The sequence below is a fragment of the Rhodococcus sp. OK302 genome, assembly GCF_002245895.1.
In the GTDB taxonomy this organism is placed as follows: domain Bacteria; phylum Actinomycetota; class Actinomycetes; order Mycobacteriales; family Mycobacteriaceae; genus Rhodococcus_F.
In genome coordinates this window covers 114,431-227,233 of record NZ_NPJZ01000001.1, presented here as the reverse complement: position 1 = coordinate 227,233, position 112,803 = coordinate 114,431, and the positions used below count along the sequence as shown (strand labels likewise).

Annotated in this window: 115 protein-coding genes and 1 pseudogene (2 of these 116 only partly in view); 62 read left to right on the top strand and 54 right to left on the bottom strand. The window is 61.3% G+C overall.

Annotated features, from left to right (window positions below; all coding sequences use genetic code 11):
* Together BDB13_RS01060 and BDB13_RS01055 are read left to right on the top strand one after the other, a co-directional pair.
* Positions 1–353: the end of a carbohydrate ABC transporter permease gene (locus tag BDB13_RS01060; RefSeq protein WP_094270017.1), read on the top strand. The gene continues 613 nt to the left of window position 1, outside the view; the window shows 353 of its 966 coding nt (coding positions 614–966); the start codon falls outside the window, past its left edge; it ends in the stop codon at positions 351–353.
* Between the two features lie 8 nt (positions 354–361).
* Positions 362–1,261 (top strand): carbohydrate ABC transporter permease, encoded by a 900-nt coding sequence (locus tag BDB13_RS01055; protein ID WP_094270016.1) that lies wholly within the window; start codon positions 362–364, stop codon positions 1,259–1,261.
* Positions 1,262–1,321: 60 nt separating this feature from the next.
* Here BDB13_RS01055 and BDB13_RS01050 read toward each other — a convergent pair whose 3' ends face one another.
* The 3 genes from BDB13_RS01050 to BDB13_RS01040 all read right to left on the bottom strand — a co-directional run bounded on the left by BDB13_RS01050 (position 1,322) and on the right by BDB13_RS01040 (position 4,622).
* A complete protein-coding gene (locus BDB13_RS01050) occupies positions 1,322–2,287 on the bottom strand; it encodes a pirin family protein (RefSeq protein ID WP_094270015.1) in 966 nt (321 codons plus the stop codon).
* Positions 2,288–2,421: 134 nt separating this feature from the next.
* Positions 2,422–3,789: an aldehyde dehydrogenase family protein gene (locus tag BDB13_RS01045; protein ID WP_094270014.1), complete on the bottom strand. Its 1,368-nt coding sequence runs from the start codon at positions 3,787–3,789 to the stop codon at positions 2,422–2,424.
* 14 nt (positions 3,790–3,803) lie between these two features.
* A complete protein-coding gene (locus tag BDB13_RS01040; RefSeq protein WP_094270013.1) occupies positions 3,804–4,622 on the bottom strand; it encodes an SDR family oxidoreductase in 819 nt (272 codons plus the stop codon).
* 263 nt (positions 4,623–4,885) lie between these two features.
* Here BDB13_RS01040 and BDB13_RS01035 point away from each other — a divergent pair, with 263 nt between their 5' ends.
* Positions 4,886–5,476: a TetR/AcrR family transcriptional regulator gene (locus BDB13_RS01035; RefSeq protein WP_176459499.1), complete on the top strand. Its 591-nt coding sequence runs from the start codon at positions 4,886–4,888 to the stop codon at positions 5,474–5,476.
* Entirely contained in the window at positions 5,463–6,353 is an 891-nt protein-coding gene (locus BDB13_RS01030; protein WP_094270011.1) for a carboxymuconolactone decarboxylase family protein, read from the top strand. Before BDB13_RS01035 ends, BDB13_RS01030 begins: the two co-directional genes overlap by 14 nt.
* 7 nt (positions 6,354–6,360) lie before the next feature.
* Here the strand turns inward: BDB13_RS01030 and BDB13_RS01025 are convergent, their stop codons facing one another.
* Entirely contained in the window at positions 6,361–6,918 is a 558-nt protein-coding gene (locus BDB13_RS01025) for a TetR/AcrR family transcriptional regulator (RefSeq protein WP_094270010.1), read from the bottom strand.
* A gap of 51 nt (positions 6,919–6,969) precedes the next feature.
* Between BDB13_RS01025 and BDB13_RS01020 the strand changes: the two genes are divergently transcribed.
* The 7 genes and pseudogenes from BDB13_RS01020 to BDB13_RS32700 all read left to right on the top strand — a co-directional run.
* Positions 6,970–7,938, top strand: coding sequence for a DMT family transporter (locus tag BDB13_RS01020; RefSeq protein ID WP_094270009.1), 969 nt, complete (start codon positions 6,970–6,972; stop codon positions 7,936–7,938).
* Complete coding sequence (locus BDB13_RS01015; protein ID WP_094270008.1) at positions 7,935–9,530, top strand: amidohydrolase; 1,596 nt, start codon at positions 7,935–7,937, stop codon at positions 9,528–9,530. Before BDB13_RS01020 ends, BDB13_RS01015 begins: the two co-directional genes overlap by 4 nt.
* Before the next feature lie 446 nt (positions 9,531–9,976).
* Positions 9,977–10,531, top strand: a complete 555-nt coding sequence (locus BDB13_RS01010; RefSeq protein WP_176459498.1) for an alternate-type signal peptide domain-containing protein — start codon at positions 9,977–9,979, stop codon at positions 10,529–10,531.
* Between the two features lie 3 nt (positions 10,532–10,534).
* Entirely contained in the window at positions 10,535–11,083 is a 549-nt protein-coding gene (locus tag BDB13_RS01005; protein ID WP_094270006.1) for a hypothetical protein, read from the top strand.
* Entirely contained in the window at positions 11,080–11,715 is a 636-nt protein-coding gene (locus BDB13_RS01000; RefSeq protein WP_094270005.1) for a signal peptidase I, read from the top strand. Before BDB13_RS01005 ends, BDB13_RS01000 begins: the two co-directional genes overlap by 4 nt.
* Positions 11,708–12,331 (top strand): SipW-dependent-type signal peptide-containing protein, encoded by a 624-nt coding sequence (locus BDB13_RS00995; protein WP_094270004.1) that lies wholly within the window; start codon positions 11,708–11,710, stop codon positions 12,329–12,331. Before BDB13_RS01000 ends, BDB13_RS00995 begins: the two co-directional genes overlap by 8 nt.
* Before the next feature lie 162 nt (positions 12,332–12,493).
* A pseudogene (locus tag BDB13_RS32700) lies at positions 12,494–12,643 on the top strand (signal peptidase I); the annotation flags it as partial.
* A gap of 848 nt (positions 12,644–13,491) precedes the next feature.
* On the opposite strand, the gene BDB13_RS32695 reads toward BDB13_RS32700, so the two are convergent.
* The gene (locus BDB13_RS32695; protein ID WP_254923067.1) at positions 13,492–13,740 is read right to left on the bottom strand and encodes a hypothetical protein; all 249 of its coding nucleotides are present in this window, start codon (positions 13,738–13,740) and stop codon (positions 13,492–13,494) included.
* Positions 13,741–13,744: 4 nt separating this feature from the next.
* Here BDB13_RS32695 and BDB13_RS32690 point away from each other — a divergent pair, with 4 nt between their 5' ends.
* From BDB13_RS32690 to BDB13_RS00950, 9 genes are all read left to right on the top strand, one after another.
* Positions 13,745–13,975, top strand: a complete 231-nt coding sequence (locus tag BDB13_RS32690) for a hypothetical protein (protein WP_254923066.1) — start codon at positions 13,745–13,747, stop codon at positions 13,973–13,975.
* A 41-nt stretch (positions 13,976–14,016) separates the two neighbouring features.
* A complete protein-coding gene (locus BDB13_RS00985; RefSeq protein WP_176459497.1) occupies positions 14,017–14,649 on the top strand; it encodes an alternate-type signal peptide domain-containing protein in 633 nt (210 codons plus the stop codon).
* Positions 14,650–15,943: 1,294 nt separating this feature from the next.
* Entirely contained in the window at positions 15,944–16,453 is a 510-nt protein-coding gene (locus BDB13_RS00980) for an alternate-type signal peptide domain-containing protein (protein WP_094270002.1), read from the top strand.
* 25 nt (positions 16,454–16,478) lie between these two features.
* Positions 16,479–17,018 carry a hypothetical protein gene (locus tag BDB13_RS00975; protein ID WP_094270001.1) on the top strand — a complete coding sequence of 180 codons (540 nt, stop codon included), beginning with the start codon at positions 16,479–16,481 and terminating at the stop codon, positions 17,016–17,018.
* Entirely contained in the window at positions 17,015–17,761 is a 747-nt protein-coding gene (locus tag BDB13_RS00970) for a signal peptidase I (protein ID WP_094270000.1), read from the top strand. The genes BDB13_RS00975 and BDB13_RS00970 overlap by 4 nt, the downstream gene beginning before the upstream one ends.
* A 9-nt stretch (positions 17,762–17,770) precedes the next feature.
* Positions 17,771–18,370 carry a SipW-dependent-type signal peptide-containing protein gene (locus BDB13_RS00965; RefSeq protein WP_094269999.1) on the top strand — a complete coding sequence of 200 codons (600 nt, stop codon included), beginning with the start codon at positions 17,771–17,773 and terminating at the stop codon, positions 18,368–18,370.
* Positions 18,370–18,978: a signal peptidase I gene (locus BDB13_RS00960; RefSeq protein ID WP_254922985.1), complete on the top strand. Its 609-nt coding sequence runs from the start codon at positions 18,370–18,372 to the stop codon at positions 18,976–18,978. Before BDB13_RS00965 ends, BDB13_RS00960 begins: the two co-directional genes overlap by 1 nt.
* A complete protein-coding gene (locus BDB13_RS31580) occupies positions 18,971–20,122 on the top strand; it encodes a hypothetical protein (RefSeq protein ID WP_141210598.1) in 1,152 nt (383 codons plus the stop codon). The genes BDB13_RS00960 and BDB13_RS31580 overlap by 8 nt, the downstream gene beginning before the upstream one ends.
* Before the next feature lie 41 nt (positions 20,123–20,163).
* Complete coding sequence (locus tag BDB13_RS00950) at positions 20,164–20,802, top strand: alternate-type signal peptide domain-containing protein (protein WP_176459496.1); 639 nt, start codon at positions 20,164–20,166, stop codon at positions 20,800–20,802.
* A 305-nt stretch (positions 20,803–21,107) separates the two neighbouring features.
* Here the strand turns inward: BDB13_RS00950 and BDB13_RS00945 are convergent, their stop codons facing one another.
* Positions 21,108–21,836, bottom strand: coding sequence for a hypothetical protein (locus tag BDB13_RS00945; RefSeq protein ID WP_094269997.1), 729 nt, complete (start codon positions 21,834–21,836; stop codon positions 21,108–21,110).
* A 122-nt stretch (positions 21,837–21,958) separates the two neighbouring features.
* Complete coding sequence (locus tag BDB13_RS00940; protein ID WP_254922656.1) at positions 21,959–23,194, bottom strand: cytochrome P450; 1,236 nt, start codon at positions 23,192–23,194, stop codon at positions 21,959–21,961.
* 161 nt (positions 23,195–23,355) lie between these two features.
* On the opposite strand from BDB13_RS00940, the gene BDB13_RS00935 reads away from it, so the two are divergent.
* A complete protein-coding gene (locus BDB13_RS00935; RefSeq protein WP_094269996.1) occupies positions 23,356–23,907 on the top strand; it encodes a TetR/AcrR family transcriptional regulator in 552 nt (183 codons plus the stop codon).
* A gap of 48 nt (positions 23,908–23,955) precedes the next feature.
* Here the strand turns inward: BDB13_RS00935 and BDB13_RS00930 are convergent, their stop codons facing one another.
* Positions 23,956–26,298 (bottom strand): putative Ig domain-containing protein, encoded by a 2,343-nt coding sequence (locus tag BDB13_RS00930; RefSeq protein ID WP_094269995.1) that lies wholly within the window; start codon positions 26,296–26,298, stop codon positions 23,956–23,958.
* A gap of 53 nt (positions 26,299–26,351) precedes the next feature.
* Positions 26,352–27,647 carry an RCC1 domain-containing protein gene (locus BDB13_RS00925; protein WP_094269994.1) on the bottom strand — a complete coding sequence of 432 codons (1,296 nt, stop codon included), beginning with the start codon at positions 27,645–27,647 and terminating at the stop codon, positions 26,352–26,354.
* A 427-nt stretch (positions 27,648–28,074) separates the two neighbouring features.
* Between BDB13_RS00925 and BDB13_RS00920 the strand changes: the two genes are divergently transcribed.
* A complete protein-coding gene (locus BDB13_RS00920; protein WP_094269993.1) occupies positions 28,075–29,256 on the top strand; it encodes a sensor histidine kinase in 1,182 nt (393 codons plus the stop codon).
* Positions 29,253–29,972 (top strand): response regulator transcription factor, encoded by a 720-nt coding sequence (locus BDB13_RS00915; protein ID WP_094269992.1) that lies wholly within the window; start codon positions 29,253–29,255, stop codon positions 29,970–29,972. Before BDB13_RS00920 ends, BDB13_RS00915 begins: the two co-directional genes overlap by 4 nt.
* A 37-nt stretch (positions 29,973–30,009) precedes the next feature.
* Here the strand turns inward: BDB13_RS00915 and BDB13_RS00910 are convergent, their stop codons facing one another.
* Positions 30,010–31,542 carry an AMP-binding protein gene (locus BDB13_RS00910; RefSeq protein ID WP_094269991.1) on the bottom strand — a complete coding sequence of 511 codons (1,533 nt, stop codon included), beginning with the start codon at positions 31,540–31,542 and terminating at the stop codon, positions 30,010–30,012.
* A gap of 130 nt (positions 31,543–31,672) precedes the next feature.
* Between BDB13_RS00910 and BDB13_RS00905 the strand changes: the two genes are divergently transcribed.
* The gene (locus BDB13_RS00905; RefSeq protein WP_254922655.1) at positions 31,673–32,704 is read left to right on the top strand and encodes a phosphatidylinositol-specific phospholipase C domain-containing protein; all 1,032 of its coding nucleotides are present in this window, start codon (positions 31,673–31,675) and stop codon (positions 32,702–32,704) included.
* Between the two features lie 40 nt (positions 32,705–32,744).
* Here the strand turns inward: BDB13_RS00905 and BDB13_RS00900 are convergent, their stop codons facing one another.
* The gene (locus BDB13_RS00900; protein ID WP_094269990.1) at positions 32,745–33,902 is read right to left on the bottom strand and encodes an acyl-CoA dehydrogenase family protein; all 1,158 of its coding nucleotides are present in this window, start codon (positions 33,900–33,902) and stop codon (positions 32,745–32,747) included.
* A 193-nt stretch (positions 33,903–34,095) separates the two neighbouring features.
* On the opposite strand from BDB13_RS00900, the gene BDB13_RS00895 reads away from it, so the two are divergent.
* The 5 genes from BDB13_RS00895 (at position 34,096) to BDB13_RS00875 (ending at position 38,998) form a co-directional block, all read left to right on the top strand.
* A complete protein-coding gene (locus BDB13_RS00895) occupies positions 34,096–35,244 on the top strand; it encodes a TetR/AcrR family transcriptional regulator (RefSeq protein WP_176459495.1) in 1,149 nt (382 codons plus the stop codon).
* Between the two features lie 136 nt (positions 35,245–35,380).
* Complete coding sequence (locus tag BDB13_RS00890; RefSeq protein WP_094269988.1) at positions 35,381–36,508, top strand: acyl-CoA dehydrogenase family protein; 1,128 nt, start codon at positions 35,381–35,383, stop codon at positions 36,506–36,508.
* Positions 36,505–37,569: an acyl-CoA dehydrogenase family protein gene (locus tag BDB13_RS00885; RefSeq protein WP_094269987.1), complete on the top strand. Its 1,065-nt coding sequence runs from the start codon at positions 36,505–36,507 to the stop codon at positions 37,567–37,569. The genes BDB13_RS00890 and BDB13_RS00885 overlap by 4 nt, the downstream gene beginning before the upstream one ends.
* Positions 37,566–38,333, top strand: coding sequence for an enoyl-CoA hydratase/isomerase family protein (locus tag BDB13_RS00880; protein ID WP_094269986.1), 768 nt, complete (start codon positions 37,566–37,568; stop codon positions 38,331–38,333). Before BDB13_RS00885 ends, BDB13_RS00880 begins: the two co-directional genes overlap by 4 nt.
* A 17-nt stretch (positions 38,334–38,350) precedes the next feature.
* Entirely contained in the window at positions 38,351–38,998 is a 648-nt protein-coding gene (locus tag BDB13_RS00875; protein ID WP_094274577.1) for a GntR family transcriptional regulator, read from the top strand.
* A 132-nt stretch (positions 38,999–39,130) separates the two neighbouring features.
* On the opposite strand, the gene BDB13_RS00870 is transcribed toward BDB13_RS00875, so the two are convergent.
* The 9 genes from BDB13_RS00870 to BDB13_RS00830 form a co-directional block, all read right to left on the bottom strand.
* The gene (locus tag BDB13_RS00870; protein WP_094269985.1) at positions 39,131–40,297 is read right to left on the bottom strand and encodes a thiolase family protein; all 1,167 of its coding nucleotides are present in this window, start codon (positions 40,295–40,297) and stop codon (positions 39,131–39,133) included.
* A gap of 39 nt (positions 40,298–40,336) precedes the next feature.
* Complete coding sequence (locus BDB13_RS00865) at positions 40,337–41,494, bottom strand: acyl-CoA dehydrogenase family protein (RefSeq protein WP_094269984.1); 1,158 nt, start codon at positions 41,492–41,494, stop codon at positions 40,337–40,339.
* 27 nt (positions 41,495–41,521) lie between these two features.
* A complete protein-coding gene (locus BDB13_RS00860) occupies positions 41,522–41,902 on the bottom strand; it encodes a MaoC/PaaZ C-terminal domain-containing protein (protein WP_094269983.1) in 381 nt (126 codons plus the stop codon).
* Positions 41,903–41,930: 28 nt separating this feature from the next.
* Entirely contained in the window at positions 41,931–42,734 is an 804-nt protein-coding gene (locus BDB13_RS00855) for an SDR family NAD(P)-dependent oxidoreductase (protein ID WP_094269982.1), read from the bottom strand.
* 21 nt (positions 42,735–42,755) lie between these two features.
* Positions 42,756–43,889, bottom strand: coding sequence for a CaiB/BaiF CoA transferase family protein (locus BDB13_RS00850; protein ID WP_094269981.1), 1,134 nt, complete (start codon positions 43,887–43,889; stop codon positions 42,756–42,758).
* Positions 43,890–43,919: 30 nt separating this feature from the next.
* Complete coding sequence (locus tag BDB13_RS00845; protein WP_094269980.1) at positions 43,920–44,723, bottom strand: SDR family NAD(P)-dependent oxidoreductase; 804 nt, start codon at positions 44,721–44,723, stop codon at positions 43,920–43,922.
* 36 nt (positions 44,724–44,759) lie between these two features.
* Positions 44,760–45,212: a MaoC family dehydratase N-terminal domain-containing protein gene (locus BDB13_RS00840; RefSeq protein WP_094269979.1), complete on the bottom strand. Its 453-nt coding sequence runs from the start codon at positions 45,210–45,212 to the stop codon at positions 44,760–44,762.
* A 137-nt stretch (positions 45,213–45,349) separates the two neighbouring features.
* Entirely contained in the window at positions 45,350–46,873 is a 1,524-nt protein-coding gene (locus tag BDB13_RS00835; RefSeq protein WP_094269978.1) for an acyl-CoA synthetase, read from the bottom strand.
* Between the two features lie 63 nt (positions 46,874–46,936).
* Positions 46,937–48,103: a thiolase family protein gene (locus BDB13_RS00830; protein ID WP_094269977.1), complete on the bottom strand. Its 1,167-nt coding sequence runs from the start codon at positions 48,101–48,103 to the stop codon at positions 46,937–46,939.
* A gap of 296 nt (positions 48,104–48,399) precedes the next feature.
* On the opposite strand from BDB13_RS00830, the gene BDB13_RS00825 reads away from it, so the two are divergent.
* From BDB13_RS00825 to BDB13_RS00805, 5 genes are all read left to right on the top strand, one after another.
* Positions 48,400–49,740, top strand: a complete 1,341-nt coding sequence (locus BDB13_RS00825; RefSeq protein ID WP_441347220.1) for an MFS transporter — start codon at positions 48,400–48,402, stop codon at positions 49,738–49,740.
* 117 nt (positions 49,741–49,857) lie between these two features.
* The gene (locus tag BDB13_RS00820; RefSeq protein WP_254922653.1) at positions 49,858–50,631 is read left to right on the top strand and encodes an acyl-CoA thioesterase; all 774 of its coding nucleotides are present in this window, start codon (positions 49,858–49,860) and stop codon (positions 50,629–50,631) included.
* Between the two features lie 51 nt (positions 50,632–50,682).
* Positions 50,683–52,365 (top strand): class I adenylate-forming enzyme family protein, encoded by a 1,683-nt coding sequence (locus tag BDB13_RS00815; protein WP_094269975.1) that lies wholly within the window; start codon positions 50,683–50,685, stop codon positions 52,363–52,365.
* A 124-nt stretch (positions 52,366–52,489) separates the two neighbouring features.
* Positions 52,490–54,067 carry an HNH endonuclease signature motif containing protein gene (locus tag BDB13_RS00810; protein ID WP_094269974.1) on the top strand — a complete coding sequence of 526 codons (1,578 nt, stop codon included), beginning with the start codon at positions 52,490–52,492 and terminating at the stop codon, positions 54,065–54,067.
* A 48-nt stretch (positions 54,068–54,115) separates the two neighbouring features.
* Positions 54,116–54,892: a trans-aconitate 2-methyltransferase gene (locus BDB13_RS00805; RefSeq protein WP_094274575.1), complete on the top strand. Its 777-nt coding sequence runs from the start codon at positions 54,116–54,118 to the stop codon at positions 54,890–54,892.
* Here the strand turns inward: BDB13_RS00805 and BDB13_RS00800 are convergent, their stop codons facing one another.
* Genes BDB13_RS00800 through BDB13_RS00785 form a run of 4 tightly spaced genes read right to left on the bottom strand, consistent with a single transcriptional unit; the run spans position 54,893 to position 58,510 of the window.
* Positions 54,893–55,876 carry a glycine betaine ABC transporter substrate-binding protein gene (locus tag BDB13_RS00800; protein WP_094274574.1) on the bottom strand — a complete coding sequence of 328 codons (984 nt, stop codon included), beginning with the start codon at positions 55,874–55,876 and terminating at the stop codon, positions 54,893–54,895. It lies immediately after the preceding gene.
* Positions 55,876–56,634, bottom strand: coding sequence for an ABC transporter permease (locus BDB13_RS00795; RefSeq protein WP_094274573.1), 759 nt, complete (start codon positions 56,632–56,634; stop codon positions 55,876–55,878). The genes BDB13_RS00800 and BDB13_RS00795 overlap by 1 nt, the downstream gene beginning before the upstream one ends.
* Positions 56,635–56,672: 38 nt before the next feature.
* Positions 56,673–57,866, bottom strand: a complete 1,194-nt coding sequence (locus BDB13_RS00790; RefSeq protein WP_094269973.1) for an ABC transporter ATP-binding protein — start codon at positions 57,864–57,866, stop codon at positions 56,673–56,675.
* Entirely contained in the window at positions 57,863–58,510 is a 648-nt protein-coding gene (locus BDB13_RS00785) for an ABC transporter permease (RefSeq protein WP_094269972.1), read from the bottom strand. The genes BDB13_RS00790 and BDB13_RS00785 overlap by 4 nt, the downstream gene beginning before the upstream one ends.
* A 255-nt stretch (positions 58,511–58,765) precedes the next feature.
* On the opposite strand from BDB13_RS00785, the gene BDB13_RS00780 reads away from it, so the two are divergent.
* On the top strand, positions 58,766–60,415 hold the full coding sequence (locus tag BDB13_RS00780) for an MFS transporter (RefSeq protein WP_094269971.1): 1,650 nt from the start codon (positions 58,766–58,768) through the stop codon (positions 60,413–60,415).
* 50 nt (positions 60,416–60,465) lie between these two features.
* Here the strand turns inward: BDB13_RS00780 and BDB13_RS00775 are convergent, their stop codons facing one another.
* The 7 genes from BDB13_RS00775 to BDB13_RS00745 all read right to left on the bottom strand — a co-directional run bounded on the left by BDB13_RS00775 (position 60,466) and on the right by BDB13_RS00745 (position 66,813).
* Positions 60,466–61,086 (bottom strand): malonic semialdehyde reductase, encoded by a 621-nt coding sequence (locus BDB13_RS00775; protein WP_094269970.1) that lies wholly within the window; start codon positions 61,084–61,086, stop codon positions 60,466–60,468.
* Positions 61,087–61,180: 94 nt separating this feature from the next.
* Complete coding sequence (locus BDB13_RS00770; protein WP_094269969.1) at positions 61,181–62,356, bottom strand: TetR/AcrR family transcriptional regulator; 1,176 nt, start codon at positions 62,354–62,356, stop codon at positions 61,181–61,183.
* 26 nt (positions 62,357–62,382) lie between these two features.
* Positions 62,383–63,930, bottom strand: a complete 1,548-nt coding sequence (locus BDB13_RS00765) for an acyl-CoA synthetase (RefSeq protein WP_094269968.1) — start codon at positions 63,928–63,930, stop codon at positions 62,383–62,385.
* Between the two features lie 27 nt (positions 63,931–63,957).
* The gene (locus BDB13_RS00760; protein ID WP_094269967.1) at positions 63,958–64,761 is read right to left on the bottom strand and encodes an SDR family NAD(P)-dependent oxidoreductase; all 804 of its coding nucleotides are present in this window, start codon (positions 64,759–64,761) and stop codon (positions 63,958–63,960) included.
* 29 nt (positions 64,762–64,790) lie between these two features.
* The gene (locus BDB13_RS00755) at positions 64,791–65,171 is read right to left on the bottom strand and encodes a MaoC/PaaZ C-terminal domain-containing protein (RefSeq protein ID WP_094269966.1); all 381 of its coding nucleotides are present in this window, start codon (positions 65,169–65,171) and stop codon (positions 64,791–64,793) included.
* The gene (locus BDB13_RS00750; RefSeq protein WP_094269965.1) at positions 65,168–65,623 is read right to left on the bottom strand and encodes a MaoC family dehydratase N-terminal domain-containing protein; all 456 of its coding nucleotides are present in this window, start codon (positions 65,621–65,623) and stop codon (positions 65,168–65,170) included. The genes BDB13_RS00755 and BDB13_RS00750 overlap by 4 nt, the downstream gene beginning before the upstream one ends.
* A gap of 2 nt (positions 65,624–65,625) precedes the next feature.
* Positions 65,626–66,813, bottom strand: a complete 1,188-nt coding sequence (locus BDB13_RS00745) for a lipid-transfer protein (RefSeq protein WP_094269964.1) — start codon at positions 66,811–66,813, stop codon at positions 65,626–65,628.
* Positions 66,814–67,253: 440 nt separating this feature from the next.
* On the opposite strand from BDB13_RS00745, the gene BDB13_RS00740 reads away from it, so the two are divergent.
* The 12 genes from BDB13_RS00740 (at position 67,254) to BDB13_RS00685 (ending at position 79,766) form a co-directional block, all read left to right on the top strand.
* The gene (locus tag BDB13_RS00740; RefSeq protein WP_094269963.1) at positions 67,254–68,513 is read left to right on the top strand and encodes an MFS transporter; all 1,260 of its coding nucleotides are present in this window, start codon (positions 67,254–67,256) and stop codon (positions 68,511–68,513) included.
* Between the two features lie 65 nt (positions 68,514–68,578).
* Positions 68,579–69,736, top strand: coding sequence for an acyl-CoA dehydrogenase family protein (locus tag BDB13_RS00735; RefSeq protein ID WP_094269962.1), 1,158 nt, complete (start codon positions 68,579–68,581; stop codon positions 69,734–69,736).
* Between the two features lie 2 nt (positions 69,737–69,738).
* Positions 69,739–70,908 carry an acyl-CoA dehydrogenase family protein gene (locus BDB13_RS00730; protein WP_094269961.1) on the top strand — a complete coding sequence of 390 codons (1,170 nt, stop codon included), beginning with the start codon at positions 69,739–69,741 and terminating at the stop codon, positions 70,906–70,908.
* On the top strand, positions 70,905–72,038 hold the full coding sequence (locus BDB13_RS00725) for an acyl-CoA dehydrogenase family protein (protein ID WP_094269960.1): 1,134 nt from the start codon (positions 70,905–70,907) through the stop codon (positions 72,036–72,038). The genes BDB13_RS00730 and BDB13_RS00725 overlap by 4 nt, the downstream gene beginning before the upstream one ends.
* Complete coding sequence (locus BDB13_RS00720) at positions 72,035–73,045, top strand: TIGR03617 family F420-dependent LLM class oxidoreductase (protein WP_094269959.1); 1,011 nt, start codon at positions 72,035–72,037, stop codon at positions 73,043–73,045. The genes BDB13_RS00725 and BDB13_RS00720 overlap by 4 nt, the downstream gene beginning before the upstream one ends.
* Positions 73,042–73,836, top strand: coding sequence for an enoyl-CoA hydratase/isomerase family protein (locus BDB13_RS00715; protein ID WP_094269958.1), 795 nt, complete (start codon positions 73,042–73,044; stop codon positions 73,834–73,836). The genes BDB13_RS00720 and BDB13_RS00715 overlap by 4 nt, the downstream gene beginning before the upstream one ends.
* A gap of 36 nt (positions 73,837–73,872) precedes the next feature.
* Positions 73,873–75,408 carry an acyl-CoA synthetase gene (locus tag BDB13_RS00710; protein WP_094269957.1) on the top strand — a complete coding sequence of 512 codons (1,536 nt, stop codon included), beginning with the start codon at positions 73,873–73,875 and terminating at the stop codon, positions 75,406–75,408.
* On the top strand, positions 75,405–76,217 hold the full coding sequence (locus BDB13_RS00705; RefSeq protein WP_094269956.1) for an enoyl-CoA hydratase/isomerase family protein: 813 nt from the start codon (positions 75,405–75,407) through the stop codon (positions 76,215–76,217). Before BDB13_RS00710 ends, BDB13_RS00705 begins: the two co-directional genes overlap by 4 nt.
* Complete coding sequence (locus tag BDB13_RS00700) at positions 76,214–77,359, top strand: acyl-CoA dehydrogenase family protein (protein ID WP_094269955.1); 1,146 nt, start codon at positions 76,214–76,216, stop codon at positions 77,357–77,359. Before BDB13_RS00705 ends, BDB13_RS00700 begins: the two co-directional genes overlap by 4 nt.
* Before the next feature lie 53 nt (positions 77,360–77,412).
* A complete protein-coding gene (locus BDB13_RS00695; protein ID WP_094269954.1) occupies positions 77,413–78,507 on the top strand; it encodes a CaiB/BaiF CoA transferase family protein in 1,095 nt (364 codons plus the stop codon).
* Positions 78,504–79,397, top strand: a complete 894-nt coding sequence (locus tag BDB13_RS00690) for an acyl-CoA thioesterase (protein WP_254922652.1) — start codon at positions 78,504–78,506, stop codon at positions 79,395–79,397. The genes BDB13_RS00695 and BDB13_RS00690 overlap by 4 nt, the downstream gene beginning before the upstream one ends.
* A 24-nt stretch (positions 79,398–79,421) precedes the next feature.
* Complete coding sequence (locus BDB13_RS00685; RefSeq protein WP_094269952.1) at positions 79,422–79,766, top strand: winged helix-turn-helix transcriptional regulator; 345 nt, start codon at positions 79,422–79,424, stop codon at positions 79,764–79,766.
* A 208-nt stretch (positions 79,767–79,974) separates the two neighbouring features.
* Here the strand turns inward: BDB13_RS00685 and BDB13_RS00680 are convergent, their stop codons facing one another.
* From BDB13_RS00680 to BDB13_RS00665, 4 genes are all read right to left on the bottom strand, one after another.
* Positions 79,975–80,982, bottom strand: coding sequence for a pentapeptide repeat-containing protein (locus BDB13_RS00680; protein ID WP_176459493.1), 1,008 nt, complete (start codon positions 80,980–80,982; stop codon positions 79,975–79,977).
* A gap of 398 nt (positions 80,983–81,380) precedes the next feature.
* Positions 81,381–82,382: a pentapeptide repeat-containing protein gene (locus BDB13_RS00675; protein ID WP_094269950.1), complete on the bottom strand. Its 1,002-nt coding sequence runs from the start codon at positions 82,380–82,382 to the stop codon at positions 81,381–81,383.
* 163 nt (positions 82,383–82,545) lie between these two features.
* Complete coding sequence (locus BDB13_RS00670) at positions 82,546–83,397, bottom strand: alpha/beta fold hydrolase (RefSeq protein WP_094269949.1); 852 nt, start codon at positions 83,395–83,397, stop codon at positions 82,546–82,548.
* Positions 83,398–83,443: 46 nt separating this feature from the next.
* A complete protein-coding gene (locus tag BDB13_RS00665) occupies positions 83,444–84,103 on the bottom strand; it encodes a TetR/AcrR family transcriptional regulator (protein WP_094269948.1) in 660 nt (219 codons plus the stop codon).
* A gap of 100 nt (positions 84,104–84,203) precedes the next feature.
* Here BDB13_RS00665 and BDB13_RS00660 point away from each other — a divergent pair, with 100 nt between their 5' ends.
* The gene (locus BDB13_RS00660; protein WP_094269947.1) at positions 84,204–85,703 is read left to right on the top strand and encodes an MFS transporter; all 1,500 of its coding nucleotides are present in this window, start codon (positions 84,204–84,206) and stop codon (positions 85,701–85,703) included.
* Positions 85,704–85,789: 86 nt separating this feature from the next.
* Positions 85,790–86,335, top strand: coding sequence for a hypothetical protein (locus BDB13_RS00655; RefSeq protein ID WP_094269946.1), 546 nt, complete (start codon positions 85,790–85,792; stop codon positions 86,333–86,335).
* On the opposite strand, the gene BDB13_RS00650 is transcribed toward BDB13_RS00655, so the two are convergent.
* Positions 86,336–87,043, bottom strand: a complete 708-nt coding sequence (locus BDB13_RS00650) for a TetR/AcrR family transcriptional regulator (protein WP_094269945.1) — start codon at positions 87,041–87,043, stop codon at positions 86,336–86,338.
* Positions 87,044–87,143: 100 nt separating this feature from the next.
* On the opposite strand from BDB13_RS00650, the gene BDB13_RS00645 reads away from it, so the two are divergent.
* Together BDB13_RS00645 and BDB13_RS00640 are read left to right on the top strand one after the other, a co-directional pair.
* Positions 87,144–87,623, top strand: a complete 480-nt coding sequence (locus BDB13_RS00645) for a GtrA family protein (protein WP_094269944.1) — start codon at positions 87,144–87,146, stop codon at positions 87,621–87,623.
* 36 nt (positions 87,624–87,659) lie between these two features.
* Positions 87,660–88,430 carry an ABC transporter permease gene (locus BDB13_RS00640; RefSeq protein WP_094269943.1) on the top strand — a complete coding sequence of 257 codons (771 nt, stop codon included), beginning with the start codon at positions 87,660–87,662 and terminating at the stop codon, positions 88,428–88,430.
* Here BDB13_RS00640 and BDB13_RS00635 read toward each other — a convergent pair.
* Both BDB13_RS00635 and BDB13_RS00630 read right to left on the bottom strand, forming a co-directional pair.
* Entirely contained in the window at positions 88,408–89,079 is a 672-nt protein-coding gene (locus tag BDB13_RS00635) for an NAD(P)H-binding protein (protein ID WP_094269942.1), read from the bottom strand. The two genes, BDB13_RS00640 and BDB13_RS00635, sit on opposite strands and share 23 nt — an antisense overlap.
* Before the next feature lie 23 nt (positions 89,080–89,102).
* A complete protein-coding gene (locus tag BDB13_RS00630) occupies positions 89,103–90,599 on the bottom strand; it encodes a flavin-containing monooxygenase (RefSeq protein WP_094274572.1) in 1,497 nt (498 codons plus the stop codon).
* Between the two features lie 179 nt (positions 90,600–90,778).
* Here BDB13_RS00630 and BDB13_RS00625 point away from each other — a divergent pair, with 179 nt between their 5' ends.
* Positions 90,779–91,912 (top strand): alpha/beta hydrolase, encoded by a 1,134-nt coding sequence (locus BDB13_RS00625; protein WP_094269941.1) that lies wholly within the window; start codon positions 90,779–90,781, stop codon positions 91,910–91,912.
* Between the two features lie 4 nt (positions 91,913–91,916).
* On the opposite strand, the gene BDB13_RS00620 is transcribed toward BDB13_RS00625, so the two are convergent.
* The 5 genes from BDB13_RS00620 to BDB13_RS00600 all read right to left on the bottom strand — a co-directional run bounded on the left by BDB13_RS00620 (position 91,917) and on the right by BDB13_RS00600 (position 94,981).
* Entirely contained in the window at positions 91,917–92,249 is a 333-nt protein-coding gene (locus BDB13_RS00620; RefSeq protein WP_094269940.1) for a CD225/dispanin family protein, read from the bottom strand.
* 75 nt (positions 92,250–92,324) lie between these two features.
* A complete protein-coding gene (locus BDB13_RS00615; RefSeq protein WP_094269939.1) occupies positions 92,325–92,837 on the bottom strand; it encodes a hemerythrin domain-containing protein in 513 nt (170 codons plus the stop codon).
* A complete protein-coding gene (msuE, locus tag BDB13_RS00610; RefSeq protein WP_094269938.1) occupies positions 92,834–93,397 on the bottom strand; it encodes an FMN reductase in 564 nt (187 codons plus the stop codon). Before msuE ends, BDB13_RS00615 begins: the two co-directional genes overlap by 4 nt.
* A gap of 10 nt (positions 93,398–93,407) precedes the next feature.
* The gene (locus BDB13_RS00605; protein WP_094269937.1) at positions 93,408–94,466 is read right to left on the bottom strand and encodes an LLM class flavin-dependent oxidoreductase; all 1,059 of its coding nucleotides are present in this window, start codon (positions 94,464–94,466) and stop codon (positions 93,408–93,410) included.
* Between the two features lie 11 nt (positions 94,467–94,477).
* Positions 94,478–94,981, bottom strand: a complete 504-nt coding sequence (locus BDB13_RS00600) for a MarR family winged helix-turn-helix transcriptional regulator (RefSeq protein WP_094269936.1) — start codon at positions 94,979–94,981, stop codon at positions 94,478–94,480.
* A 107-nt stretch (positions 94,982–95,088) separates the two neighbouring features.
* Here BDB13_RS00600 and BDB13_RS00595 point away from each other — a divergent pair, with 107 nt between their 5' ends.
* On the top strand, positions 95,089–96,336 hold the full coding sequence (locus tag BDB13_RS00595) for a VWA domain-containing protein (protein WP_094269935.1): 1,248 nt from the start codon (positions 95,089–95,091) through the stop codon (positions 96,334–96,336).
* On the opposite strand, the gene BDB13_RS00590 is transcribed toward BDB13_RS00595, so the two are convergent.
* Positions 96,326–96,952, bottom strand: coding sequence for a TetR/AcrR family transcriptional regulator (locus BDB13_RS00590; protein WP_094269934.1), 627 nt, complete (start codon positions 96,950–96,952; stop codon positions 96,326–96,328). The genes BDB13_RS00595 and BDB13_RS00590 overlap by 11 nt on opposite strands.
* A 123-nt stretch (positions 96,953–97,075) precedes the next feature.
* On the opposite strand from BDB13_RS00590, the gene BDB13_RS00585 reads away from it, so the two are divergent.
* Entirely contained in the window at positions 97,076–98,200 is a 1,125-nt protein-coding gene (locus BDB13_RS00585) for a phosphotransferase family protein (protein ID WP_254922651.1), read from the top strand.
* Positions 98,197–99,297, top strand: a complete 1,101-nt coding sequence (locus BDB13_RS00580) for a DUF7064 domain-containing protein (protein WP_094269933.1) — start codon at positions 98,197–98,199, stop codon at positions 99,295–99,297. Before BDB13_RS00585 ends, BDB13_RS00580 begins: the two co-directional genes overlap by 4 nt.
* Before the next feature lie 7 nt (positions 99,298–99,304).
* On the opposite strand, the gene BDB13_RS00575 is transcribed toward BDB13_RS00580, so the two are convergent.
* Positions 99,305–100,387, bottom strand: coding sequence for an alpha/beta fold hydrolase (locus tag BDB13_RS00575; protein WP_094269932.1), 1,083 nt, complete (start codon positions 100,385–100,387; stop codon positions 99,305–99,307).
* A 109-nt stretch (positions 100,388–100,496) separates the two neighbouring features.
* Between BDB13_RS00575 and lexA the strand changes: the two genes are divergently transcribed.
* A complete protein-coding gene (lexA, locus tag BDB13_RS00570) occupies positions 100,497–101,159 on the top strand; it encodes a transcriptional repressor LexA (protein WP_094269931.1) in 663 nt (220 codons plus the stop codon).
* 28 nt (positions 101,160–101,187) lie between these two features.
* Here the strand turns inward: lexA and BDB13_RS00565 are convergent, their stop codons facing one another.
* The 3 genes from BDB13_RS00565 to BDB13_RS00555 form a co-directional block, all read right to left on the bottom strand.
* Entirely contained in the window at positions 101,188–101,814 is a 627-nt protein-coding gene (locus tag BDB13_RS00565; protein ID WP_094269930.1) for a superoxide dismutase, read from the bottom strand.
* The gene (locus tag BDB13_RS00560) at positions 101,811–102,323 is read right to left on the bottom strand and encodes a flavin reductase (protein WP_254922650.1); all 513 of its coding nucleotides are present in this window, start codon (positions 102,321–102,323) and stop codon (positions 101,811–101,813) included. The genes BDB13_RS00565 and BDB13_RS00560 overlap by 4 nt, the downstream gene beginning before the upstream one ends.
* Positions 102,324–102,476: 153 nt before the next feature.
* The gene (locus BDB13_RS00555) at positions 102,477–103,322 is read right to left on the bottom strand and encodes an LLM class F420-dependent oxidoreductase (protein ID WP_094269928.1); all 846 of its coding nucleotides are present in this window, start codon (positions 103,320–103,322) and stop codon (positions 102,477–102,479) included.
* 191 nt (positions 103,323–103,513) lie between these two features.
* Here BDB13_RS00555 and BDB13_RS00550 point away from each other — a divergent pair, with 191 nt between their 5' ends.
* Positions 103,514–103,741, top strand: coding sequence for a hypothetical protein (locus BDB13_RS00550; protein ID WP_094274570.1), 228 nt, complete (start codon positions 103,514–103,516; stop codon positions 103,739–103,741).
* A gap of 3 nt (positions 103,742–103,744) precedes the next feature.
* Here the strand turns inward: BDB13_RS00550 and BDB13_RS00545 are convergent, their stop codons facing one another.
* From BDB13_RS00545 to BDB13_RS00530, 4 genes are read right to left on the bottom strand one after another with little or no spacing between them, the layout of a single operon-like run.
* Positions 103,745–104,263, bottom strand: coding sequence for a GNAT family N-acetyltransferase (locus BDB13_RS00545; RefSeq protein WP_094269927.1), 519 nt, complete (start codon positions 104,261–104,263; stop codon positions 103,745–103,747).
* A gap of 19 nt (positions 104,264–104,282) precedes the next feature.
* Complete coding sequence (locus BDB13_RS00540; RefSeq protein ID WP_094269926.1) at positions 104,283–105,155, bottom strand: SDR family oxidoreductase; 873 nt, start codon at positions 105,153–105,155, stop codon at positions 104,283–104,285.
* Positions 105,152–106,624, bottom strand: a complete 1,473-nt coding sequence (locus tag BDB13_RS00535; RefSeq protein WP_094269925.1) for a flavin-containing monooxygenase — start codon at positions 106,622–106,624, stop codon at positions 105,152–105,154. The genes BDB13_RS00540 and BDB13_RS00535 overlap by 4 nt, the downstream gene beginning before the upstream one ends.
* Positions 106,621–107,607 carry a patatin-like phospholipase family protein gene (locus tag BDB13_RS00530; RefSeq protein WP_094269924.1) on the bottom strand — a complete coding sequence of 329 codons (987 nt, stop codon included), beginning with the start codon at positions 107,605–107,607 and terminating at the stop codon, positions 106,621–106,623. The genes BDB13_RS00535 and BDB13_RS00530 overlap by 4 nt, the downstream gene beginning before the upstream one ends.
* Positions 107,608–107,730: 123 nt before the next feature.
* Between BDB13_RS00530 and BDB13_RS00525 the strand changes: the two genes are divergently transcribed.
* Positions 107,731–108,321, top strand: coding sequence for a TetR/AcrR family transcriptional regulator (locus BDB13_RS00525; RefSeq protein WP_094269923.1), 591 nt, complete (start codon positions 107,731–107,733; stop codon positions 108,319–108,321).
* Positions 108,322–108,348: 27 nt separating this feature from the next.
* On the opposite strand, the gene BDB13_RS00520 is transcribed toward BDB13_RS00525, so the two are convergent.
* Entirely contained in the window at positions 108,349–109,446 is a 1,098-nt protein-coding gene (locus BDB13_RS00520; RefSeq protein WP_094269922.1) for an alpha/beta hydrolase, read from the bottom strand.
* A 90-nt stretch (positions 109,447–109,536) separates the two neighbouring features.
* Between BDB13_RS00520 and BDB13_RS00515 the strand changes: the two genes are divergently transcribed.
* From BDB13_RS00515 to BDB13_RS00500, 4 genes are read left to right on the top strand one after another with little or no spacing between them, the layout of a single operon-like run.
* Positions 109,537–110,304 (top strand): MBL fold metallo-hydrolase, encoded by a 768-nt coding sequence (locus BDB13_RS00515; RefSeq protein WP_094269921.1) that lies wholly within the window; start codon positions 109,537–109,539, stop codon positions 110,302–110,304.
* Complete coding sequence (locus tag BDB13_RS00510) at positions 110,301–110,948, top strand: alpha/beta hydrolase family protein (protein WP_094269920.1); 648 nt, start codon at positions 110,301–110,303, stop codon at positions 110,946–110,948. Before BDB13_RS00515 ends, BDB13_RS00510 begins: the two co-directional genes overlap by 4 nt.
* 41 nt (positions 110,949–110,989) lie before the next feature.
* Entirely contained in the window at positions 110,990–111,823 is an 834-nt protein-coding gene (locus BDB13_RS00505) for a thioesterase family protein (protein ID WP_094269919.1), read from the top strand.
* 42 nt (positions 111,824–111,865) lie between these two features.
* On the top strand, positions 111,866–112,417 hold the full coding sequence (locus BDB13_RS00500; protein WP_094269918.1) for an SRPBCC family protein: 552 nt from the start codon (positions 111,866–111,868) through the stop codon (positions 112,415–112,417).
* A gap of 3 nt (positions 112,418–112,420) precedes the next feature.
* On the opposite strand, the gene BDB13_RS00495 is transcribed toward BDB13_RS00500, so the two are convergent.
* Positions 112,421–112,803: the final stretch of a LacI family DNA-binding transcriptional regulator gene (locus BDB13_RS00495; protein ID WP_094269917.1), read on the bottom strand. The gene runs 652 nt beyond the window's last position; only the last 383 of its 1,035 coding nucleotides appear in the window; its start codon lies off the right edge, out of view; its stop codon occupies positions 112,421–112,423.

Here is a 112,803-nt window from a genome sequence, read left to right as displayed (position 1 = left end):
GAATGGCAGGTATCAATCCTGACTACAGCTCGGCTGCGTCGCTCGACGGTGCTTCCCGATCCATGATCACCCGGCGGATCACACTGCCGTTGCTCTCGCCGACGCTGGTGTTTCTGGCACTGATGACAATTCTGCTCGGAGCGCAGTGGGCCTATCCGGTGATCGATGTCCTCACTCAGGGCGGACCGAGCGGCTCCACCACCAATATCTATTACCTGCTCTACGAATTCGGTTTCCGCAACTTCGATGCCGGCCTTGCGGCAGCCGCGGGAATGTTGTTCTTCCTCGGATTCGCCATCATTGCTCTCGTCTTTGTCCGGGTCTCAGACCGGCTGAGCTTCTACGACAACTAGGACCCGTCATGGCACTCGTCATTGTCGACGCGCCTTCGCGCGTCACCTCATCGCCTTCGGGTACCGACGCCCGCGTGGTGGGTGATCAGCCGGTGGCTGCTCGCTCGCGTGGGCGGGTCGTCACCGGACACGTCCTGCTAGCACTGCTTGCAGTCGTGAGTGTGTTCCCGGTGTACTGGATGTTCGCCACAGCCTTCCGTCGACCGGATGATGCGTTGTCGGCCAGCTTGATTCCGTGGCCGCCGACTCTCGAGAACTTCAAGTACGTGTGGGAGACCATCCCGATGGCCTCGATGCTGACGAACACCTTCGCGATGGCGGCTGTGATGGCAGTCAGTCAACTGTTGGTGGCCGTACTGGCAGCCTATGCCTTCGCGCGCTGGAATTTCTTCGGCAAGCAGTTGCTGTTCCTGTTGTTCGTCGGGTCCTGGCTGGTTCCCTTCCAGGTGACGATGATCCCGAACTATCTGTTGATCTCGCAGATGGGTCTTCTCAATACGGTCGCCGGCGTTGTCATTCCCAATCTGTGCGGCGCATTCGGGGTGTTGCTGCTGCGTCAGCACATGGAGGCGTTCCCGCATGAATTGCTCGACGCCAGTGTGATGGACGGCCAGAGTTCCTGGGCCACCCTGTGGAAAGTGGTACTGCCCAACATGAAACCGGCGCTGGCGGCTCTGGGAATCATGTTGTTCATCTCGGCGTGGAACGAGTATCTGTGGCCGTCGCTGGTTCTGCGGCAGTCGGATGCGTTGGTGCAGATCGGAATCAGGAGTTTCATGGGTGCGGAGGGAAACAACTGGGGTGCCGTGATGGCGGCCTCGGGACTCGCGTGCTTGCCGATCTTCTTGATCTATCTGTTCCTTCAGCGCTACGTGGTCGATGCCTTCGTTCGATCCGGACTCAAATAGGTTGAGCGTGGTCCGGGGTGCGCACATTTGTGCACACCCCGGACCATTGTCGGTGGGGGCTTAGCTCAGTGTTTCGTGAGCTGCCGGGATGGAACCGAGGCGTCCGGCCTGGAAGTCCTCGAAGGCTTGCATGACCTCGGACTTGGTGTTCATGACAAACGGTCCGGCCATGGCGATGGGCTCACGGATCGGCTTGCCGCCCAAGATGAAGACCTCGAGCGATTCGGTTCGTGAATCTTGGCGATCCGATGCCGAGATGGTGATGGTGTCGCCGCGTCCGAAGACGGTTGTCTGTCCGGCGCGAACAGGCCGACGCTCTGCGCCGACGGTTCCCTCACCGGCGAGTACGTAGACGAGGGCGTTGAAGTCCGGGTTCCACGGCAAGGTGACGCTGGCACCGGGGGCAATGGTCGTGTGAGACAGTGCGATTGGTGTGTACGTCGATCCGGGGCCGGCGTGGCCGGCGATCTCTCCGGCGATGACGCGAACCAATGCGCCGCCGTCGGGGGAGGAGAGCAGTGCAACCTTGTTGCCGGTGATGTCCTGGTAACGCGGTGCTGCCATCTTGTTGTTTCGGGGCAGGTTCACCCACAGCTGGACGCCGTGGAAGAGGCCGCCGCTGACAACGAGGTGCTCCGGGGGAGTTTCGATGTGGAGGATGCCGCCGCCGGCAGTCATCCACTGGGTGTCGCCGCCGCTGATCACGCCGCCGCCGCCGTTGGAGTCTTGGTGCTCCATGATGCCGTCGATCATGTAGGTAACGGTTTCGAAGCCGCGGTGCGGGTGCCACGGGGTGCCCTTGGGCTCACCGGGTGCGTAGTTGACCTCGCCCATCTGGTCCATGTGGATGAAGGGGTCGAGTGCAGAGAGGTCGATGCCTGCGAATGCCCGGTGGACGGGGAAGCCTTCGCCTTCGTATCCGATCGGTGCGGTGGTGACGCTCTTGACCGGGCGGTTGACGGCGGACGAAGCCGGCTCGTCGAGGCGCGGTAGGGACAAGATGTTCTCGACTGTCACAGCAGGCATGTCATTCTCCTCGTACTCAAGTAGTTGATTGTTCAACTATCTCATGAGGAGTCAACAATGTCGAATGAAAGATATTCCCGCGGTGATCGTGAAGGATTTCGCTCGCTCAGCGAACGAAATCCTTCACAAACAGATTAGTTCTTGATGCTCAGTACCCGCGTCTCCAGGAAATCGTGGACGCCGGCTTCTCCGCCTTCACGGCCGAAGCCACTGCTCTTCACTCCGCCGAAGGGGAGTTCCACTTCGAGAGCGTTGTGGGTGTTGACCCACACCTGGCCGGCGTCGATCTGTTCGGCAATCTCGACTGCTGCGGCTTGCTCGCCCCACACGGAGGCTCCGAGGCCGAATTCCTGACTGTTGAGCGTCGATACGACGGCGTCGACGTCGGTGTAGGCCACGACGGGGAATGCCAGGCCGAACTGCTCGAACTTGACGATGTCGCTGTTGTCGTCCACCCCGCGCACGAGTGCGGGCTCCATGAAGTAGCCGGGCAGAGTGGTGACTCGGTTGCCGCCGATGATGTCTGCGCCGTCGGCACGAGCCTTGTCGAGCAGACCCTGCACGTACTCGAGCTGAGCGGAATTGTGCAGCGGGCCGGCTGTAGTTCCGGGCACCGATCCGTCGCCCACCACCACGGTGGACATTGCAGCTTCGAAGGCGGCGCAGAACGCGTCGACCTTGTCGGCGGGGACGTAGGCGCGCTTGGGAGCGATGCACATCTGACCGCTGTTGAAGAACGCAGCGTGGGCCAAAAAGCCTGCTGCGTAATTGATATCCGCACTGTCGAGAATGATCGCGGGGTCATTGCCGCCGAGTTCGAGAGTGACGGGCGTGATGGTGTCAGCGGCCTGCTTCATGATCGCCTTGCCGACGCCGGTGGATCCGGTGAACGACACCTTGCGCACTGCGGAGTGCTCGATCAGGGCTTTGCCGGTATCCGGTCCGCCGTAGACGATGTCGAGTACACCCTCCGGGAGGATGGACTGCAGGATGCGGACTACCTCGCCGACAACCAGTGAAACAGATTCGGCGGGCTTGACCAGAACGGTGTTGCCGGCCGCCAGTGCAGGTGCAATCTTCGCCATCATGAGGAAGATCGGGAAGTTCCACGGCACGATGGCTGCCACAACGCCCAAGGGGCGGTGCTGGATTCGCGCTACGCGGATCGGCGATTCGGGTGCTTCGGATTCGTCGGCCCAGTCGAGGCGGGCGAAGTGCGCGAGGCAGCGTGCCGAGATCCAGACTTCACCGCTCGAGTCGCTGAGAGATTTTCCCTGCTCGGCGGTGAGTAGGGCAGAGATGGCAGGGGTCTGGCGCATGAGTTCGTAGGAGCACGCGGCGAGCAGGCCCTGCCGGGTGCTCCGTGAGGTGCGCCAATTCGCAAATGCAGACTGGGCGGCAACAGCTTTCGCGTCGAGCTCAGCGGGTGTTGTGATGGATGTGCGCCCGACCTCTTCGAGGGTGGCGGGGTTGATCGAGATCAGTACGTTGTCGATGCTCATGGGAAAACTCCTGACTAGGCTGTGGCGGTGGCCATTGCGGCCATGGCAGGCGCGATGTACGAGCGGAAGATCATGGCGCTGAATCCGCCGTCGATCGGGATGTCGGCTCCACTGATCCAGGCAGCGTCCGACGAGGCGAGGAAGATGATGGCGTCGGCAATCTCGCCGGGCTGCGCATGGCGTCCGGCCCAGGTGACGGCACCGGAGATCGCGGCGTCACCCATGGTGGCCGTGAAATCCTTCAGCAGCGGCGTCCCGACCGTGCCGGGGGAGACGGAGTTGGAGCGCAGGCCGATGTGCTTGCCGTCGACGGCAAGGTTGCCGGCGTTGATGATGGCGGCTTCCTTGGAGACGTTGTAGCAGACCTCGTCGATCTTGGGGAAGTCTGCGAGCGAATCGAGCGCCTCTTCCCAGTTGTCAATGGCCAGAAAAGCATTGAGTCGGGCGTAGTTCTGCTGCCACAGGAATCCGGCTTGCGACGCGGTGGTGACGACGGCCGGGTCGGCGGTGAACTTGGGCAGCAGCAACCGCGTGAGGTCGCGAGGGGCGAGTGCGTTGATCGACAGGACGGTGCGCCACGGCAGCGTAGCGGCGACGCCGGCGTTGTTGATCAGTACGTCGATCGGTCCGTCGATCTGCGCTGCGATTGCCTCGACGCCGGCCTGGGTCGAGAGGTCGCCGACAATCATCTGGGAGACGGAATCGTCTGACGAGGCAACGCGGTCGATGCCGATGACGGTTGCGCCGAGTGCGGCAAGTTTGGTGGCGGCTTGTGCTCCGATGCCGGACGAGCAACCTGTGAGGACAACGGTTTTTCCGGTGTAGTCGATCATGACGTGATGCTCCTGTTGCTGTGGAGGGAGTGGCTGGGTCTGCAGCGAAGACGAATCGAAATCTCTAGTTGCAGTGAAGAATTGCAACTTCGCGAAGGCGAATGCTGGAGACAGAACCGTATTCGTTGCGAGTGCGACATGGGCATTCCCGGTGAGTGGGACTGGTCATTTTCGGGTGGAATTCAGCACTATTGACACGTGTCAAAAATCTGCCTACGATGTGGCCTGACTCGCAAATGTGTCGAGATGCGAGGTGGAACGAGTTGTCGGACAAGGGCGAGTTTCGGCGCGAGTCGATCTTGCGTGCCTTGGAAAACCTTCTCGAGACAACAACTCTCAATGATCTGAACGTCCGCGATATTTCGCAGGCGGCTGGTGTGACTCGCTCGGCCTTCTATTTCTACTTCGACAACAAGTCCGTCGCAGTTCGTGAACTCGCCAAAGAAGTCGATGAGGAAGTTGCCGCTGCCTCTGCCATCTACTGCGACGGAGACGGTGATCCCGCAGAGTTGATCGAGCAGATGATCACCGCCGTGCAGGGGGCCTGGATGAGGCACCCACACCTACTGAGAGCAATGCGTGACGCGAGGTCTTCAGATCCGGGGGTTGATGATCTCTGGAATCGCGGGCTCGAAAGCTTCATCGAACCTGTTGCCGCAGTCATCAACTCGGAGCGCAGTGCTGGCCGGGCTCCGGAGGGAGCCGACGCCGGCATGCTTGCATTGATTCTGATGGAGGCCATTGAGCGGATCGGTAATCGCTATTGGATTGGCGACCACCGTGCTGTAGATGTGGAAGCGTCGAAGCAGGCGCTTGTCGGAGTGTGGATGGGAGCGATTTATGGCCGCGTATGACGTGCCCGCGGGGTGGAGTGACGACGAAGCGCTTGTTCGCTACGCACCCGAGGTGTCGGAGTCCCTTCGTCGGATGATCTTCTCCGACCCCGGTGTTCTCGGTGGGCTGGCGCGGCAAACGTGTGCAGATGCTCTGTCGTTGTCGGCGTTGCCGGTGCCGCCGCAGGTCGAGGAGATCGCGGATTCGATCGCACTCGACTTTGCGGAGCAGTTCAGCATTGACGTATCGAGTGTCGACGCTGGTCTGCGCATGGCACTGCTGAACGAGATGGGCAGCGGCGCCAAGGAATTCGTATTCGGGGTGTATGTCGCCGACTGGATTCCGCGCTTGTTGCGCATCCTGGAGATGCTATTCGGGCCGTCGAAAATGCAGTGGCAGACAGTGCCGGCGTGGGGTGAGTTCGATCTTTCGGTGGAGAGCGCAGTCTTTGCGCGCAATGTGGCCCGGCTCAGGATTCTCGATCCCGTGACGACCGAACTGGTGCGGCTCCGTCAAGCGCGCCAACATAATTGCCGGTTGTGCAAGTCGCTGAGGATGAATACGGCGTTGGAAGCCGGCGCGGACGAATCGCTCTTCGACAAGGTGGACAACTACGAGAGCAGTGACTTGTCGCCTCGTCACAAGGCGGCGCTCGCGTTGGCCGACGCGATGGTGTGGCAGCCCGGATTCATTTCCGTCGACGTGATTGATGCAGTGCGTGAGCATTTCTCGCCGGCCGAGGCTGTGGAGCTGGTGTTGGACATGGCCAGGAACGCAATATCGAAGGTGGCTGTTGCATTCGGTTCGGATACTCCACATGTTGACGACGGCGTCGAAATCTACGACGTGGATGTGGACGGAAACGTCACGTTCGGGTTGGGCTGGCAATCAATCTGAACGATGCCTACATTCGAGCGATGCCGGCGCACAACAGTTCGATCAGTCGCCGGTAGACGCGGTCGGGGTCGGCGCCGGCCGGATGTCCTTCTTGCGCTTCCAGTACACAGAAGCCGTGCAGGGCGCTGCGCAAGGACCAGGCGGCTTGCTCGGAGTCGTCTTCGCTCAGTCCGTAGCCGGCGATGACGCGGTTGATGACGTCGACTACCTCGCCGACCGCGGCGACAAGATCTGCATGCGGGGCGGTGGGGTAGCGGTCGGTGATGGCATACAGACCGGGGTGTGTGCGGACGAAACTGCGCCAGGCGTCGGCCAGCGCAAAGACAGCGTCGTCCTTGGCCAGTCCGACGGCGGCGGTACGGAGGTGCTCGGCGAGTAAGTGACGCGCGAGCAGGCTGAGTTGATGTTGGACGTCGTCGACTCCGTCTACATGCTTGTACAGAGCTGACTGACGAACATCGAGGGTTTCGGCGAGTTGGCTGAGAACCAGAGCGTCGGGTCCGCGACTGTCCACGAGTTCGGCGGCAGCCGTGATGATGCGTTCGCGGGTGACCGGGATTCTCATGTCAACATCTTCCCTTGTGAGGACAACGCCATCTGGTGATAACCTATCACCATGAGTGATGATGTATCTTCGGGGGCCGTTTCCGCTGGAACTGGCGATTCTCAACGGCGTCGGGATCTGCAGGTGGTTGTCACCGGTGCGTGCATCCTGGGGATGACATCGATCCTCTACGACTTGTCCGGCACGTCGCCCGCGACCGGCGCCTTCTTTCGGTGCCTCTACGCCTTGATCCCGCTCGTGATCGTGGTCCTCGTGCAACGACGTCGCCCGTCGGCACATCCGTCCCGCGGACGTTGGGTGGCCAAGGCCGTCGTCGCCGGAGTGTTCCTGGGTATCGACCTGGTGCTCTGGCACGAGGCAATTCACTCGATCGGCGCAGGTTTGTCGACGGTTCTGCTGAACCTGCAGGTGCTGTTCGTGGCTATCCTCGGGTATGTGGTCTTGCGTCAGCGCATCACTCGGGAACTGCTGACGAGCATGCCTCTGCTCTTTGTCGGCGTAGCACTTGTCGCGGGAATGAGTTCCTCGCTGACGGGAGCCAACCCGGCTGTCGGTGCTTCCTTCGCGATCATTGCAGCGGGAGCCTATGCCGTGTACATCTTCATGATGGGCTTGGCGACGCGTGCTGCCGGTAGGACTGGGTTACCGATGCTGGTGTCCACTGCAGCCACCGGTGTGACGGCCGGATTGTTCGGTGTGGTCACCGGAACTCTTGATCTTGCACCACCATTGGCGGCGCAAGGTTGGCTCATTCTGTTGGCCTTGGTATCTCAGGTAGTGGGCTGGCTGTTGGTGGCCAGTGCCAGCCAGCGGTTGCCGGCAGGAAATATCGCTGCCAGCCTGGTGCTGCAATCGGCGTCGGCATTGCTGTTCGGTGCCGTCCTTCTTTCTCAAATTCCCAGCATCGTGCAGATTGTGGGTGCGGTGCTGATTCTTGCCGGAGTGGTTGTCGCGACGCGGCAGCCTGCAGTGAAATCGCCGACGCCTACTGTCGGAAAACGAACGGAGATAAAGGCATGACTTTGGCGGCCGATCGTATCTACATCAACGGTGACATCAAGACCATGGACGACGCAGTCGCGGGCGCGCCGACGGCTCTGGCCACCAAGGACGGCAGATTTGTGGCCGTCGGCTCCGACGCCGAGATCACAGCTTTGGCCGGACCTGACGCCGTTGTGGTGGATTTGGCTGGGGCCGTGGTTGTTCCCGGATTCATCGAGACGCATCTGCACCCGATCATGTGGGGGATGGATCTCGGTAACGTCGAGGCGACGACGGGTGCGTGCCCCTCGATCGAGGTGCTCATCGACGCGTTGAGCGCACGTGCGGCGATCACCCCGGCCGGCGAGGTCGTCCAGGCGTGGGGATTTGACGACAGCCTCGTTGCCGAGGATCGGGGGCTGACAACAGCTGACCTGGACCGGGCGTCGACGCAGCATCCGATCATGGTGCGTCACTTGTCGGCCCACGGCATTTACGTCAATTCCCTTGCCTTGGAGAAGGCCGGTATCGACGCTACGACGGTCGACCCGGAGGGCGGTGTCATCGTCCGTGACGCCGACGGAATTCCGACCGGCGAACTGCGCGAAGTTCCGGCAATGTCCCTGGTGCACAGCCTTACCCCGGACATGGACAGTGATGCGTCCAAGGTCGCGGTACTGCGTGCCCAGGAAGTCATGGCGTCGGTCGGTGTGACGAGTTTCCACGACATGTACGTCACTGCCGAGATGTACGACACCTACCGCGAACTCGAAGAGACTGGCGAACTGCGCCTGCGTGCGCGCCTGTACCTCGGGCACGGTGCTCACGATCAGTTGGGTGGGGCACCGGAGCCGACTGCGCTGGTGAGTGTGGGTGGTGTGAAACTGATTTCGGATGGATCCATCCAGTTGCACACCGCAGCATTGACCGAGCCGTACCACGATCTGGGTGGTTGCCATTGCGGCGGAATGGCTATTCCGTCGGGCTCACTCAATGCTCTGGTCGACGAGCATCATGCTGCGGGACGGCAGGTTGCTATCCATACAAACGGCGATCAGGCCATCGACTTTGCGCTGGACGCAATCGCTTTGGCACAGGCGGCTCACCCGGATGTCGATGTGGCGCATCGCCTCGAGCACGTCCAAACGTTGCGTGAAGACCAGATAGCGCGGATGGTCGAATTGGGCGTCGTGGCATCGATCTTTGTCAATCACGTCTATTACTGGGGCGATCGCCATCGTGATCGCTTCTTGGGTCCGGGTCGTGGCGAGCGGATCAGTCCGGTGGCGTCCGTCGTAGCTGCCGGCCTTCCCTATGCGCTGCATTGCGATTGCCCCGTGACCCCGGTAAATCCGCTCTTCACAATGAATACCGCTGTGCATCGTGTGACCCGTGAGGGCCACGTTCTGGGTGCCGATCAATGTGTGAGCGCACGCGATGCCTTGGCCGGCTACACCGCTGCGGCCGCTCGTATAACCCGGGAGCAGTCCGACAAGGGCCGCATTTCGGTAGGGCTTTTGGCGGACTTCGTCGTGCTCGACGCGGATCCGTTGGGCGAGGCGTCGGCCGACTTGTCGGCACTGAAGGTTCTTCGGACCGTCGTCGGCGGCGAAACGATCTTCGAGGCGTAGTCGCCCGGGGCAGAGCTCGAAGGAAACAGGCAAACCAGACGGAATGGTTTGTAGAACATGTTCTAAGTAGGAACCGGACGGCCTCCACCTTTTGGTGGGGGCCGTTTTGCTATTTAGTTATCAAGCGTCAGTAACGAAACTAAATAGTAGCTGGTCAGCGCAATGTGTAGGTGTAATGGCGATTAAGACTTGTTTCTGAACATTTGGACAATTTAGTCACAGAAAAACTGAAACCTGTGATAGAAATTGATCCGACACCAAGCTGGTGACTGCTGCACATGAGAGGGAACGCGCGCGTACCGATTCAGCTCGCAAGCTTCTACAACTGCACGTCACCTACGACGGATGACTTCGAACTTCTGCCCGACGTAGGGCGCACCTGACTGGATCCGACCTGTTTCCCATCCTTCTGCCCCGGTAACGGGACCGACGAAATGAGTCTTCACATGAACAAGGCAACAAAGGGCGCAGTCGCCGCCGGCGCAGCAGCACTCCTCCTCGCCGGTGGTGCGGGCACGATGGCGGCATGGAACGCATCCGCTCCCATGACGGGTGGCACCATCACGGCTGGTCACCTGACGCTGACGGCAGTTGGGTCTGCTCCCACATGGACAGTCAGCAATGCGAATACGGATGCTGGCGCCGCGAAGGCGATCACGGATATCGGAACTTTCCGTACAGTTCCGGGCGACACCATCACGTACACGGGCCAGGTCAAGGTTGGCATCGAGGGTAAGAACCTCAAGGCGAAGGTAGTGGCTGATACCTCCACCATTTCCGGATCTTTGGCCTCGGCAATGACCATCACTCCGACAACGACAATCAGCGCGGGCGCCGTTACTGAGCTCACCGAGGCCAATAACGATGCCACCGTCACCGTTGCCGTGACTTTTGACTTCCCGAAGGGCGCCATCGTTGCGCCTGACAACGCGGCCAACAATGCCACCCAGAATCAGACGGCTGGGCTGGCGGGCTTCAACGTCAAGCTCGAACAGATCTAAGCCTTGCGCAAGCACTACCGTTGGTGGGCAACCGCCGCCGCGCTGGTCGTCGGACTGATCTTTGTATCCGTTCAGCAGACCAGCGCGCGGTGGACGGACTCTGAAACGCTGCCCGGTGGCACGATCACCGCGGGGGTCCTGGACCTGACAGTGGGCGGCGCCGGGAGCAGCTACGACTTTGCTGCTCTGGGCGGAACCGGCATGTTCCCCAATTCATATGCACAGGCCCCGTTGGCAATTCGAAATTCCGGCAGTGTTCCGTTGAACTACAGGCTCCAGAATGTGGTGCAGACTCAGCCGGACGTTCCATTGACGCTGACGCTCTCGAAGGTGAATGCCGAGGCAGATTGTCCGAAGCAGGCCGCTCCGACTAACGCTACGCAGATCTACACCGGAGCGATGAGTGGCGCGCAGGTGCCAACAGCTCCGGCGTGGCGGACCTTGGCTCCCAATACCAGTGAGGTGCTGTGCATTCGCGGCACGGTTGGTACTGCGGCCGAGCCCGGTAAGTCGACTAGTGTCGCGTTTACCTTTGCGGCAGAGTCGAAATGACGCACGCAGTGAAGGGCGCTGATCAGAGCGCTGGCGTCTGGTGGTGGATCCGCAACATTGTGTCGTGGGTCCTGCTGCTGGGTGTTCTTGCGATTCTGTTGTCGACCATCGTGATACCTCGGTTGACGGGGTCGATGCCCTTCACTGTGCTGACCGGTTCGATGCAGCCCACGTATCCACCCGGAACTCTTATCGTGGTTCGCCCGCAGGACCCAGCCCAGTTGGAGACGGGCGACGCGATCACGTACCAGATGGAATCCGGTAACCCGACTGTTGTCACGCACCGCATCACGATGGTGCGGCGCAACTCCGCGGGCGATCTGACTTTTGTCACGCAGGGCGACGCCAATCCGGTTGCGGATCAGAATCCGGTTGTGCCGGAACAGGTTCGCGGCAAGGTGTGGTACAGCGTGCCGTATATCGGTTACGTCTACAACGCAATCACGGGGCAGATGCGCTCGGTGATGCTGACCGTAGTTGTCGGTGCGCTGTCGATCTACGCAGTGGTCATGTTTATCGGCGCGGTCCGTGACCGTAGCCGGCGGCGCTCTGCACCTGCAGATCCCCAATCTTCCGAACCGAGTGCCACGGCGCCTCGAGTTGAGCAGCAAGAAAGGCACAGCCATGTCTGAGCACGAGGAGACGCATGCGCCGGCCTCGCTGGGTAGGCACATATGTCGAGGTGCAACCAGTGGCCGTGCCCGCGCAATCATGTCCGTTGGCATGGTTCTCGGTCTCGGTGCCGTCGGCACTCTGGCGACGTGGACTGATGGCGTCACCGCAACTTCTGGTGCATTCACCACCGCTAGCGTCGCGATGAAGCTGAACGGTCATCCGACCGTTTCAACTGATACATCTGACTACGCCTTCACCGCCCTCACGACGTCAAATATCTTGCCGGGGAACAGCGTGAGTCAAGTTCTCACCGTGCAGAACGCCGGTGATGTCGCCTTCAAATACACGATGACGGCCAAGGCGAACGGTGAATCTGCTTTGGCACCGCTCATGAAGGTGACAATCCTTGATCAAGCCTGCTCGACGGTGATTGCCGGGCCGACAGCGCTCTCGACGACGGCGCCGGTGGGCATTGTCGCTGCTGAGCGCACTGTTGCGGTGAAAACTGCAACGGCAGGTAGTGGCGAAGAAAAATTGTGCGTCAAGGTGACGCTCGACGGTTCGACAGCCGATGCTCTGAAGAACAAATCGCTGACCGACGTGTCGTTCACATTCACAGCAAAGGCGGGTTGAGGTAGTCATGTTTGATCACACGACTGCGCGCAGTTCTAGTCCGGCACGCACTTGCCGCGAACTGGCGCTGACGATTGGTGCGGTGGCAGGACTCATCTGTGTCCTCGCCGCTGCCGCTTCCATACTTTCGGTATCAAGCCGTTGGTGTTCCGCTCGGGGTCGATGTCGCCCGAAATTACTACCGGTTCACTGGCATTAGCTCGTAGCGTGCCGGCCACGGACCTTGTTGTCGGTGACATCGTGAGCGTCATCAACGAACAGGGCACACGCATCACTCACCGCGTGTACGACATGGAGTCGCAGACCGGCAACTCCGTGGATGTATGGCTCAAGGGTGACGCGAATACAGTTCCCGACACTGAGACGTATTCCGTCACAGAAGCTGATCGGATCTTCTTCAGTGTAGGCGGATTGGGCTACGCGGTTGCTTGGCTTTCGAGTCCGATTGCGGTATTCCTCGGCGGTGCGTTTGTTGCAGGTCTGTTGATGGTCGCCTTCCGGCCAAACTCCCGCAAGGACGATTCGGAGGACGGTCCTAGCGGCGGTGTTGCCAACTCGGACACCGAATCTGTTGAAGCGAAGAAATTTTCGCTCGTTTCAGCAGGCTCTGGAACTGCTGGCTTGCGTTCCTCGCTGTCGCTTCGCAAGCTGACGATACTGGGCGTGTCAGCACTGGCTGTCTTTGGTGCGACGCAAGTAAGTGGCACTGTCGCTGCTTTCACTATCAGCTCGGTCGCGAAAAGCGGTCAGTTGAAAGTGAATTCGAATATCGTGCCCGCGCCATCTGACGTAACGTGCACTACTAATGGTATCGGTGGTTCGCAGTCGGCGACGGTCAAGTGGCCGCACCTCGGTCCTGCATTCAAATACGTTGCTAAATACTACTATCGCAATGGCAGCAGTGACACCTTTTGGAAGGATTACCCCGTCGACCCGGGAGTCGCGGCAGCTGTGGGGTCAGAGGTGTCTATCACCATGAAGTACACCGACGGCGGGTACAGCGGTACTGGCTATATGTACACGGTACGTGTCGTCTCAGTTAATAGAATCACCACGCAAACAGGTACTGATTGGCGTGGCTACAACCTCTGGCAGCCTGGGGCACAGACGTCCATTGGCTGCGACAGTGCAAATGCGGGCGTCCAATCTCTTCAGGCACTTCAGGATTCGCCCACTGCTGAGTCGCGGATGATTGCGCCGACCACCAGTCCGACGACGACTCCGACTGTCACCACTACAGCTCCCGTCACCACGGATGTCGCGACAACGACGAAAACGTCGACAAGTGCAACTGAGTCGGCCACTCCGACAACAACAACGAGTGCAACTACTACGACAACAACTCCCAGCAAGGAAGTTCCGATCGCTGTGGGTGATCCGGAAACCTCGTCGAACGGCGATACCGCCACTCTGATGCAGACCAGCGCGGGTGTTGCAGTTGTTGTCACCAACAGTGCCGGCAAGGAAATCTCGAGCACGCCCGTCGGCGCGACGGCCGAGGTGAAGTGGCAGTCCGACTCAGAGGTGTTGTGGATTGTGGACGGCACGGATATCTATCAGGTCTCGAGCTCGGGGAAGTCGACCAAGGCTACTGCTGCCGATGCTCCGGCTGACATCGCTGCCTGGATCGACGGGCTGAAGTGATGAGCACTGATCAACTAAAAGACGGGAATGGGAGAGTTCGGATGAATGATCGCACCGTTCCCGCAAGTCGATGGAATGCGCGTCGTACCAAGATGATCGGTGTTTCGCTGGTTATGCTCGGCGGAGCCGCGTTCCTCACAGGCTGTGGTGCTACCGGTTCGTTGGGCTCGGGTTCGTTGGGCTCCGGTTCTGCGGGATCATCCGGTGGGGGAGCGGGCAGTACAACCACCGTGCCGCCGACCACCACCCCGCCGATAGATCCGGAATCATTGGCACTGAAGACGGTGACCGCACCGAGTTGGACTGACCAGAACGGTCCGATCAACATCAACACGATGAGCGTCGTCCCCGGTGATGTGCTGACCTATCACGCCACATTTGCCTTGGAGCTCAAGGGAACTGGTATGAAGGCGAAACTGTCGACCAGCGACTTGGGAGTGACCGGCGACTCCCCGCTGCTGGGGGAACTCAAGCCGGTTGCCACGGTCAAGCTCGACGGAACGCCGATTCCCGTGGGCGCGGACGGCACTATTGTCAGTGCCGCTCAGGACGGCAAGAACGTTGATGTGGCAATCACATTCACGTTCGACAAGGCTGCGGCATCTAACGCCTCGATGGATCAAGCTCTGCAACTTGCCCAGTTCAACGTGAGTTTGGTGCAGCAACCTGCATAGTTTTGGCAGTCTTCTCAACTGAATAGTTCAAACAAGTGGGCCGGGTAGCGAATTCGCTACCCGGCCCACTTGTTGTGGTTGAGTGAGAAGCTCTCCACGTGCCGCTGTAGCGCCGGAGACTGCGGCTACGAGTTGTTGTGGGGCCGATAATTCCGGCAAGTGCCCGAGAGTCGACACTGTGGACAAATCTATTGGGGGAGTGCAGTTTCAGGGGAAATTTACCCGACCGTCCAGCTGGTTTTACGGACTGCGGGCCACGTCGTCGGTGACCAGATTCCGGACTGGATTCCGTTGCTATCAACCGGCAAATTGCCATTCTCGGAGTTCGAAACTATGCGCTTTCTACGACGTCAGTGCAATGAATACGGCAATTGAATGCGATGCCACAATTAATTGGTGTTAGTTAGGCTGAACTCCGCTAACTGTGTTTATTGCCTGGGCAATTGGAATGGAATCCATTCTTTGGATCACGGATCGAGCTACGCAGGCCAGTCGGTTGTGAGGCCGGGTCGCGACGCGCTTCTTTCGGAAGTGTTTCTGTAGCTACGACCATGCAACGGCATGCTTCGCCGAAGAGTCGTCGGGCAAGCTCTAGTTCTGGAGAGGTCATCGCTGAGTGCTGGTGCGGGTGGAAGTAATCTTCCTGTTAGAGAGCCTTGTAGCGTGTTGATGAGGGCGCAATGCGCAGTGCTTGCAGGTGGGAGGCCAGTAGGCGGACGTATACCTCTCCGGTCGGTTTGTTTGCCTGGACGTCACTGTGTTCCGGATCGCGGTATGAGTAATTGCATTAAAACAAACCAAAAGTCTGTTAGTCGTCTTGGTGGGCAATCGGAGCGGATGCCCAATCCGTTACAGATATTTTGCGCGCGAATTGGTTACGACGCATAGCTAACTAATTCTAAATTTCCTGGTCAGCGGGCTGGAACTTCTGATGTCGGCCGTTTGAATGACTTCTAAACATTCGTCCAGAAAAACCGCCACAAAAGTTGATACGTGTGGTAAAAATTGATCCGACGCAAACTGCTGGCTATGTATGAGCGAGGGCATACATGCACAGCAGGTTGGCTCGCAAGTTTTCCGCAACGTGTTTGGCACTTACGGCAGACGACTGTGAACGTGCATCCGGCTTTGGGTGCACGTGACTGGATCCGTCGTCTCTTCATCCCGGTATCACCGTGGTGGCTGAACCTCATGCCTCGCTCCGGGGCTGCTCCACCGGATTGCGTTTCCTGCAGTCCGGGCTCAACTAAGCGCGCCGGATATCCCGCCGCGAAAGCACAGGAGGAATACCCAGATGAAGAAGACCACCAAGGGCGCCATCGCCGCAGCTTTCGCCGCACTGCTTCTCGCCGGCGGCGCGGGCACCATGGCTGCCTGGAGCGCCTCCACCACAGCGGGTGTGGGTACGACGATCACAGCCGGCAGCATGGCGATCGAGCAGGTCGGGACCGGCACGTGGGAGTGGGCCGATGGCAGCGCCTTCGACCCGTTGACCGACCGGATCGTGCCCGGTGACGTTGTTTCCTACACCGCCGACTACACGTTCGACCTCGTCGGCAAGAACCTGAAGGCCACGCTAACGCCGTCGCTCTCGGGCGTTACCGGAGACCTGGTTAACCTGGGCCAGCTGAGCGTCGCTGCTGCCCCCGGAATCACGACGGTGTTCACCGCGGGACTGGGCCAGACCGCCTCCTACACCACGGAGATCACCTTCTTGCCGAAGGTGGGCGAGGTCGACAACACCGGCCAGACCAAGACCGCCAGCCTCGCCGGTGGCGTGGTCACCCTCGATCAGTCGTTCTAGTAATCCGTAACCAAAAGAAGGTCACGTGAAGACCCAGTACAAATGGGCGCTCGCAGCGTCGTCGGTTCTGCTCATCGGGGTTGTCTCGGTGCAGCAGACCGGCGCGTCGTGGCGCGATACGGCGCAATCCACCGGCGGCACGATTACGGCCGGCCTGCTCGACATCTCCGCTGGCAACATCAGCTTCAAACTCGACGGGTTGAAGCTGGATAACAAAGCCCCGGGCGAGAGTATTCAGGTGCCACTGCCGGTGATCAACTCCGGCAACGTGCAGATGAACTACTCGCTGTCCAATGTAGTGCTCAACGGCACCACACCGCCGCCGCTAACCCTGCACGTGGCAAAGGTGGCGACTACAGCGGACTGCCCCGCAACGGGCAATGTGGGCACCCAACTCTACGACGGTGCCATGGCCGGCGCGAACTTCACTTCTCTGCCCCAGCTCATCCAGGCTGGTCAGTCGCAGGTGCTGTGCCTGCGTGCCACCCTCGGATTGACTGCGGTAGCAAACCAGAAGTCCGACGCCACGTTCACCTTCGCTGCAAACTCGGTGAGCCGGACATGACTATCACCGCGAGAAGCCAGCGCGCGAGCGAAAGTGCCGAGTACCGACCTCGGCACCCTGCACACGCGGAAACACCTGAGCAGCACCACGATCCCGAGTCTGATGGAGAAGACAAGACCACCCTGTGGTGGTGGGTTCGGACCGTCGTCTCGTGGGTGTTGTTGCTAGTGATGGTCGGCATTCTCGCGGTGATGGTCCTTATCCCTCGGCTCACGGGTTCTACCGCGTACACGGTTCTCACCGGCTCGATGGAACCGACCATGCCCCCGGGCACTCTCATCGTCGTCAAGCCGACACCGAATGAGGACCTGACCGTCGGGGACGTGATCACGTTCCAGCCCGTCTCCGGCGAGCCCGCGGTGGTCACTCACCGCATCGAGGCGATCTTCTACACCGTGGAAGGTGAGCGCAGCATCCGGACTCGCGGCGACGCGAACAACGTCGCCGACGCGACTTTGCTGGTGCCCGAACAGATTCGAGGCCGGGTCATCTACGCGGTGCCGTATCTGGGACAGGTGAACTCGGTGATCAACGGTCAATCGCGTTCGATCCTCATCACAGTCGTGGCTTCGGGTCTGGCTGTGTACGCCGTCTGGATGATCATCGGAGGCATCCGGGACAAGCGACGAAAAGTCGGTGAGGACAACAAGTCCGGCACCGGCCCAACTACCTCCGGCCCGGAATTTGGCGCATCAGAATTGCCCGTCGCCGACCCATCGGCCTCAACCTCCGAAACGAATTAGGACGGCAGAATGCCTACACAACAGAAATCGGGCGGCGACGTCCGTCTCGGGGCGCGGATGCGAGGCCGTATCGGTGAAACCGGCTGGAATCGTGCCCGGGCCGTCCTCTCCCTCGGTATGGTCCTGGGTCTCGGCGCCGTTGGCACAATGGCGGCGTGGACTGACAGCGCCACTGCAACTACCGGCATGTTCAGTACCTCGTCGATCCTGTTGAAGGTCGACGACCAGCACCCCGCTCACGCATTTACGACGCTCAAGCGCAGCAGCATGATGCCAGGTGACAGTGTGGCGGCCTCCCTGAAAGTTGAGAACGCCGGAACACTCAACTTCACCTGGGCGGTCTCCGCCGTTGCGACAGGCTCGCCGGAACTGATTGGCAAGCTCAAGGTCGCTCTGCATCAGACAGCAGCCAACGACGGCATCACTTGTCAGGGGCCGATCATCACTGCGGCGCAGCCATTCGGTGGCACGCTCGCCACTGGCAGGCCACTCGCGGCGGGTGTGTCCGAGCAGGTGTGTGTGAAGGTCACCGTCGATTCCAGCGCTGGCTTGACTGAGCGGTTCAAGATCGCCGACCTCGGCTTCAACTTCACCGCCGTAGCGCCGTGATTACAGCGACGATCGGCGCCGATGAGGAGGTGACCGTGGAACACAATCGTGGCAAGGAAATCGCGCTGAATGTAGCTGCGGTCGCCGGGCTCATCTGCATCATCGCCACTCTCGCCTCCCTTCTCTTCGGGATCAAGCCGCTCGTATTCCGCTCGGGTTCAATGGAACCGGAGATCTCCACCGGCGCACTGGCGTTGGCGAAGACGGTGCCGGCAACTGAACTGGCCGTTGGCGATGTGATCAGCGTCGACAATGACCAGGGCGTGCGCATCACTCACCGTGTTGTCGAGCTCGAGCCGGCCGGCGCGAACACGGTGCTCGCCACTCTGAAGGGAGATGCCAACAATGTGGCCGATCAGATGCCGTACACGATCACCGAGGCGGATCGCGTGTTCTTCAGTGTTGGAGGCCTCGGTTATGTCGTGGCTTGGCTATCAAGTCCGCTAGCGATTTTCCTCGGTGGCGGACTGGTAGGTGCGGTCCTCGTTATCGCGTTTGGAAGAACTAAAGACCGGCGTTTGGAGAATGCCCGCGCCGCCACTACGAATGACGCCCGCGTCGATGTTGACGAAACTCGCGGGGAGCTTCAGGAGGCTCATAATGGTTGAAATGCGACGGGCTCGCACCCGTATGAAGTCTCTGCGGTCGTTGATCGCGATCGGTGGCGCTGCAGCAATAGCACTCGGAGTTGCGCAGGCAACAGGCACATTGGCTGTCTCGACTGACGCGGTCAATTCGACTGGCGCCCAGGTAGCGACGGGTAACTTCTTTCCGACGCCGCTGCCTGCGTCGATCGATTGCGATACGAGCGGTACAGCGAACTGGGATGCAAAGGCAAAGGTCACCTGGCCTAGCGCGGGTGCGGGGTACGGCTACAAGATCACACTTTCGTTGAATGCGACCGGTACTGATGAAGTGATCTATCAGACGGGGACCAGTTTGGGTCCATTCCGTATGTATGACTATGTCGGAGCTTGGAATAATACGGGTCCAGTCAACTCGAAATCATATCGAGTGTTTGTCCAGACTGTACATATTGCGAGTGGTTCCACGTGGGAAACACGACAGGTCTCCTCTGGGTCTGTAAGTTGGACAGTGTTCTCATTTTCGACGAATAGTACCCACTGCACTGGTTCCGGTTTCCGCGTCGATAACCAGGGCTGGGAAAACAACACCACCTGGGACCCGACAACTCCGGACCCCAATGGCTCCGCCGCACGCGGGATGGCGCCTGAGGCGTTTGAGATGGATGTGGAGCAGGGCTTGACAGCGGACCCCGAGGTAAAGGGAACCACCACTCAGGTTCCAACCACCACGCCGGCGGCTCCCACCACCTCGACGCAGACGCCGACCACCACTCCGACGACGGAGGTTCCGACCACCACAACAACGGAGTCGGCAACTCCGACAACAACGACGACTGTTGCTCCGGCTACCACCACAACCACCACAACACCGCCGAAGCCTCCGGTTGTTGCCCTGTCCGCCCCCGAGGTATCAACCTCAGGCGCTACGGCAACACTGGTTCAGACGGATGCCGGTGCGGCAGTAGTGGTAACCGACAGTGCCGGCGACGAAATCTCGAGCACCGCCGTCAGTAGTAGTGCTGAACTGAAGTGGGACTCGAACGGTCAACTGTGGATTGTGGACGGCGGGAACATCTATCGGGTCTCGAGTTTCGGTACCGCGACCACCGTCACCGCTGCTGATGCGCCGGCAGACATCGCAGCCTGGATCGACGGGCTGCAGTGATGACTACTGACAACACGGAAATCGGGAATGGGAGAGTTCGGATGAATGATCGCACCGTTCCCGCCAGTCGATGGAACACGCGTCGTACCAAAATGATCGGTGTTTCACTGGTCATGCTCGGCTCAGCGGCATTCCTTACCGGCTGCGCCGGCACGGGCTCGCTGGGTTCTCTCGGTACCGGCTCCGGTTCCGGTGGATCTTCGGGCGGGGGCTCCGGCACATCAACAACCGTGCCGCCGACCACAACAATTACCGCGCCGCCTGTGGGTTCGGGATCGCTGGCTCTCAAGCCGGTGACTGCCCCCAATTGGTCGGACCAGAACGGCCCGATCGATATCAACACGATGATCGTGGTGCCGGGTGATGTTCTGACCTTCAATGCCAAATTTGCTTTGGAGCTCAAGGGAACTGGCCTGAAAGCCAAACTCTTCACCAATGACCTGGGTGTGAGCGGCGACAGTCCGCTGTTGGAAGAGTTCAAGCCGGTTACCACCGTGTCGCTCGACGGCAGAACCATTCCGGTGGGCGCGACAGGCGAGATTGTTGACACCACCCAGGACGGCAAGAACGTCGATGTGACCATCAAGTTCACCTTCGACAAAGCGGCAACCAACCTGTCGATGGAGCAGTCTGTGCGGCTCGCAGAGTTCAACGTGAGCCTGGTACAGCAGCCGACGTAAGTCAGCTTTGCATCACCGCAAGAACTACAAAACACGATGGCAGGGTAGCGAAATCGCTACCCTGCCATCGTGTTTTTATTGGCCAGCCGGCGAGCATGAATGGTCTGGGTAGTTGAAATGGCTGTCCTGCCAAGAAGGTCATACAACGGGAAGGACGGTGCAGTCGATGGATCCGTGCAGGTGACAGGCATGTGCCGGTGAAATGGGCTGCGCTGCACAGAGGTTAGGGAAACTGAAAGGCCGGGCAGCGTAGTCGCTGCCCGGCCTTGTCGGGGTACTGCTCGAGAAGATTCAGGAGGTGAAAATCAGGAGCCGAAGTCTGCAGATCCGACGTTGATCGAACCGAAGCTCGAGGATACGTAGTTGGAAGATCCCAGGTCAAGCGATCCGGAACCCGAGGATCCGGCATTCAGGGATCCGAAATCAAGCGAACCGAAGCCCAGCGATCCAAGCGAACCGGCGGTGAGTGATCCGAACGAACCGGTGCCGCCGTCAATGGCATCGGGTGTGAACACAACGTTCCAGAGGTCCGTGATGTTGCCATTCTGCGACTCGTTTCCAGCCGTCGAGGGCATTCCGACAACAAATGCGACCTTCGCGGACTGATTGGGCTCGAGGTGCACCGAGTTCAGCAGGGCATCGGGTGCCGTTTCATGATTGGTGATGACTGCCGACGTGCCCGCAGTTCCGTTGACGTCAACGCGCAGGAACAGCTGCATGGCGGGCGATATTTTGTAGTCGCCGGGGTAGAAATTGACTACGCCCGCGGTATTGGTGGCGTTGCGTACGTGGAACGTGGTGGTGTTGGTGTTACCGGGGCTGAGTATGTCCGTGCTCCAGACGATCTCATTCTGATCGCCCCAGGTGTTGCCGTCGGCGGAATATTCGAGGGCCTCGACTGGTGCATCGGCTGCCTGAGCGACGCTCGGCAGGAAGAGTCCGCCGAAGGCTGCGATCAGAAAAGCGAGGACCACGCCGGTGATAGTTCGGGTTGGTGTTCCGGATCTTGCGGGTGCGTAACTGATTGTTTTCATAACCTCGATTCTAGCCCGCAAATCGCCCGATTAGAGGCTAATGGCAAGTGCGTATCTGGTAGTAGCGCAGGATTTTTCGATTCCTCGGCTGGTTATTGCTAGCGGTAAACTGATGTTCGTTTTCACTCCGCGGTGGGAGTCGCTTGGACGGTCAGGTGCAAGCTGTGGTGGCGTCGCACAAACAGGCTCGGTACCCACTCCGGGGGCGCAGATTCAGCCAGCGATACGTGCTCACTTTTCGCGAGTAGTAGCGTCAGGGCGATCTTTGCTTCCAGGCGGGCAAGGGCAGCGCCCACACAGAAGTGCGCACCTTTCCCGAAGGCGAGATGCGACCGAAGATTGGTCCGGTTGAGGTCGAGAACATTCGGGTTCTCGAAGGCTGTCGGATCGCGATTTGCTGAGCCCCACAAGAGAATTAGATGACTACCTGCGGACAGTTCGATACCGCCCAACGTCGTATCCGCGTTGACGTGTCGGTGGTGTCCGCGGAATGGTGATTCGAGCCGCAGTGCCTCTTCGAGGAAGGAGGCGATCAAAGAAGAATCTTCTCGAAGTTGTTGTTGCAGTTCAGGCTTCTCGGCAAGAATCCTCGCAGCGTTCGCGATCAACCCGGCGGTGGATTCGCCGCCGGCGCCCACCAGTTGTACCAACATGAGGACGGCCACTGTTGTATCGACCTCGCCGCTGTTGCAAGCGCGCACTAAATCGCCGAGAAGATTCTCGCCGGGGGAGTGTTGGGCGTCGGCCAGTTTTCTGTACAGATAGCCGGTGAGTTGGGTCGCGGCCGTGACAACCTCGGGCAGGCGATTGTCTGTGACTATCCCGCTGAGCAGTTCAGTGCTGTTGTAAGACCACGTAAGGAGTTGCGGTACATCGGATTCCGGCAACCCGATCAGGTGGGCGACCATCCGCAGTGGCAGTTGATCTGCAATTACAGATACCCATTCGATGTTGCGACCGTCAAAATGGTTGTTCCACAACTCTTCTGCATAGTCGGAGATCAACGGCTCCATAGCCCGGATGCGTTTGGCGACAAGCGTTGGCAGAACCAATTTGCGATGCTGCTGATGGCTGGGATCGTCGCCGGTGGCAAGAACATGGATGGCTTGCCCGCCGCCGTCGAGGTCGAACGTAGTCGGTGATCCATCGGCCGAGTGAACCAGGATGCCGGTGAGATTGGACGAGAAGTCCGCAGTACGGCCGAGCGCTTCGGTGACAAGTTCCCAACTCGAAACGAGGTAGAAGTCGGTATCGGGAATCCGGTACACGGGGTGGTCGCGTCGCAGTGCCGCATACAGCGGATACGGGTTGTCGATATTGGCGGGAGCAAAGGGATCGATGTCGATTGAGGCGGTCACCGGTTCAGAATTCAGGTCCAATCCAGGCTTGTCAACCGATGAAAATACTGGATGACCTGCAATTTCAGAGAATTCTCACGGCCTAGCCAGTGCTGGCATTCAGTGCTGGTCATGGCGGTGATCGCACATCAAGAATTGAGAATTCTGGCTAGTCTTGTCTCATGGTAAGACAAAGTGCATCGGATGCAACGGATTGGCTGGCCGGAGGGAACCGCCGGGAGCTTGCCATCGAACGCATCTATCACGTGGCCGCAGAGCTGATCCGTGATCACGGATTCGACTCCATCAGCGTCGACGACGTAGCCGAGCGCGCCGGGTGCTCACGGGCCACGCTGTACCGCTACGTGGGCGGTAAGGCGGCAATCCGTGACGGGGTGATGGCGCGCAGTGCAGCAGCAGTAGCGCGGGAAGTCTCGGCCGCCGTTGCATCGTTGACGGGCAAGCCTCGGGTTGTCGAAGCCATTCTTGTTTCGGTGCGCGCGATTCGCGCCGACGCCGCAGTCAGTGACGGCCTGACTGCGGCCCGGGCAACCGGGATGGACAACTACGTGGCGTCATCGAAGTTGCTTGGCGACACCGCAATCGAACTCGCGGGCCTGGATGCGGGAGACGAAACCTCGCAATGGGTGGTCCGGATTGTGTTGGCGCTACTGGCTTGGCCGCTGGCCGATGAAGTAGCCGAAAGGCGCATGGTGGAATCGTTTATTGCGTGACGTCGTCAGGATGTCCACACAATCAAGGGTGCACGGGCCGGAAAGAAATCAGCTTCCGAAACCGAAGATCTGCTCGAGCGATCCGAACAGGTTTTCCTCCGGGGTGCTCGGAGCGTCCGTGACATCGACGGTGACAGTGAGTGTCAGATCAGGATTGACACCGTTGGCAGCTTCGAGGGTGAACGTGTAAGTACCTGCAATGGTAGGTGTTCCGGACAGCACGCCGTTGGTGAACGTCATGCCGGTGGGCAACGTCGACTGGTCGACCACCGTGACGGTCGGGGTGGGGTTGCCGGTGACCGTAAATTCGCGCGAAAGTGCTGTTCCGACTACAGCATTGAGGGTGACGGGTCCGGCGTCGGTGAATATCGGAGCTGAGGGAGCTGCGGCAACCTCGAGGGTGACGGTCAAGGAGGCGGGGGTTCCGACACCGTTGTCTGCGGTAACGGTGAACGGGAACGATCCTGCAGCGGTGGGTGTTCCGGTCAGGACACCGGCGGGGCTGAGGGTGAGTCCGGTGGGCAGTCCCGTGGCGGTGACGGTCGGTGTCGGGTTTCCGGTGACGGCGAAGGTGTGGGTCAGTTCGGTTCCGGCGATACCGTTCGCGGTGACCGGGCCGGCGTCGACGAATGCCGGAGCAGCAGGTGCTGCAACAACGGTGACGGTCACCTCGAGGGTGGCATCAGGCGCCGTACTACTCGCGGCTTTGAGGGTGAACGGGTAGACCCCGGACGCGGTGGGTGCCCCGGTGAGGGTGCCGTTGGTGAACGTCATGCCGATGGGCAACTTCGCCGGGTCGACCACCGTGACGGTGGGTGTCGGGTTACCGGTTACGGTGAATTCTCGGGTCAACGCTGTGCCGACAACAGCATCCAATGCAACAGGTGCGGTGTCCGTGAACGCCGGAGCTGCGGGCGCTGCGGCGACGGTGAGGGTGACGGTCAAAGTGGTAGGAGTGCCGATACCGTTGGCCGCTTCGAGGGTGAACGTGTAAGTACCGGCCGTGGTGGGTGTTCCGGACAACGCACCGTTGGTGAAGGTCATGCCGGTGGGCAGCTTCGACGGGTCGATCACCGTGACAGTCGGGGTGGGGTTGCCGGTGACCGTGAATTCGCGTGAAAGTGCTGTTCCGACTACAGCATTGAGGGTGACAGGTCCGGCGTCGGTAAACACCGGCGCTGCGGGAGCTGCGGCAACAGTGAGGGTGACCGTCAGGGCAGCGGGGTTTCCGACACCGTTGTCTGCGGTGACGGTAACGGGGAACGTTCCGGTGGTCGTGGGTGTTCCGGTCAGGACACCGGCGGGGCTGAGGGTGAGTCCGGTGGGGAGTCCCGTGGCGGTGACGGTCGGGGTCGGGATTCCGGTGACGGCGAATGTGTGGGTCAGTTCGGTTCCGGCGATACCGTTCACGGTCACGGGGCCAGCATCAACGAATGCCGGGGCTGCCGGGGCCGGCGGTTTCAGCGCCAACGAATGGGAGAGGCCGGCAGCGATGGCGGTGTAGCCGGAACCAGCCGGGGCGGTAGTCTGCCCGTCGCCGTTGTATCCCCAGGCTTTGATGGTGCCGTCAGCGGTCAACGCCAACGAATGGGTGCCCGCGGCGATGGCGGTGTAGCCGCTACCTCCCGGGACGGCGCTCTGCCCGTCGCCGTTGTATCCCCAGGTTGTGATGGTGCCGTTGGCGTTCAGCGCCAACGAATGGTTGGTGCCGGCGGCGATAGCTTTGTAGCCGGAACCGGCCGGGATGTTGAGCTGCCCGAAGCTGTTGTTTCCCCAGGCTTTGATGGTGCCGTTTGCGGTCAACGCCACTGAATGGGCACCGCCGGCGGCGATGGCGGTGTAGCCGGAACCGGTTGGGGCGGTTGCCTGCCCGAGGTTGTTGCGTCCCCAGGCTGTGATAGTGCCGTCGGCGGTCAACGCCAACGAATGGTTGGTGCCGGCGGCGATGGCGGTGTAGCCGGAACCGGCCGGGGCGGTGGTCTGCCCATAGTTGTTGCGTCCCCAGGCCGTGATGGTGCCGTTTGCGGTCAACGCCACCGAATGGGTGCCGCCGGCGGCGATGGCAATGTAGCCGGAACCGGCCGGGGCGGTGGCCTGCCCGTAGGCGTTGTTTCCCCAGGCTGTGATGGTGCCGTCGGCTTTCAGCGCCAACGAATGGGCCTCGCCGCCGGCGACGGCGGTGAAAGCGCTACCATCCGGGGCGGTTGCCTGCCCGAAGTAGTTGTATCCCCAGGCCGCGATGGTATTGGGAGATGTGACCGGCACACCGACCGGTGTGGCCGCAGCAGCGGTCGCGACGGCCAGGACCAGGGCCCCGGAGGCTACTAGAGCAGCCAGCCCTCGCAGGAATCTGCTTCGGTGTGGTCTGCGGGGGTGATCGAGTAGTGCCATGGTGGCGTGCCTTTCGGGGCGGGTTTCCGGAGGGTCTGGTCAGGGCGTCGAGGTCAGGACCCGAAGATCGTGCCGAGTATGCCGAGGGACCCGGTCGACGGCGTGGTGGTCGTGGCTTCCGCGACGGTGACGGTGACCTCCAAGGTTGCCGCCGGATCTATGTCATTGGTGGCGGTCACCGTGAACGTGTATGTTCCGGCAGCGGTCGGGGTGCCGGACAGGACACCATCGGAGGTGAGGGTCAGACCTGCGGGGAGTTCACCGGTGGTCACTGCGACAGTGGGTGTGGGGAAGCCGGTGAGGGTGAAGGTGTGGGTGTAGGGCTGGCCGGCGGTGGCGGCGGGCGGTGCGCCGGTCAGAGTCGGCGCGGTCGACGCGTCTATGGCGAGGGAATGGCGGAAGCCGCCAGCCAGGGCGGTGTAGCCGTCGCCGGTCGGCGTATCCCTCACCTGCCCGGAGACGTCCCATCCCCAGGCGGTGATGTGGCCGTCGGCGCTCAACGCGAGGGAATGGTTGCTGCTGGAGGTGATCGCGGTGTAGCCGCCGCCGGTCGGGGTTCCGGTGAGCTGCCCGTAGCTGTTGAGTCCCCAGGAAGTGATGTGGCCGTCGCCGGTCAGCGCCAGGGAATGGCTGTAGCCGGAGGCGAGAGCAATGTAGCCGCCGTCGGTCGGGGTTCCGGTGAGCTGCCCGTAGTTGTTGTTTCCCCAGGTGGTGATGTGGCCGTCGCCGGTCAACGCGAGGGAATGGGTGCCGGCGGCGGCGAGAGCAATGTAGCCGCCGTCGGTCGGGGTACCGATCAGCTGCCCTTCGCCACCGTTTCCCCAGGCGGTGATGTGGCCGTCGGAACTCAGCGCGAGGGAATGGTAGATGCCGGCGGCGATGGCGGTGTAGCCGCCGCCGGTCGGCGTGTTGTTGAGCTGCCCGTAGTCGTTGGATCCCCAGGCGGTGATGTGGCCGTCGGCGCTCAACGCGAGAGAATGGTAATCGCCGGCGGCGAGAGCAACATAGCCCCCGCCGGTCGGCGTGCCCGTGAGCTGACCGTAGTCGTTGGATCCCCAGGAGATGACGTGTCCGTCGGAGGTCAGCGCGAGGGAATGAGCGTCGCCGGCAGCAACGGCGGTGTAGGTCTGCCCGACGGGCGGGGCGGGCACCGTGGCCTGCTCGTCGTCGTTGTTTCCCCAGCCGACGGCGTTGCCGCCGGGTGATACCGGGACCCCGACCGGCGCGGCGACGGCGGGGACTGCGAGCGCGGCGGCGATGCCGGTCGCCGCCAGCCCGGTCAGGACGGCGCGCAGGAGTCGGGATCTGCCGCGGGTACGTGGTAGGCGGTCGAGTAGTGGGGTGGACATGCAGGGGCTCCTTGACTATGGGGTGGAGGGTTCGGGGTGTCAACTGGCGGCGGCCCGGAATTGCGTGTGACTGTAACGGACAAATTGGGCTCAATCTGGGGTCAACAGCGAACTTGCCCCGAACTCCTTCGAGCGCCGATTCAGGTTGTGCCGCAAGGAGTTGACGGTCCCGGTAGCGGCTCGTCGATCTGCTGGCGGTGCCGCGACGGCGGACTCGACAAATCATCGAATCCCTGGTCACGGCGGGTATCGGTATTCGCGATCTCCCAATCCGCAGTCACAGGCGGTCGGGGCGGTGGCGGCGATCGACACGCAGCATTTCCCACGTTTCGAGCCTCGCGCTCCGCGAATTCTCTCGTCTTCCGGCGTACCGCGTCCGCAGTAGAAGACTGTCGCAAATGCCCACTTGACTCCTATTCTTCTCCTCATGGATGTGGTGGAACGGTGGGTGCAGCTGTCGTATCGACGGCCGGTGCTGACGGCAGGCGTAGTCGCGGTGTTCGTCGGGGCCTGCGGGGTCATCGCGCTGCGATTCGAACAGCGCGGCGGACGCCCGGGTGACACGTCGACGATCGCCGCACTGATTGTCGTGTCGACTGCTGCCGCACTCACGGTCAAACGCACCCACCCGTGGTGGGCACTCGCGATCACCACGGCGGGCACCGTCGCCTACATCGCCTACTCCGGCCAGTTCAACGCGGCCGCCACCTTGCCCCTCAGCGTCTGTCTGTGCACCCTCGCTTCACGCTTCGAAGCACGGACCGCGATAGCAGCGACAGCCGCGGTCTGCGTCGGATTGACCTGTGTTGCTGCGATACTCGGCCCGCAGTGGCTCCTCGTGGAACGTGTCGGTCTGATCGGCTGGCCGTTGCTGGGCGCATCCATCGGCGGCGTAACACGAGCCCGTAACCGCTATGTGACGGCGGTGGAGACACGCGCGCAGGTGTCGGCGGCACTCTACGAATACGAAGCGGAGCGTCGGGTCACCGAGGAACGACTGCGCATCAGCCGCGACATCCACGACGTGGTCGCCCATCACCTGGCCGCACTCAACTTGCAGATCGGGACCGCGCGCCACGTGCTCGACCGCCCCGAACTCGCGGCGCAGGCACTGGCCGGCATGCACGAGAACTCCGAGGCCGCCCTCCGCGAGATCAAGGGACTCGTCGGAATGCTTCGTGCCGCCGATGACGATCCGCGAGGGCCGGTGCCGGGGCTGGGCGATGTGGACGCGCTCGTCGACGCGGCCCTCGCGTCAGGCCTCGATGTGCGGACAATCGTCGCCGGCAGTGTCCGCCCGGCCACTCCGGATGTGGAGCTGGCCGCCTACCGGGTCATTCAGGAGGCGCTCACCAACGCCGCCAAGCACGCCCCCGGCGAACCGGTGACCCTGACCATGACGTACCGGTTGTCGACACTGACCATCGAAGTCGGAAACCGGATCGCCGCGGCGGGCCGGCGCAAGACGGGAGGTGGTTTCGGACTCGCCGGAATGAGCGAGCGAGTGCGTGCCGCGGGCGGACACCTGGACGCCGACGACGGAAGCGGCGGCCGGTTCGTGGTCGCCGTCGAACTCCCGCTCGCCGCCTACGAGGTGCGGAGCCGATGACGATACGGGTGGTCATCGCCGACGACCAGGCACTCTTTCGCAGCACATTGCGTCTGCTCGTCGATTCCGAACGAGACATGGAGGTAGTCGCCGAAGCACGCGACGGCGCCGAAGCCGTCCGCGCGACGCGTCGGACAGTGCCGGACGTGGCGATCATCGACATTCGCATGCCGAACCTCGACGGCATCGAGGCGACCAGAGCGATCGCGGCTGATCCGCTGCTGGCGCGAACACGCGTGCTGATCCTCACGACATTCGAGTTCGACGAGAATGTTGCCAAGGCACTGCGTGCGGGCGCAGCTGGATTCTTGGGCAAGGATGCGCGGCCGGCGGAGCTACTCGACGCTGTTCGCTCCGTGGCGCGCGGGACCATACCGCTATCGCCCACGGCCACAAGGTTGTTGGTGGACGAGTTCCTGGCGCGGCCCGTCGGGTCGGCGATTCGCGGCGACAGCCTGCTGCACGATCTGACCCCGCGGGAGCGTGAGGTGGTGGTTCAAGTGGCGGGCGGAGCCGCCAACGACGAGATCGCGCGCACGCTGGGGATCACTGTGCTCACCGCCAAAACACACGTGAACCGGGCGATGACCAAACTCGTTGCCCGAGACCGGGCGCAGCTCGTAGTGCGCGCCTACGAGTTGGGAATCGTCTCACCCGGGCAAACCCCCAGAGCTCCGGCAAGGTCGCATAAATCCTTGTCAGATGGTGTGAAGTAGGCCGATGAAGAATCCGAAAGACGGATGGTGCAATTGTTTATTGCGGGACGTCACCTGTCTCCGCAGCATCGCGCAGATCCCTCTTGAGTACCTTGCCGGCAGCAGAAAGAGGCAGGGCGTCAACAAACTGGATCGATCGCGGTGCTTTGTAGCCGGAGACAAGGGATTTCGCGTGGGCGCGAAGCTCGTCGAAATCTGTCTGGGAGCCGGGGCGAAGAACAACGACGGCGTGGACCCGCTCGCCCCACTTCGGATCTTGCACGCCCACAACGGAACAGGCGGCAACCGCCGGATGTTGCGACAAGGCGTTCTCGACCTCCGTGGAGTAGACGTTCTCGCCTCCGGTGATGATCATGTCCTTGATTCGATCGACAATGAACAGATATCCGCGTTCGTCGAGATACCCGGCATCGCCGGTATGCATCCAACCGCCGGCGAAGGCCGCCGCTGTCTCCTCCGGGAGGTTGCGGTAGCCGATCATCAGATGGTCGCCGCGCGTGACGATTTCGCCGACAGTTCCAGACGGCACTTCGTTTCCGGCGGGGTCGAGGATCTGCACTTCGCAATGGGGGAGTGCGCGGCCCGCTGATCGAAGCAGATCGCCACCAATGAGGTGATCGGCGGCGCTCAGCACAGTGATGTGTGCGGTCTCGGTCATTCCGTACCCCTGCGTGAAACCACTACGAGGGAAAGCCTTCATCGAGCGTTCCAGTAGAGCCGGTGAAATGGGGGAGGCGCCGTACCGAACCACCTGAACACTCGAGCGGTCATAAGCGTCGAGATCTGTTGCGGTAACCAACATGTGAAGCATGGTCGGTACAACGCCCACCGTGGTGGGCCGGTGCCGGTCGATGGCCTCGAGCATTGCCTGCGGTGAGAACACGGGGAGAAAGACCTGCGTGCCGCCCATCATGTTCTGCGCCATCCAACTCGCGATACCGGCGATATGGAACAGTGGATTGGCAAGCAGGTTGACGCCGTCGGCTACGGCAGGCTTGCCGGCAGCCAGTGTTCCCAGCGTCGACGTCATCAATCCCTTGTGGCTGACCATCACGCCTTTGGAGCGCCCGGTTGTACCGCCGGTGTAGAGCAGAAGAGCAACGGCGTCGTCGCCGATTCGGAGATCCGGGACAGGCTCTGATTCGGCAATGAGCTTGTCGTAGTCGATCATTCCCGTCGGAACCGTTCCGGAACCGCAGAACACGACGCGTCCCAAATCGGGGCAGAGTTCGCGTAGTTCCGGTACCAGTGGGGCTGAGTTCTCGTCGACGATCAGGCTGGTCGATCCCGAATCATTGAGTGCATAAGCTATTTCCGCGGCAGACCACCGGGAGTTGAGCGGGCTGACCGTGGCACCGGACCACCAGCCGGCCAAAATTGTCTCGTGACAACGGTCCGAATTCAATGCAAGAAGCGATACGCAGTCACCCCTGCCGCTGCCGAGTCCGCTCGCCAACCGAGCCACACGATCAACGGACTCGGCCGTCGTGAAGGTTCGATCTCCGAAGACGGTCATGGGACGTCCCGGTGATTCGCGCAAGGCACGATGAATGAACTGGGTCAGAAACACGACTGTCCTCCGGAACTGTGAACGAACTACTCCAGAATCATCGCATCGGCACAGAATGCGCTGCTTCGAGGATCCAAGCGAACTGCGCAAAGCGGCCACCTGATGGCCGCTGACGTGCGAGAGTTCTCGGGTGCGCAGATTAGGTGTGGTGTTGCTCGGTGCCCTCGTCCTCCCCCTGACGGGATTCGGGGTGGCAGGTGCAGTACCCGGAATGACATCGTTTGGTGATACGACGTCCGTCGGCGTCCACAATTCTTACGAGAAGTCGACCTTCCCGTATTTTGCCGACGCTCTCGACTCAGGCGCAGCTCTCATCGAATTGGATCTGTGGACCAACGTCGCGGGCACGGACTGGCGGGTTTCGCACGAGAATCCTTTTGGCAGTAACAGTAACTGCGTCGGTGCGCAGAATGCGGCGGGGCTACGTAGCGGTTTTCGAGATCAAGGCTTCGCGGGATGCTTGGCCGACATGCGGGCGTGGAGTGACGTCAATCCGGAACATCCGCCGGTGATGGTCAAACTCGAACTCAAAGACGGATTCACAGTGGGGTACGGGCGGGGCCCGGCCGACCTCGACGCTTTGATTCTCAGCACGCTGGGCGACGCCGTCTTCACCCCGGCCGATCTGGTGGGCGATCAGTTTTCGACGCCGGACGAGGCAGTTACCCAGCGAGGTTGGCCGTCGGAAAACGCGATGGCCGGCAAGTTCATCTTCGAGTTGATTCCCGGAACCATCGAGGAAAAGAATCCGCTCGATACGTGGTGGGCGGATGTCGAATACGCAACGCACCTGCGCGATCTCGCGGCCCTGAATCGGCTCGAGGAAGCGTCGGCGTTCCCCGCGGTGCATCGTGCGTCGGAGGGTGATCCGCGCATTGCCCGGTACGCGGACCCGTCGGTGCGACCGTGGTTTGTTCTCTTCGACGGTGACGCAGCCGAATACGTCGGCGGCGCAATCGATCCCAGCTGGTACCACGAACGTGGCTATCTGCTGATCATGACGGACGCTCAGAACGTGACGCCCGCAATCGATGGGACACACGCGTCGGAAGGCGAGGCACAGGACCGACTTGATCGACTGGCCGGCGATCATGCCAGTTACATCACCTCGGATTGGTCGAAACTTCCGAGCGTGCTGGCCACCGTGATTCCACGCCGCTGACATCCCACGACAAAACCGTTGCGGTGGTGGAACTTCGAGATCAGATACCCATGTCCTTCGCGATGATGGTCTTCATCACCTCGCTGGAACCGGCGTAGATGCGGTTGACACGGGTATCGGCATACAGGCGGGCAATCGGGTACTCCCGCATGTAGCCGTAGCCTCCGTGAAGCTGAAGGCACTTGTCGATGACGCGACCGGCCATCTCGGTGCAGAACAGTTTGACCCGGGCGGCGTCGGCGACGGTGAGTTCACGGATTTCATCGAGATCGAGTGCGCGATCCACCATGGCCTGGGCGGCCGCGACTTCCGTCGAGCACTCGGCCAGCACAAACTTCGTGTTCTGGAAACTTGCCACCGGTTTTCCGAAGACCTGACGCTGCTGCACGTACGTCTTCGCGAATTCGATTGCCGCGCTGGCATTTGCATAAGCGCCGACGGCTGCGCCCAGTCGCTCGCGCACCAAGTTCTGAGTGAGGTACGAGAAGCCTTCGCCCTCGGTCCCCAAAAGATTTTCTGTCGGAACGACGACATCGGTGAAGGAGAGTTCAGCGGTGTCCTGCGCTCGGAGGCCGAGCTTGTCCAGCTTGCGGCCGACCACAAACCCTTCGGAGCGCGTATCGACGCACAGGATCGACAATCCGGCACGCCGGTTCTCGGCTGTGCGCGGACTGGTGCGGCACACCACCAGAATCAGGCCTGCCTGGACGCCACCGGTAATGAAGGTTTTGGCACCGTTGAGGACGTAGTGGGTGCCGTCGTCGGAAAGCTTTGCAGTGGTGGTGATGCCGGCAAGGTCGGAGCCCGCACCGGGTTCGGTCATGGCTATGGCCGTCATCATCTCGCCGGAGAGGAATCCGGGCAGCCAACGCGCCTTCTGCTCCGCATTTCCGTATTCGACCAGGTAGGGCAGGACCAGGCCCGTGTGGACGACGTCGGCGCCGAAGGTGACGCCGGCCCGAGCGGTCTCCTCACGAATGACGGCCTGGTACTTGAAACTGGTCTGGCCGCCGCCGCCGAACTCCGTGGGAATCTCGATTCCGAAGATCGCCAGGTCGCCGAGTTGGCGGTACAGCGACCGCGGAACCATGCCGGCTTCCTCCCAGTCGGAATAGGACGGGACGACCTCCTTGGCGATGAATGTTCGGATCATCTGTCGGAATGTTTCGTGATCGCTGTCGAAGACGGTTCTCTTCACGCGATTCTCCCTTCGGCTCGGTACCCTGAAAGTTGGGTGTCAGACGGCTCGGTGCGGTAAGGTTCTCTAACCTGATGGTGAGACTGAATTCTGGGATACGCTGACAGTTTCCGTCAATAAGTGAATACTAACTCATAAGAACAAGATTCTGCCGAAAGATGAGACTTCGGTAGCAACGAAGGAGAGTGTCCGCGTGGTCGTACGAAGGCCAAGTGACCGTAAAGAGCAGATTCTCGCTGCCGCCGGTGACCTCTTCCGTGAACGTGGGTATCACAATGTGTCGGTTGCGCAGGTGGCTGCAGCGGTCGGAATCACGGCACCGGCGCTCTATCGGCACTTCCGTAACAAACCTGATCTCCTTCATGCTGCCGTCAACAGTGGGATCGACACGCTGTACTACAACGTGACTCAATCCGAAGACCTCAAAGCGCTGATCGCGACGCTTGCGTCGTCGGTGTCGAGGCGACGGGGTCTCCCGCTCCTGTGGCAGCGTGAAGCGCGATATCTGCCCGACGAGCAGCGTGAAGAGTTGCGTACCGTACTCAAGAGCGTCGCGGCGCGGGATGCTGCATTGATCCGCACCGAACGCCCCGAGTTGAACGAGGAAGACAGCTATCTGCTTGCCTGGGCGGTCATTTCGGTATTCAGCAGTATTTCCTCGCATCGAGTTTCGCTGCCTCGGCGGCAGATGGAACTCCTGTTGATCGATCTTGCCGAGCGTGCCGCGTACACCGATCTGGGGCACTCGTCGCCGGAAGCATCGCACGTTACCGATCGCACTCCGGTGGCAACGTCTCGTCGTGAGCTGTTGCTGTCCGAAGCCATCCGGTTATTTGATGAGCGCGGATACCAGGCCGTCAACACTGAAGACATCGGTGAAGCGGCCGGTACCACGGGGCCCAATGTCTACAACCACTTCGACGCCAAGATCGACCTTCTTGTGGCCGCAGTATCGCGCGCCGGCGAGCGGCGCCGGCTCGGAGTGGAGAATGCGCTCGCCAAAGCTGACGGTCCCGATGAGGTCCTTTCTGGATTGCTCTCGGCGCATATCGATTTCGCAATCAACGAGCGTCATCTCATCGGACTGCTGATCAGTGAACTCGATCAGTTGCCTGACAAGTTTCGGCGTTCCTGCGAGCAGAATCAGCGGGAGTACGTTGCGTCGTGGGTCAAGGCTCTCGACGGGGTGCGGCCAGGACTCGAGCCTGCAACGGCGCGAATCACGGTCATGGCTGCGCTGAATGTCGTGGAAGGTTCCGTGCGGATCGGGAGGTTGCGTCGGCGGTCTGATCTGCCGGAGCGACTGTTCGAGATCGGAAATTCGGTACTGCTCGGCGGGTAGAGCCGAGACTGTCGGGTGTACTTGCCGGACAGTCACATTCAATTTAGTATACATTTTTGTATGCCATCATCTTCCTCAAAGTTCGTGTGGCGGGGTTCGTTCTGAAACCCGAGTATTCAACTGATCGGAGACGTCCATGCGTTTCGACGCAACAGAATTGACGGCCGAGGAACTCGACCTTCAAGCTGAAGTACGCGAGTACCTCGACAAGCGGCTGACGCCCGGAAGCTATCCGCTCGGACTCGGAATGTCAGGCGCCGTGGACCCTGAGTTCTCCCGCGATATCGGAAGCCGCGGCTGGTTGGGTATGTCCTTGCCGCAGAAATACGGCGGCGGCGGACGCTCGGCCGTGGATCGCCTGGTCGTCGTCGAAGAACTTCTCGCCCGAGGCGCACCCGTCGGCTATCACTGGATCGGTGACCGCCAGTCCGGTCCGAGTATTGCGGCCAACGGAACCGAGGAGCAGAAGCAGCACTTCCTGCCCGGTATCGCACGCGGTGAGTTCTCGTTCTCGATCGGCATGAGCGAACCGGATTCCGGCTCCGACCTGGCGTCCTTGCGAACTCGCGCCGAACGCGTCGACGGTGGCTGGAAAGTGAACGGCACCAAGATCTGGACCACCGGCGCCTTCCATGCGACGCACATCCTCGCCCTGCTCCGAACCTCCGCCGACAAACACAGCGGACTCACACAACTGATCATCGATCGTCACAGCGAGGGCCTGACGGTTTCGCCCATCCCGTTCATCGACGGAAGCGAAGACTTCTGCGAGGTGTCGTTCCAGGACGTCTTCGTTCCTGACTCGCGTCGCCTCGGCGACGTCGGAGCCGGCTGGGGCCAAAACACCGGAGAACTTGCGCTCGAACGAGGTGGCGTCGACCGGTGGATGTCGCTGATGCCGGTGCTCGAACACTGGGCAGCTCATCAAGCGGCCGACGGTGGGCCCGCCGCGCTGGCCGATCTGGGATCGATTACCGCACGCTGCTGGGCTTTCCGCGGAATGTCTCTCTCGATTGCCCGGATGGTGGACGCCGGCCGCTCGCCGGTTACCGAGGCGGCATTGATCAAGGAAATGGCAACACGATTCGAGCAGGACTGCGTTGCGGTGGTCTCGCGGCATCTCGGTAGAGCCCCCGACCTGGCGTCCGAAGATCCGTACGAGTCGCTACTGGCCCGCGCGGTACTGGTCGCGCCGTCGTGGTCGATTCGCGGCGGTACCAACGAGATTCTCCGCACCGTGATCGTGAAGGGGTTGAACCGATGAATTCTGTTTCACAGCACAATGATTACGCATTTGATGCGGACCTCGAAGCGATGGTCGAGCAATTTTTTGCCGAGAAGTCCGACGCCGACGTGGTTGCCAAAGCTGAAGTCGAAGGTTTGCCCACCGGATTATGGGACGCGGCAGTCGAACTGGGCCTGCCGCTGGTTGGTCTTCCCGAATCTGCCGGTGGCTCCGGTGGTTCTCTGCTGGACGCCGTGACCGTGCAGCGAGCGGCAGCACGTCACGCAGCGCCGCTGCCACTGGCCGAGACGTACTTGGCCGGCCGGTTGGCCGTAGCCGCCGGTCTTCCGGTACCCGCCGGGATCGCCACTACAGCGCCGGGATCACACCGGGACACTGCAACTTTCGACGTCACCGTCTCGGGAACCCTGTACGACGTGCCGTGGGCCGGCGCCGCGGCGGTCGTGGCAGTGATACTCGGTGACCGAGTGGTGATCCTGAACGTCGCAGACGCCGAGGTCGGTGACGGAACAGATCTTGCCGGTCAGCCGCGACAAAGCCTGACATTCACCGGCGCACCGGCCGTGATCGGTGAGAACCCGGTAGATGTGCGGCTGCTCAGTAGACTCGGAGCCTTCCTGCGTTCGGTGCAGATGGCAGCAGCCATGGAAGCCGTCTCGACGCTCACGCAGCGGTACGTGTCCGAACGAGTCCAATTCGGCCGTCCCGTCGCACAATTCCAGGCCGTGCAGCAGCACATCGTCACCCTCGCCCAGATGGCCTCCATGTCGACGCTGGCCGTCGATCGCACGGCAATTGCTCTCAACACTCGCGAAGCCGAATTTGAAGTGCTCGCAACAAAACTGGTGGTCTCGCAGAATGCGCTGCTCAGTGTGCGCGCCGCGCACCAGGCTCACGGAGCCATCGGCATGACACAGGAATACCGCTTGCAGCAACTGACCCGTCGCCTGCACGCCTGGCGCTGCGAGTTCGGCGACGAGATCGCACTCGCGGTACAGCTCGGGCGAGGCGTTTCCGCCTCGCCGTCACTGCCCCGTTTGCTAACCGACCCGCACCCGACTTTGGAGCTGACGTCATGACCGATGCAGTACACGTAGAGATCGACGGACACGTCGCGACCATCGAATTCTCCCGCCCGCCCGCGAACTTCTTCGATCAGGAAGTGCTCCGGCAGATTGCCGACGCGGCAACCGAACTCGTCGACAATGGTGACATTCGGGCGATAGTTCTCGCGTCGGCCGGCAAGCATTTCTGCGCCGGTGCGAACTTCGGTGAGGGTGGACTGGGACCGGACCGCGCCGATACCGTGCGCGACATCTACACCGAGGCCCTGCGTCTCTTCGAGATCCCCGTTCCCGTGATCGCGGCGGTGCAGGGATCCGCCGTGGGCGGCGGCCTCGGATTGGCCTGCGCCGCAGACTTCCGCGTTGCCGGACCGTCGACCCGCTTGCATGCGAACTTTGCCGCACTGGGCTTCCATCAGGGATTCGGGCTCAGCGTCACCTTGCCTCGCGTCGTGGGAGCTCAAACCGCAGCTGATCTGCTGTACACCGCACGGCGGCTTACCGGCACGCAGGCACACGAACTCGGCCTGGTGGATCGACTGGCCGAAGACACGAACATTCGTGAGCAGGCGCTCGCCTACGCCCACGAAATTGCTGCCAACGCACCGCTGGCCGTGCGCTCGATGAAGCAAACACTGCGCGGGGGACTGCGCGACGAGGTGGCCACCGTGCTCGAGCGTGAGTTGGCCGAGCAGGTCGTGTTGTGGGGGACCGAAGACTGCGTGGCCGGTATCGAAGCCAACCTCGCACGGCAACAACCGCAGTTCAGTGCCCGGTGACGTTTAGGGTGTTGACCGTGAAGGAACCCACTGGTGCGCAACGCTGCCTGCAACAGATCCGGCAGATGATCGTCTCCGGTGAGCTCCTGCCCGGACAAAAAGTTCACCAGGCAGAGCTCGCCGAGAGATTGGACGTCAGTCGAATTCCGGTGCGGGAAGCGCTTTCGACCTTGCAGGCCGAGGGCGTCCTCGAGCACAAATCGAACACGGGATATACCGTGACTCGCTTCAGCAGTGAAGATCTTGCCGAGTTGTATCTGATGCGGCGCCTACTCGAAACTGAGATCCTGGCGTCGATAGACCTCAGCAGTGTTGACGTGGCCGAACTGGAGCGCATTCAGGAACAAGTGGACAATGCCGAGCCGAGTGAGCAGGGGCCCGAGTTTCTCGAGGTCAACCATCGGTTCCACTTCCGGCTGTTCGAGTACTCACCGCTGCGACGGGTACTGCAGGAAGTGGAACGGCTGTGGTACCTGTCGGATTTCTATCGAGCGTTATACGTCCACGAAAAGTCATCTCGCCAAAAGGTTTCCGACGATCACGAGCGGATCCTGCAGGCTGTTCGCAACCAAGATTCAGTCGAACTGATCCGGGCGAGCGACGAGCATCGATCCGCTACCGAGGTTTTGGTGGCCTCGCGACTGGGACGTTCTCGGTCGCGTTGAGAGATCCCGGGCTTTTGCGCGCGGGTATTTTCGTCCACTAGTTGGACGTGTGTGCGGGTTCCCGTGCGTCGGCGGAAGTTGTGTGCGCTCAGGCACGGTTGCGGTGGCGGCGTTTGCCGCCACCGCGCATTCTCAGATCAGCTCGAGAATTGTGGCATTGGCCATGCCGCCGCCCTCGCACATGGACTGCAATCCGTAACGGATCCCGTTCTCTCGCATGTGATGTACCAGGGTAGTCATCAGTCGGGCACCCGAACCGCCGATGGGATGACCCAACGCCATGGCGCCGCCGTTCGGATTCATCCGCTCGTAGTTGGCGCCGGTTTCACGAAGCCAGGCCAACGACACCGAGGCAAAAGCCTCGTTGATCTCGAACGCGCCGATGTCGTCGATCGAGAGACCGGCCTTGGCGAGAGCTTTCGCCGTCGCTGGGATGGGCCCTTCGAGCATGGTGATCGGATCGGCACCGGTCACGACCGCAGTGTGGATTCGTGCGATAGGCGTCCATCCCTGCGATTTCGCGAACTCGCTGGTGGTGACGAGTAGTGCGCCGGAACCGTCGGAGATCTGCGAGGAGTTACCCGCGGTGATCGAACCGTCTTCGGAGAAAGCAGGTTTGAGCGAACCGAGCTTTTCGAGAGTGCCGCCGCGGCGCACACCCTCGTCCTTCTCGAAGACACTGCTGCGGCCGTCTGCGTCCGTCACAGTCACTGCGGTGATCTGATCTTTGAACCGGCCCTCGTCAACAGCCGCCGCAGCCCGCTCGTGAGAATCGAGCGCATGCTGATCCAGTTCGGCCCGAGAAATGCCGTACTTTTCCGCGATCATCTGCGCGCCCATGCCCTGATTGAACCGGACACCGTTGTAGCGATCCCACACCAGCGGACCGTGCGGCTCACCGAATCTGGCGTCGGCTCGCGCCGAACCCATCGGGACGGCACTCATCATCTCGACACCGCCGGCGATAGCCACGTCGTACTGACCGGAGATGACACCCGCGGCAGCTTGATGAACTGCCTGTTGCGAAGAGCCGCACTGACGGTCGATGGTGACGCCGGGTACGTGCTCGGGCCAGCCGGCGGCCAGCACCGACGAGCGGGCGATGCAACCCGACTGCATGCCGAGTGTGCCGACGCAGCCCCAGATCACGTCGTCGACAAGAGCCGGATCGAGGTCGACTCGATCGGCGAGTGCCCCGAGCACGTGGGCGGACAGGGATACGGCATGCATTCGGGACAGTGAGCCGTTCCGTTTGCCGACTGCCGTTCGGACAGCGTCGACAATGACTGCGTCACGCATGGGAACTCCTTCAATTTTTCGAGTAGCTGGGAAAAGGTCTTATAGACCCATGTCCTTGGCGATGATCGTCTTCATGACCTCGCTGGTGCCGCCGTAGATGCGGCTGACGCGGGTGTCGGCGTACAGGCGCGCGATCGGGTACTCGAGCATGTAGCCGTAGCCACCGTGCAGCTGCAGGCACTTGTCGATGACTCGCGCCGCGACCTCGGTGCCGAAAAGCTTGATGCGTGCTGCGTCGGCGGCGGTGAGCTCGCCGGAGTCGTCGAGTTCGATACCGCGGTCGACCAGAGCCTGCCCGGCGTCGACCTCGGCCGAGCACTCGGCGAGGACGAACTTGGTGTTCTGAAATGCTGCGACGGGCTTGCCGAATACCTGACGTTCCTGGACGTAGGCCTTGGCGAATTCGATTGCGGCAGCGGCAGAGGAGATGCCGCGGCTACCGATCGAGAGGCGCTCACGCGGCAGGTTCTGGCCCAGGTACGAGAAACCCTTGTCCTGCTCGCCGAGGAGATCGGCGACGGGAACCTTGACGTCGGTGAACGACAGTTCGCTGGTGTCGCTGGCGCGCAGGCCCAGCTTCTCCAACTTGCGGCCGTACTCGAAACCTGGCGCGTCGGTGGGGACGACCATCAGGCTGAGACCGAAGCGGCGATCGGTCTCGGACGGCGGAGAGGTACGGGCAACCACGACACACAGTTCGGAGTTGACCGCACCGGTGATGAAAGTCTTTGCGCCGTTGAGGATGTAGTGCGTGCCATCCTCGGACAGCTTTGCCGTGGAACGGATGCCGGCGAGATCGGAACCGGTACCGGGCTCGGTCATAGCGATGCACAGAGTTTTCTCACCGGTAGCGATGGACGGGAGCCACCGCTGCTTCTGCTCGTCGTTGCACAGGCGCAACAGGTAGGGCAGGACAATGCCGGTGCTGACTGTGTAGTGGCCGAAACTCACTGCGGCGCGGGATGTTTCCTCGTCCATGACGGCCTGGAACTTGTAGCTGGTCTTGCCGGTGCCGCCGAACTCTTCCGGGATATCGAATCCCATGACCCCGAGCTCACCCAGCTTGGTGAACAACTCGCGCGGGACGCGGTTGTCACGTTCCCAATCTGCGTAGAAGGGGGTGATCTCCTTCGCGATGAACAATCGGATCGTCTCGCGGAAATCTTCGTGCTCTTGGGTGAAGAGGTTGCGCTTCATCTCGGTGGCCTGCTTTCTTCGTAGACGTTAGTGGGTTGTGACGACTGCGGAGCCGCGCAGTGTCACGGTGCCGTCGGGCAATGCCATGGTGAGGTCGAGGGTTGCAAGTCCGTCCTCGACACTAGTCACCGTGCCGGTGCATCGGGGTGTCGAGTTCACCGGAGTGATCGCGGAGAACCGGACGGAGAACGAACGGATGCGGTCCTGCGCATAGTGATCGGTGAGCAGTCGTCCGAGGTAAGCCATGGACAACATGCCGTGCGCAAATACGTCGGGAATGCCCACGGCTGCACAGGCATCCATGTCGATATGAACGGGATTGTGGTCACCCGAAGCGCCCGCGTACAGGGCCAGGGTGGTGCGTGTAATTTTCGGGACCTCGAGGTCCAGAGTGTCTCCGGTATTCATCTGTTGGTGGACCTTTCCGAAAATGAGATCAGACTCGGCCGGCGTCGACGACGAGGCACTGGCCGTTGACGTAATCGGACTCGGGAATGCACATCAGGTAGACAGCACCGGCAGCTTCGACGGGAGTGCCGGGGCGCCCGAACGGGATTGCCTTGGACACCATCGCAGCCTTCTCGGCGCTGATGCCGATTCTGATATCGCGGCCATCGATGTTGAGGGTGGTGTTGTCCGTCGCCACGGCATCGGTCATGCGAGTCTTGATGAATCCGAAGGCAACTGCGTTGACGTTGACCTTGTAGCGGCCCCACTCCTTGGCCAGCGTCTTGGTCAGTCCGATGAGGCCCGCCTTGGCCGCCGAGTAGTTGGCCTGACCGGCGCTGCCGTAGAAGCCGGACGTCGACGAAATGTTGACTACCTTGCGGTGATAGTCGACCGGGTTAGCCTTGAAGTACGGCTGAGCGGCACGCAGGATCTGGAACGGCGCCTTGAGGTTGACGTCGAGAATGGTGTCCCACTGCTCGTCGGTCATCTTCTGAATGACGCTGTCCCACGTGTATCCGGCATTGTTGACAATGATGTCGAGGCCGCCGAACGATTCGATGGCGGTGTTGACGAAACGCTGGGCGAAACCGTCTTCGGTCACGGATCCGATGCACGTAACAGCTTGTCCACCAGCTGCTTTGATGTCCATCTCAGTCTGTGTTGCGGGTTCGGGATCAAGATCGTTGACCACGACAGACGCGCCTTCGGCAGCGAGCTTGAGAGCGATTTCACGGCCGATTCCGCGGCCTGAACCGGAGACGATGGCAACCTTGCCCGAGAGATTTCCCATGATGGCAGTCCTTTTCTGTGACTAGTGTGCGGCGGTTGCCACGAAGCCGATTTCGGCCAGTACTTGATCGGTGTGTTCGCCGATGAGCGGCGCGGGGCGCGGCGTAGCGGCCGGGGTTTCGGAGTAACGCGGCGCCGGGTTGGGCTGGACGAATCCGTCGCCGAAGGTTCCGAAGGTGGCGCGGCTGACGTTGTGCGGGTGCGCGGCAGCTTCTTCGAAGTTCAAAACCGGTGAGACGCAAGCCCCTTGTAGGTCGAAGGCCGCGTCCCACTCCTGCCGACTGTGGGTCGCGAAGATCTCCGCGAGGCGATCGGCCATGGCGGGCCAGGCATCCCGGTTGTGCTGCTGCGCGAAGAGGGGGTCTTCGGTCAAGCCGAGCACTCGCAGGGTTGCGGCGTAAAACTGCGGTTCTACACAACCGACGGCCATGAATCCGCCGTCGGCGCAACGGTAGTTCCGGTAGAACGGGGCGCCGCCGTCGAACATGTTGGAGGCGCGCTTGTCCACCCAGCGGTCACGCACCACGAGGCCGTGAATCAGCGCCAACTGCACGGCCGTGCCGTCGGTCATAGCGGCATCGACTACTTGACCGCGGCCGTCGATCTGCGCTCGCAGCATCGCGGTGGTGAGTCCGAGGGCCAGCAGCATTCCGCCACCGCCCATGTCGCCCACCAGGTTCAGCGGAACCGGGGGAACCTCACCTTCGATGCCCATTGCGGCAAGTGCTCCGGTGAGAGCAATGTAGTTGAGGTCGTGCCCAGGTTCCTGAGCCAACGGACCGTCCTGGCCCCACCCGGTCATCCGGCCGTACACCAACTTCGGATTGCGGGCCAGACACGTTTCCGGACCCAGGCCCAGCCGTTCGGTGACGCCGGGCCGGAATCCTTCGATGACGGCGTCGGCGGTCTCGATGATCCGCAGGACGGCTTCGACATCCTGGGGATCCTTCAGATCCAGGGCTACGGAGCGACGGTTGCGATGCAGCACAGGATGTCCGGACTGAGTACCGGCGTCGCTGCGGCGATCGATCCGAATAACATCTGCACCCTGATCGGCGAGCAGCATTCCGCAGAACGGTCCGGGACCGATTCCGCCGAGTTCGACGATGCGCAGACCGGCTAGAGGCCCGCTCGGTGTGGTGACGTCAGTAGCCATGGAGAAACCGTCTTTCGCTGGTAGGGGAGACTAGCGGGAGCCTGCGTCGACGTTCAGGCACTGTCCACTGACGTAGTCGGTGTCCGGTGTGCAGAGAACGTAGACGGATCCGGCGGCTTCGGTCGGAGTTCCCGGTCGGCCCAACGGATTTGTGGTCTTGACGCGCTCCATGACCGCCTGGCTCACACCCGCCTTGATTTTGCGTCCGTCGATCACGACAAACGAATCGTCACCGGCAACAGCGTCCGTCATGCGGGTGAGAATGAACCCGAATGCAACGGCGTTGACGTTGACCTTGTAGCGGCCCCACTCCTTGGCGAGGGTCTTGGTCAGGCCGACGATACCGGCCTTCGCTGCGGCGTAATTCGACTGTCCGGGGTTGCCGTAGATACCGGCGGCCGACGAGATGTTGACGACCTTGCGGTGGTAGGTGGTGGGGTTGGCCTTGATGTAAGGCTGTGCGGCACGGAGGATTCGGAACGGCGCCTTCACATGGACGTCGAGAATGGTGTCCCACTGCTCGTCCGTCATCTTCTGAATGACAGTGTCCCAGGTGTACCCGGCGTTGTTGACTATGATGTCCAGGCCGTTGAACGCGTCGATTGCGGTACCGACGAAACGCTCCGCGAAGTCGTCGTCCGTGACGGATCCGACGCAGGCGATTGCGTGTCCGCCGGCAGCCTTGATGTCTTCCACCGTCTCGAGGGCGGGTGTCGGATCGAGGTCGTTGACCACTACCGATGCACCTTCGGAGGCGAGACGGAGAGCGATTTCACGGCCGATTCCGCGGCCCGAACCGGAGACGATGGCTACCTTGCCGTCGAGAGTGCCCATGATGAAAGTCCTTGCAGTCTAAGAGGAATGAAAGTGTCAGGCGCGAGGGTCGCGGACAACCGTGGTGGAGCGAAGTTGAGCAATCGGTTTGCCGGATCGAGTGACCTCGGTGGTGCGAACCAAGAACTGCAGTGCGCCACCCTTTTTGGCGTAGTAATCCGTAACCACGGTGGAGAAATGCAGAGTGTCGCCGGCATAGGCCGTCGAGTGATACGTGAACTCCTGCTCACCGTGCAGGATGGTCCGAATATCGATTCCGAGATCCGCATAGAACGTCGACGGGTTGGGGCGCTCCATATCGAGGCAGAACAGGAACGTCGGCGGAACCGGCAGATCGCGGTGACCGGCCTGGAGTGCTGCGTCAAGATCCGTGTACACGGGATCATGTTGGCCGGTGGCGCGGGCGAAGAAGGAGAGCCGTCCGCGCTCGACCGAGACGGTGTGCTCGGGAATGCGGGTTCCGATGACCCCCGTATCGAGATTCGCCATGACAACTCCTGAGTTTTGGGGCGGGAACCGCCGGTGTGATCTGTCGTGAATCAAGCGGTTAGCGCATATTCACTTTGACTAACATAAGCGCAGTTGTCAAGGGATTGATGCGAGTTTGGTCAATGACCAGATATTTCTCAGCCGGCCGCGGCCAGGGCAGTTCGACGTAGCTCCGCCTTGAGGGTCTTCCCGGTAGCCGAGGTCGGGAGTGAATCCACGAACTGCACCGAGCGAGGTGCCTTGTACCCGGCGATCAGCGATTTCACATGGGCGCGCAATGTCTCGGCCGTGGTCTCGGTGCCGGGCTGTAGCACCACAAACGCATGCACGCGCTCGCCCCACTCCGGATCAGGGACGCCGATTACCGAGCAGGTGGCGACGTCCGCATGTTTTGCCAATGCGTTCTCGACCTCAGTCGAATAGACGTTCTCACCACCCGTCACGATCATGTCCTTGATCCGGTCGACGATGAACAGATAGCCGCGCTCGTCGAGGTAGCCGGCGTCGCCGGTGTGCATCCAACCGTCGCGCAGGACCTCGTCGGTCTCGGCCGGTCGTTTCCAGTAGCCCAGCATGACGTGATCGCCACGCGTGGCGACTTCGCCGATCTGGCCGGGAGCGACTTCTGCGCCGTCCTGATCGACTATGCGAATCTCACAGTGGGGGAGCGCTCTTCCGGCTGAGCGGAGGAGGTCGCCGCCCGTCGTGTGTTCCTGCGTCCCCAACATCGAGATGTGCGCCGTCTCGGTCATGCCGTATCCCTGACTGAACCCGCTTCCCGGAAACAACGCCATAGCGCGTTCGAGGAGGCTGGGCGATATGGGGGAGGCTCCGTATCGCACTATCTGCACACTCGAGAGGTCGTAATCGCTTGTGTCCTTCTGTGATACCAGCATTTGCAGCATGGTCGGGACCAATGCCACGACGCTGGGACGATAGGTGTCGACGGCCCGCAGAAACGAGTCCGGCGTGAAGGTGGGCAAGAAGACCTGCGTTCCACCGAGGACGTTCTGAGTCATCCAGCCGACTATTCCGGCTAGATGGAACATCGGGTTTGTATTGAGGTTGGAACTGCCGTTGACGACTGTCCGGCCGGATGCCAGATTGCCCAGCGTCGACGTCATCAACGAACGATGACTGATCATCACGCCCTTGGGGAAGCCGGTGGTGCCGCCGGTATAGAGCAGCAGCGCCAGGGCGTCGTCACCGGTTCGGGTGTCGGGGACGGGTTCGGACTTCTCGATCAATGATTCGTAGGCCGTCATTCGCGGCGGGATCGCACCGGTTCCGCTGTAGACCAGCGTCGGTAGATCATCGAGTCCTGCGACGATTTCCAGGAAATTTTGGTCGATCATCATGGCGACCGGCTCGGCATCTGCGAGTGCGTACGAGATTTCCGCGGCACTCCAGCGGACGTTGACCGGGTTGGGTACGGCGCCAATCCACCAGCACGCCAGAAACAACTCGTGAGTGCGGTCGGAATTCAAGGCGAGGACGGCAACGCGATCGCCGGATCGGACTCCGAGTCCGCGTAGCCCCGCGGCAAGCCGCGCAACGCGATCGATACCTTCGCGGACTGAATGAATCCTGTTCTCGAACACCGTCATCGAACTGTCCGGGCTCTGCTGCAAGGCTCGGTGGAGGAACTGAGTCAAATACATGAAGAACTCCTGGGTGTTTCAGGGCCACAAGCGAACTCACGGCGTCACGGAATATCTGCTGAGTCAGATCAATTCGAAGATAGTGGCGTTGGCCTGTCCGCCGGCCTCGCACATCGACTGCAATCCGTAGCGAATGCCGTTGTCACGCATGTGATGTACGAGCGTCGTCGTCAAACGCGCGCCGGATCCGCCCAACGGATGTCCGAGCGCCATGGCGCCGCCGTTCGGGTTCAACCTCTCGTAATCGGCGCCGGTTTCCTGCAGCCAGGACAAAGTCACCGACGCGAATGCTTCGTTGATCTCGAACGCACCGATGTCGTTGATCGAAAGACCCGCGCGAGCAAGGACCTTCGCAGTAGCGGGAATCGGGCCGGTAGCCATCGTCACCGGATCGACGCCGGCCAGGGCGACGGAATGGACGCGGGCGAGAGGCGTCCATCCACGTCGGGCGGCAATATCGCTGGTGGTGACGAGCAGTCCGGCAGCTCCGTCGGAAATCTGCGACGAGTTGCCGGCCGTGATGCGGCCATCTTCCTTGAACGGTGTGGGTAGTGCGCCGAGTCGTTCCAGGGACGATCCACGTCGGATGCCCTCGTCGGCATCGACAAGGCGCGCCGAACCGTCCTCGGTCACTGCCTTCACCGGTGCGATCTGGGCGTCGAAACGGCCCTCGTCGGCGGCGCGGGCAGCGCGCTCGTGCGAGTCGAGCGCATGCTGGTCCAACTGGGAGCGAGAGAGGTTGTACTGCTCCGCGATCATCTCGGCACCGAGGCCCTGGTTGAACTCCACATGGTTGTAGCGCTCGCGAACTGCCGGGCCGAACGGTGTGCCGCTCCCGGTTGCATTGCGTGCCGAACCCATCGGGACGCGGCTCATCGATTCCACGCCGCCGGCGATAGCGATGTCGTAGTGACCGGCGATCACGCCGGCAGCCGCGAAGTGCAGTGCCTGTTGCGAAGAACCGCAGGCACGCTCGACGGTCACTCCGGTGACCGACTCGGGCCAACCGGCGGCGAGTACTGCATATCGGCCGACACCACCGGCCTGTTCGCCGACCTGACTGACAACACCCCACAGGACGTCGTCGATGGTGGCGGGGTCGAAGTCGTTTCGCTCGGCGAGCGAGCGGAGTACGTGCGCCGATAGATCGACGGGATGGATTCCGGAGAGACCACCGTTTCGCTTTCCGATCGGTGTGCGTACTGCGTCGACGATGACGGCGTCGTTCATGGTGTCTCCCTGGTGACCGACTCGACGGGCATGGCCGTCGAGAACCTGGACAGTTAAGTGAATATCAAATAACAAGATCTGGGAAGCAGTGCATCTGAAATATTGTCCGATGTCAAGTTATGGTGAATTCACATATTCCTGCAAAAGGCTTGCTAGTTGCCTATTTAAGTGGTTAAATTTCGCCAGGAGTATGATGTGATCGCAGTCACTCCCGCTGGAAGACTTGACGATACAGACCGTCAATTGCGAATTTTCCCTTACCAGTTTAAGGAGACATCGTGGTGCTAGAACAGCAGGTGAATCGAACTCGGGCCAAGCTCGGAGAAGCGGGTGAATCCCGAACCGTAGCCTGGGGAATGACCAGTGTTCTGGTTGCGATGTACGTCATCAACTTTGCTGACAAGGCCGTGCTCGGCATCATCGCCCAGCCGCTCGCCAAGGAACTCGGTCTCTCCGCTTCCGACATCGGTCTCGCCGGCAGTGCCTTCTTCTTGATGCTCTCCCTCGGCGGACTGCTCTCCGGTGCTCTGGACAAGTGGCTCGGACTGCGGTGGGCGCTCGTCCTGCTCGTCGTCCTGTGGTCCGTAGCGATGCTGCCGCTGATGCTCTCGGCGAGCTTCGTGACCTTGCTGGTGAGCCGGATGATCCTCGGATTCGCCGAAGGCCCCAACTCGCCGCTGTTGTTCTCGGCTGCCTATTCCTGGCATGCGCCGGCACGGCGCGGCCTGCCCGGTGCAATCCTGACGTGCTCCGCATCGATCGCCAAGATCGCGATCGCTCCCATCCTCGCGTACGTAGCCATCACCTGGGGCTGGCGTTCTGCGCTGGTGGCACTGGCCATCTCGGGGCTTCTGTGGGCGGTGTTGTGGCTGGCCGTGTGGAAGGAAGGCCCGTACGGCAGTTCCGCGCACACTGCTCACGGGGATGGGGCGGACTCGGATGCAGTTGCAGCACCTGTCAATGATGCGGAGCCTGCCGTGCCGTGGATGAACATCTTCCGCACCCGCACATTTATCGGCGGAGTCCTGCTCATTGCCGCGGCGTATGCATTGGCGGCTGTAGTCCTCACTTGGCTGCCGTCGTACTTCGAGCTGGGCCTCGGCTATACCCGACTGCAAGCGGGATCGATGTTCTCCATCCCCAGTCTGATCGGCCTCGTGATCATGCTGAGCACCACGTGGTTCAGTGACCGCCTCATCACCCGTGGCGTAAGTTTGCGGGCCGCCCGAGTGATCTTTCCGGCCGTAGGAATGCTGATCGGCGGATCTCTCCTCGTCATCCTGCCGTATATCTCTACGCCGGTGCTGGCTGTGCTCTTCGTGTCTGCCGGCTACGCCATCTGCACGCCGGTGCTACCGCTGCTCAACGCCTGTGTTTCCGAATTGTGCCCGCCCAAGCAGCTTTCCGGAGTTCTCGGGGTCTTCCTGTCACTGATGGCGTTTGGTGGTTTCATTGCGCCCTACATGATGGGTCGCATTGTCGATGCGGCCGGTAAGGGTGGTGACGGCTACGCAATGGCCTTCCAAATCCTCGGGGTTGTCGCTCTCATCGTGGCCGTCATCGGCATCCTCATCATCGACCCCGCTCGAGACAAGAGGCTGGTGCGCCCGGACGCTCCCGTCATCGCCGTACGATAGGCCGATTTCATGACCTCGACATTTGACTGCCACCTCTCCGTTGACTTTGAGGGTCTGCTCACGTTGAAACAACTGGGCAGCAATGAATTTCAGGGTCTTTGTCACGCCGGACATCCGATGAGGGCGTTCGGCGGACAGGTGGCGGCTCAGGCTCTGACCGCCGCGGGTAACACCGTTCCGCCGGAAAATCTCGCGCATTCTCTGCACGGCTACTTCCTCAGCGCGGGCAATCCCACCAAACCCATCGTCTACGAGGTGGAACGGCTCCGCGACGGGCGGTCCTATCGTTCCCGGCACGTCACTGCCCGGCAGGACGGCGAACCGATCTTTGCGCTGTCCGCCTCATTCAAACTGCCCGAAGACGGTGAAAACCGGCAGATGGTGATGCCCGAAGTGCCGCCGCCCGAGGATCTTCCGGATCCGTACGAACACTGGGCGAACGAGCGGCCCGACGAGTACCAGGCGTCCACGACCGCTCGGGTGATGTCTTTGCGGTTCGTTCCACAACTGCGAGTGTCGGATCACCGTGCGGTACCGGGACTTTCGGAGCAGGCCGTCTGGATCAAACCCGCTCAGGTATTGCCTGACAACCAGCTTCTCCACGTTTGTGCGCTCACCTACGGTTCCGACATCACACTGGCATCGACGGCGTCACTGGACATTCAACCGCACCGTTCGATGCTCAAAGGTCGATCTCGGGCGATCGTGACGTCACTCGATCACGCAGTGTGGATTCATCGCCCGTTCCGCGCCGACGACTGGATGCTGTTCTCCCAGAACAGTCCGTCGTCGAGCGATGGCCGTGGTCTCTCGACGGGAAACTTCTGGAGCCGAAACGGCGATTTGGTAGCAACCGTCGTTCAAGAATCACTACTCCGCCGGATCGACTAGAACATTTTCGACCTTAACCATGCATTCCGAACTGTTGGAGGTTTCTCTCTCATGACGCTCGCCTGGCCGACCGATATGCCTCGCACTCTCGACTACCCGGACACGGGGATCGACACCATCCTCGCGGGAGCTGCTCGCGCCTACCCTGATCGAATTGCGCTGCAAGACGGCGATCTTGCACTTACTTTTGCCGAGTTGCATGACCGTGCCCAGCGAGTGGCCGGCGGGTTACGCACGCTGGGAGTTCAACCGGGTGATGTAGTCGCGCTCCACATGCCCAACAATCTCTGGTTTGTGGTGGCGTACTACGGAACACTGTGCGCCGGAGCTGCTGTTGCGCCGGTCAATCCAACTCTGCCGCCGGCAGTGCTCCGAGATCAGCTTGTCGATGTGCAAGCGCGAGTGGTGATTTCGCATCCGAATTTTGTGAAGGTCGTGCACGCAGCTGAAGCTGACTGTGTCCATTCCGTAGTCTGTGTAGAGGAGACACAGACTGCTCCCGCGTCGGAAGGTGTCGAACTCGCTGAGGACGTAGTGCCATTCAGTGAACTGCTGCAGAGCGATCCACTGACCGACTACAGGCCGGATCCGCAACTTGTCGCGCACCTCCAATTGACCGGTGGAACGACGGGACGTTCCAAGGCGGTGCGAGTACTGCAACGGAATCTGGTGTCCAACGTGATTCAGATGGCATGCTGGAGGTCCGGGGTTGCTGTCGAGCACGACGACCTCGGCGGCATACGGATGAGCGCGTCCAAGAGCGACTTCCCCCATGCCTTGGTGCCGGGTGCCGGTGTGAATATCGCTGTGGCACCGCTCTTTCACGGACTAGGGCTGGTCGGGCAGAACGTCAGCACACTGCTCGGTGCAACCGTTCATTTTACCGGCCGATTTGATCCGGACACGATGTTGGCCGACATCGAGCGGTTGGGAGTCACCAACCTGACCGGTTCACCGGCGATGTACTACGCGCTGCTGGCAAGTCCGGCGATCAACCAGTACGACCTGTCATCGGTCATTGCGATCAATTCCGGTGCAGCGCCATTCGATACGACATCCCTCGCAACATTGCGCGCACGGTTCGGCAATGCCTCGGTGAGTGAGGCCTACGGGCTCAGTGAGGCCACCATGGGCGTGACCGGCGCCCCGATGGGTAGTGCGATCCCTACTCCAGCGGACAGTGTGGGAGTCGCGATCTTCGATACCGAATTGGAAATCCGTGACGGGGACGGGAAACCTCTCCCCACCGGTGATGTCGGTGAATTGTGGGTGCGTGGTCCGCAAATCACCGACGGCTACCAAGGGGAGCCGGAACTTACGGCCGTACAGTTCCGAGACGGCTGGCTCGCAACCGGGGACATGGCCAGGCTGGACGAACACGGTCATGTATTCCTTGTCGGACGATCGAAGGACATGATCATCTACAAGGGGTACAACGTGTATCCCCAACCGTTGGAAGAGATTCTGTGTTCGCACCCGGCCGTGGTGCAGGCCGCAGTTGTCGGAAGACCTTCACCGCAGGCCGGCGAGATCGTGACAGCATTTGTAGTCTTGAACCCGGAGGTCCAGGCTGCCGGTGGGTTGGATGCAGTACTCGAAACGGAGATCTCCGACTACGTCGCCGCGAAGGTAGCGCCCTATCAGAAGATCCGGTCTATACACGCGGTGGAGTCATTGCCGCTCACGGCGACGGGCAAGGTTCTCAAGAGTGAATTGCGTAGGCAATTGCGTTAGCAATCTGTGATTCCGGTGGATCGGAGAGTGACCTGCTGCTGGCTCTCCGGTCTATTTTCGGACCTTTCAGACCGATTTGGCTGCAACTGTTGTCTCCGAACATAGTTTCGAATACGGTGGAGGGATGTTGGAGTCGGGGGTGGGAAGTTACGGTCCGTCAGCACCGCTGACCGGGGCCGAATCCGATTGCGCCCTCATCGATCTCATCTCCGAACTGCATTCGTGTGAAGCGAAGTTGGTGGAGCGCAAACTTGCTGCGATTGCCGAGTTCTTCACCCGCCGTAGTGCCGAGCACACGGCCTCCGGAACGTGGTCGTCCACGGCGCACGAGTTGGCGGAATCGGAGATCGGGGCGGTGTTGACGATGGGCCGCGCAGCGGCCGGGAAACTCATCGGCCTGGGTTTCGCGTTGAAGACCCGCCTGCACCGTACCCGGGAGGCGATGGCGCGCGGAGAACTGGATGTCTACCGGGTCGGGTTGATCGACTCCGCCACTGCGAATGTGTCGGATGATTTGATCGACGAGGTGGAACGCCTTGTCCTGGAACAGGTGTTGGCTCCAGCCGTGGATGGTGGGACGGGGTTGACGGGTCGCCGGTTGACGGGCGTGATCGATCGGATTGTGGCGCGGGTGGACCCGGAAGGGATGCGGGAGCGCCGACGTCGTGCGTTGGCGGACCGGTTCATCGGGGTCAGTGCCATGGAGGACGGGATGGCCCGGATCGTGGGCAGTATTCCGGCGGAGCAGGCCCGACTGTTCGACGGTCGGTTGCGGGAGTTGGCTCTGTCGGTGTGCCGGGATGATTCGCGGACGTATGAGCAGCGGCGGGCGGATGCGTTGGGCGCTCTGTTGGATGGTTCGGCGGTGTTGCCGTGTGATTGTGGCCGGGTGGATTGTCCGCAGGACCGTGGTGGGTTGGCGGTGGTGCGTCGGCCGTTGGTGGTTGTGGTGATGTCGGAGTCGACGTTCAATAACAGCGTCGATGGTGGTGACGAGCCGGCGCATCTGGACGGGTACGGGGTGATCAGCGCCGAGCACGCCCGGGAGATCGCGAAGGGTGCGATCGTCAAGAAGGTGCGGGTGCCGGCGGAGCCAGTTTCGGAATCACTGCCGGCGTCGGCGTTGGTCTACCGCCCCGGTGCGGCATTGGATACGTGGCTGCGGGCGGCGGCGGGGAGTTGTCAGTGGTTGCACTGCGACGTTCCGGCGTGGAATTGCGATCTCGATCATCTGGTGCCGTTCGATCACGCCGATCCCGCCAGAGGTGGGAAGACGACCGCGTCGAATTTGTCGGCGTATTGCCGTAATCATCATCGGCTCAAGCATTCCGGCCGGTGGTTGCACACCCCGAACCTGGATCGCACGGTCAGCCTGGTTTCTCCGACGGGGCATTGTTACCGGACCCGGGCGGCGGGGCTGCTGGCGGGAGCAACCGATCCGGTCCTGCCGGAGGGCGGGCCACGAAGGCGCACCAAACTCGAGAACAAGGCTGCCCGGGTTCGGGGTGAACGCCGGCGGCGGCGTGCGCTGATGGATGTTCGGGCGCAGAAGTTGGCGCGGCGGGAGCGGCGGCTGGAAGTTCGGCGGCGGACTCAGTTGTTGCAGCGGTTGATGCGGGTGCGGGCAACAGCGTCGGGACGTAAGTACGTGGTTCGTCCGCGGAAGCCGGTGGATTACGGGGATGATCCACCACCGTTCTGAACGGTTCGGTCCCGACAAGAACGGCGCAGGACAGGCAGTATGGGGTACATGGCAACTCTCACGTGGAACCCCGAAATCTACGGTCGATATGCCGACGAACGCTCGCGGCCGTATGTCGAACTCATCTCACGCGTCGCTGCAGACGAACCTTCCCGGGTCGCGGACTTGGGCTGCGGTTCCGGGGCCTTGACTGCAATGCTTGGTGAGCGATGGCCCGACGCTGATGTTATGGGCACCGATTCGTCGCCCGAGATGATTGCCCAGGCGCCGATGGACCTACCGAGCAACGTCACCATTGCGCTGGAGGACATCAACGAATTCGACGCGGCAGGATACGACGTTGTCGTGAGTAATGCTGCTTTGCAATGGGTTCCGAACCATCGCGATTTGATCGACAAGTGGGCCGATTCCCTGGCATCGGGGTCATGGCTCGCGTGGCAGGTTCCCGGAAACTTCGACGCTCCATCACATGTGCTGATGCGCGACCTCGCTGAGTCCGCGACCTGGCGTGACCGCGTGGGCGGGGTGCTTCGCGGACCCGAAGGCGTTGACAACCCGGTTGACTACGCCGCGCGGTTGCACGCACACGGGTTTGAGGTCGACGCCTGGGAAACGACGTACGTCCATGTGCTGGCCGGCGAAGATCCAGTTCTGGGATGGGTACGGGGCACCGGTCTGCGTCCGGTACTCGAAGCCTTGGGTGAAGTTGACGGTTTCGAGTTCGAACAGCAGTACTCGGAGCTGTTGCGTGAGGCCTACCCGACAACCTCGGCGGGCACGCTCTTTCCGTTCCGCAGGGTCTTCTGTGTGGGACGCAAGAGGTAGCTAGCTCACTGTCACAAACCCTTCCGAGACCATCCAATCCCGTGCAACTTCGGCAGGTTCCTTGCCTTCGACATCGACCTGTCGGTTCAGTTCCGTCATGACCTCGTTGGTGAGCCGGGCCGAAATTGGTGCCATGATCTCGGCTACCTGCGGATGGGCGTCGGCAAAACTCTTCTTCATCACCAATGCCGGATTGTATTTCGGGAAGAAGGAAAGATCGTCGTCGAGCAGTACGAGGTCGAGGGCGATGATGCGGCCGTCAGTAGTGAAGACCTCGCCGAACTTGCACTGATTCCCGTCGGCGGTTGCTTGATAGATGATGCCGCTCTGCAGGATCTGTCGCTGCGCACGACTTGCATCGAATCCGTATTTGGCTGCCAATCCGGGGAATCCGTCCTGGCGTACGTTGAATTCGGTTTCGACGCACGTCACAGCAGCCCCCGGATCCGATTCAACTAGGCGTGCGTAGTCCGAAATCGTCTTGACGCCGGTCTTTTCGGCAGTTTCCTTGTTCATCGCCAAGGCGTAGGTGTTGTTCATCGGTGCCGGATCGATCCAGACCATGTCATTTTTGGCCAGATCTTCATCTCGCACGGCATCGAACTGTGCCTGCGAGTCGGGTAGCGGAATCTCGTTGCCGAGGTGGTTGATCCAGCCGGTACCCGTGTATTCATAGGTGAGATCGATCTGCCCGTTCAGTTGGGCGTCCCGAGTGCTGTTGGTGCCCTGAATATTTGTGAGGTCACGAACGTCGGCGCCGGCTGCGACCATGGCGAATTCGATCATGTATCCCAGGATTATCTGTTCGGTGAAGTCCTTGGACCCGACGGTCATCTTCACACCCTCGAGTTCCGGAACCGGCTGGATGCTGCCCGGGCCTACTGCCAGGGGAACTGCGCCACCGGATTCGAGACCACACGATGCAACAAGGGTGAGGCCAAGTGCAACTGCAACGACCTTCCAGCCGCGCTTCTTCTTCGACATCATCGCAATCCCTTGGGGCCGAGGAACTGTTCGGCCAATGCGCCCAACCAGTCCAGCAACAAGGCCAGCGATACGGCAAGTACCGCACCTACCACCAGCGTGACGTTGTCGCGAAGTTTGTAGCCGGTGTCGATCATGATTCCCAGGCCACCGGCGCTGACGAGGAAGCACAGCGTCGCTGTTCCCACGGCCAACACCAACGAAGTGCGAAGGCCGGCAAGGATATAGGGGACAGCCATGGGGAACTCGAGATGTCGCAGGATGGTGAACGACGACATTCCCTGACCACGTCCCGCGTCGATCAGAGTCTTGTCTACCTGCTGATAGCCCAGAATTGTATTGCGTAGCACCGGAAGCAACGAATAGAACGCGATGGGGAACACCCCGATCCAGAATCCGGTGGTTCGGGTGGCCAGATAAAACAGGACCAGCAAGCCTACTGCCGGTGCGGCCGCGCCGATGTTGGCTATTCCCACAATGATCGGGGCCAGCCGCGTGAACCGGGGCCGCGTCAACAGGGTGCCGAGCGGCACTGCCAGCGCAACCACGATGATGACGACCGCGGCGGTGAGCATGATGTGCTGCCACGTCAATGTCGCGATGTTTGTTGCGTTGATACTGGCCTTCTGGGTGGCGGTCAGATCTCGGGTGAATGCCCAGATCAGCACGCCGACTACAAGAATCAGGACGATGATCGGCTGAACGAGCAACCGCGCCCGCTCTGCTCGACGTGTTGCGGCAGTTTCCGCGGCGCCCAGATCGACGGTCGCGGCGGCGAGGTCTGCCGTCGACGCGCTCACTCCGCATCCTCGTCGTGATCATGTTCATGTTCTGCGCGCATCTCCGAAAGATGGCTGACCAGTGAGTCGATGGTGATGAGTCCGACGTATTCGCCGCGTAGGCCGGTGACAACCGTGGATGCGTTGCTCTCGGCAAGCAAGGCCTCGAGTGCGTCCTGCAAGGTCGATTGAATCGAGACGGCCTCGCCGAGTTCGTTGCCGATACCGCGCAGCGACGTCGCGTGAGCGAGGTGCATCGGCGATACCCAGCGGAGGGGGCGGTCGCGCTGGTCCAAGACCAGTGCCCACTTCCATTTACGATCTGCGAGTTTACTTCTCAAACCTTCGACCGAGTCGGTCTCACGGGCTGTGACGCACTGCTTGAGCTTGATCTGACGCACGCGAGTCAAGGTCAACTGTTTGAGCGAAGCGTCGGCGCCGACAAATCCGGCGACCATGTCGTTGGCGGGGTTGGCGAGAATGGCCTCGGGAGTGTCGTACTGCATGATGCTGGATTGGTTGCCCAGGACGGCAATCCGATCGCCGAGTTTGACGGCCTCGTTGAAATCGTGAGTGACAAATACGATGGTCTTCCCGAGTTCCGATTGCAGACGCATCAATTCGTCTTGCAGAAGTCCGCGCGTGATCGGATCCACGGCGCCGAAAGGTTCGTCCATCAGCAGAACCGGGGGATCGGCGGCAAGTGCTCTCGCAACCCCGACGCGCTGCTGCTGACCGCCGGAAAGCTGTCGCGGGTAGCGATCACGGTAGGTATCCGGATCAAGGCCGACAAGATCGAGCATTTCGTCGACACGCTCTGTGATTCGCTTCTTGTCCCAGCCGATGAGGCCGGGAACAGTGGCCACGTTCTTGGCGATCGTGAAGTGCGGAAACAGGCCGGCCTGCTGAATCGAGTAGCCGATACCGCGTCGTAGCTTGTCCGGGTCGATGGACAGCGCGTCTTTGCCGTCGATGGTGATTTTGCCGGAGGTGGGCTCGATTAGGCGGTTGATCATGCGCATTGTTGTTGTCTTGCCGCAACCGGACGGTCCGACGAAGACGACGATTTCGCCCGCCGGAATCGTCAGGGACACGTTGTCGACGGCGGCATCCTTCTGTCCCGGATACCGTTTGGTCACGGATTCCAGGACGATCTCAACGCCGGAAACCTTCTGATCTGCGGAGATGCCGGACGGGATGGTTTCAGTCATGAAAGACCCCTCGAAGTAGTGAGACGGCCGATGATGACGTAGATACCGTCGAGAATCAGGGCCAGAATGACGATGAGAACGGTGCCGGTCAGGGCCTGGGGAACCGCATTGGGGCTGCCGACGCGGGACAGCCCGGAGAAGATCAAGTTGCCCAGTCCAGGGCCTTTGGCGTACGCGGCGATAGCGAGGATGCCCATCAGCATCTGGGTGCTGACGCGCATTCCGGTCAGTATCGACGGCCAGGCGATGGGTAGTTCGATACGACTCAGAACGCGGAGTCGGTTCATACCGACGCCACGTGCTGCGTCGGTGATGGCCGGGTTGACCGCGGCGAGTCCGATGATCGTGTTTCTGATGATCGGAAGCAGCGCATAGAGAATCAACGCAGTGATGGTGGGTGGGACACCCAACCCGAGAATCGGAATGAGAAGTCCGAGAAGTGCAAACGACGGAACGGTCAAAATCGTGCTGGCCAGTGCTGTCGCCAGTGACGAACCAACAGGGCTGCGGTACACAAGAATTCCGATGAGCACCGCAGCAATCGTTGCGATGATCACCGACTGGATAACGGCTGAAACGTGGAGATAAGAGTCGGTCAATAGCTGTTGTCGTCGTTCGACGACAAAATCCCACAGTGCGCCCATATTTCCGAACCCACTTTCTTTCGGACATCTGCTCGCTCGAAGGCGTACCCCTCGCACACATCCGGTACACAAGCCGTGTTCGGAGCGCAAGGGGTTTCCGTCGACTTTCGTCCTAAAAACTTGGTACTGCAACTAATTCCGAAGGCAGCGTGTCGGATGTTGTTCTGGATGAGGGATTTTCCGGAGACTTCGCTGCGAATGTGGGGAAACGGACATAAGGTAAATCGACCAATTCGCCTGTTTCGGGAGTGTGAGATGGACAAGCCGACGAGTGAGACCACGGCTGAGCCGCAGAGTTCAGTACCCGCGAACAAGTGGGTAGCCCTGATAGTTCTGGTCGGTGGACTGGCGATGATCGTCATCGACGGCACCATCGTCGGAGTTGCCCTACCTGTTTTGGTTGACGACCTGAACTTGAACTTCAACGATGCCCAGTGGATCAACAGTCTCTACTCGGTGATCTTTGCGGCGCTACTGCTCACCTCGGGTCGCCTCGGTGATCGATTGGGCCGCCGACGCCTGTACATGGTGGGCATCGCCATCTTCGTGATCGGCAGCCTCATGGCGTCGATGGCAGACAGTGCGACCACCCTGATCCTCGCTCGCGCTATCCAAGGCGTCGGCGGAGCCTGCGTTCTCCCGGCAACGTTGTCCTCGATGAACTCCATCTTCCGGGGCAAGGACAGAGCCATGGCCTTCGGTGTGTGGGGCGCCGTCATCGCCGGCGTCGCCGCCATCGGTCCCCTGCTCGGCGGTTGGATTACCACCTACTTCACCTGGCCCTGGATTTTTATCATCAACGTTCCCATCGGCATTGTCTTGCTGATTGCCGCCTACGTGGTCGTACCGGAAACTCGGGCGGGAGTCATCGACCCCGGACTCGATATTCCGGGTCTTCTGTTGAGTTCCTTCGGTTTCGGAGCAGTGATCTTTGCGCTCATCGAAGGCGACAGTCTCGGTTGGTGGACGCAGAAAGCGGATCTGAATGTTCTGGGGATTACCTGGTCGACTGATGCGCCACTGCCCGCGGTTCCCACGATCGGTGCGATCGGAATCATGCTGCTGATCGGATTTGCGTTCTGGGAGCGGCATCGCGGACGGATTCACCGCTCCGCAATCCTGGACATGAACCTGTTCTTCACACCCACATTCAGTTGGGGCAACGTGACCGCCATGATGGTGGCGATCGCAGAGTTCGGCCTGCTGTTCGTGCTGCCCCTCTACCTCGTCAATGCATTGGGGCTCTCGACGATGGGCGCCGGATTCGTGCTCGCCGCGATGGCCGGTGGCGCGTTCATATCCGGTTCTCTCGCACGGCATCTCACGGCACTGATCGGTGCCCCCGGAACGGTGATCCTCGGGTTGCTTCTGGAAGTTGTCGGCGTCATCGTTGTTGCGGTATTCGTGAGTTCGACTGTGGCACCGTGGCTTTTGGCCCTACTTCTGGTGATCTACGGAACCGGGCTCGGTCTGGCATCAGCTCAGCTCACCGGAACCACCCTGGCAGACATACCGCCCGAAGAGTCCGGCCAAGGTTCCGCAACGCAGAGCACGGTCCGTCAATTGGGTTCGGCAATCGGAAGTGCGCTCGTGGGAGCAGTATTGGCATTCGGATTGTCGAGAAATATGCCCAGCACCCTCGAAGCAGGCGGAGTGCCCGCGTCGGAGGCCAACCAACTTTCCGACGCCACCCGCGAATCTGCCGGCAGCGCTATCGGAGTTCTGAGAGATCAAGGCACACACGGGAAATTGGGCGAAGCCGGTCCGGATGTAGTGCGCTTGCTGTCGGACGGATTTGCCGAGGCCACGCGCTACTCGCTGTACGTATCAGCAGCGTTCCTGCTGCTCGGACTGATCGGCGCGCTCAGAGTTAAGGCAAGTGCGCAAAAAGTAGCCTCGAGATAGGGAAACGGGAGGGTTCGAGAAACGAACCCTCCCGTTGTAGAACTCTGGAATCAAGCCCAGCTGAGTGCGTCCTCGTTAGCCAAACGCGGCAGGCGATCGAACCATGGGTTCTCGCCGGGGTGGCCGATGTTCACGACGAGGCTGGTCTTGAAGCGGCCGTCGGCGAAGAACTCTCCGTCGATGCCGGCAGCGTCGAAACCGGCCATCGGGCCGGCAACCAGACCCTGTGCGCGGATAGCAAGAATCAGGTATCCGGCCTGGATTGCAGCGTTGAACTGGCTGGTCGCCGTGCTGGCGGCTTCGTTCGACGCGAAGTGGTCCTTCATCTCCGGACGGATCGGAAACAGAGTCGGGATGTGCTCGTAAAACTTGGTGTCGACAGCCAGAACGGCAATGGCGGGCGCCGACGCGGTCTTGGCTTTATTGCCGTCTGCCATGTGCTCAACGAGGCGAGCCTTGCCCTCTTCGGTGCGGACGAACAGAACACGCAGCGGGTTCGTATTGGCCGCGGTGGGTGCCCACTTCACGAGCTCCCAGATAGCGGTGAGTTCGTCATCGGTGACGGGCTCGTTGGAGAATGAATTTGCGGTGCGGGCCTCGGTGAAGAGGAGTTCGCGGCCGGCTGCGTCGAGCTGCTGCGCGGTGAAGGGTGTGGCTGCGTCGAGCGACATAGATGTACTTCCGTTCCAAGTTGCTAGTAAAAACATAGTGACTTGCGGAAAACGGTAGCACCGGATCGTTGACTCGAGGTGGCGATGTGAGCGGTCAGACTAGTTGCGTAGACAGGATTCGACAGGCTAGATACTCGATCGCGCTCTGCCTCGTTTCGATACGGACGCGGGTGAGGTCGTTGATCATGCCGATCACGGCCAACACCGTCGCGCGACCCTCGTTGGATTCGGAACCGAGCAGGTGCACCCACTCGTCGATGTACTCCCGCTGCGAGATTTGAGCCGACGACTGAGTCTCTGCCGAGAGGTTGTTCGATTCCTCGATGAGGATGCCGATTGCACTCTCCGGTGCGATCACGGCGGTTGTATACGAATGGACGACCCGGGCAACTGCATCCTCGCGGGACTCGGCCTTACCGAGCGCGTGAACCAGTCCGAGTCGGAGCGTCTCGTTACCGCGAGTGAGAATCGCTTGCAGCACTTCGGCTTTGCTGTCGAAGTAGCTGTAGATGCTCGAACTCGGGATGCCGGCGACGGCGCCGATGTCCTCCATTGTCACCGCTTGGTATCCGCGGCGATCGAACAGAGTGATCGCCGCGCTCAGCAAACTCTCACGGCGAGAGGTATGACTGAAACCGGACGTCGGTCGAGGGTCTGGTCGAGGCTCGTCTTCGGGGAGCGCCGGGGCAGTCCGGACGGCATCGAACAATGTGACGAGCAAGGCTTCATAGCGCTTGCGAGGAAGCGTCGTCCGGTGTTTGGCGGGGCTGAAGGCGATACTGGTGAGGGCCCACGCGAGCATGGAGACATCTGTATCGGAGAGTTCGGGACGCTCGAAGCGGAGGGCGTCCGCAACCCGATTAGTGACTGCCTGGACGCCGGCCCGCGCCTCCGACCGCCGCTCCGAGGTGAGGTTTCGGGACTCCTGATCGAAGAGAACGCTTCGAAAATTGTTATCCATGCCGTACCGAACCAACGCCGTAAACACCGCTTTGGAATCGTTGCGGTCCAGATCGTCGAGAACTGCAATTATCGAGACAGTGGCGTTGAGCATTGCCTGAGCGAGGAGTTCTTGCTTGTTGGGGAAGTGGCGGTACAGCGCGCCGGCCGTGATGCCGACCGCAGACGCGATGCCCTCCATGCTGACGTTGTGGTAACCCGAGGCCCCGAATTGCTCACGAGCCACGGCGATGATCTGAGCTTTACGGTTACGTGGGCGCAGAGTTTTCTTCGCAGTCGCAGGTGCGGTGTCCGATGTTTCGATCGTCATGGGGCCCTCGGGTTCGGTGGCGCAGGTCAGTTCGTGGAACTGTCGGACAGGTCGTTGAACTGCCTACGGAGTTCTCTCTTCAATATCTTGCCAGCCGGAGAGACGGGCATCTGCTCGACGAGAGTGATACTTCGTGGGGATTTGTATCCGGCGATCAGTTTCTTCGTATGCGCTCGGATCTCGTCGCAGGTCACGGCGGAGCCGGGACGCACCACCAGCACTGCGTGGACACGCTCGCCGTACCGGTCGTCGGGGACACCGATGACGGCGCAACTGAGCACGTCGGGATGGGTGGCCAGGGCGTTCTCGACCTCGGCTGAATACACGTTCTCGCCGCCGGAGATGATCATGTCCTTGAGACGGTCCACGACAAAGAGATAGCCGGCGTCATCCATGTAGCCGCCGTCGCCGGTGTACAGCCAGCCGTCACGCAACGCCGACCGCGTTTCTTCGGGCCGGTTCCAGTATCCGGACATGATGTTGCCGCCGCGGGCGATGATCTCCCCGACCTCGCCGCGGGGAAGTTCGCGGCCGTTCTCGTCGACCACCTGCACTTCGACGTGTCCCATGGGCCGACCGGCCGATTTCAGACGGGTTGCGTCGAGGTGATCCTCCGGAGTCAACATGGTCAGTCCCGGTCCGGCCTCGGTCATGCCGTAGCCCTGCATGAAGGCAGCCTGGGGGAATGCCTGCTGCGCTTGGTTCAGTAGCGTTTCGGAGATGGGAGAGGCGCCGTACTGGATGGCAACTATGCTCGACAGATCGCGGGTAGCTCGGTCGGGGTGTCGGATGAGCATCTGAATCATGGTGGGCACCAACAGCATCGAAGTGACCTTGTGGTCTTCGATCAACCGCAGTGCAACGGCGGGATCGAATGTCGGCAGCATGACCAAGGTGGCGCCGACGGTATTCTGAGCGGTCCAATTAGCCAGGCACGCAAGATGAAACATCGGGGCGGCAATCAAGGCACGTGCGCCGGCGACGGCAGTTCGGTTGCTTGCGACGGCGCCGAGGCTCGACGTCACCAGGTTGGCATGGCTGAGCATGACGCCTTTGGGATGGCCGCTGGTGCCACCGGTGTAGAAGATTCCGGCCAGCGTATCGCCGCCGACTCGAAGATCTTCGACGGGTTCGTTTGTGGCGATCAAGGTTTCGTAGTCGTGGGCATCGGGCGGTGTCGGCTGATAACCGCAATGGATGACCGCCGTCAACGCCGGATAAAGTGCGCGCACTTCGGTCAGGAGCGGAAGAAACGTGTCGTCGACAACCAGAACCGTCGTTCCCGAGTCTTCGAGTGAGAATGCGATCTCCGTCGCGCTCCACCGAGTGTTGAGTGGATTGACTGCGCCACCGATCCACCAAGTGGCAAAGAAGTATTCGTGATAATAGTCGGAGTTCAGCGCCAGCATTGCGATGCGATCGCCGACTCCCACACCGAGGCCGCGGAAGGCACCCGCGAGACGGGCAACCCTTTCGCCGACCTCGGCGCAGGTCCGGATCCGGTCCCCACAGACGGTCATGGGCTGGTTGGGGCGTTGCTGCACCGAACGTTGCAGTGACTGAGTCAAATACATGGGGACCGTTCCTTTCGAAGGGAGGAGTTAGCTCTTGCCGCCGTTGCAGATCAGGCACTGGCCACTAACGTAGTCGGTCTCCGGAATGCACAGGGCGAAGACAGCGCCGGCCGCCTCGTCCGGGGTGCCGGCGCGGCCGAATGGGATGGTCTTCGCTGCTGCGTCGAGCAACTGCGGGTTCACGCCGACCTTGATCTCGCGGCCCTCGATGTCGATGTTCGCGTTGCCCTCGGCCGAGGCCTCGGTGAGGCGGGTGTTGATCAGTCCGTAGGCAACGGCGTTGACGTTGACGTTGTAGCGGCCCCACTCCTTCGCGAGGGTCTTGCTCATGCCGATGATGCCGGCCTTCGCGGCGGAGTAGTTGGCCTGGCCGGCGTTGCCGCCGGTGCCGGCGGTGGAGGAGATGTTGACGACCTTGCGGTGATAGTCCGTGGGGTTCGCCTTGATGTACGGATGCGCTGCCCGCAGAATCTGGAACGGCGCCTTCAGATGCAGATCGAGAATGGTGTCCCACTGCTCGTCGGTCATCTTCTGCACGACGTTGTCCCACGTGAAACCGGCGTTGTTGACGATGATGTCGAGGCCACCGAACGTGTCGATCGCGGTGTTCACGAACCGATCCGCGAAGCCTTCCTCGGTGACGGAGCCGACGCACGCGACGGCCTTGCCGCCGGCGGCAATGATGTCTTCGACGGTTTCCTTCGCGGGGCCGGGATCGAGATCGTTGACGACGACGCTCGCGCCTTCGGCAGCGAACTTCAGGGCGATGGCGCGGCCGATACCGCGGCCGGATCCGGTGACGAGTGCAATCCTGTTGTCGAGCTTGCCCATGACGGGAGTCCTTTCGATGATGTGAGTTTTTACGCGGCTACGACGGCGTCGCCGCGCAGGGTGACGGTGCCGTCGGCGAGAGCGACGGTGAGATCGAGGTGTGCCACGCCGTCCTCGACCTTGGTCACGGCGGCGGTGCACGTCGGCTTGCCGTGCAGCGGTGTGATGGAGGCAAATCGCACGCTGTACGAGCGAATGTTCTCTTGCGGAACGTAATTGGTCAGCAACCGGCCGAGGTATGCCATGTTGAGCATGCCGTGCGCAAAGACGTCCTCCATGCCGGCGGAACGCGCGACGTCGAGGTCGATGTGCATCGGGTTGTGATCACCCGAGGCGCCGGCGTAGAGCGCGAGCGTGGTGCGACTGATGCCGGCGAGCTCGAGTTGGGGGAGGACGTCACCTGTTTTCATTTCTGCGCCTTCGGGTTTCGGACGACCAGGGTGTTGGTGAGACGGGCGATCAGCTCACCGTCACGGGTGACCTCGGTGTTGCGGACGAGGAAGTCGAGAGCCCCGCCCTTCTTCGAGTAGGTGTCGGTGACCGTGCTGGTGTAGGCCAGGGTGTCGCCGGCGTAGGCCGGGGAGTGGTATTCGAAGGCCTGCTCGCCGTGCAGGATGTGGCGCACGTCGATGTCGAGCTCGCGCAGGAGTAGGAACGGGTCGGGCTTTTCCATGTCCAGGCAGAACAGGAACGTCGGCGGGACCGGGAGGTCGCGGTGGCCGGCGGCCTTGGCGGCTTCGACGTCGGAGTAGATCGGGTTGGTCTCGCCGATGGCCTTGGCGAAGAAACGCAGGCGCCCGCGCTCGGCGAGTGCCTCGTGACTGGGAAGGACTTTGCCGATGACAGCGGGGTCGATGGCCATGATCAGCTTGCCTTCGTGAAGACGCTCACGACGCAGGCGCCACCGAGGCCGAGGTTGTGCTGCAGGGCGACCTTCGCGCCCTCGACCTGACGCTTACCGGCTTGGCCGCGTAGCTGCCAGACGAGTTCGGCGCACTGCGCCAATCCGGTGGCGCCGAGGGGGTGGCCCTTGGACAGCAGGCCGCCCGACGGGTTGGTGACGACGCGGCCGCCGTAGGTGTTGTCGCCGTCGAGGATGAACTTCTCGGCGGTGCCCTCCGGTGTGAGACCCAGGCCTTCGTAGGTGATGAGTTCGTTGGCGGAGAAGCAGTCGTGCAGCTCCACGACGTCGACGTCCTCGGGGCCGATGCCGGCGGCTTCGTAGACCTGCGCTGCGGCGGCGGCCGTCATGTCGTAGCCGACGAGCTGCATCATGTCGCGGGCTTCGAACGTGCTCGGCGTGTCGGTGGTGAGAGCCTGCGCTTCGATCACGACGTTGGCGTTGGTGAGGTTGTGCTTGCGGGCGAACTCGGCGCTGCACACAACCGCTGCTGCGGCACCGCACGTGGGCGGGCAGCACTGGTAGCGGGTGAGGGGCCCGAAGATGTGCGGGGAGTCCATGACCTGTTCCAGGGTGAGGAGGTCACGGAAGACGGCGTTGGGGTTGTTGGCGGCGTGCTTGCGGGCCTTGACGGAGATCTGCGCGAAGGTTTCCGCCTTGGTGCCGTACTTCTCCATGTGCGAAAGGCCTGCGCCACCGAACATTTGGGCCGCACGAGGTCCGTCGTGGACACCTTGCAGTTCCGTCATCAGATCGTCGGTGCGGAACATCGGCGCCGGCCGGTCGTCCCATACGCGCTTGAGGGCGCCGGGCTTCATCTGCTCGAACCCGACGGCGAGCGCGCATTCGACCGCGCCGCTCGCGACTGCCTGGCGGGCGAGGAACAGCGCCGAGGAGCCGGTGGCGCAGTTGTTGTTGACGTTGATAACCGGGATTCCGGTGAGTCCGAGACCGTAGATAGCGGCCTGTCCGGCAGTGGAATCGCCGTAGACGTAGCCGGCGTAGGCCTGCTGGACCAGTGAGTAGTCGATGCCGGCGTCGTTCAGGGCGGCGCGGGCAGCGGTTTCACCCATGACGTTGTAGTTCTCACTCTTGCCGGGCTTGGTGAAGGGGATCATTCCCACTCCGGCAACGTGGACTTTTCTTGTCACAACTAGCTCCAATCTGTTCGGATGAGTATTTACTTAACACCATCCAATCGATTCTGTCTACTGAGTCACAGTGGCCATTTACGTGGGACTTTCGTCGTACATATAGATGAATTACATGAGGTCGGCATCCGAGATCTCAAGGTCTTGCGTTCCAATGTCGATTAATGATTTACTTCGTAGGCGGCAAGGTGGCGTGCGTCACAGAGTCGGTGCTCGGCGGTCGAAAGGCCACGTCGAGTGCACACCGGACCGGTCCCCGAGTCCCGCATCCAGTACCCAGTTACTGAGATCTGTTCGCTCTGCTTCTAGTACGCACTGCCACTGGTTCGCTCCGCGAATCGTGCAGATGTCGCCATTGCCCGAGAGGATCGATGAGAATGACGTTAAGCAAGCCGCTTCTTCCGACTGCCGCACCACAGCAAGTAGAGGGAGAGTCCAGAGTGAGAGCGTGGGGGCTAACCGGCGTCCTTGTGCTGCTCGTCGTAGTCAACTGGGCAGACAAGGCGGTCTTCGGGCTTGTCGCACAGCCCCTGGCCAAGGAATTCGGTCTGACCTCCGCGCAGATCGGCTTGGTCGGCAGTGCGTTCTTCCTGGCCTTCACCGTCGGTGGGTTCTTCGCCGGTGTTCTGCACAAGTGGTTGTCGTTGCGATGGTTGCTCGTCCTGATGTCCCTGGGCTGGGCGGCGTCGATGATCCCTCTGGTCGTAGTCGCCGGATTCGGAATGCTTCTCGTCACGCGCATGATGCTCGGATTCTTCGAGGGGCCGACCAACGCACTTGTTCACACCGGCGCCTACTCGTGGCATCCCATCGAAAAGCGTGGTGTGCCAGGCGCGATGCTCGCTTCCGGTGCCTCGATTGCCAAGATTGCGATCGCTCCGCTGATGGCCTTGGCTGTCGCAGCGTGGGGGTGGCGGGCAACCTTCATCATCCTCGCGTGTGTCGGCATCGTTTGGTGCGCTCTGTGGTTGGCGACCTGGAAAGAGGGCCCCTACATGCAGCGCCCGGTCAGGAAGTCCGACAAGGCCGCGTCGGTTGATGCCGGCGCACCTGTTGTCGCCAAGGTGCCGCTGATGAAGATCTTCCTGACGCCCACTTTCCTCGGTGCGCTTGCCGCCGTGTTCACGATGTATGCTCTCGTTACGGTGGTCCTCACGTGGCTTCCGTCGTATTTCGAAGTGGGACTTGGGTACTCGCGAGTTCAGGCCGGAACCATGTTCGGCATCCCCAGCATCGCCGGACTGTTCTTCATGTTCCTTTGCACCTCCGTCAGCGACCGCTTGATGTCGCGCGGCGCCAGTTCACGGGTCCTGCGCGGCATCGTCCCCGGAATTGCGCTGCTGCTCTGCGGGCTTGCCTTGGTCACCATGCCGTTCATCAAGACCCCGATCGTTGCGGTCGTCGTGGTGTCGGTGGGCTACGGCCTCGGTTCCGTGATCATCCCGCAGTTCAATGCGGCGATCTCCGAGATCTGCCCGCCGCAGCAGCTGGCCGCGGTACTGGGAGTCTTCATGGCACTGATGGCAAGCGGCGGTCTGATCGCTCCGTACTTGACCGGCGTCATCGTCGACAACGCTCCGAGCGCGGCGGAGGGATACGCCACGGCCTTCCAGGTCTTCGGTATCGCGACAGCCATCGGTGCCGTCATCGCACTCTGCACGGTTAACGCCACTCGCGATCGTGTGCGCATTCTCAGCTGAGAATCGCCGCCCCACAACACTTCACCTTCACCTTTCGAACATCACCACCAGATTCAGGAGAAACAATGCAGCGCATAGTATTCAACGAAGAGCACGAGGATTTCCGCAAGGTCATCCGCAGCTTCATCGAATCCGAGGTGCTTCCCAACTTCTCCGATTGGGAGCGCGAGGGAATGGTGCCGCGCGATTTCTACCGCCAGCTGGGCAAGCTCGGCGTTCTCGGTATGACGGTTCCCGAGCAGTACGGCGGAGCCGGCGAGACCAGCTTCAAGTTCCAGGCCGCCCTGAGCGAGGAAACTGCCCGTGCCGCAGTCACCTTCGGCGCTTTCGGTGTCCACACCGGTCTCGTCCTGCCCTACATCCTGACCTACGGCACCGAAGAGCAGAAGCAGCGCTGGCTGCCTGATTTCATCAGCGGCGACATGATGACCGCCATCGCGATGACGGAGCCGGGCACCGGTTCGGACCTAGCCGGCATCAAGACGACGGCAAAGCTGTCCGAGGACGGCACCCATTACATCCTCAACGGCGCAAAGACATTCATCACCGGCGGTGTGCAGGCTGACCGTGTCCTCGTTATCTGCCGCACCTCGCCGGCTACCACGGAGAACCGTCGCGCCGGACTGAGCATCCTCGCGGTCGACACGACGCTCGACGGTTACGAGGTAGGTCGCAAGCTCGAGAAGATCGGCATGCGCACCTCGGACACGGCAGAACTCTCGTTCACCGACGTCAAGGTTCCGGTCGAAGACCTCCTCGGCGTGGAAGGTGCCGCATTCGGCTACCTGGCCAACAACCTGCCGCAGGAACGGCTCATGATCGCGGTAACCCAGACCGCCGCGGCTGTCGGGGCCATCGAATTCGCCTCCGCCTACGTGCGTGACCGCAAGGTCTTCGGCCAGGCCGTAGCCGAGTTCCAGAACACCAAGTTCGTGATCGCCGACTGCATCGCCAAGGTCGAGGCAGCTCAGTGCATGGTTGATCGCGCTCTCGAATTGCACGAGACCGGGGACCTCAGTGTTGCCGACGCCGCCAAGGCGAAACTGTTCTGCACCGAGAACGCTGCCGAGGTCATCGACAAGTGCCTGCAGCTGCACGGTGGCTACGGCTACATGCTCGAGTACCCGATTGCGCGTCTGTACGCAGACACACGCGTATCGCGAATCTACGGCGGTACCAACGAAGTGATGAAGACGATCATCGCCAAAGCGGCAGGATTCTGAACATGTCCGACATGACGGGGCCCGCAGACCTGGAGATATTCCAAGAACGGCTGCGCACCTTCATTTTTGATACGATCCCGGCCGCTCTGGCCGGGGTCGTGGGGGAAGTCCCGCGCGGTCTGGCATTCCGCGGCGCACTGCACGGCGCCGGCCTCGCCGGACTCACGGTCCCGACCCGCTTCGGCGGCCAGGGGTTGGGCCCCGAATTCGAGCAGGCCTATGCACAGGTGGCCGCGAACCGCGCAATGGTCGACGACAAGATGTTCTTCCTCGGCATCAACGTCATCCTGCAGTCCTTGATCGACCTCGAAGAAACTGCGCTGGCAACCGAATTCGGCCCACGGATGTTGAGAGGCGACACCATCGCCTGCCAACTGTTCTCCGAACCCGAAGCAGGATCGGACCTCGCCTCGGTGCGAACCAAAGCTGTTCGCACCGAGGGTGGTTGGATCCTCGACGGACAGAAAGTCTGGACCTCGTACGGGCACATTGCGGGCATTGGACTGTTGTTGGCGCGAACCGACCCGACGGTAGCCAAGCATCGCGGCCTGACGATGTTCCTCATCGATATGGACGCAGACGGCGTCGAAGTGCGACCACTTCGTCAGATGACGGGTGAGAGCGAGTTCAACGAGGTCTTCCTCGGCGGCGCCTTCGTTCCGGACAACCGCGTCGTCGGCGGCGTCGGAACCGGGTGGTCAACCACATTGACGGTGCTCGGGCACGAACGACTCGCGGTGGCCAAGGCGGGCGAGAATACCGTCCGGCGTCCACTGCCCATGGCGCGAATAGTCGAATCAGTCGCCGACGGCGGCAATCTCGACGCTCTGCTCGATGCGTGGATGGACGAGCGCACCGCTTCGCTCGTCTCGCGTCAGATAGCTCGACGTGCGCAAGCCGGAATTCCTCTCGGACCGGAAACTTCACTGGGCAAGTTGCTGCGTACCCGGAATGGGCTACGGGCGGCAAAGCTGGCCGCTGAGTACAGCTTTGACGGTGGTTTGGCCTGGAATCCGGGATCTCGCGACCAAGATCTGGCGTTCGAGATCCTCAATGCTCCCGGGATGGCCATGGGCGGCGGTACCGACGACATCCAGCGCAACACCATCGGTGAACGAATCCTGGGCTTGCCACGCGAACCCCTCGTCAAGGAAGGAAATACGTCGAAGTGACTGTAGACAGCTATATTTCGCACAGCGTCGAACGCACCGAACTGGCCACGACACTACGTCGCTTCCTCGATCAGAATGCCGACGAGGAACGTGCCCGTAGCCTGTTCTCCACGGTCGAGGGCTACAGCCGCGCCACCTGGCAGCAGTTGGCCGAGACCATCGGCGTTCCGGCACTGGCCGTCGACGAGCGCTACGGCGGAGCAGGATTCAGCTTTGCTGATCTCATCCCCGTGTTCGAGGAGTCCGGTCGCCATCTGTACACGGGCGCGCTACTCGGTACGACGGCATTGGCCACCACAGCACTGCTCCTGTCCGGCGACGAGTCGGTCTGCGAAGAGTTGCTTCCCGGAATTGCCGAGGGCGCAACCACAGCGGCGTTGGCTTGGATGGAAGAGCCGATTCGCTGGGACGCGGACGGGATTGCCGCCCGCGTCGACAAAAATCTCACGTTGACCGGAGTCAAGACGCACGTGGTCGATGGTATGTCGGCAGATATCGTGCTGGTGGTTGCTCGAGACAACGACGGAATCGGTTTGTACGCCGTCAAATCCGACGCTTCGGGGCTCACACGAACGGCGATGGAAACCGTTGACCTCACGCGCAAGCAGGCCCGGCTGCAATTCGACGCGGTGCCGGCGAGATTGATCGGCAGCGCTGGGGACGGTTGGCGAATCCTGCAGGGCACCCTCGACTACGCGGCTCTGGCACTAGCGGCCGAATCGATCGGTGCAGCCCGCGCGTGCCTGGACACTGCGGTCGAGTACGCCGGGGTTCGGCACCAATTCGGCCGTCCGATCGGCAGTTTCCAGGCAGTCAAGCATCGGTGCGCCGACATGTGGGTTGCGGTGGAATCGGCGTCGACCGTGCTTCACGACGCTGTCGCGATTCTCGAGGAGACAGGCGCGCCTGATCCTTTGGCAACCGAGCACGCCTACCTGGCTGCCGTTGACGCACTGAGCATCTGCGCTGAGTCCAACATTCGCGTTCACGGCGGTATCGGCTTTACGTGGGAGCATTCGGCGCACCTGTACTACCGGCGGGCGCGCAGCGTACAGACGCTGCTCGGGCCGGCGCGTCTGCACCGGCAGCGTTTGAGTGAACTGGCGGGGTTGAGAGGACGTTCGCTGTGAAGGTGGATCTGACATTCTCGAGCAACCCCGAAGATGTGGTTGCGTCGGCGCAGTCAGCCGAAAAGTGTGGCGCTGACGGACTTTTTGTTCCGGAGACCCGGCACGACCCATTTCTTCAACTGGCCTTGGCTTCGCAGTCCACGGAGCGGATCGACCTTGGTACGTCGGTAGCTATCGCCTTTGCACGCAACCCCATGACCGTCGCACACACGAGCTACGACCTGCAACGCCTGTCCAAGGGTCGGATGGTGCTCGGGCTGGGTTCTCAAGTGGCGCCGCATATCACGCGCCGGTACAGCATGCCGTGGTCGAAGCCGGCGGCACGCATGGAGGAATTCGCTACTGCACTGCGCGCTATCTGGCACTCGTGGAGCACGGGAGACAAGCTCGACTTCCGAGGCGATTTTTACAACCACACGCTGATGACGCCGATGTTCGATCCCGGACCCCTCGACGTGGGCAGCCCACGTATCTGGATTGCCGGTGTCGGTCCGAAGATGACGGAGGCCGCAGGCCGAGTTGCCGACGGGCTCATCTGTCATTCCTTCACCACGGCGGATTACCTGCGTGACGTCACGTTGCCCACCGTGAATGCAGGCAGAGCAGTTTCGGCACGCGAGGACTTCGACGTCTCCGGTCTGATTCTCTTCGCGACCGGACGAACGGAAGAAGAGTACGACGCCGCGGTGACGGCCACCCGGGAACGCCTGGCGTTCTACGGTTCCACACCCGCATACCGCCCGGTGCTCGATCACCACGGGTGGGGCGCACTGCACGAGGAACTGCATGCTTTGTCACGCCAGGGCCGTTGGCAGGAGATGGGCGGGCTCATCGACGCCGAGGTGCTGGACACCTTCGCGATTGTCGGTGAGTTGGAGGGCATCGGCAAGCAAGCCCGGGCTCGCTTCGACGGACTGCTTACCCGAATGACTGTTGCTCTGGTCCAGGAAGATTCAGGGGATCTGCAGTTGGAGATCGCCGACCGACTCACAGGGAGTGCACCATGACTGACGACACTGTGTATACCGTCGACAACGGTATCGCCACGATCACGTTGAACCGGCCGAGCCGGCGCAACGCGTTGTCGCTCGAGTTACTCACAGGATTGCAGGACTCTCTGACATCGGCGGCCGGTAACCGGGAAGTCCGCGCGATCGTTCTGGCCGGTGCCGGCGACAACTTCTGTGTCGGCCGCGATCAGTCGGGCGATTCCTCGCGGCGCGTAGTGAGGGGGGATTCGCAGCAGGAGGATCGCACTCGCCTGCTGGATGTTTCGCGAATAATACCGACTTTGGTTCAGATCCCGAAGCCCACCATCGCCGTGATTCGAGGCGGGTGCGCCGGGGCCGGACTCAGCATCGCCCTGGCCTGCGATCTGCGGTACGCCGATACGAATGCAGTGTTCAATACCGCATTCGTCGGCGCCGGCCTTTCGGGCGATATGGGAATGGCGTGGTTGTTGACGCGCGCCGTAGGGCCGTCGAAGGCACGCGAGTTGATGTTGCTCTCCGAGCGGATCCGAGCTGACCGCGCCGTGCAGTCCGGACTGATTCACGAAGTGCTTCCGGCAACCGAACTGGCCGGTCGATCATGGGAAGTTGCTCGACGGCTGGCTGATTCAGCTCCGCTGGCGGTACGCGGCGCGAAGTTGAATCTGGAGTCTGCGATGTCGCGTCCACTGTCGGAGTTCCTGGTAGATGAAGCTGACCGCTTGATCACGTGCGCATACTCGGCAGACGTCGAAGAGGCGCGCGTCGCCTTCCTGGAGAAACGATCGCCGGTGTACTGCAACAACTGAATTTTCCTGGCATGCATTGATATCGGAAGAGGACACATGTACTTCACTCAGGGTTTGCACCGGTCGGTCCAGCGCGAACCGGATGCCATCGCTGTCGTGGACGGCGATCGACAACTGACCTTCGCTCAGTTGGAAAGCCGTGTTTCCCGTTTGGCGGGGGTTTTCACCTCGCGCGGGCTTGAACCGGGAGACCGGGTGGGCATGCTGGCTACCAATTGCCTCGAATATGTCGAGTATGCCTTTGCATGTTCGTGGTCGTCGATGGTGTTGTCTCCGTTGAACAATCGCTGGAGCCTCGACGAACTGGCCTTCCAGATCGAGGACGCCGGAATCAGAGTGCTGCTGGTCGACGGCCCACGTCGCGCAGTCGCCCAGCAATTGCGTGACAGGTGCCCGGTGCTGGAGACCGTGATTGTGTTCGGTGCGGAAGAACTTCATGCCGGCGCTGTTGATTACGAGTTGGCTCTGGCTTCACAGGCTCCGGTTTCCGACACTTATGCCGACTCTGACGCGCTGGCTGTGCTCATGTACACGGGCGGCACCACCGGTCGACCCAAAGGCGTCATGCTCAGCGCCGGCCAGATCTTGACGTCTGCGATGGGAGTTCTTGCCAGCACGGGAGGACCGAATCTTGCGGGACGCTATCTGCATGTCGCTCCGCTGTTTCATCTCGCTGCCTTCGCCGGACTGGTGCGATCGTCAGTTGAGGGTTCGACCCATATTCTGATGGGCGATTTCACCGTCGAGAAGTTGGTTGAAACCATTGCGGACAAGCGGGTGACCCAGACGGTACTCGTCCCGACAATGGTGGCGTCGATGCTCGAATACTCTGCTCGCGCTGGACTGCCGATCGACAGCCTCCGCTTCATCACCTATGGCGCCTCGCCGATGCCGGAAAGATTGTTGCACACACTGATCGAACGGCTACCGGAGTTGCGACTGCACCAGGGATACGGAATGACCGAGCTCGCACCGGCAGCGACGGTGCTCCGCGACGAGGATCATCGGAATCCGGAGCATCCCGAACGGCTGCGTTCGGTGGGCCGCGCGGCGCCACATGCGGAGGTGCGGATAGTCGACGCCTTCGATACGGAACTTTCCCGCGGTGAAATCGGTGAGGTGATCGTGCGCGGCAACAACGTCATGACGGGCTACTGGAACAATCCGGTCGAGACCGCGAAAGCCCTGCGGGACGGGTGGATGCACACCGGTGATCTTGGCTTCATGGATCAGTACGGCTACGTGTTTCTCGTCGACCGACTCAAGGACATGATCATCTCGGGCGGCGAGAACGTCTACAGTGCGGAAGTCGAAGCGGCGCTGTCCCTGCACCCGGGAGTGAGTAGTTGCGCAGTCATTGGTGTCCCGGACGACAAGTGGGGTGAGCGAGTCCATGCGGTTATTGTCCTGACCCCCGAAACTATCCTCAGTGGTGAGGAACTCCGCGATTTTGTCGGTGAACGTATTGCGCGCTACAAAGCCCCGCGAACGGTCGATTTTGTCGACGCATTGCCGCTGTCGCCAGTGGGAAAGATCCTCAAGCGGACTCTGCGTGAAAGCTACGTCTCATGACGGTGTTGTACGACGCGATCGATGGGGTCGCGACCATCACCCTGAACAGGCCGGAGCGTCGTAACGCGGTTTCGCGCGAGTTGATGAGCGACTTCGAGCAAGCAGTGAATCGGGCGGCAGCGGATGCGACTGTCCGGGCCGTGGTACTCACCGGCGCCGGCGCGGACTTCTGTGTGGGGCGTGATCATGCCTCGGATCCTTCGTCCCGAATCGTGGAAGGTGTTTCGGCAGAAGCGGATCGGGTTCGACTCCGGAGTGCATCTCGAGTGATCGAAGCTCTGATCGACCTGCCGAAACCGAGTATCGCCGCGATTCGAGGTGGCTGCGCCGGCGGTGGCCTGTCTTTCGCGCTGGCCTGCGATCTGCGTATCAGCGCTGATACCGCGGTATTCAACTCGGCCTTCGTTGCAGTGGGTTTTCCCGGAGACCTGGCCCTGCCGTGGATACTCACCCGTGTACTGGGCACTGCGAAAGCGCGTGAAATCATGCTGTTCCCAGACAAGTTGAGTGCTTCCCAAGCACTTGCACACGGACTGCTCACCGAGGTGGTCGGCGTCGAGAATCTTGATTCGCGGGTGCACGCGCTGGTTCGCCGGTTGGCTGATTCGGCACCGATGGCTATCCGCGGTGCACGAATGAATCTCGAAGAGGCAGTGAGACGCCCGTTGCCGGAGTATCTGGTTGGCGAGGTTGACCGCCTCATCGGCGCGGCGTATTCGCCGGATGCAGAAGAAGCACGCCGGGCATTTCTGGAAAAGCGCACGCCCGCGTATTCCACATCGAACCTTTCCGTAGGAGCATCATTATGATCGATCCGCAGATTCGTACTCTCCATTTCGAGGCGTACCGGCAGGTGATTCGTAACTTCACCGACAACGAACTCATTCCCCGTGAAAACGAGATGGTTTCTGCCGGTGAGGTTCCCGCTGATCTGGTCCAGCGGATGGCCGAACTTGGCTTGTTTGCGATCACTCTGCCCGTCCGGGTCGGAGGTTTGGGATGGACCGTCGAGCAGCAGGTGATGCTGACCTTCGAGTTCACCCGGTCGTCTGCTGTATACCGTTCTCGTTTCTCCACCAGCATCGGTCTGGCGTCGCAGATCCTGCTCGAATACGGCACCGACGCTCAGCGCGAGAAGTACCTGAAGCCAATGGCAGAGGGGGAGTGTGTCATGGCATTCGCTCTCACCGAAGAGCATGCCGGCAGTGACGCTTCCGCAGTGCGTACCACCGCAATTCGCGATGGCGACGACTACGTCATCGATGGCGAGAAACGCTACATCACCAATGCGGCCTGGGCTGATGTTCTGATCGTGTTCGCTCGTACCGAGGACGGCGAGATCTCGTCGTTCCTGGTCGATCGGGAAACTCCCGGCGTCGAGACCCGGTTGCCGGAACTGATGAACGGCCACGCCGAGGGGCCGGTAGCGGAGGTCAGCCTCCGCGGCGTCCGGGTGGGCGCCGACCGGTTGATCGGTGGTGCAACAGGTTTGGGAATGGTTCATGCAATGCGCGGAATCAATCAGGCCCGCACGCACGTCGCTGCCACAGCAGTGGGGCAGGCAACCCGCATGCTCACCGAGGCAATGGAGTACGCCGGCAAGCGTGAACAATTCGGGCAACCGTTGGCCGAATTCGGTGCGGTGCAGTCCATGCTCGGGCGCAGCTACGCGGAACTCGAAGCCGGCCGAGCGATGATCCTCGACTGTGCGCGCGAGTTCGATCGTGGCACTCCGCCGCGTCACCGGATCGCGGCGGCCAAGTTGTACTGCACCGAAATGGCATCCGTCGTGGGCGACCGTGCGGTACAGGTGCTCGGCGGCGTCGGCATCGTCGGTAACCATCCGGTGCCGCGGATGTGGCGTGATGTGCGGGCTCTTCGCATCTACGAGGGTGCCTCGCAGGTTCACGAGCGCAATCTCGCTCGCGCGCTGCCAACCTTGCTCGGCTGAAAAGGCACCAACACAACACTTCCGTCACGACTGAGAGAATTCGAGGAAGAATAATGGCTACCACCACAGGTCGAGGTCCGCTCGCCGGTATTCGAGTCGTCGAGCTTGCCGGAATCGGTCCGGGTCCGCACGCAGCGACGCTGCTCGCAGATCTGGGGGCCGACGTTGTCCGTGTCCAGCGCGCCGGGCTGATCCCCGGACCGGGTCAGCCTCGTGACCAGACTCAGCGTGGGCGTCGTATCACCGAGGTGAACCTCAAGGATCCGGCCGGCATCGAGGTAGTCCTCGGCTTGATCGAGCGCGCTGACGTGCTCATCGAGGGATTTCGGCCCGGTGTCACCGAGCGGCTCGGACTAGGACCGGATGTTGCGCTGCAACGTAATCCAGGTCTGGTGTACGGCCGGATGACGGGGTGGGGCCAGGAAGGTCCGCTGTCGCAGGTGGCCGGCCACGACATCAACTACATTTCGCTGACCGGTGTTCTGCATGCGATCGGCCGGCAGGGAGAGCGTCCGGTGCCACCGCTGAACATGGTGGGCGACTTCGGTGGCGGCTCGATGTTCCTGCTGTTCGGAATTCTTGCTGCGCTTCTCGAGCGACAGAATTCCGGGCAGGGGCAGGTTGTCGACGCGGCAATGGTGGATGGGACTCTGGCTCTCTCACACATGATGTGGAATTTCCGCGGACTCGGCCGCTGGTCGGACGAGCGCGGCGTGAACATGCTTGACACCGGAGCGCCGTACTACGACACGTACGAAACTTCCGACGGTAAGTACATGGCCGTCGGCGCGGTCGAACCGCAGTTCTACTCGCTCCTGCTGGGCGGGATGGGGCTGGACCCGGAATCGTTGCCCGGGCAGAACGACAAGGACGCCTGGCCGCAGATGAAGAAGGTGTTCGCGGATGTGTTCCTGTCGAAGACTCGCGACGAGTGGGCGGCCATTTTCGACGGTACCGACGCGTGCACTACTCCGGTGCTGACGTTTGCGGAGGCGTCGTCGAATCCGCATGTGGCTCATCGTGAATCGTTGGTGGAACTCGATGGTGTCACGCAGCACCGGCCGGCACCGCGATTCTCCCGCTCAGATCCCGGTCTGCCGACGCCCCCGGCCACCGAACCTGTTGACGCAGGGACGCTATGGGCGTGAAATTCGCTGATGCGGAGGCGCCCGCACATAACGTCGAGGTTCTCGATCTGCAGACCCTACTGATACTGGAGAATCTCGGTTCCGACAGATTTCGAGGATCGTGCCATGCCGGTTCTCCGGGGCGGATATTCGGCGGACACCTTGCGGCGCAGGCATTGACGGCTGCCGGCGGGACTGTACCCGGCGAGATGATGGCGCACTCGATGCACGGGTACTTTCTCAGTGCGGGAGTTCCGGGCGCGCCCATCAGCTATGAGGTGCAGCGCGTTCGGGACGGTCGGACGTACTGCGCTCGTCAGGTCACGGCAGTGCAGGGCGGCGAGCCGATCTTCACGCTCTCGGCGTCGTTCAAACTCCCCGAGTTCGGTGATGACCGACAGAGTGACATGCCCGACGTGCCGAGTCCGGAGGACCTTCCGGATCCGTACGAACGTTGGGCCCGTCTGCGCCCGGAACATTTTCGCCGGAACATCACCCACCGTGTGATGTCGCTGAGATTTGTTCCGGACAACGTACTGCGCGGGCAGAACGGGCGCACCGAACAATGCGTGTGGTTCAAACCGCTCCGACAGTTTTCCGACGATCCGGTGCTTCACATGGGGGCCTTGACCTACGCGTCGGACCTGACATTGGCGTCGACGGCATCCCTCGACATTCAGCCGCACAGTTCACTGATGGAAGACCCGACGCGCATCATGATGGCCTCACTCGATCATGCGATGTGGTTCCATCGACCCTTCAAAGCCGACGAGTGGATGCTGTTCAGACAGCAGAGCGACTCCGCGACCGACGGACGTGGGTTGTCGACCGGAACTTTCTGGACGCGTGACGGCGTCTTGGCTGCAACCGTGGTCCAGGAGTCGCTCTTGCGGCGAATCGACGGCATGTAATTCGTCGGAGCCTAGGATGTGGCAATGCCAGGTAAGAGCGAAGCCCGTGTTTGTGATGCGGCATTGGCGCGTGCCTTCAGCTTTCTGGGCAAACGCTGGAGCGGTGTCATTCTCGGCACGCTGCTGAGCGGGCCGGCAGGGTTTGCCGAGCTCAAGCGGGCTGTCGGCGGGATCAGTGACTCGGTGCTCTCCGAGCGGTTGACGGAATTGGCGGGCGCGGGACTGGTGGTTCGCAGTGTCGACGCCGGTCCGCCCGTCGCGGTGGAATACCAGCTCACAGCGTCGGGGCATGCATTGTTGCCGGCCTTGAACGAGCTGACGACGTGGGCCGCCGAGAACCTGCCGGCGGCGGACTGTCCAGCGTCGTGACTGCGTCGGTCGAAGTCGCAACGTAGTTGCAACCTCCCGCCAAATAGTGTTCTGGATCACATCGAGTTCGCGGTGATTCGCGGTGATTCGCGATCGAACAAGGTGCACGGTCCAGGGTCGCAACCGGTGGCGATTGTGGACAAGGCTCCGTGGGTTGAGACCACAGCTCGCGGAGCCGTTCCTCCGCTCAGGAGGGGCGAATCGCAGCTCAGCTACCGAATATCGAGCCCAGCGAACCGAGGGATCCGGTCGCCTGCGGCGCGGTGACAACGACCGTGACCTGCAGAGTGGCGTCAGGGGCTGTGCCGTTCGTGGCGATGACAGTGAAGGTGTAAGTGCCAGTAGTGGTCGGTGTTCCGGCCAAGGTCGGAATGCCGGTGACCAGGTCGTTCTCGAACGTCATTCCGGGGGGAAGCTGCGTCTTGTCGGTGACGATGATCGTGATCGGTTCCGGTGTTCCGGTCGCGGTGAATGTGACCGGGGTGAACGCGGTGCCGACGACAGCGGGCAACTGCTGCAGCGGAGGGTCGACGAAGGCCGGGGCCACGGTGTACGGGGTCACGTTGACAGTGAAGGCTCCCGAACCGGACCCCATGGTGTTGCCTGCCGTGCAGGTGACAGTGGTGGTGCCGGCGGGGAACAGTGTTCCGGAGGCAAGGCTGCAGGTGCTGAAGTCCACACCGGTGGGCAGGGTCGGGGCGGTCCCGACTCCGGGTGTGGCGGGCACCGTGACATCTCCCGGAATCAGAGAGGAACCGGTCAGATCTGCGCCGGTCAGGTTCGCGTTGGTGAGGATGGCGCCGGACAGATCTGCGCCGGTCAGGTTCGCGGCGGTCAGGTTCGCGCCGGTCAGGGTCGCGCCGGTCAGTTTTGCGCCGGTCAGGTTCGCATCGAACAGGGATGTGGAGTCCAGTCTCGCCTCGGTCAGGTCCGCGTTGCTCAGTTTCGCGCCGGTCAGGATCGCGCCGGTCATGTCCGTCTTGGTCAGTTTCGCGTAGCGCAGGTCCATGCCGGTCAGAACCGCGGTGCTCAAGGTTCGGTTGGAACAATCGGTATAGGTCAAGGAGGTGGGGTTGGGGACGTACCTCGTGCACACCCTGGTGAGGAGTTCAGCGGGGGTCTCCGCTGCTGCGGCGGGTCCGACAGCAGTCCCGAACATCACCGACGCGGCGAGAACAACCCCGCCCACTACAGCGGTGATCGGTGCGCGGGTCATTCTTCGAGGCAGGTTTTTGTGCTGGTTCTCGGTTCTTGTCATGGTGGGGTGCCCTTTCCGGGCTGTGTCCGCACGGGCTGTGTCCGCACGGGGTGCGGTGCGGCTACCGGAAGCAACCACCCAGCAAAAGTACCGGACATTCATGCTGTTACGGCCGGATCGGTGAAGAATGCCCGCACTGAAAAGTGCACCACCGATGACCGGTACATCACTGCGTCGTATCGGACACACGGGATAAACGGGTTGCAACGAGGGGATCTGACGAGTCCTGGTATTGACGGGCACCACGAGCAGTTCACCGAGAATTTCGGCCGGAACCAACGACGAAGCCTCTCACCACCAGGTGAGAGGCTTCGACTGTTCTATCGATGGGGGTGGTGCGGTTACGTCAACTCAGCTCAGCTACCGAAGATCGAGCCCAGCGAACCGAGTGAACCGAGCGATCCGGTCGCCGGCGGGTCGACCACCGGTGCGTCGGCGACAACGACCGTCACCTGCAGAGTCGCGTCGGGGGTGGTGCCGTTCGTTGCGGTGACGGTGAAGGTGTAGCTACCCGCGGTGGTCGGTGTGCCGGCCAAAGTCGGGACATCCGTGACGGGATCATTTTCGAAGGTCATTCCCGGCGGAAGCTGCGTCTTGTCCGTCACGATGATGGTGATCGGTTCCGGGGTTCCGGTCGCAGTGAATGTGACCGGGGTGAACGCGGTACCGACAACGGCGCGCAACTGCTGCATCGGGGGGTTGACGAAGGTCGGCGCTACGGGATAGGGGGTGACCGTGACAGTGAAGGTTCCCGAACCGGACCCCTTGCTGTTGCCTGCCGTGCAGGTGACGAGGGTGTTGCCGACGGGGAACAGTGTTCCGGAGGCTCGATCACAGGTGCTGCGGTCCAGTCCGGTGGGCAGGGTGGGGAAGGTCCAGGTGACGGTGGCGCTGGCGACGGATGTGGCGGGCACCGTGATAGCGGCCGGAATCAGATTCGCGCCGGTCAGATTCGCGCCGGTCAGGTTCGCGCCGGTCAGGGTCGCTTCGATCTGGAACGCGCCGGCCAGGTTCGCGCCGGTCAGGTTCGCGCCGGTCAGATTCGTGCCGGCCAGGAACGCGCCGGCCAGGTTCGCGCCGGTCAGGTTCGCGCCAGTCAGATTCGTGGCGGCCAGGTTCGCGAGCTCCAGGTTCGCGCCGTGGCAGTTGGACACTCGGGGAGGAACGGCGGTCGGGTCCGGGTCCGGCTCGTAATGCGTGCAGGCGTCGGTGAGGGTCTGGTCGGGTGTTGCGGCGGCGGCGAGGCCGGTGCTGGCAGTCACGACCGCGGCCGCCGCGAGAACAACACCACCGAATGCGGCAGCGATACGGCCACGGCGAGGGCGGGTCCGCCGGTGGAGAAGATCAGAAGATGTCATGGTTGTGCCCTTCCCTGGCTGTCCGCACACGGTGCGGTGCGGCTACCGGAAGCAACCACCGAGTAAAAGTACCGGACATTTTCCCTGTTTCCAGTGGATCGGTGAAGACCGCTCGCACCGAAAGTGCACTACCAACGAGCTGTAGATCACTTCGAGGTTCAGCTCATCGGAGGAGGAACTCGGTCGTGACTCGTTCGAATGCTTCCTTGGCTTCCACCATCACCCAGTGACCGCAGTTGGGAAAGATGTGCAGCTCGGCGTTGGGGATGAGCCGCAGCGGGATCATCGGCATATCCGGCGGGCACTGCCTGTCGTCGAGACCCCAGGTGAGCAGAGTCGGGCACTGCACCTTGTGCATCATCGACCAGTACGGCGGCACATCCGACTTGGACATCATCTGCTGTTGCGCTGCAAATGCTTTGGAGCCGTACATCGCCTCCAGGCTCTGGTGTGAGGCCGGATCGTTCGCGGTTTCCCAGCGTTCCTCGATCCGTTCCTCGGTGATGACGCTGGGGTCGAACACCATGCATTCGAGCCAGTGAACCAGTCCTTCGCGGCTGGGGGCGTCAGCGAACTGCTGTAGTAGACGCGTTCCCTCGCTGGGGTTTTGGCTGAAGATATTTGGGCCCACCCCGCCGATGGTGACCAGTTTGCTCACCCGCTCGGGATGTCGCATGGCCACGTTGACGCCGACGACGCCGCCCATCGAATTGCCGATCATTGCCGCCGACGAAATGTCGAGTGCGTCCATGAAGCGGATAACTGCCGAACTGGCAGTGATAACCGGGTGTCCGTCGACGGGGTCACTGATACCGAAACCTGGGAACTCCAGTATGTAGCAATGGAAGTGCTCAGCGAAGACCTCCAGGTTTCCGCGGTAATTTCGCCATCCGCTGACTCCGATTCCGGAGCCGTGCAGCAGGATTAGCGGTGGGCCGTCGCCGGCCTCGTGATAGCGCAAGATTCCCTTGTCTGTTGCTACTTCCCGCTTGGTTCCCTCGTAGCTCACGTCCATTCGGCAATGCTAGAACATGTTGCAGTTTTATGGGGCGGTTAGTGGCTTATCGCTTCCGCGTCTTCAGTAGCTGCTTGGCCTCGTGCAGTTCATCGGATGACAAGGGCGGCAGGGGGAGTGGGTCACGGTGCAGGCCCTCGGTGCGGAGTCCGTCGAGCATTACCGACATGTACCGACGCCACACGGTCGGATTGACGGGTTGGGCGAACTCGGTGACGGCACCGACCATGAAGATGAGGCCGAAGAGGTCGGTGGGCACTGCGTCGGGGCGCAGCATTCCGGCGTCTTGTGCCCGCTTGAATATTTCTTCGACGGCCGGTTCGATAATGGATCGCTGGCCTGCGACCTGCTCGCACCCTTCGTCGGTTCCGTTGAGAACATCTTTGAGTCCACGATTGACCGACATACGGCCACAAGCGAATTCGGCAAAAGTGACCAGCGCGTCCCAGGGATCAGGATTGGCGAGAGAGGCTTCGGTGGCGGCAGCCATATCGGCAAAATTCTGCTGGAAGACGCCGTCGATCAACTCTTCCTTGTTGGAGAATCGTCGGTACACCGTTCCGACGCCGACACCCGCGCGGCGAGCGACGTCGTCAAGCGTGACGTCGATTCCTTCTTCGGCGAACAGCTCGCGTGCGGCATCGATGATCAACTGCCGATTGCGTGCGGCGTCGGCGCGAAGCGGGCGTTCCATTGCGGTACTCATGATGTCCAGTTTACTCGCCAAGTGGAGACAACATCTCCGTTTGGGTGTACCGTTTTTTCTAACCGGAGAAGCCATCTCCGCATAGGTTGGGTGAGGGAATATGTCAGACATTGCTGAGTGGACTGAAACCGAGCAGTCCCCGGCGCCTTCAGGGGACAACCACGCAAAACGGTGGCTGATTCTCGCGGTTCTGGGAATTGCGCAGCTCATGGTGGTCTTGGATGCCACCATCGTCAACATCGCGCTGCCGGCTGCGCAGCGCTCACTGGAGTTCGGGGATTCCGATCGTCAGTGGATCATCACGGCCTACGCCTTGGCCTTCGGCAGCTTGCTGCTGCTCGGCGGTCGGCTGAGCGACCTGTTCGGTCGCAGGCGCACCTTCATCGTCGGCCTGATCGGTTTTGCGGTCACCTCGGCCATCGGTGGTGCCGCCGTCAACTTCGAGATGCTTGTCGCCGCACGTGCGGGTCAAGGTGTCTTTGGTGCACTTCTTGCACCGGCGGCGCTGTCCTTGCTGACGGTGACCTTCACCGACCCGGCTGAACGCGCAAAGGCCTTCGGAATCTTCGGTGCCGTTGCCGGCGCCGGTGGCGCTGTCGGACTACTGCTCGGCGGTGCGCTCACCGAATGGGTCGACTGGCGCTGGTGCCTCTTCGTCAATCTCTTCTTCGCGGCAATCGCATTGGTCGGAGCTGTGATCTTGTTCGCGCCCCACGTCGCGACCAGTGACAGGCCGAAACTCGACATCCCGGGAACAATCCTGGTGGCGATCAGCTTGTTCAGCATCGTCTTCGGATTCTCCAAGGCAGAGTCCGACGGCTGGAGTTCAGGCCCCACCATCGCGTGGCTGAGTACGGGCGTCGTCTTCATGGCCGCATTCATCTACTGGCAGACCAAGTCCGACCATCCGTTGCTTCCGCTGCGCGTGGTAGCCGACAGGATTCGTGCCGGCGCGTACCTGGCCATATTCCTTTCCGGCATAGGCATGTTCGCGGTCTTCCTGTTCCTGACCTACTACATGCAGCTGATCCTCGGCTACACGCCGATCGCTACCGGACTGGCCTTCATGCCGATGGTTGCGGGAATCGTCACCGCGGCCACACTGTCGACGGCAGTGTTCCTGCCCAGATTCGGTCCGCGAATCCTCATCCCGAGCGGAATGGTGATCGCTGCAATCGGATTGACAATTCTGGCGCAGATTTCCGTCGACAGCACCTATGCCGTCCACATCATGCCCGGACTCATCGTGACGGGCCTCGGTATGGGCACCATCTTCGCGCCGTCGATGCAGGGCGCCACCTCGGGAGTTCGATACGAGGACGCCGGAGTTGCCTCGGCGACGGTCAATACGATGCAGCAGGTAGGCGGTTCCATCGGTACCGCACTGCTCAGCACTATCGCAGCATCGGCGTCCACCAAGTATCTGGTCGGCCGCGAGATGAATCCGCTGACACAAGCGCAGGCAGCCGTCGAAAGTTACACAACGACGTTCTATTGGGCCGCAGCCATTTTCGTGGTCGGCGCAGTGTTGACGGGGCTGGTCATCCGCAGTGGTCTGCTTCCGTCGGCACCTGAGGGTGAATTGGTCCTCGCGCACTGACGAACGTGCTGGGGTCACCGCCGTGTGAACGGTGGCCCCGGCCGGTGCGGAATACTGGCCCCGGCCGGTGCGGAATACTGCTGAGCATGAAGTGGAAAAGTCCGACCGACACCGGCTGGTCTGTGCAAATCGCGGCAGACCTCTCATCAGTGGCTATTTTCGATCCGGCCGGTGTGCTGCGCGGTGAACTCTTTCCGGCTTCGGATAGCGAGTTCACAGGTCATTTCGGCAGTTGGAAGCGGGAATCCACGGCTGAACGTATCGATCGATACGGTCCGGCCCTGATCAAAGGCAAGCCTGCGACCTTACAGTTGCCGGGTGTGGGTGCCGTGAGCGTTTCGGACGGAAAACTGGGCGCGATGCGGCGCCGGAACAAATTCTGCGAAGTTGCAGTAGCCGGACGTCGGTATCGGTTCGAACATTCGTCGGGGCGCAAGGCAACGGCACTGCGCGACGGAACCAAGTTGGCCCGGTACGTGCGAGCTCACGGTCTTCGTTCAATCGATGTGTCGCGCAAGAGTTTTTCCGCGACGGACCAACTCGACGAGTGCGTGCTGACGCTGTTTCAGAAGGTCATCTTGCCGGGGCGAGAGGGCGCATTCAGCGAGATAATGTCGGCGCTGAGTATCTGATCAGCAGCCGCCGTCGGAAGCTGATCGGCAGCGATGCAGGACATGGTCGAGTTGATCGGTACTGAGCGCAGGAACCGGAAGCTCGCGGGGCGCGGACCGTGAGCTGCACAGTCCGTCGATCATGAACCCGAGCACTCGTCGGTACGCCTGAGGGGCTTCGTCGCCGCCGAAGTTCTGCGCCATCTTGATTGTCTGCATCAGGAGAGGGACGTCATTGATCTCGAAGTCGCTGCGCAGCGTTCCCTGCTCCTTGGCGCGATTGACGAGGGCGGCGGTGCTGCGAGTGATGCTCGCGCGGGCCTTGGAAAACGCGTCGGACTCGAAGCGGCTGTCCATGAGGAGGTCGCCGAAACCGCGGTTGTCGGACATGCGCAGTGAAATTTCTTCGAGATAGTGGACGAGGCCGGCCCAAGCGTCGGGCGCCTCGAGGGAGATGGTCGCGAGGGATTCGATCTCGGCGCAGCGGGTGTCGAAGAGAGCCTGGATCAGTTCGTCTTTGCTGGCGAACCGTCGGTAGACAGTTCCGACTCCCACGCCGGCATGGCGCGCGACGTCGGCCAGGGTGGCGTCGAGGCCTTGGGCGCCGAAGACTGCTCGAGCGGAGTGGAGGATGCGCTCGAGGTTGGCTTTTGCGTCGGCGCGCAGGCGCGGTGGCGTGCAGTCGGCCGAGATTCCCGCACCAGGCGCGTCGGGGTGTGTTGTCGGCATCCTCACAGTCTACGACACTAAGCGGAATGCTCGGTTCCGCTAGTGCTATATTGCTAAGCGGAACGTATGGTTCCGATTAATTTCACGAGAGAAGCTACATATGAGCACGTCTGACATCTGGGTCGGGAGCAATCCGACCTCGGTGGTAGGTAGGCAAAAGGGTGGCATCTCGGCGAAATTGACGGGACTCCTCACCGGTGATCGCGCATTCGTTCAGCTCATTCGGTTCGCTCTTGTCGGCGGAATCAGCAACATCCTCTACTTCGGTGCCTTCCTTGCGCTTCACGGCGACGGTGTCCTTCTCGCAAATGCTGTCGGCGCAGTGCTCAGCACCATCCTGGCCAACGAACTTCACCGCCGGCTCACCTTCCACGCCGCTGATCGCGTCCACTGGTTCACCGCACAGTGGGAAGGCGGCGGACTTGCGCTGATCGGATTGGCGGCCAGTTCGGCGGCCATCAGCGCGTTGGGTTTCCTTCTCCCCGGGGTCTCGGGTGTTCTGCAGGCCGGATTCGTGATCGGTGTGAGCGCCCTCGTCGGAGGCCTGCGCTTTGTTGCCCTTCGCGGTTGGGTGTTCTGACCGAACTCGCTCGCGACGTGGGGAACACTGAGACCCATGAGCATTTCGATAGCCGACTCCGGAATCCGGTTGGGACTGCTCTGTCTCGCAATGGCCGTACTGGCGGCCGTGATCTATCGCTTCACTCACCTCGGTAGCGTCCGCGCCGTTCCCGGCGCGGTGGTGCGCGGAGCATTGCAGCTCGCAGCGATCTCCGTGATCCTGGCTGCGGCCCTCGCGCACATCTGGTCGGCGGTGCTCGTTCTCATCGGAATGTTCGGTGCAGCATCATATACCGCGGCACGACGATCCCTGGCCGGAATCTCCGGTGCATGGTTGAGCGTTGCGGTGGCGTCGGGAGTCGGTGTTGTGCTTCCCCTGATGCTGGTTTCCGGGGTCGTGCCCCTCGAAGGCGTGGCGCTGGTGCCGATCGGTGGAATCGTGATGGGCGGTGCCATGACGGCAACGTCGTTGGCTGCCAAGCGTGGTCTCGACGCCATCGACGGACGATACGGAGAAGTGGAAGCCGCTCTCAGCCTTGGCTTCTCGCAGCGGGATGCGCGATGGGAAGTGGCTCGCACCGCGGGTGCCGACGCCTTGCTGCCCGGGCTGGACCAAACCCGAACCGTTGGCCTCGTGACATTGCCCGGTGCGTTTGTCGGTGTACTGCTTGCCACGGGTTCGGCAGTGCAAGCCGGCGCCGTCCAAATCCTCGTGTTGGCAGGATTGCTGCTGGCTCAAACCTGCTCGGTGGCAGTGGCGTTGGAATTGGTGGCGCGGGGATTTGTCTATCGAAACCGGGCTGTCAGGCCGACGCGAGTGCGTTGATCCTGTCGCTGTGTAGAACACGATCGGGAAGATCCGGGGTGTTCACAGCGAGGGCGATCATGGCTTTTCCGATGTTCTCGCTGGTGGTGACACTGCCCGGCAGCATCCTTTTCAACAGCGGATAGAGCGGTACCGAGATTGTGTAGAACGCTTTGTACCACCAGGTTTTTGACGGTGATCCCGGGCGTGGACGGATGAATCCCGGTCTGAAGATGTAGACGTTGAGGGGGAGTGCGAGCAGTGCATTCTCGACTCCGCCGCGTACCCGTTTCCACATTGTCCGGCTGGTCTCGGTGGAGTCGGCGCTCTCGCCGGACACGTAGACGAACACCGTCTGGGCATTCAAGCGTGAGAGCGTTGTTGCGGCCGAGAGCGTGATGTCACGAGTGACCCTGGTGTAATCAGGTTCGTCCATTCCCGCGGAGGACGCACCGAGGCAGAAGAAGCAGGCGTCGGATCCAGCCAGATCTGCTTCGACTGCCGTCAGATTGAGCAGATCGCGATGAACGACGTCGATGACCTTCGCGTCGGTAGTGATGGACGCGTTGCGGCCGACGGTGACAACAGTGTCGATTCGTGGATCATCCAGGCATTCGCGCAGAACGCTGTTGCCCACCATTCCCGTCGCCCCGAAAATAACAACCTTCATTTCAATGCCCCCCAGCCGTGGAATTATCTGGTAACCCTACCGGACGGTTTGCCGACGGATGCGGGGGTGAGAGATGCCGGACCCGAGAACTCCATGTGGTCTTCCAGGTTCCCCAGGGTGGAGTGAAGTCGGTCCAGAATGTAGTTCTGACGCATGTTCCACGGCGACTTCGAACCTTGCTTCGGAAACTGTTCGACGGCGCGCATCACGTATCCGGACGCAAGATCGAGAATGGGCCGCTGATCCATGTCTTCATTCACCTGGGGAACGCACGTCGTGTGACCGCGCTTCTCCATCTCGGAAAGTAACCGGCACACGTACATCGACGTCAGATCTGCGCGCAAAGTCCACGATGCGTTGGTATATCCGACGCACAGGGCAAAGTTCGGAACTCCACTGATCATCATGCCCTTGTACACGTATCGCTCGCCCAGCGTCACTGCCTCGCCATCCACCTCGATGGTCATGCCGCCGCAGGCTTCCATCTTCAAACCTGTTGCGGTGACGATGATGTCGGCTTCCAGTTCGGTACCCGACGAGAGTCTGATGCCGGTCTCGGTGAAGGTGTCGATGGTATCCGTCTCAATGGACGCCTTGCCGGAGCGAAGGGCCTTGAACAGATCCCCGTCGGGGACGACGCACAGGCGCTGATCCCACGGATCGTACGTCGGCGTGAAATGTGGATCGAGCGGAACATCTTGGGGCAGTTGTCTCTTGGCTGCCAACCTGAGGATCTTTTTGGCCCGCGCCGGGCTGCGTCGACACAGTTGGTAGAACCCGAGATTGATCAGAACACTTTTCCATCGAACTATGCTGTGTGCCAGCTTGTCCGGCAAGATCTTGCGGACGGAATCAGCAATCTTGTCGCTCGACGGAAGAGACAGGATGTACGACGGGGACCGCTGCAGCATCGTGACGTGCTCGGCTGTGCGCGACATCGTCGGAACCAAAGTGACTGCGGTAGCGCCACTTCCGATGACAACAACCTTCTTGTCGGCGTAATCGAGATCCTCCGGCCAGAACTGCGGATGTACCACCGTCCCGCCAAACGTCTCGAGTCCGGGGAAATCTGGTGTGTAGCCCGCGTCATAGCTGTAGTACCCACTGCAGAGATACAGAAAATTGCAGGTCAGAACGTGAATACGATCGCCGCTGGCGATGGTGGCCGTCCAGGTAGCGGTCTCGGACGACCACGATGCCGCTACCACCTTCTGGTTGTACCGAATTTTTTGATCGATGCCGTTCTCGCGAGCGGTGTCGCGGACGTAACGAAGGATGGACGGGCCGTCGGCAATTGCCTTGGCGTCCGTCCACGGACGGAACGGATAGCCGAGAGTGAACATGTCGGAGTCCGAGCGAATGCCGGGGTACTTGAACAGATCCCAGGTTCCACCGCTGTTCGAGCGGGCTTCGAGGATTGTGTAAGACTTTCCGGGAAGCTCGGTCTGGAGGCGATACGCCGCACCGATGCCGGACAGTCCGGCGCCGACAATCACTACGTCGAGGTGTTCGATGCTCATCTGTTCGGACTCCGTATCGAGTGCGCCGTCATTGGCCGAAGGGTGGTTGAAACCCACACTACTGAGTGACGCTCAGTAGTGCGAGATCGGAATTATCCGAGCAAAACCGGAATTTTCAGCCGACGGTTGGTCGATGATGGAGGTTCGTACGGGCGGCGACACGTCGAGGAGAAATCAATATGGTCCGTTCCAGGCGGGTGGCCGGAGGTTTGGCCGTCGTGTGCACGATGTTGTTGGTCAACCTGGGAGTTGCCACCGCAGATGAGCCGATTGCCGGATCGGTCATCTCGCGCGCGCCTCTCGAAGCGAGCGTCCTACCGGCCGGAGCCGCCGTCTCGGAACGGGTTGTCTACCGAACGCTGCGGACAGCGGATCACCCCGGGATCTCGTCAGGTTCGATATTTCTTCCCGAAGGGACCCCGCCGCCGGACGGTTGGCCGGTGATCTCGTACGCACACGGAACAGTAGGCATCGCAGATCCCTGCGCGCCCTCGGCAACGGGTTTCGATGTGGTGGAACGCGAACCCATCGAACGATGGCTGGCCGCGGGCTACGCGGTGGTAGCAACCGATTACTCCGGTATGGGCACGGAAGGAACTCTTGCGTATCTCGACGGTCACGCCGCGGGCGCCAATGCGGTCGACATTGTTCGAGCCGCGCATGAGGTGTACGGAGACGTCCTCGACGACCGCTGGATGGTGGCGGGTCTCTCGCAAGGAGGACACGCGGCGTACTTCGCCGGTCACGAAGCAAGCTCTCGCGCACCGGAATTGGACTTCCGTGGAACTGTTGTTGTTGCCGGGCCCACCCACATGGAAGGGCTCTTCCCGCTCGGTGGCCCGCTGTTTCCGGAACTCGGCATCAGCGGTCTCGTAGGGTATGCGCTCTACGTTCTCGCCGGCATCGACGATCAACGGTCCGAAGAGAATGTTCGCCAGTACCTTTCACCCCTCGGTGTTTCGTGGATGGAGAAAGCTGCAACGGTCTGTGCCGCCGATCTGGGCCGCGCAGTTGCTGCCGAACACATTCAATTGGGGGCGCTGTTTGCTCAATCCTTGTGGACGCCACACATGCACGACCTCCTGCGTTCCATGCTGCAAGTGCCCGTCGACGGATACGACCGGCCACTGCGCATCGTTCAATCCACGTCCGACACGACGGTACCCATTCCGCTCACCTGGGCGCAGATTGCCGACTTGCGTGTCCGCGGAACACAATTCGAATATCAGCAAATCGACGGTGTCTCCCACAGTCGATCGTTGATGGCGTCGATGGATCAGACGATGGAGTTCACGGATCGGGTGATGCGCTAGACGCCTAGTAGTGCATTCTGTAATGCATCGTGTGGTCGTTGCCGTTTGCGACCCACACGATTGCAGCAATCGCGTAGAGAATGCACACGATCAGAAGCAGTCCGCCGGCGATGATCAGCGATATCTGCCCCAGTCGTTTCACTCGATCCGACGCGTAGCGTGAGCCCGCCACATCGCCGTCGGCCCACAACGGATAGACGTTGAAGGCATGTGTGAATGCCGCGAAGGCCAGCGGCCAGAAGAAGAGCAGAGACGCCACTGCCCACCCGGCATTAACGGGTGGACGTTCGGGGTTCCGGGGGATGGCAGGCTGGATAGGTTGTTCCGAACTGGTCATGAGGATCTCCTGACAAGAGGGTTCCTACTCGACGCTACTGCGATTGTCCCGAAGATTCACTGAGCCTTTGCGAGGTCAGCCGTAGTGCCAATCGTGATCCATCTTCCGGAAGTACGGAAACAGTGTTGCCTCCTCGAAATCGAGATGGGACTGCATGTGATCGGCCAGTTCGGTGAAGGCGGTACGGGCACGCTCCACAGTTGTCGGATCGGTGCTCAACTGCAGTGACGCTCTCTTTGCTTCCGAGACGATCTCGCCGACAGCCTTGTGCTCGGATTGCAACCGCTCGACTGCCGGTGCCAGCTCGGGAAAATTCCGCGTCATGACGGGGAACATCCGTTGATCCTCGATCGTGTGATGCAACGTCAAGGTATTGCAGTAGAAATCGCAGTTGACACGCAGTTGCCACACAAAATCAGCGATGGTGAGTCCGGAAATCATGTCCGGAATCGATGAGCGGTCAGCTGTTTCGTCAGCCAGCAGTACCAGTGCCTGCTCGAGAACCTCGACATCGGCTCGCAGTGGTTCGTGGACCTGTCTCAGTTGCTCGACCATGCGTCGGCCGGCGGGCGTCGATCGAGTTTTCATGCCGGTACCGATGCGCGGTCCGCCAGCATTCGCGCAACAGGCAGGACGTCTCGGGCAGCCATCTCGATACGCTCGAACACCTCGGGATTGAGAATAGTGGTGCCGTCGAAATCGCCTGCGCTGAGATAGATTCCGACCGGAGCGGTCCAGGCTTGGAAGAACGCGAACAGTGGGCGTAACGCGTGATCGAGAACAAGTGCGTGTCGATCACTGCCGCCGGTCGCAGCAAGAATCACCGGAGTGTTCGCCAGCGCGTACTGATCCACCAGATCGAAGAAATGCTTGAACAATCCCGGATACGACCCCCGGAAAACCGGGGATGCCGCAATGACGATGTCTGCATTTTCCACCGCAGCCAGTGCGTCGGCGGTGGCTGTGTCAACCTGATCGCGATCGAGTGTTCCCGCCAGCCCTGGCAACAGATCGACGATTTCGATGAAGGTGGCGTCGATCTGCTCGGAATCGCCGAGAGTGTCGACGATGAGATCGGCCAGCGCACGAGTTTTCGACGGTTTCTGCAGGTTGCCTACGACAGCAACAACTTTGAGTGGTGTGGTCATGAGTGGAGTCCTACTTCTCGGATGCTTTCAGGGATTCGATTTCCTTACGGACGACGGGAGCAACTTCGGTGCCGAGGATTTCGATAGCGCGCAGCATGTCCTTCTGGGGGACGTTGCCGAATCCCATCTGGATCATGATGCGGTCATGATGGAACAGTTCGTACTGCGCCATCGTCTTGTCGATGATCTCCTGCGGACCGCCCAGGAAGAATGCACCGGCCGTGGTGGCCTGAGCTTCGTAAGCCCGGCGCGGCATGGGAACTCCGTTTCCGCGCTGGTGATGGTTCTGCATCCAGCCGGCCTGGAAGTACGGGTACGACGTATCGAGTGCAGCCTGCTTCGAGGTGTCGACAAAGCCGGGCGACGCAATCGAAACTTTCAGGTTCTTCGGGTCATGGCCGAAATCGGCTGCCGCCCGGCGATACAGGTCGACAAAGGGCTCGAACTGCTGGTAACTACCGCCGATGATGGCCAGCGACAACGGAAGCCCGAGCTTGGCGGCGCGAACCACCGAGGCGGGAGTGCCGCCGACGGCGATCCACACGGGGATCTGGCGATCCGGGCGCGGTGTCACGTCACCGTCGACCAGGCTGGGGCGGAGGTTCCCTTCCCAGTTGATCGGATTCTCGTCACGCAGTTTGAGAAGCAGATCGAGCTTCTCGGCAAAGAGCTCGTTGTACTGGGACAGATCGTAACCGAACAGCGGGAATGACTCGGTGTACGAGCCTCGGCCGGCAATGATCTCGGCGCGACCTTCCGACAGGAGATCGACCGTGGAGAACTGCTGGAACACGCGAACCGGATCGTCGGAACTGAGGACCGTGACGGCGCTGGAAAGCTTGATCGAGTTGGTGGCTTGTGCCATTGCGGCCAGGACGACTGCGGGCGACGAGACTGCGAAGTCTGTCCGATGATGCTCGCCGACGCCGAAGACGTCGAGTCCGACTTGATCGGCGACTGTTGCCTGCTCCACCAGATGGCGAAGGTGGACACCGGGATTCATCATCTTGCCGGTTGTGGGATCGGGGGTGAGCTCGCCGAAGTGGTAGATGCCGAGTTCGAATGCCATGTCTTTTCTCTCTATCGATTCGTGGGGGTGATGGGGAGTTGCCGGACACCTAAGTCGCAGGCATCTCCCGTGTTGGTGTGGTGCGCCGCGAGGCGGCCGAAGAACTTGTCGAGGACCGGGAGTTCTTCCGGTTCGATGAGATCGGCGAAGTATTCCGCTATCCCTCGCCGATGGATGTCAGAGGCGGCGCGCAGGGTCTTCTTGCCGGCCGGGGTGAGTGAGATGGTGACGACGCGACGGTCGTTGTCCGGGCGGATACGTTCGACCAGACCGGCTTCTGTCAGGCGATCCGCGACTCGGGTGACTCCGCTGGTGGTGACCAGGACCTGCTCGGCGAGGTCACCCATCCGTAGGGAGTTACCGGGGGCTTCGTGGAGTCGGAGCAACACGTCGTACTGGCCGAGGGTGAGTCCGGTGGCGGAGCGAAGATCAGCCTCCATCTTGCCGAGGATGATGCTGTGCGCGACCACCAGATTGCGCCAGGTGCGGCTGCGTACCGGTTCGTCGGTGTTCATCCTCGGTCACTCTCCTCATTTATTTGCGCTCGCAAGTATTGCTTACACAAGTATTACATCGAGCGGGAGGAATCTATTCCCGGACTGGCGCTCGATAGGATTTGCACATGGAATTGGTGCGTGGGGCGAACACGGTTGTCGAAGGAAACACGCTACGAGTGGCGGTGACGGGCGCTGCTCCCGGCAGTGTCGACCTGATGGTTTTTCAGCTCGGAGCAGGCAACAAGGTTCGCAGCGACGCCGACTTCATCTTCTTCAATCAGCCGATTTCCGTGGAAGGCGCAGTGCGCATCGGTGACGGTGGGGTAGTCGACATCGACGTCGCGAGAGTGCCGTCCGAAATCACGATGCTCAGTGTCGCGGTATCGCTTGATCAGAATGTGGCCGGGGCACTCTCTGCTGTGGCGAATCTGGGGGCGTCCATCCAGTCCGTTGGGGGCACGCCGATTTCTGCTCCCGCATTGGGTCTCACCACCGAACGCGCTGCGGTGCTCATCGAGATCTACCGGCGCGGCGATTCGTGGAAGATTCGCAATGTCTCGGCCGGTTGGGACGGAGGGCTGGCAGACCTGGTTACAACTTTCGGTGTATCGGTGGACGAAGAACCAGCGCCCGTTGCCGCCGACGGAATTCGCACCGTTCCCGACGAGGCCAAGCTGTCGATGGTCAAGCGCGAAAAGCTGGACCTCCGCAAGCGCGAAGTCGCGAAGGTGCTGTTAACCAAGGGCGGCAATGGAATCAGAGCCCGAGTCATCTTGGTGATCGACAAAACCGGCAGCATGAACAAGCAGTACAAAACCAAGGTGGTGCATCGCGTTGTCGAGCGCATGATTCCTGTCGCGATACAGCTCGACGACGACGGAAAGCTCGAGCCGTACCTGTATGCGGTTGGCTTCCATAAACTTCCGGAGATCTCGGTGCACGAGGCAGAATCCTGGTCGGAGACCTATCTGCATCTGCGCGGGAAGCATGGCGGGTTCAACTACGACGCGATCGGCGCAGTCAATCGTGAGATTCCGATCATGACAGAGATCATTTCGGGTCTGACCCCGGGTGACACTCCCACACTTGTCCTCTTCTTCACCGACGGTGGGTTTTCCGAGCGTCGGGAAATCACGAAACTCATGCGCGCGGCGTCGGCGCTGCCCGCGTTCTGGCAGTTCGTGGGAATCGGAAAAGCGAACTACGGCGTACTCGAGAAACTCGACGACATGGACGGCAGGATTGTCGACAACGCGGGGTTCTTTGCGCTCGACGACATCGATACCGTTTCCGATTCCGAACTCTATTCACGATTGTTGAGCGAGTTTCCGGATTGGTACAAGGCTGCTGTGGCTGCGGGAGTTACGAGGTAGCGCTGCGTGGTCCGATCGATTCGGCGATGAATCGCATGGTGGTGTCGAAGCCGTCGGCGATGTCGTAGTCGGAGTCCTGGTGCCAGTAGCGGACCGACGAAATGTACACGGCTGCAACAGTCTGAGCGAGAAATTCGATCGGAAAATCCGTTCGAACTTCTCCGGCAGCGATTCCGGGTTCAAGCACTCGCAAAATTTGATCGTTGAACTGTTCGGTTCTTTCCTGACTGATCTGGTTGCTTGCCAGATCCCGTTCGAGTTCACCGGTCACTCCGCGTAGATAGATGCGGAATCGGCGTGTTGCATCGGTGACGTCTTCGAAGACGCGTCGAACCCGCTGCGCTGTTGTCAGGTCCTGCTCGAGCAGGCCGTCGATCAAGACGGCCAACTTCTGCATGTGCCCGTCGTGCAACGCGGAGACCAGTGAATCCTTGGTCTGGAAGTAGTTGAAGAAAGTTGCCCTCGAGACATCTGCCATTTCGGCGATGTCGTCGATTGTCGTACCCGTCACGCCCTTCTCGGCGAAGAGTGTTCGAGCTGCGCTCAACAGGCGCTGACGCGTCTCGTATTTGTTGCGCTCACGGCGAGTGAGGGCGATCGGTTGATTCGTTGACATCGAGTCTCCACTTCCAATTTCTCCAAACCCTTCCATAAAGGTGAACTCGAGTCTATATTTGGCCCGCAGTACAAGAATTTGGACCTAGTCGAAAGTATGTAGCGCGAAGGAGAGTTCACTATCGTGACAACGGGTATGCCGCAGGAAGCGGAAGCGTCGATCACTACGACCGAGACCGATCTGGAGGTTGTCTCCACTGAGTTGGAGCGTTGGCTCACCGCAAAGCTCGACACCGCTACCGACGTTCGCGTCTACAATCTGAGCCGTCCAACTCACTCGGGAATGTCCAGTGTCTCAGTATTATTCGACTTGGACTGGACCGAAGACGGTGTCGCGACGACGGCGCAGTTGGTGGCGCGCCTGGCGCCCGAAGCTACGGCGTTTCCGGTTTTCCCCCGCTACGACCTCCAAGCCCAGTTCGACGTCCTGACTGCGGTTCGTCAGTGCAGTGACGTGTCGGTACCGCGCGTCCGCTGGGTCGAGAACTCCGCTGACGCCCTGGGGACTCCGTTCCTGGTGATGGACCGTGTCACCGGTGCCGTTCCCGTCGACAATCCGCCCTACGTCTTCGGCGGGTGGCTTCAAGAATCCGCCGTCGCAGACCGGGCGCGTGTTCAGTCGAACAGCGTCCACATTCTGGCGCGAATTCACGGCATCGATGCAGACTTGCGCACTTTGAGCGACAGTTCGGGCCTGCGTCGACACTTCGAGGGTGAACGCGCGTACTACGAATGGACCCGTCGCCATGACGGATTGCGAATTCCGGTGCTGGAAAGCGCATTCGACTGGCTCGAAGAGCACTGGCCGAGCGACCCCAGCGAAGACGTCCTGTGCTGGGGTGATGCCCGCATCGGCAACATCATGTTCCAGGGAACAGATCCGGTTGCCGTGCTCGACTGGGAATCTGCGACGTTGGCGCCGCGCGAGTTGGATCTGGGTTGGTTCATCTTCTTTCACCGCCAGTTCCAGGACTTGGCCGAGCAGTTCTCCATGCCGGGTTTACCGGACATGTTCCGGCGCAACGATGTAGTGGCGGAATACGAAAATGCTACGGGATTTACCGTCCGTGACTTGGACTTCTATCTGGTCTACGCCGCACTGCGGCACGGGATCGTCATGTCACAGATCGAACGACGGCGAATCCACTTCGGGGAGAAGCAGCCTCCGGAGAATCTCGACGAGTACGTGATGCATCACGCGATGCTCGCCGGACTTATTGACGGAACCTACGAATGGGAGAAGAAATGAAGCCGATCGATCTCGACGAATACCCGGTGCATCAGGCACCGTTGTCGATGGCACGCATGACGTCGACCGACCGAAACTTCTACGATCGCTGCTACTTCAACGCGCACGATCGTACGGGTGACGTCTTTCTGGTGACCGGACTCGGGGTTTACCCCAACCTCGGAGTTGTCGATGCATTTGCGACGGTCCGTACCGGAGACACCCAAGTAGCTATTCGCTTTTCCGATGCGCACGAGGAAACGTCGACCAAGGCGGAGGTGGGTGGGTACCGAATCGAGGTAGTCAAGCCGCTGCAGACTATCCGCGTCATTTGTGAACACGAAGATCTTGCCTTCGACATGACCTGGAACGGCGCCTTCGATTCGGTGCTCGAGGAGCATCACACACTGATGGCCGGCCCGCGCGCGATCCTCGACGCCACTCGCTTCGCACAGGTCGGAAGCTGGTCCGGAACAATGAATGTCGGCGGCAAAGACCTGGTTGTCGATCCGGCGGTGTGGACGGGAACGCGGGACCGCTCGTGGGGGATCAGGCCCGTTGGCGAGCCGGATCCGGCTGGTCGCATGGCGGAAACTCCGACCGGCGGCCACTGGTGGACCTATGTACCGCTGCGCTTCGACGACTTTGCCCTCATGGTGATCGTGCAGGAAAGCCCGGACGGCTACCGGACGCTGAGCCATGCAACACGAACCTTCCGTGACGGCCGCGTCGAGCAATTGGGTTGGCCGCGTACGGAAATCAAGTACCGCTCCGGCACCCGGCATCCGGAGAGCGCGCGTCTGCACCTGACTACACCGTCGGGTGAACCGTTGGTTGTCGACATCGAGACCCTGGGTTTTGTCGCACTCAACGTCGGTGCCGGCTACGGCGGTGACTCGGATTGGACGCACGGAGAATGGCGTGGACGTAACTGGTCGTCGTCGTCGGTCTACGACCTCAACGACCCTGCGATCACCGGAAAGCTTCCCTACGGCACCATCGACCACATCGCGCGCGCAACCTGCAACGGTGCCGAGGGGTGGGGCATGTTCGAGCATGCAGTGATGGGTCGTCACGACCCGTCGGGATTTGTGGGCTGGCTCGACATGGCACCGTGATCGGCGGTTAGTTAGCTGAAACAACCTGTCGCGTAGTTTCTTCCAAGAAGCTGTCGATGTACGCCCACGTGGAGTTCTTTGCCGTCGGGCCGGCCACCAGACCGAGGTGGCTGCCCGGCGCCGTTTCGAATCGGACGGACGGCGATCCGGTCAGGACCGACGTGATCGCCACCGCCGATGCAATCGGTGCGATGACATCCGACGCTCCGGAGATCGACAGTACCGGTGCATTCAGTTTGGCCAGCTTGATGTTTCGGCCTGCCAGTGTGATCGTGTCATTGAGCAGGCCGTTGCCCAGGATGAGCTGTTCACAGATCTGTTGGAAGGCCTTGCCCGGATATCCGGGCATCTCCGCCATGAAGTTGTCGATCGATTCCATCCGGGCCAGCGTTTCGGTATTGTGCAGATTTTTGGCGATAAACCACGGTTTGAGTAGCTCCCGTTGCGGCGCGGTCACTCGGTAGCTTGCCTGCACGATGGGAGCGGGAAGTCCGCCCACCAGGTCGGTGACGGTGGTCAGTGGGCGCTCGCCGGTGTACTTGCCGATCAGCCGAAGTGGGCTGATAGCCGGGATTTTGGTGTAGTCGATGGGCGTGCCGATGGTCGTGATCGACGCAATCGGCAGTTCGGGGTGCGCCGACGCAGTCAGTAGGGTCATGGTTCCGCCGAGACTCCAGCCGATGACGGAAACGGCTGCACCGTCATGTAATTCGGAGACCGTCCGGATCGCTTCGGGAAGTATGTCGTCGACCCAGGCTTCGAATCCCAGGTCGCGGTCGGCATATCGCATCGTGCCGTAATCGACGACGTAAGGCGTATGGCCTCCGCTGCTGAGGTGTGCGGCGAGGCTCTGGCCCGGACGCAGGTCGTAGCAGTGTGCGGTGACGGCCAGCGGCGGTACGAGGAGGACGGGTGCGCCTGCGGCGTCGCCGAAGCGGTACAGATCGCGATGTGGGCCACTGGTGATCAACGTGCTCGGAGTGCGCTGGGGTTGTTCGACGCCGTCGCCGAATGACAGTCCCCAGGCGTTTCGTGCTGCGTCGCCCAGCGTGGGGCGCCAGGTCGCGATCAAACCGCTGATATCCAGCACTGCTATCCCCTTGGGCTCGAGCCGCAGCCGTCGGTTCGGCCACCTTTGGTGCATGTTACCTGAGATAACATGCACCAAAGGGTTGCCGCCACCCCACTACGATTCGTGGGTGACCGATTACGACGACATTGACATGTTCGGTGGCCTCGACGCCTCCACCCTGCCGCCGCGCCAGCAGCGGATTCTGGTGACCATCCGAGACTGGGTGGCCGCCAACGGATGCGCGCCGAGTACCCGGCAGATTGGCGACGCCGTAGGACTGCGCTCGACGTCGTCGGTGTCGAAGCATCTGAAGGGTCTCGAGGAAAAGGGTTTCCTCCGCCGCGGTACGGCCATGACACGGCAGTTGGACGTGCGCCCGTTCCTCTCCGGCGGAACGTCGGGGCATTCGTCCGACAACAACGTGAGGGTGCCGGTAGTCGGCGATATTGCCGCCGGCACACCGATTCTCGCCGACGAGCATGCCGACGAGGTGCTGGCACTCCCTCGGGAACTCGTCGGCTCCGGCACGGTGTTCGGGCTGCGAGTGCGCGGCGAGTCGATGATTGATGCCGCGATCTGCGACGGCGATGTTGTTGTCGTGCGCCGCCAAGAGGAGGCGCATTCCGGAGAGATCGTCGCCGCGATGATCGACGGCGAGGCAACGGTGAAGGTGCTCCGTCGCCGCAACGGCCACGTCTACCTCGAGCCCCGCAACGCCGCCTATTCGGTCATCGACGGCGACGGTGCAGCCATTCTGGGCAAAGTCGTTTCGGTGATGCGGCGGATCTGAGCTGGATTCCGCCGCATCAAATCTCGACCTATTTGCCGGAACCCAGTAGGGAGACCGCAGTGGCATCGGTGTAACGCTGCGCCACGTCTTCCCAGTTGATGACGTTCCAGTACGCCTTCACATAATCGGCCTTCACGTTCTTGTACTGCAAGTAGAAGGCGTGCTCCCACATGTCGAGCATGAGTAGCGGCACGATGCCGATGCTGATGTTGCCCTGCTGGTCGGTGAGCTGTTCGATGATCAGGCGCTGCCCGATCGTGTCGTACGCCAGCACAGCCCAGCCCGAACCCTGCAAAGTGGTTGCAACGGCGGAGAAGTGGGTGACAAACGCGTCGAACGAACCGAAATGCTCGTCGATCGCGGCGGCCAGTTCACCCTCGGGGCGCTCACCGCCGTTGGGGGAGAGGTTCTTCCAGAAGATGGAGTGATTGGTGTGCCCGCCCAGGTGGAAGGCGAGGTTCTTGCTGAGCAACGGGGCCTTGGCTGCAATGGTGCCGTCTTCACGGGCCGCAGCCAACTGCTCGATCGCACTGTTTGCGCCCGCGACATACGTGGCATGGTGCTTGCTGTGATGCAATTCCATGATCTCGCCGGAAATGTGCGGCTCGAGGGCTGAGTAATCGTAATCAAGCTGGGGCAACACGTATTCGGTCATAGTTGAGCACCTTTCGGTTGAGGGGTCTGGGTGGGAGCGAGGTGTCGATACGCTCGGTCGTGATAGACGAGGGGCGAGCGAATTCGCGCCGGAGTGACGACGTCGACAACTTCGGCAGTGACGATGAGCGCGGACCCGCAAGCGGTTGTGCTGAGCGGGACCGCCCGCAGGACATGCCCGGTTCCGTGCAGAAGTGGTTCACCAGTTTCGAGGAATGACCATTCCATGTCGTCGCCGAACCGGACGGCGCCGCGCGTCGCAAATGTCGAAGCCAGTTCTGCATTTTCGGAATGAGCAAGGTGTACAAGGAAACTGGTCGCAGTCGCGATTGCGGCGGCAGATCCACGTAGAGATTGCAGCGAGAATGCGAGCACTGCGGGATCGGCGCTGATCGAGATCACCGACGACGACGTGATCCCGACCGGGCCGTCATTGCCGGTGGCTGTGATGACGGCGACGCCGGCCGGGTGGTTTCGGAACGCGTCGACAAATGAGGTGCGGATCGACATCGCTGGTATTGAATCGGATTGCGGTCCAACCAGTTCCGTCGTCACAGGTTTCCTGCCCTTCGCTACTCGATTGTTGCAGTCGATACACTTGGTGTGTGCTGTACCGACGTTAAGATCTCGAGTGCACTTGAGGTCAAGATGATGTGGCGGACTTCACCCGCCCAGCTTGCCGGCCAATCGCTTGATGTACTCCACAACTTCTTCGGGCGCCTTGTCCGGAGTTCCGAACATCGCCTCGGTTACGCCGATGCTTTCCCAGTGGGCGAGCTTTTCGGGGTCGGGCTTTCCGGCAAGAACAGTGATTTCGGGTTCACCGCTGCGGCCCACCTCCGCCCAGATCTTGCGCAGTAGTGTGACGTTCTCTTCGATCTCCTGCTGAATCGGGGTTGTGATCCAGCCGTCGGCGGACTTCGCGATCCACTTGAATGTCTTTTCGCTAGCCCCAGCGCCGAGGAGGATGGGCGGGCGCGGCTTTTGTACCGGCTTGGGCCAGGCCCAGCTTGCGCCGTACTTCACGAACTGGCCGTCGTACGAGGCCTCGTCCTTCGACCACAGTTCGCCCATGGCTTCGAGGTATTCGCGCAATGCGGTGCGACGCTTGTTCGGCGGAACGCCGTGATCGGCGAGTTCCTCTGCATTCCAACCGAATCCGACTCCGAAAACCACTCGGCCGTCGGACAGGTGATCGAGTGACGCAATGGTCTTCGCGAGGGTGATCGGATCATGTTCGAGGGGCAAGGCCACCGAAGTACCCAAACGAATCGTGCTGGTGACCGATGCAGCAGTGCCGAGCGCTACCCACGGGTCAAGGGTGCGCAGGTAGCGGTCATCCGGCAGCGCCGCGGATTGGGTTCCCGGATGATCGGAATCCCGCGACACCGGAATGTGGGTGTGCTCGGGGACGTAGAAGGCGTCGAACCCGCTGGCTTCGGCCGCGACAGCGGCATCGGCAGGGCGAATGCCCCGGTCGCTGGTGAACAAGCTGAGTCCGTAACGCACAGGGTTCTCCTTAGGTGGTCCGTCGTCGAAACTGTAACTTGTTGCAGGTTTGTTCGGGCCCGAATGTAGGGAAATTCGATCACGCCAGAAGGGTTGCTGCGCAGCGTAGGCACCCTGCGCGTCGAGCGCTGGGTGGCCGCGTCGATAATGTGAACGAGAACGTGCAGGACACGACGAACAAGGAGTGGGTCATGGCAACTGAAGTGGAGTCCGGTGACCTCGTGCAGGCAGCGGGACATGCGGGACCGTGGACGGTACTCGAAGTCCGACAGGGAATGGCCTTGCTCGAACACGGTGACGGGCACAGGTTGTCGCTTCGAACCACATCCCTGACTGTCGTGCGTAAGGGAGGCGGCAAGAAGAGTGTGCCCGCCGACGGCACTACCGACGACGGCACATCACCGACACTGTTCGACTGACGGTCAAGCAGCGTTAAACGGTGTGGCGTATCTGAAGGTGCCCGTCTGATCCGGCTGATGGGTGGTGAGGGTGCGAATCTGAAAGTGCGCACCCCACTCGGCTTCCGGAGACTCGATGCCTACCTCGGTGCTGGTGACAAAACCGAAACGTGGGTAGTACTCGGTGCTGCCGAGTAACGCGAGGAGTGGTACATCCAGAGCGTCGGCGGCGCCGATTACCGCGTGCATCAACGCCGACCCCACCCCCGTTCGTTGATTGCCCGGAGTGACGGCCAGCGGACCCAATCCCACAGCTTCCAGGCCGTCGACCCAACCCCGGGTTCCGAGTACGAAGCCGACGATCTCACCCGAGATCTCGGCGACCAAGGACAGCTTCGGGAGATACTCGTCCGAAGCGAAGAGTTGGCGCGTCAGTTCGATCTCGTACGGGGTTTCGCCCGGCGGCGCCTGATCCGCGAATGCGGCCCCCAGCAGTGCATAGATGGCTTCGCGGTCGGACGGAGTCTCTCGGCGGACATACATGGCTGGAAATCTACCCGGTTCAGGGCCTCTCACGCTTCCCATTTTCTGCTTGCCGCGCAACACGCTGCTCGTAGTCGGCACGTCCGACCGGATCGACGGATGTCAGGGCGCGACGATCGTCGATGACGCGTCGCCCGATATTGATCACCCATTCGGGAACCAGAGCGTCGATGACGTCCCAGCCGGCAAGGTAACGCGGAACGGCAGTTTCGGCTCGGCGATGGCCAACCGAATCTACGACGGCCTGCGCAACCACCTCGGGTTCGACTGTCGGCATCCCCTTACCCAATGGGACTCCCGACGACAGTCCGGTTCGAACAGCGCTCGGCAGGATCGCACTGACACTGACCCCGGAATCGGCGAATTCGACACGGGCCGAGGCAGAAAGGCCGACTGCGCCGAACTTGCTGGCGTTGTACACGGCCATTCCCGGAACGGGAAGCTTGCCGGCCATGGACGCCACATTCACAACGTGACCGCGTCGGCGATCGACCATTCCCGGTAGGACAGAGCGCATTCCGTGAATCGGTCCCCAGACGTTGACGTCGAGCGTGACTCGACTGACGTCGTCGGACTCGTCGAGGAATGCGCCGATCGGCATGACGCCGGCATTGTTGACCAGGATATCGATGTGTCCGAACTCCTCGATCACCTTGGCTGTGAAGGTTTCCCACGACGGCCGGGAGGTGACGTCGAGTGCGTAGCCGCGCCCGCCGATCGTCGTTGCTGTGTCAACAGCCGTGTCCTCGTCGATGTCTCCGACGCAAACGTGTGCACCCTGAGATGCAAACAATTGCGCTGTGGCTCTGCCGATTCCGCGTCCGCCGCCGGAAATGACGACTACGCTGCCGGCGAGGTCGATTGCCGGATAGTTGTTGCCGAAGATCCTCATGAGGTTCGCTCCGCGGTGATGGTGTCGTTGTAGGCATTCGGGTCGAAATCATGTAGGCGTCGACGCATGGCTCCGGACGACCACGGCCAGTTGAAACTGTTGCGGCCGTTGACATCGAAGAAGTAGCTTTCGCAACCGCCCGCGTTGTACACGGTAGTTCCCAGTGCATCTTGAACCTGGGCATTGAAGGCGGCTTGGACCGCGGGGCGGACGTCGATGGTCTGCCAATTGTGTGTCCGTGCATGGCTGATTGCCTGTGTCACGTAGTCCAATTGTGCTTCCAGGATCATGAATGCGGACGTGTGGCCCGTACCGAGGCTGGGGCCGAGCAGGATGAATGCGTTGGGGAACCCGCTGACCGCTGAACCGAGATAAGCCTGCGGACTGCCCTTCCAGTGTTCGTCGAGTGAGCGTCCCTCGCCGTCGAAGACCTTGGTGGCGATCGGCATGTCGAGAATATGGAATCCAGTTCCGAAGATGATGGCGTCGACCTCGGATTCCGTACCGTCGGCACCGATCACGGTGTTGCCCCGGATCGAGGTGACGGCGGCGGGGTGAACGTCCACGTTGGGTTGGCACAGCGCCGGGTAATAGGTGTTGGACATCAGCAGGCGCTTGCAGCCGAGTGTGTAATCGGGGGTCAGAACCTTGCGCAACCGGCGATCTCGCACCTGAATGCGCAATTGAGCCGAGCCGAGTTTCTGGACTAGGCGTAGAACCCAGGGATTGCGGAATCCGAAACCGAGCGCCTCCATAATTCCGTATTCGATGCTGCGTAACACCTTGTGGGCACCGGGAACGTGGCGCATGACGGAACGCGCGATGCGCGGGACGTAATGGTCGGGCTTGGGCAGCACCCACTGCGCGGTGCGTTGATACAGGTGAAGTGCAGATACCTGCGAGACGATGCGGGGCACGAACTGAACTGCCGAAGCGCCGGTGCCGACTACGGCGACGCGCTTGCCGGTCAGGTCGTAATCGTGGTTCCACTGCGAGGAATGGAAGACCTCGCCGTCGAAAGTGCTCAGCCCCGCAATATCTGGGGTGAGAGGCTCATTCCACGGGCCACTTGCGGCGATCAGGAATCGCGCCGTGATAGAACCATCCGACGTATCGAGGCGCCACACTGACTGTTCGTGATCCCAGCGCGCATCGCGCATTTCGACGCCGAAATGAACGTGCTGGTCGATCCCGTGAGCTGCGGCTGTGCTGTCGATGTAGTCACGAATCTCAGGCTGCTCGGCAAAAAGTCTTGTCCACTCCGCATTGGCAGCAAAGGAATACGAGTACAACCCTGACGGGACGTCACACGCGCAACCGGGGTACGTATTGGCGCGCCACGTGCCGCCCAAAGAGTCGGCCTTCTCCAAGATGACAAAATCCTCGATCCCGAGTTCTCGGAGCCGGATTGCAGCACCGATTCCGGAAATACCTCCACCGACGATGACCACCTCGACATGTGATTTCATCGGGTGACCTCCGGTGTCTGAAGTGGGGAAAGTTTCAGTTCTCTTGCGACACTTGCGCGGGTGGTGCGCAGTGAGGATTCGAAGGTTGCCAAGCGTCGACGGTTGTCCATAAAATTGGCACCCATGACCGCGAGATCCTGATCGGTGGCGTCGATTCTCAGGACCGTGGTGCCGGCCCGGCGCACCACTTCGATCTCGCGGTCCAAGCCCTGGGACATGGGTGACCGGAGCGCTGCGCGCTCGACGCGGGCGGCGCCGCGTCCAGGGCGTAGATCACGAGATGCCATGGGAGCCAAGACGATAATTTCGTCCAATTCCAGCGGGAGCAGTAGGTCCACTGATGCTGTCGACGAAGCGCCGCCGTCGACGTACCGTGTTCCGTTGATCGTCACCGGCGGGAACCAGCCGGGGATCGCCCAGCTGGCGCGAAGCGCCTGGGCGGGAGTTGCTTTCGGAGCTCCCGGTGATCCGAAAGCAACCCGGCCGCCGGTCCGGTAGTCCATCGCCGCCAGGTACGCGTGCGGATGGGGAAGCCAAGCGTCACCCCGAGTTAGGGCGTCGGCAAGTTCGGTGAGCCACGTCTGATCTCCGCCGCCCACCGGCGCAATGCCGCTCAGGCGACTCAGAATTGGGAGATCGCGCTGTAGAGCCAAGCGCGGGTTTCCGATACCCAGACGCGGAAGCGGTGGGATCCGTCCGGGTGCGGACCGAAGGTGCTTTCGCAGTTCAGGTCGGGCGGTGGGGTCGCCGAGTTGCATTGCGATCATGTCGGCGACGCTGACACCGCTGGCGAGCATGGTGACGAACTCTGCGCCGGCCGAGGTGCCGATGAGTGCAGTTGCCTCTCGTGGATCCCAGTCCAGGGCCTCTTGGACTGCTGCCAATGCCGCCACTGTCCAGGCGAACCCGAGAGTCCCGCCGCAGCCGATGGCGAGTCCACGTCTGATGGAGCCGGGTGCGGCGCCCGTCACATTCGAAGTCATATTTCGGAGACTATCAGTATCTGGATAACGTTGGTACCCCAAACTTAGGGATTCCAACTGACGTGAAAGTTCGGTATTCAGCTACCGTGGGTATTTCGATACCGAAGACAGCAGGAGGCTCTGATGGCGCGACTGACCAGGCAACAAGCGCAGGCGCAGACTCGGGAAACTCTGCTGGTGACGGCAGTCGAACATTTTCTCGAGCGCGGATATGCAGCCGCATCACTCGATCAAATTGCCGAAGACGCGGGATATTCCAAAGGCGCCGTCTACTCGAACTTCAAGAACAAAGACGAACTGTGCGCTGAGGTGCTCGGCCGAATCAGGCTGACGAAGGTCGGCGAGATCACCGAACAACTAGGAGCGGGATCGAGCGTCGACGACGCCATCAGTGAGTTCGCGGTGTGGGCCGAGCGCACCATCGGTGACCAGCGGTGGACTCTTCTCGAAGTGGAGTACTCGGTCCGCTCGCGTCACAGCGACGAGATCCGCGAGAAAATCGCGTCCGGTGCCGAGCAGGTGCGAGTCCTGATCGCGGGAGTCGTCAGGCACCTGACCGAAGTGAACGGCGTGAAGCCGTCGATCGATCCGGATGTCGCGGCACTTCGGATACTCAGTGTCGGAATCGGTTTGGGACTCCAGCGGGCTATCAGTCCGGAACTCGCGGTTGATCCATTGGTTGATACCGTGCGAGAAATCCTGTTACCGCGGTAGTGGACGAGTGCCACATCTGACTCATGGCTAAGGACGAAAGCTGGTCTCGGCAGCGCTTTCGTTCAGCAGTGCTCGCAGCATTCCGCCGATCTCGACAACCGCGGTGCGTGCCGCGGCACTGGGGCCGACTATGTTGACAAACCCGTGGATGAAGCCCGGGTAGCGGCGGCTCACCACACGAACTCCGTTGTCCTGCAGCTTCTGTGCGTAGGACTCGCCTTCGTCGCGAAGTGGGTCGAATCCTGCAGTCACCACTATTGCCGGCGGAAGGCCGCTCAGGTTCGGTGCGCGCAGCGGTGATACCCAAGGATTCAGTGGATCTGCGTTGACGCCGAGAAAGCTTCTCGCGTAGAAGTTGACGTTTGCCGTCGTGAGGAAGAATCCCTCGGCGAATGTTGCTCGTGACGGTGCCTTCTCGTGAAAGTCGGTGGCCGGATAGATCAAGAGTTGAGCCGCCGGCACTTGATGGCCGTCGTCACGTGCGCGGAGTGCGACGACGGTAGCGAGATGCCCTCCCGCGCTGTCGCCACCCACCGCAATGCGCGCGGGATCCGCACCCAACTCCGTCGCTCGCGCCACGACGTCCCGGTACGCCGCGTAGGCGTCGTCAACTGGTGTGGGAAAAGGGAATTCGGGCGAAAGGCGATACTCGACCGAGACCACGCGGGCACCCGACGTTTCTGTCAACAGTCGACACGGAGCGTCGTGTGATTCGATACCTCCTTGTACCCAACCGCCGCCGTGAAAGAACACCAGAAGCGCACCGGACTCGTGGGTCGGAATGTAGAGACGTGCGCGTAGTGGCCCGTCGGAGCCCCGGACGATAATGTCCTCGGTGTGAATGGGGATGGGCTTGCCGGCCATCATTTTGGCTGTTCTCGCCAGTTCGGAGCGGGCTGCCGCGAGCACCTGAGCTTCGGATGACAGTGGAGGTCGCGGGCGAGCCTTCGACAGTGTCAAGAGCATCTGGGCGTCGGGGTGGAGTGTGAGCCCGTCCTTGTGCACCGGTGGGCCGGTGATCCGTCGCCGAACCATCGTGGGCAGCGCGAATGCGGTTGCGACCAAGAGTGCTTGGGCTTGATCTCGAGCACTGAGGCGACTGACGCTTCTGGTGGATTCCGTCACGGCGCGAACACTATCAATCGAGCAGCCGTATGGCTTCGGTTTCGCACGGCAGACATTGCAGACTGGGAGGACGAGCTCGTAGGGTAGGGCATGCCGTCGCTCCGCGAACTGTCCATCACCCGTGTCGAGAACACCTATCTGGTTCGGTGTGGACACGCCAATTGGGTTCTTGTAGAAGATGGTTCCGATCTGACGCTGATCGACGGCGGGTATCCGGCCAACGGCGGTGATGTGGAACGGTCGATCGAGCAGATCGGCCACGTCATCGAGGATGTTCGATCGGTGCTCGTCACTCACGCCCATATCGATCACATCGGTGGCATCGCGGACATCCTGACCCGTCACGACATACCGGTGTTGATGGACCCGTTGGAGGTGGCACATGCGCGGCGCGAGTATCTGCAGCAACTCGGTCCAGCCAAGACTCCGCTGCTGTTGTGGCGCCGGGGTGCACCGAAATGGCTGTTCGACGTGATCGGCGCCGGCGCACTGAAGGGTGCGGAACTACCTCAGGCGCAAGCATTTACGGAAGACTGTGCCCTGGATGTTCCGGGCGGCATCATCCCCATCCCGACGCATGGACACACTGACGGGCACAGTGCGTACCTGGTTCCGGGTGCGGGCGTGATCGCGTCGGGCGACGCTCTGGTGACGGGGCACGCGACGTCGCGGGTGGCGGGGCCGCAGTTTCTGGTGTGCCCGTTCAACCACGACCGGACTGCGACGGACGAGGCTCTGGGTAACATCGCGTCAGCACCCGCCGGCGTTCTGTTTCCCGGACACGGACCGGCGTACGAGGGAAGCCTGACAACAGCGGTGGAGCAGGCGCGCGACGGCCGGACGAGAATGAGGCCATGACTACCCTCGAAACGGTTGATCGTGGTGAACTGCAAGGATTTCTCCATCGTCCTGACAGTGATCCGATCGCGACGTTGGCTCTCACCCACGGCGCTGGAAGCAACTGTGACACAGTGTTGCTGAAGGCAGTTGCCGAAGGCTTTGCCGAAGCCGGAGTGCAGGTTCTTCGGTTCGATCTGGCATTCCGGGTACGCCGGCCGAAAGGTCCGCCGCACCCGTCGCGTGCTGCCGAAGATCGGTCCGGGATTGCGGAAGTTGTTGCAACGCTGCGTAGTGACTACGCCACAGCGGGTCTGCTTCTTCTTGGCGGTCATTCGTACGGTGGACGACAGGCGTCGATGCTTGCGGCCGAGAATCCCGGTCTGGTGGACGGGTTGATATTGCTGTCCTATCCATTGCATCCGCCGAAGAAGCCCGACAAGTTGCGTATCGAGCACCTTCCGCTGTTGAGCACACCGACTGTGGTGGTTCACGGTTCGAAGGACGAATTTGCCACCACCGACGAAATGCGGTCGGCACTGACTCTGATCCCGGCGGAGACGAGGCTGGTGGATTTCGAAGGTGCCAGACACGATCTGGCGGTGGCGAAATTTCCCGTCGTGGAACAGGCAATCCGGGAGGCATTCGAACTGTTCGGTCTTTAGCTGGTGTAAGTATTAGAACCAGCGAACTAGGAGGATCGACTGTGACCGGTAATGCCGTGCTAGATCAAGAAACCTCATCGAAGGCAGTGTATTCGCAGCAAGACGGGGTGTGGCTGCCCAGCGTCTTGTCGCGGGGTCCGTGGGATCCGCGGGCGCAGCACGGCGGCGCTCCCAGTGCGTTGCTCGCGCATCTGGCTGAAGCCGCGGTGTCCGAACCCGGGTGGCAGTTGACGCGACTGACTGTCGAATTGATCAAGCCGGTGCCGGTGGCGCCCCTGACCGTCCGTCAGGAAATCCATCCCGCGCGTTCCACGACACGCACGACCATCGAGTTGTATGCCGATGATGTGCTGGTGGCTCGGGCGCATGCACTTTTGCTGCGGGGTCAAGCCATCACTGTGCAGGATGATGTGCCCGGTTGGTCCCCGGAACAATTGTTGCCACCGCCCTCAGAGTGCAGTGAGCGGCTCGTGATCCCCGGTATGCCGACGGGTACGTCGTTCTACTGGTCGGCGATGGAAATTCTGATGGCACAAGGAGACTCGGCCGCTCCCGGCGCGGGCGCGGCGTGGTTCCGCCTGACAGTTCCCCTGATCGAAGGGCGACCAGCCTCGCCGGCCATGCGCGCTGCCGCCGTCGCCGACTTCGGGAATGGTCTGAGCTGGATCTTGCCTGTCGAGCAGTATCTCTTCGCCAATGCGGATCTGAGCCTGCATCTGCACCGTCCGCCGCAGGGTGAATGGATTGGTTTGATCGCGGAAACCCACGCTGACACGAGCGGCGCCGGCACGACAATGTCGAGGATGTACGACGTGCACGGTCCGATCGGCGTCGCAATTCAAACCTTGGTGATGCGGGAGCGCGCAGCAAAGTAGTGGTCGGTTGCTCCTGTCGGTGGTACCTGGTGAGATCGAACTATGAGTGCTCAGCAATATCAGCCCAGTGACCTGTCCGACGTCACGGTGAGCGTCGACGGCGACGACACCGTCGTTACCTTTCCTCGAACGTTGCCGTACCCCGTGGACCAGGTGTGGGCGGCCGTAACCGATCCGGAGATGTTGGCGCAGTGGTCGCCGTACACGGCTGATCGTGATCTGAGCAGCGTCGGCGAGGCAGTCATCATCATGCTCTCGGAAGACGGAAGCCCCGACATGTCATTACCGGTGTCCGTGCGGGTGGCAGAAGAGGCTCGTCGGCTCGAACATGAATGGGGCCCAGACGAATTGATCTGGGAACTATCTCCCGTCGAGGGCGGCACTCACGTTGTGCTGACCCAGCGTTCGAGGGCAGAGGGCATGGCTTCGGCATTGGCGGCGGGCTGGCATCTGTGCTTCGACGTGCTGGACGCACTGCTCGCAGGTTCGCCGTTCGGTCCCGTCGTGGGAGCCAAGGCTCGTGAGTACGGGTGGGATGATTTGAACGCGCGTTATGCGCGTCAGTTGGGAATCGGAGAATCCGAAGTTTGGTAGTGCTCAACCTGTGCGAGTCGACGCCCGCACGATCAGTTCGACCGGTAGTTTCACCGATTCGACGCTCTTTCCTCCCATGAGGGACAGCAGGTGACCGACTCCGGTCGCGCCGATCTTGCGGGCGGGTGACCGTACCGTCGTGAGCGGGACGGGAAGTTGGGAGACGACGGGAATGTCGTTGTAGCCCACCAGTGCAAGGTCGTCGGGAATGCTCAGGCCGAGGTCGCGGGCAACGCCGAGAACGCCGATTGCGATGGTGTCACTGACTGTGAAGATCGCATCGGGACGCGTTGTGCCGCTCAGTAGCGTGGCTGCGGCGCGCACACCGCCGTCCACCTCGAAGTCCGACGCAACAATCCGGTTCGCCGGCAATTTCAGTCCGGCTT

Coding starts and splice junctions, on each gene's coding strand:
- BDB13_RS01000 (WP_094270005.1), top strand. CDS start 11,080: ATGACGCACGCAGTGAAGGGCGCTGATCAGAGCGCTGGCGTCTGGTGG.
- BDB13_RS00865 (WP_094269984.1), bottom strand. CDS start 41,494: ATGAAGCGCAACCTCTTCACCCAAGAGCACGAAGATTTCCGCGAGACG.
- BDB13_RS00970 (WP_094270000.1), top strand. CDS start 17,015: ATGACTATCACCGCGAGAAGCCAGCGCGCGAGCGAAAGTGCCGAGTAC.
- BDB13_RS00580 (WP_094269933.1), top strand. CDS start 98,197: ATGAAGCCGATCGATCTCGACGAATACCCGGTGCATCAGGCACCGTTG.
- BDB13_RS01010 (WP_176459498.1), top strand. CDS start 9,977: ATGAACAAGGCAACAAAGGGCGCAGTCGCCGCCGGCGCAGCAGCACTC.
- BDB13_RS00850 (WP_094269981.1), bottom strand. CDS start 43,889: ATGGCTACTGACGTCACCACACCGAGCGGGCCTCTAGCCGGTCTGCGC.
- BDB13_RS00980 (WP_094270002.1), top strand. CDS start 15,944: ATGAAGAAGACCACCAAGGGCGCCATCGCCGCAGCTTTCGCCGCACTG.
- BDB13_RS00815 (WP_094269975.1), top strand. CDS start 50,683: ATGACGCTCGCCTGGCCGACCGATATGCCTCGCACTCTCGACTACCCG.
- BDB13_RS00730 (WP_094269961.1), top strand. CDS start 69,739: ATGTCCGACATGACGGGGCCCGCAGACCTGGAGATATTCCAAGAACGG.
- BDB13_RS00950 (WP_176459496.1), top strand. CDS start 20,164: ATGAATGATCGCACCGTTCCCGCCAGTCGATGGAACACGCGTCGTACC.
- BDB13_RS00500 (WP_094269918.1), top strand. CDS start 111,866: ATGAGTGCTCAGCAATATCAGCCCAGTGACCTGTCCGACGTCACGGTG.
- BDB13_RS00650 (WP_094269945.1), bottom strand. CDS start 87,043: ATGCCGACAACACACCCCGACGCGCCTGGTGCGGGAATCTCGGCCGAC.
- BDB13_RS00620 (WP_094269940.1), bottom strand. CDS start 92,249: ATGACCAGTTCGGAACAACCTATCCAGCCTGCCATCCCCCGGAACCCC.
- BDB13_RS00515 (WP_094269921.1), top strand. CDS start 109,537: ATGCCGTCGCTCCGCGAACTGTCCATCACCCGTGTCGAGAACACCTAT.
- msuE (WP_094269938.1), bottom strand. CDS start 93,397: ATGACCACACCACTCAAAGTTGTTGCTGTCGTAGGCAACCTGCAGAAA.
- BDB13_RS00685 (WP_094269952.1), top strand. CDS start 79,422: ATGCCAGGTAAGAGCGAAGCCCGTGTTTGTGATGCGGCATTGGCGCGT.
- BDB13_RS00785 (WP_094269972.1), bottom strand. CDS start 58,510: ATGGGCGCACTGTGGGATTTTGTCGTCGAACGACGACAACAGCTATTG.
- BDB13_RS00605 (WP_094269937.1), bottom strand. CDS start 94,466: ATGGCATTCGAACTCGGCATCTACCACTTCGGCGAGCTCACCCCCGAT.
- BDB13_RS00535 (WP_094269925.1), bottom strand. CDS start 106,624: ATGAAATCACATGTCGAGGTGGTCATCGTCGGTGGAGGTATTTCCGGA.
- BDB13_RS00560 (WP_254922650.1), bottom strand. CDS start 102,323: ATGTCGATCCGCACCTCATTTGTCGACGCGTTCCGAAACCACCCGGCC.
- BDB13_RS00640 (WP_094269943.1), top strand. CDS start 87,660: ATGAGCATTTCGATAGCCGACTCCGGAATCCGGTTGGGACTGCTCTGT.
- BDB13_RS00775 (WP_094269970.1), bottom strand. CDS start 61,086: ATGTCGCTCGACGCAGCCACACCCTTCACCGCGCAGCAGCTCGACGCA.
- BDB13_RS00675 (WP_094269950.1), bottom strand. CDS start 82,382: ATGACATCTTCTGATCTTCTCCACCGGCGGACCCGCCCTCGCCGTGGC.
- BDB13_RS00925 (WP_094269994.1), bottom strand. CDS start 27,647: ATGTCCACCCCACTACTCGACCGCCTACCACGTACCCGCGGCAGATCC.
- BDB13_RS00995 (WP_094270004.1), top strand. CDS start 11,708: ATGTCTGAGCACGAGGAGACGCATGCGCCGGCCTCGCTGGGTAGGCAC.
- BDB13_RS00820 (WP_254922653.1), top strand. CDS start 49,858: ATGAGGGCGTTCGGCGGACAGGTGGCGGCTCAGGCTCTGACCGCCGCG.
- BDB13_RS00530 (WP_094269924.1), bottom strand. CDS start 107,607: ATGACTTCGAATGTGACGGGCGCCGCACCCGGCTCCATCAGACGTGGA.
- BDB13_RS00600 (WP_094269936.1), bottom strand. CDS start 94,981: ATGAACACCGACGAACCGGTACGCAGCCGCACCTGGCGCAATCTGGTG.
- BDB13_RS01015 (WP_094270008.1), top strand. CDS start 7,935: ATGACTTTGGCGGCCGATCGTATCTACATCAACGGTGACATCAAGACC.
- BDB13_RS01055 (WP_094270016.1), top strand. CDS start 362: ATGGCACTCGTCATTGTCGACGCGCCTTCGCGCGTCACCTCATCGCCT.
- BDB13_RS00565 (WP_094269930.1), bottom strand. CDS start 101,814: ATGACCGAATACGTGTTGCCCCAGCTTGATTACGATTACTCAGCCCTC.
- BDB13_RS31580 (WP_141210598.1), top strand. CDS start 18,971: ATGGTTGAAATGCGACGGGCTCGCACCCGTATGAAGTCTCTGCGGTCG.
- BDB13_RS00545 (WP_094269927.1), bottom strand. CDS start 104,263: ATGTATGTCCGCCGAGAGACTCCGTCCGACCGCGAAGCCATCTATGCA.
- BDB13_RS00800 (WP_094274574.1), bottom strand. CDS start 55,876: ATGTCGAAGAAGAAGCGCGGCTGGAAGGTCGTTGCAGTTGCACTTGGC.
- BDB13_RS00735 (WP_094269962.1), top strand. CDS start 68,579: ATGCAGCGCATAGTATTCAACGAAGAGCACGAGGATTTCCGCAAGGTC.
- BDB13_RS00750 (WP_094269965.1), bottom strand. CDS start 65,623: ATGGCCATCGACCCCGCTGTCATCGGCAAAGTCCTTCCCAGTCACGAG.
- BDB13_RS00645 (WP_094269944.1), top strand. CDS start 87,144: ATGAGCACGTCTGACATCTGGGTCGGGAGCAATCCGACCTCGGTGGTA.
- BDB13_RS00760 (WP_094269967.1), bottom strand. CDS start 64,761: ATGGGCAAGCTCGACAACAGGATTGCACTCGTCACCGGATCCGGCCGC.
- BDB13_RS00595 (WP_094269935.1), top strand. CDS start 95,089: ATGGAATTGGTGCGTGGGGCGAACACGGTTGTCGAAGGAAACACGCTA.
- BDB13_RS01020 (WP_094270009.1), top strand. CDS start 6,970: ATGAGTGATGATGTATCTTCGGGGGCCGTTTCCGCTGGAACTGGCGAT.
- BDB13_RS01030 (WP_094270011.1), top strand. CDS start 5,463: ATGGCCGCGTATGACGTGCCCGCGGGGTGGAGTGACGACGAAGCGCTT.
- BDB13_RS01045 (WP_094270014.1), bottom strand. CDS start 3,789: ATGAGCATCGACAACGTACTGATCTCGATCAACCCCGCCACCCTCGAA.
- BDB13_RS00615 (WP_094269939.1), bottom strand. CDS start 92,837: ATGAAAACTCGATCGACGCCCGCCGGCCGACGCATGGTCGAGCAACTG.
- BDB13_RS01025 (WP_094270010.1), bottom strand. CDS start 6,918: ATGAGAATCCCGGTCACCCGCGAACGCATCATCACGGCTGCCGCCGAA.
- BDB13_RS00700 (WP_094269955.1), top strand. CDS start 76,214: ATGATCGATCCGCAGATTCGTACTCTCCATTTCGAGGCGTACCGGCAG.
- BDB13_RS00860 (WP_094269983.1), bottom strand. CDS start 41,902: ATGAATACCGGAGACACTCTGGACCTCGAGGTCCCGAAAATTACACGC.
- BDB13_RS00655 (WP_094269946.1), top strand. CDS start 85,790: ATGAAGTGGAAAAGTCCGACCGACACCGGCTGGTCTGTGCAAATCGCG.
- BDB13_RS00845 (WP_094269980.1), bottom strand. CDS start 44,723: ATGGGCACTCTCGACGGCAAGGTAGCCATCGTCTCCGGTTCGGGCCGC.
- BDB13_RS00935 (WP_094269996.1), top strand. CDS start 23,356: ATGGTAAGACAAAGTGCATCGGATGCAACGGATTGGCTGGCCGGAGGG.
- BDB13_RS00625 (WP_094269941.1), top strand. CDS start 90,779: ATGGTCCGTTCCAGGCGGGTGGCCGGAGGTTTGGCCGTCGTGTGCACG.
- BDB13_RS00805 (WP_094274575.1), top strand. CDS start 54,116: ATGGCAACTCTCACGTGGAACCCCGAAATCTACGGTCGATATGCCGAC.
- BDB13_RS00915 (WP_094269992.1), top strand. CDS start 29,253: ATGACGATACGGGTGGTCATCGCCGACGACCAGGCACTCTTTCGCAGC.
- BDB13_RS00830 (WP_094269977.1), bottom strand. CDS start 48,103: ATGAACGACGCCGTCATCGTCGACGCAGTACGCACACCGATCGGAAAG.
- BDB13_RS00540 (WP_094269926.1), bottom strand. CDS start 105,155: ATGAGGATCTTCGGCAACAACTATCCGGCAATCGACCTCGCCGGCAGC.
- BDB13_RS00840 (WP_094269979.1), bottom strand. CDS start 45,212: ATGGCGAATCTCGATACGGGGGTCATCGGAACCCGCATTCCCGAGCAC.
- BDB13_RS00630 (WP_094274572.1), bottom strand. CDS start 90,599: ATGAGCATCGAACACCTCGACGTAGTGATTGTCGGCGCCGGACTGTCC.
- BDB13_RS00665 (WP_094269948.1), bottom strand. CDS start 84,103: ATGAGTACCGCAATGGAACGCCCGCTTCGCGCCGACGCCGCACGCAAT.
- BDB13_RS00770 (WP_094269969.1), bottom strand. CDS start 62,356: ATGACGATCGAAACATCGGACACCGCACCTGCGACTGCGAAGAAAACT.
- BDB13_RS00780 (WP_094269971.1), top strand. CDS start 58,766: ATGGACAAGCCGACGAGTGAGACCACGGCTGAGCCGCAGAGTTCAGTA.
- BDB13_RS00695 (WP_094269954.1), top strand. CDS start 77,413: ATGGCTACCACCACAGGTCGAGGTCCGCTCGCCGGTATTCGAGTCGTC.
- BDB13_RS00810 (WP_094269974.1), top strand. CDS start 52,490: ATGTTGGAGTCGGGGGTGGGAAGTTACGGTCCGTCAGCACCGCTGACC.
- BDB13_RS00870 (WP_094269985.1), bottom strand. CDS start 40,297: ATGCGTGACGCAGTCATTGTCGACGCTGTCCGAACGGCAGTCGGCAAA.
- BDB13_RS01050 (WP_094270015.1), bottom strand. CDS start 2,287: ATGCCTGCTGTGACAGTCGAGAACATCTTGTCCCTACCGCGCCTCGAC.
- BDB13_RS00590 (WP_094269934.1), bottom strand. CDS start 96,952: ATGTCAACGAATCAACCGATCGCCCTCACTCGCCGTGAGCGCAACAAA.
- BDB13_RS00930 (WP_094269995.1), bottom strand. CDS start 26,298: ATGGCACTACTCGATCACCCCCGCAGACCACACCGAAGCAGATTCCTG.
- BDB13_RS00710 (WP_094269957.1), top strand. CDS start 73,873: ATGTACTTCACTCAGGGTTTGCACCGGTCGGTCCAGCGCGAACCGGAT.
- BDB13_RS00680 (WP_176459493.1), bottom strand. CDS start 80,982: ATGACCCGCGCACCGATCACCGCTGTAGTGGGCGGGGTTGTTCTCGCC.
- BDB13_RS00965 (WP_094269999.1), top strand. CDS start 17,771: ATGCCTACACAACAGAAATCGGGCGGCGACGTCCGTCTCGGGGCGCGG.
- BDB13_RS00985 (WP_176459497.1), top strand. CDS start 14,017: ATGAATGATCGCACCGTTCCCGCAAGTCGATGGAATGCGCGTCGTACC.
- BDB13_RS00635 (WP_094269942.1), bottom strand. CDS start 89,079: ATGAAGGTTGTTATTTTCGGGGCGACGGGAATGGTGGGCAACAGCGTT.
- BDB13_RS00525 (WP_094269923.1), top strand. CDS start 107,731: ATGGCGCGACTGACCAGGCAACAAGCGCAGGCGCAGACTCGGGAAACT.
- BDB13_RS00835 (WP_094269978.1), bottom strand. CDS start 46,873: ATGTATTTGACTCAGTTCCTCCACCGAGCCTTGCAGCAGAGCCCGGAC.
- BDB13_RS01040 (WP_094270013.1), bottom strand. CDS start 4,622: ATGATCGACTACACCGGAAAAACCGTTGTCCTCACAGGTTGCTCGTCC.
- BDB13_RS00660 (WP_094269947.1), top strand. CDS start 84,204: ATGTCAGACATTGCTGAGTGGACTGAAACCGAGCAGTCCCCGGCGCCT.
- BDB13_RS00945 (WP_094269997.1), bottom strand. CDS start 21,836: ATGAAAACAATCAGTTACGCACCCGCAAGATCCGGAACACCAACCCGA.
- BDB13_RS00755 (WP_094269966.1), bottom strand. CDS start 65,171: ATGAAAACAGGTGACGTCCTCCCCCAACTCGAGCTCGCCGGCATCAGT.
- BDB13_RS00855 (WP_094269982.1), bottom strand. CDS start 42,734: ATGGGAAATCTCTCGGGCAAGGTTGCCATCGTCTCCGGTTCAGGCCGC.
- BDB13_RS00880 (WP_094269986.1), top strand. CDS start 37,566: ATGACCGATGCAGTACACGTAGAGATCGACGGACACGTCGCGACCATC.
- BDB13_RS00765 (WP_094269968.1), bottom strand. CDS start 63,930: ATGTATTTGACTCAGTCACTGCAACGTTCGGTGCAGCAACGCCCCAAC.
- BDB13_RS00890 (WP_094269988.1), top strand. CDS start 35,381: ATGCGTTTCGACGCAACAGAATTGACGGCCGAGGAACTCGACCTTCAA.
- BDB13_RS00705 (WP_094269956.1), top strand. CDS start 75,405: ATGACGGTGTTGTACGACGCGATCGATGGGGTCGCGACCATCACCCTG.
- BDB13_RS00550 (WP_094274570.1), top strand. CDS start 103,514: ATGGCAACTGAAGTGGAGTCCGGTGACCTCGTGCAGGCAGCGGGACAT.
- BDB13_RS00670 (WP_094269949.1), bottom strand. CDS start 83,397: ATGGACGTGAGCTACGAGGGAACCAAGCGGGAAGTAGCAACAGACAAG.
- BDB13_RS00920 (WP_094269993.1), top strand. CDS start 28,075: ATGGATGTGGTGGAACGGTGGGTGCAGCTGTCGTATCGACGGCCGGTG.
- BDB13_RS32690 (WP_254923066.1), top strand. CDS start 13,745: ATGCAGACCAGCGCGGGTGTTGCAGTTGTTGTCACCAACAGTGCCGGC.
- BDB13_RS00510 (WP_094269920.1), top strand. CDS start 110,301: ATGACTACCCTCGAAACGGTTGATCGTGGTGAACTGCAAGGATTTCTC.
- BDB13_RS00790 (WP_094269973.1), bottom strand. CDS start 57,866: ATGACTGAAACCATCCCGTCCGGCATCTCCGCAGATCAGAAGGTTTCC.
- BDB13_RS00885 (WP_094269987.1), top strand. CDS start 36,505: ATGAATTCTGTTTCACAGCACAATGATTACGCATTTGATGCGGACCTC.
- BDB13_RS00715 (WP_094269958.1), top strand. CDS start 73,042: ATGACTGACGACACTGTGTATACCGTCGACAACGGTATCGCCACGATC.